The following is a 113,414-nucleotide window of genomic DNA, read 5'->3' on the forward strand; positions in this document are numbered from 1 at the left end:
GGGTCGGCCTGGGCATGTCGCGCTCCTTCCAGGTCACCAGCCTGTTCCAGGAGCTCAGCGTCCACGAAAACCTGCGCCTGGCCGCCCAGGGCATCGACGGCTGGCGTGCGCTCAACTTCTGGCAACGCCTGAACAAGCGCCGCGAGCACCTGGCTCGGGCCGACGAGATCCTTGAGCGCATCGGTCTTGCCGAGCGCGCCGGGGTGGCGGCAGGGGAGCTGTCCCACGGCCAGCAGCGCATCCTCGAGGTGGGCATGGCGATCTGCCCGCGGCCCAAGCTGCTGCTGCTGGACGAGCCCACCTCGGGCATGGGCATCGACGATATCCCCAGCATGACCTCGCTGATTGGCGAGCTGGGCAAGGACCACAGCATCCTGCTGATCGAGCACAACATGAGCATCGTGATGTCGATCAGCGACACCATCACCGTGATGAACCGCGGGCAGGTGCTGGTCGAGGGCGACCCCGAGACCGTGCGCAGTGATGCCCGCGTGCGTGACGCCTATCTGGGGGAGGCCGCCTGATGCTCGAGATCAAGGATATCCACAGCTACTACGGCAAGAGCCATGTGCTCGAAGGCGTCTCTTTGACGGTGGGCGAGGGCGAGCTGGTGACCCTGCTGGGGCGTAACGGTGCCGGCAAGACCACCACCCTGAAGAGCATCATGGGGCTGGTCGACACTCCCGCCGGCAGCATCGAGCTCAACGGTCAGTCGCTGCTTGGCCAGCCGCCGTTTCGCATCGCCCGCCAGGGCGTGGCGCTGGTGCCGGAGCACCGCGGCATCTTCAGCATCCTCAGCGTGGAGGAAAACCTGCAGATCGCGGTACGCGCCGGCAGTCGCTGGCAGATGGCCGACATCTATCGCTGGTTTCCGCGCCTCGAGGAGCGCCGCCGCAACCGCGGCAACGCCCTGTCCGGGGGCGAGCAGCAGATGCTGGCGATCGCCCGGGCGCTGCTCAACGACCCGCGGATCCTGCTGCTCGACGAGCCCACCGAGGGCCTGGCCCCGGTCATCGTCGACGAGATCGTCAAGATATTGAAGGCGATCCGCGAGGAGGGCCTGTCGGTGCTGCTGGTCGAGCAGAACCTGCGGGTCTGCGAGGCGGTGGCCGACCGCCACTACATCCTCGAGCAGGGCCAGATCGTCTACACCGGCAGCGCCGACGACTTCCGTGACGATCCCGGCGTGCGTGATCGCTACCTGGCCCTGAGCGCCTGAGACCACTCTTTTGCAAGGACGATACCCATGACCGTTTCCGTGACCCCATCCGAGGCTGCCGGCGCCGTGCTCAAGAGCGACGGCGAGCGCCTGTGGCAATCCTTGATGACCCTGGCCGAGCTGGGCGCGACCCCCAAGGGGGGCGTCAATCGCCAGGCGCTGACCGAACTCGACTGTCAGGCCCGTGACCTGTTCATCGACTGGTGCCGGGCCGAGGGCTGCCAGATCCGCATCGACGCCATCGGCAACATCTTCGCCCGACGGGCGGGCAGCGAGCCCGGCATGCCGGCGGTGATGACCGGCAGTCATATCGACACTCAGCCCACCGGCGGCAAGTACGACGGTTGCTTCGGCGTGCTGGCCGGGCTCGAGGTCATCCGCACCCTCAACCAGCACGCCATCACCACCCGGGCCCCGGTCGAGGTGGTGGCCTGGACCAACGAGGAAGGCTGCCGTTTTCCGCCCTGCATGATGGGCTCCGGGGTGTTCACCGGCGAGCTTGGCCTCGATGAGATGCTGGCCCGCTGCGACGACCAAGGGGTCAGTGTCGGCGAGGCGCTGGACGCCATCGGCTATCGCGGCAGCGACCGTGTGGACCTCGACGAGGTGAAGGCCTACTTCGAGGCCCATATCGAGCAGGGGCCGCTGCTCGAGGATACCGCCACCACCCTGGGCGTGGTGATCGGCGCGCTGGGGCAGAAGTGGTTCGATGTCACCCTGACCGGCGTCGAGGCCCACGCAGGCCCCACTCCCATGCACCTGCGCAAGGACGCCCTGGTCGGCGCCGCCGAGATCACCCTGGCGGTCAACCGCATGGCCAACGAGGCGGCGCCCCACGGGCGCGGCACCGTCGGCGTACTGACGCCCCACCCGGGCTCGCGCAATGTGATTCCCGGCCAGGTGCGGATGACCGTCGACCTGCGGCATCTGGAATCGGACGCCCTCGAGGACATGGCCGCCCGGCTCGCCGAGGTGGTGGCCGAGGTCAGCCAGCGCCACGGTCTGCGGGCGGAGCTCACGCCCACCGCGGACTTCCCGCCGGAGGCCTTCGACGAGACCTGCGTCAAGGCGGTGCGTGCCGGCGCCGAGGCCCATGGCCTGTCGCACATGGACATCGTCAGTGGTGCCGGTCACGACGCCATCTTCCTTGGCCGGGTGGCGCCCACTGCGATGATCTTCGTGCCCTGTGAAGGTGGCATCAGTCACAACGAGATCGAGTACGCCACGCCGGAGGACCTGCACGCCGGCTGCAACGTGCTGCTCCACGCGGTGCTGGACAGCGCCGGCGTTGCCGCTCGGGCCGAGGGAGGGCAGCGATGAGTCAGGCAACGCTCCCCCCTGGGCGTCAGGCCAGCGACGAGCCGGCCCTGGCCGAGCTGGGCGCCTGCCAGGCGCTCGAGGCCTTTCGTCAGCGGCGATTGACCCCGAGCCAGGTGATCGAGGACTGCCTTGCGCGGATCGCCCGGGACAACCCAAGGGTCAACGCCTTCGCCCATGTCGCCGGCGACGAGGCGCTGCGTGCCGCCGAGGCCTCCACCCGGCGCTGGCGCGAGGGCACGCCATGCGGCCCGCTGGATGGCATCCCGGTCACCATCAAGGATTTGACGCTGACCCGTGGCATGCCGACCCGCATGGGCTCGCGCACCAGCGACCCGGACGCCGCGATGGAGGTGGACGCCCCGGTCAGCGGCTTTCTGCGCCAGGCCGGAGCGATCATCGTCGGCAAGACCCTGTCGCCGGAGTTTGGCTGGAAGGGGGTGACCGACAATCCGCTCCACGGCATCGCCCGCAATCCCTGGAATCCTGCGCTGACCCCGGGGGGCTCCTCCGGGGGCGCCGGGGCGGCGGCGGCGCTCAACCTCGGCATGCTGCACCAGGGCAGCGACGCCGGCGGTTCCATCCGCATCCCCTGCAGCTTCACCGGCACCTTCGGTATCAAGCCGACCTTCGGCTGGGTGCCCCAGTGGCCGGCCAGCGCCATGAGCACCCTGTCGCATCTGGGACCGATGACCCGCAGTGTCGAGGACAGCGCCCTGATGATGAGCCTGCTGGCGCAGCCGGACGCTCGCGACGGCTACCTTGGCGGCCCCTGTCCCATCGACTGGCGCGCGCCGCCGCCGCAGGACCTGCGTGGCTGGCGCGTCGCGCTGAGCCTGGATCTGGGCTACGTTCAGGTGGCGCCGGATATCCGCGCCCGGGTGGAGCAGGCCGCCAGTGAACTCGAGGCGCTGGGGGCTCGGGTCGAGCGCCTCGACCCGGGCTTCGAGGATCCCATCGACACCTTCAATACGCTGTGGTTCTCCGGCGCCTCCCAGGCGCTTTCGAGGCTGTCGCCACAGCAGCAGGCGCTGCTGGACCCCGGCTTTCTCGAGATCGCCCGTCGCGGCGCCGATATTCCCCTGGCCGAGTATCTCGACGCCCGCCGCCGGCGCGCCGAGCTGACCGCTTGCATGGCCGACTTTCATCGGCGCTTCGATCTGCTGGTGACCCCGACGATGCCGATCTCGCCCTTCGAGGCCGGGCATAATGTGCCGCCGCGGGGCCCCTACCGGGAATGGATGGACTGGACCCCCTTCACCTATCCATTCAACCTGACCCAGCAGCCGGCGGCGTCGCTGCCCTGTGGGCTGGACGACCAGGGCCTGCCGGTGGGGCTGCATCTGGTGGGGCCGAAGTTCCGCGATGACAGGGTCATGCAGGCGGCCGCGCTGCTGCAGGCGCGCCTGCCTCGGCTGAACCCGCCGGGGCTCGGTTAAAGCGCTCCGTCCTTCAAGGCGGATACAGCGGACGATGCGGCGAGGGTGATAGAGAGTCGACCGCAAACGACAGCGGGGCCGATCGGCTCCCCTGTCGTTTTTCATGGCGCCCGATTCATGCCGCGCCGTCTTGTGGCGCCCAGTTGATGAAGCGCCTTCTTGTGGCGCCCGGGGCCGCGCCGACAGACGGATATCCCTCACTAAAGTCGCATTTCGCCGTCGTCATGCTCTGGCTATCTTGGGTACACGAATGCTTTGTATTATGTAATACCTTAAGTGCAAAAGCCGAAGTAGTCGTCACAAGAGCAGCAACCACAAGAGCAGCAGTCCCCACAGGAACGGCCACACCGCCTTGCGTCGGCCGTCCCCGCAAGCCAACAACAAGCACTGCCCTGACGGTGGCAAGGAGTGGAAGAGATGCGCAAGTCGATGAGCATGACCCTGGGTGGCCTGGCGCTGGTCGTCAGTGCCTCGGTCGCGGCGGACTATCCGGAGCGCGACGTTCGCATGATCGTGCCCTGGGGCGCCGGCGGCGGTACCGACGGTATCGTGCGCAAGATCTCCAACCTGGCCGAGGAGCCGCTGGGGGGCACCGTCTACGTCGAGAACATCGAAGGCGGCATGAGTGCCAACGGCCTGGTGCAGGCGCTGGGCGCGCGCCCCGATGGCTACACCCTGATCGCGTTGACCTACGACAGCGTCGTCACCATCCCGTGGCAGGGAATGCTGGCCGGCTACGATATCGACAAGCTGGATCTGATCGCGCGGATCACCAGCGAGCCGGACGCCGTCGTGGTGCCGGAGGATTCGCGCTTCGATAGCCTCGAGGCATTGATCGAGGCGGCCAAGGCCGCGCCGGGGGAGATCCGCGCCGGTATCCAGAACATGGGCTCGCGGACCCACCTGACGCTGCTGCAGTTGCAGGATCAGGCCGAGGTGGAGTTCAAGATCGTCTCCTATCCCGGTGGCGCGGCGCCCCAGAAGGAGGCTCTGCTCAACGGCGAGGTGGACCTGGCGCTGACCAGCCTCGGTGACTTCGAATCGCTGATCTCGGCGGGTGACGCCCGTGGCCTGGTGGAGTTCACCGACGTCCAGAGCGAGAGCTTCCCCGACGTGCCCCCGGCAACCGAGCTGGGCTACGACATCCAGATGGGCAGTTTCGTGATCCTGGCGGCGCCTGCCAATACGCCGGACGACGCCGTGACGGCCCTCGAGGCGGCCTATCAGCAGGCCTACGACAGCGAGGAATTCCAGAACTGGCTGGTCGACGTCGGTGTCACCCCCAACTGGCTGGGCACCGATGAGGTCGAGGACTGGGCCGAACAGACCCAGGGTGAGCTGTTCGCGCGCATGGACGAGCTGAAGGAAGCCGGCCTGATCGGCCAGTAAGCCCGCGCCGCCACCGCGGTGGCGGCTCTTTTCCGGAGGACTCCCGATGAAATCGCTCTCCCGCCTGGGGACCTGGCTGACGGGGCCGACAGGTGTCGTCGTCTGCCTGTTGGCCCTGACCCTGATCTATCTGCTCGAGGCGTTCAAGATCGCGCCGCCCATCAACAACGGGGCCCTGACCGCCTCCTTCTTCCCGGTGGCGCTCGCCGTGGTCATGCTGCTGGCGCTGGGTGGCGTGATCCTCGCCGATCGACGCGAGGCGGCCAGTGGCGAGGCAGGTGATGAGGCCGGCGCCGGGGAAAGCGACGAGGGCGGCGACAACCGTGGCGATGCAAAGGTGGCGGCGTGGCGGGGGCCGGTGGCGGTCACCCTGCTCACCGCCGTCTATATCGCCCTGTTTGCCCACCTTGGCTACTTCATCGCCACCTTCCTCTACGCCTTCAGCATGACGCTGGCCTTCGCCACCGGGCGGCCCTCGCCGCAGGCGCTGGCGTTCAAGGCGCTGGTGGCCGGCGTGATCACCCTGCTGGGATACGGGCTCTTCGAGCTGGTGTTCCAGGTTCGCCTGCCGACGCCCTGGATCTGACCCATGGACTATCTGATCGAACTCTCCAAGGGCCTTGCCGTGCTGATGCAGCCCGACATCCTGCCCTACCTGATCGGCGGCTACCTGATCGGCACCTTCTTTGGCGCCGTGCCGGGGCTTACCTCGATGCTGGCCATCGCCCTGCTGTTGCCGTTGACCTACAGCCTCGACATCACCGCGGCGCTGGTCGCCTGCGCCGCCATCTTCATGGCCGGCATGTGCAGTGGCAGCATCACCGCCACCACCATCAATATTCCCGGTGCCCCGGCCTCGATGATGACCGCCATCGAGGGCTACCCCATGCAGCAGCGGGGCGAGGGCGCCAAGGCGCTTGGCCACGCCGCCCTGGCGTCGATGATCGGCGGTGCCCTGGGCGCCATCATGCTGATGGTGATGGCGCCGCTGGCCACCGAGGCGGCGCTGCTGATTCGCACGCCGGGCAAGTTCTCGCTGATCGCCTTCGCCCTGATCGTGATCGTCATCTCCCAGCGTGGGGCCATCTCCAAGGGCCTGGTCGCCACCACCCTGGGGGTGATGGTGGCCACCGTCGGTATCGATGTGATGCAGCCGGTCACCCGCTTCACCTTCGGCACCGGCGTGCTGATGCAGGGCATCGACATCATGCCACTGGTCATCGGCGCCTTCGCCGTCAGTGAGCTGCTGGTGCAGTCGCAGAACCGCGCCTCGCGCACCGTCGAGGTCGACGCCATCAAGGCCAGCGTCATTCGCCGTCGGGACTTTATTCCGCCCTGGAGCGAGGTGCGTGAAATCGGCGTCTATCGCTACGTCAAGACCGCCATCATCGGCTACAGCGTCGGCGTGCTGCCGGGCGCCGGAGGCTCCATGGCGGCCTTTGTCGCCTACGCCGAGTCCATGCGCAGCTCACGCCACCCGGAGAAGTACGGCAAGGGGGCGGTGGAGGGCATCGCGGCGGCGGAGGGCGCCAACAACGCCATGTGCAGCGGCGCCTTCGTGCCGATGCTGTCGTTCGGCATTCCCGGCGATCCCACCACCGCCATCGTGCTGGGCGTGCTGGTGATCAACGGTCTGCAGCCCGGGCCACAGTTCCTCGACAGCCAGCTTGCGCTGGTGGCACCGATGTTCATGGCGCTGCTGGTGGCGGCCCTGGTGATGGTGCCGCTGACGCTCTACGTGCTGGGGCCCTGGTTCGTGCGCATCGTCTCGATCCGCCGCGATGTGCTCTACGCCAGCATCGCGGTGATCGCGCTGGTCGGCTGCTACGTGGCTACCTACTCGATCTTCCAGATGGGACTGGCGCTGGTGTTCGGGGTGCTCGCCTTCCTGCTGCGGCGTCAGGGCTATCCGGTGGCCTGCCTGCTGCTCGGCTTCGTGCTCGGCCCGAGCCTGGAGGAATACTGCCGACGCTCGCTGTCGCTGTCCGACGGCAACCCGCTGATCTTCCTCACCAGTCCTGACAGCCTGTTCTTTCTGGCGCTGACCGGGGTGTTCTACTACTTCATGGTGGTGAGAAAGCCCGAGGCGCGACAGCACGCCTGAAACTCAGGTTGGTGAGTGATGGCTGGGAGACACGACAAGGCCGCGCCCTCGGGCGCGGCCTTGTCGTGGTGGGCTGAGTGGAACGCGACGGTCAGACGTGCTTGTCAGGCGGCGCTCTTGGTAGGTTCAAGCGGACGCGAGGGACCGAAGTGCTCGTAGTGACGGCGCTGCTCGGGGATACCCAGTTCTGCCAGATGACTGTCGATGGCGCTCATGAAGGGCGGCGGGCCGACGAAGTAGCACTGGGCGTCGCCGCCGGGCAGCAGGCGGGCCAGCAGCTCACGCTCGAGGCGGCCCTTGATGTCGCCGCCGTCGCCTTCCTCGTAGGCGCAGACCCGGGTCAGCAGCTGCGGATACTCCTGGGCAAGGGCGTCGACCTCACCACGGAAGGCGTGGTGGTCGATGTTCCGGGCCGCGTGGATGTAGCAGACCCGGCGTCCCTGGGCCAGGGCCTGGCGTGCCAGCGGCAGCATCGGGGTCTGGCCGACGCCGCCGCTGATCAGCATCACCGGCGCGTCGCCATCGTCCAGGGTCAGCTCACCGGCGGGGGGCAGCAGTTCCAGGGTGTCGCCGACGCGCATCTGCTGATGCAGGAAGTTGCTGACCAGACCGCCCGGCTCCTGTTTCACCGAGATACGATAGCTACGGCCGTTGGGGCTGCCGGACAGGCTGTAGTGGCGATGCACGATTGCCTCGTCCACCGCCAGACGCAGGCCGATGTACTGGCCGGGCTCGGCGTCGGCCACCGGCTGGCCGTCGACCGGCTCCAGGGTGAAGGAGCGAATCACCTCGCACTCGCGCTGGATCTGGGCGACACGGAACTCGCGCAGACCACGCCAGCCGCCGGGGCGCTCGGCGAAGGCCTGGTAGCGCTCGGCTTCGGCAGCGATCAACAGCGCGGCCAGGTCGTTGTACAGGGCCGCCCAGGCGTCGGCGATCTCCGGCGTCACCACCTCGCCCAGCACCTCGCCGATGGCGGCCATCAGGCATTCGCCGACGATGGGGTACTGCTCGGGCTGGATACCCAGCGAGACGTGCTTGCTGATCACCGTCTGCATCGAGTCGATGACCTCCTGGGGCTGGCGGCGCAGGCCGACATAGGCCAGCACCCCTCGCGCCAGCGCCTTCGGCTGGCCACCGTCGGCCTGATGGGCCTGGTTGAACACCGCCTTGACCTCCGGGTAGCGCTCGAACATCAGCGGATAGAAACGGGCGGTGATGGCGTCGAGGTGTTCGGCGACCAGAGGGGCGGTGGCATCGATGATGGCGTCTTGGGCAGCGGTGGTCATGGCGTCTCCTGTCAGGGATATGGCGCAGCGCGCTCCCACTGTGGCAAAAAACCTTCACCGCGTCGGAGGCCTGGCTCGTTTGGGCTTACTTTGCTCTATGGCTTGTGAACAGAGCATCGGTTGATATGCCTCGACACCTTCGGTGCTTCCACGGGGTCCGGGCGTATCGCTCGTTGCCTTTCTGTACCCTGTATGGAGCAAGCGATATGCCGCTTCGCTTGAGGTGCGCCAACTTGCCACAGTGCGGGTGACCCAGAGCGGGTAATGAGCGGGCAGTGTGGATCCACAGGGCGCTTGCCAAGAGCGCTGGTCACGCTACCCGGCTCCTTTTTTCTGGCGCGGTTCCCGGCCACGTTTGCGACCCGATTCTGTCCCGGTATTCGCCCAGGACAGTGGTAACTCTTGCGAATGAGATCGAGGTTGCATGTCGATCTGACACTACAAGTGCTATCGTTTTGACACTATTGATAGTCAAAAGGACATTCTAGGTGGTCAGCTTTCTACGACGCCTGCGTGCCCTGCTGCAGCGCCTGGGCGATGAGCAGGGCCCCGAGCTCGCCGAGGCCTGGCAGGGCGTGCTCGAATCACTGGTGGCCCCCACCGCGGCGGATGCCAGCGCGCTGCTGGTGGCGCAGGGCTCCGGCCTCAGGCCGGTGGCTACCATCGGCCTGCCCGAGGGCGTGGCCGGCAGGACCTTCGCCTTGGGCGAGCATCCTCGCCTCGCCGCCATCGCCGAGGCGCCGGGGGTCTGCCGCTTTGCCGCGGACTCGCCCCTTCCTGATCCCTACGACGGGCTGCTGGATGACGGTCTTAGTCCTGTCCATGACTGCCTGGGGGTGGCGTTGCGCGACGGCGATGAGCTGATCGGCATAGTCACCCTGGACGCCCTGACCCCGGGGGCGCTGGCCGAGCTGGATGACCAGGGCCTGCTGGCGGCGGCCGAGTTGCTGGGCACCTGCCTGCGGCTGTCCCGGCGTCTGGACGGCGCCCGCCTGCAGCTCGCCCTGCAGCGCGATGACCACGGCCAGTTACCGCGTCGGCTGACCGGCTGGCGCAGTGGCGCCATGCGCAAGCTGATGGCCTCGGTGGAACTGGTCGCCGCCACCGACATGAGCGTGCTGGTGCTGGGCGAGACCGGCGTCGGCAAGGAGCGCATCGCCCATGCCCTCCATCACGGCTCGCGACGTGCCGATGGGCCACTGGTGGTGGTGAACTGCGCCGCGCTGCCGGCCTCGCTGATCGAGAGCGCCCTGTTCGGCCATCGGCGCGGCGCGTTCTCCGGGGCAACCAGCGACCATCGCGGGCACTTCCAGATGGCCGACGGCGGCACCCTGGTGCTGGACGAGGTAGGCGAGCTGCCGCTGGAGCTGCAGCCGAAGCTGTTGCGGGTGCTGCAGGAAGGCGAGGTCCAGCCGCTGGGCAGCGATCGGCTCCAGCATGTCGACGTTCGGGTGGTCGCGGTGACCAACCGGGATCTTGCCCTGGAGGTCGCCCAGGGGCGCTTTCGCGAGGATCTCTATCACCGGCTCAGCGCCTTTCCGCTGGAGGTACCCCCGCTGCGCCAGCGTCCCGAGGACCTGGCGCTGCTGGTCGGACACTTCCTGGAGCAGAACCGGGTGCGTCTCGGCGTCGGCAACCTGCGCCTGAGCGAGGCCGCGCGGGTGTCGCTGGCGGCCTGGCACTGGCCCGGCAACGTACGTGAGCTGGAGTCACTACTGGCACGTGCCTCGCTGCTGGCATTGGCCTCGGTGGACGTGCTCGGGACGCCCGATGCTCGCCGCCGTAGCGTACGCATCGAGGTCGAGCACCTGGGGCTGGCGCCAGCGACAGCCCGGGTCACTGGCGCGCCCGCTGCGCAAGGCGACACGTCCCGAAGCGCCGTGTCGCCGGCCGATCGGCCAGCGGGCGAGGCGCTGGATCGAGAGCCCTCGCTGCGGGAGGCCACCGAGGCCTTTCAGCGCGAGCGCATCCGGCAGGCTCTGGACACTGAAGGCAACTGGGCTGGGGCGGCTCGCCGGCTGGGGCTGGACCCCGGCAATCTGCATCGCCTGGCGCGGCGGCTGGGGCTAAAGGCCTGATTCTGTCCTGGTCATCGCCAAGGGCGTGCGAGGCTGTCGCGGGGTTGGGGCTGGGTTGGGGGATGCAGGGCTTGCCAGGGTGAGTCAGGTTTGCGGCATCGGCAGTGCCTTTGATGTGCATCATGGTGATGTTGTCCAAAGCGGGCCAGACTTCACAAGACCAAGTGAATTACTCAGGTACTCGCCATGTCATCCGTCGCCGCTCGTCTGCCTCTTGCGCGCCTCGCCTTTCGTCCCTTCTTCCTGCTGGCGGCGGCCTTCAGCGTGGTGGCCCTGCTGGTGTGGCTCGCTTTCTGGCACGGCATCTTCGTGCTGTCGCCCCGGGCGGGCATGCTGTGGTGGCACCAGCACGAGATGCTGTTCGGGGTGGTGGGGGCGGTGGTGTCGGGGTTCTTGCTGACCGCGGTGCAGACCTGGACCGGCCTCAGGGGGCTGCATGGCGCCCCGCTGCTGGGGCTCGTCGCACTGTGGCTGGCGGCCAGGCTGGGGCTGGCCTTTCCCGTCTTGCCACAGGCGCTGGTGATGGCCCTGGACGTCGGCTTTCTGCTGATCGTCTGCGCCGTGATGGCGGTGATGGTGATCCGGGCAAAGCGCTGGCGCAACCTGATCTTCGTGCCGGTGCTGGCGATCCTCGCCGGTGCCAACCTGGGCAGCCATCTGGGCGTGCTCCAGGGTGACCCTGAGCTGGTGCGCCAGTCGTCCTACCTGGCGGTGCTGCTGGTAACGCTGATCATGGGGGTGCTGGGCGGTCGGGTGATCCCGATGTTCACCGCCAACCGGCTGGGCCTGAAGCGCCGCCCGGCGCTGCCCTGGCTCGAGGGGCTGGCGCTCGGCAGCCTGGCGCTGGCGGTGGTGCTGCAGCTCACACGCACCCTGGGTGGCGGTCTGCCCGACAGCGTACTGGCGCTGGCGCTGCTGGTGGCGACGCTGGCCCACCCGCTGCGCCTGATACGCTGGCAAGGCCGCGCCACCGGACGTGAACCCCTGCTGTGGAGCCTTCACCTGAGCTACGCCTTCGTGCCGCTGGGGCTTTTGCTGTGGGCCCTGGGACTGTGGGGCGTCGGCCGGGCTGAGCTGGGTGTCCACGCCATCACCGTGGGTGCCATGGGCACCATGATGCTGTCGATGATGTCGCGGGTGTCGCTGGGCCATACCGGCCGCCCCATGCGCTGCCTGCCGGGCATCGGCGTGGCTCTGGGCCTGCTGGTGGCGGCGGGACTGTCGCGCTCGCTGGTGCTGGCGCTGTGGCCCTCGGTCACCCACTGGGTCTACAGCCTGAGCATCCTCCTGTGGTGTCTCGGCTACGCCATCTTTCTGGCCCACTATGTGCCGATTCTCGGCAGTCCGCGTGTCGACGGTCAGGACGGCTAGGCTCAGATGTTACCGCTCTACCTCACCCTCAAGTCCCTGCATGTGTCGCTGGCGCTGGTCAGCGGTGCCCTCTTTGCCCTGCGCGCGCTGTGGTCAGTGACCAGCTCTTCCTGGCTAAAGCGCCCCTGGGTGCGTGTGCTGCCCCATCTGCTCGATACCCTGCTGCTGGCGGCGGGGCTGTCGCTGATGGTGCTCACCACCCAGTGGCCTCACCAGACGCCATGGCTGGCGGCCAAGCTGACCGCCCTGCTGGCCTACATCGGCTTCGGCACACTGGCGATACGGCGAGCAGCCAGCGTTCGAACGCGGGCGCTGTCGGCCTGCCTGGCGCTGCTGATCTTCGTCTATATGCTTGGCGCCGCACACCGACACAGCGTCCTGTCCTGGCTGGGATAGCCTCTTTATTGCAATGCATTGATTTACCTCAATGGCGTTGATTTTTTCTCCTGACAGCGGCGACATTGTCGTCATCTTGTCTCGTCAATTTCATCGTTTGTCGCCGATAGTTCAGGCGACTGTTTAAGTGGTTGATGGGGCGAATCAATCAAGAATTTTGGTGATGCATGTCATATTCCGAGTGTTTAACTCAGGTATAGAAGAGCGCTCCTCAATACAATGGTCAACGGGGCCAGGGAGGTCTGACTCTCCGGCACCATGGGCCAAACAATGAGGAGACGTGGTCATGGCCGAGGGTCTGACAAAATCCGCAGCACGCAACATCTTCTACGGGGGCTCACTGTTCTTTTTCCTGATCTTTGTAGCGCTGACTGCTCACAGTCACTGGTACATCGTGACGGAGTCCACCAGCGCACTTCCGCTGACCGATTCGGTACGCGAAGGCAAGCATGTGTGGGAAAAGAACATGTGTATCAACTGTCACAGCATCATGGGTGAGGGGGCCTATTTTGCGCCTGAACTGTCCAATGTCTGGACCCGCTATCACGGGCGCGAAAACCCCGAGGCGGCAAGGGCGGGACTGGCGGCCTGGATGCGCGCTCAGCCGCTGGCCGTACCCGGTCGGCGCAAGATGCCGCAGTTCGATCTGAGCGACGAGGAAATGACCTCGCTGATCGATTTCCTCGAGTGGACCGACGCTATCGATGATCAGAACTGGCCGCCCCACGTATCGGGATAGGTCGGTAGGTTCGCGTGACATATCGACAAGATCGCAATGGCGTACCCGTCGCGTGAGGGGAAACCGTGGAGGAACATGAAAAATGAAATATGAAACACAGAAGGTGGCCTACGCCTTCTTCCTGGTGGCGATGGGGCTTTTTGCCCTTCAGCTGGTGTTTGGCATCATGGCGGCGCTGGTCTACGTCTTTCCAGACTTCCTGGCCCAGTTGATGCCGTTCAACATTATCCGCGTCAGCCATACCAATCTGCTGATCGTGTGGCTATTGATCGGCTTCATGGGCTGCACCTACTACCTGATGCCGGAAGAGGCCGAACGGGAGATTCATAGCCCGATGCTGGCCTATCTGCAGCTGGGCATCTTTGTGGTGGCCGGGGTCGCCGCCCTGGTGTGCTATCAGCTTGGCATCCACGAGGGACGTGAATTCCTCGAGCAGCCCTTCTTCGTCAAGGTGCTGATCACGGTGTCCTTCCTGATCTTCCTCTACAACACCAGCATGACCCTGCTCAAGGGCCGCAAGACCACCATCAACCTGGTGCTGATGCTGGGCCTGTGGCTGGCGGCGGTGTTCTGGCTGTTTGCCTTCTACAATCCCGGCAACCTGGCGGTAGACAAGGTCTACTGGTGGTGGGTCGTGCACCTCTGGGTGGAAGGCGTGTGGGAGCTGATCATGGCGTCGCTGCTCGGCTATCTGCTGATCAAGATGTCCGGTGTCGACCGCGAAGTGATCGAGAAGTGGCTCTACGTCATCGTCGGCCTGTCGCTGTTCTCCGGACTGCTGGGCACCGGCCACCACTACTACTGGATCGGTACGCCGGGCTACTGGCAGGCCATCGGCAGCATCTTCTCTACCCTTGAGGTGATTCCGTTCTTCGCCATGGTGGTGTTCGCCTTCGTGATGTTCTGGAAGGGGTCGCGCAACCACCCCAACAAGGCCGCGATGCTGTGGACCATGGGCTGCCCGACGGTCGCCTTCTTTGGCGCCGGCGTGTGGGGCTTCATGCACACCCTGTCGTTCATCAACTACTACTCCCACGGCACCCAGGTCACCGCCGCCCATGGCCACCTGGCGTTCTACGGTGCCTACGTGATGCTGATCCTCGGCGTGATCACCTACGCCATGCCGCAGCTGCGTCGGAGCCAGCCGTTCAACCAGGTGCTCAACATGTGGGGCTTCTGGATCCTGACCTCGGCCATGTGCTTCATGACCTTCACCCTGACCTTCGCCGGTGCGGTGCAGACCCATCTGCAGCGGGTGCTGGGGATGAACTACATGGAGGTGCAGGACCAGCTCGGCCTGTTCTACACCATGCGTCTGGGCACCGGCATCGCGGTGACGGTGGGCGCGGTGCTGCTGCTCTACGCGCTGTTCGGTCCGGCCCGTCGGTCGGCCTCTGGCCAGCCGGCGATGTCCGCCAGCTGAACCCGATCGAGGCCGCCGTCAGGCGGCCTCGATGGTCTCGAGGACCCTGTTCATGACCCAAGCAACCCTGTCTCGGTGCGCCTTGCACCAGGACCCTGTGCGTGACGACATTCCCTTCTACCAGCCGACCGGCCAGGAGGTCGCGCTGTTCGAGCACGCCTTCCGCCAGCGTCTGCCGCTGCTGCTGAAGGGGCCGACGGGCTGCGGCAAGACCCGTTTCGTGCGCCATATGGCGGCACGTCTCGGACTGCCGTTGCACACCGTGGCCTGCCACGACGACCTGACCGCCTCCGATCTGACCGGACGCTATCTGTTGAAGGGCGGTGACACCGCCTGGTCCGACGGCCCCCTGACCCGGGCCGTGCGCGAAGGCGGCATCTGCTACCTCGACGAGGTGGTGGAGGCGCGCAAGGACGTGACCGTGGTACTGCACCCGCTGACCGACGATCGTCGTCTGCTGCCGCTGGAACGTACCGGCGAGCGACTCGAAGCGCCGGACGACTTCATGCTGGTGGTGTCCTACAACCCTGGCTATCAGCACATTCTCAAGACCTTGAAGCCGAGCACCCGCCAGCGCTTCGTGGCGATCTCGCTGGACTTCCCCGATGCCGACACAGAGGTCGACATCGTCGCCCATGAAAGCGGCCTTTCGCGTGGGCGCTGCGAGGCCCTGGTCAACCTGGCCGCACGCCTGCGGGCGATGAAGGGCCAGGACCTGGAAGAGGGGGTGTCCACTCGCCTGTTGATCTACTGCGCCAGCCTGATCCAGGCCGGCATGCCGGTGCTCGACGCCGCCCGGGCGGCCCTGCTCGAGCCTCTCAGTGACGATCCCGACGTGCTCAAGGGCATCGAGGACGTCGTTACCGCCACCTTCGGATAGCCACCACCATGCTGGAGTTTCTCGAGGTCGAGGAGTTCGTCGGGCGTCACTGGCACCGCTGGGCGTCACGTGCCGCCAGTTATCCTGAATATCCCGAGGCGGCGGTGACCCTCGAGGAGGTGTCGCGCTCGCTGGGGGTGCTGTTTCGCGCCAGCGGCGGAGACCCCGGCGTCACCCTGGATGCGATCGGCAAGCGCGCCTCGCGCCATCGCCTGTCACTGCGTCAGCGCCTGGGCTTCGACGAGGAGGCGCTGGAGGTCTCGCGGCGTGACGACGAGCACCTGCTGCTGCCGCAGCGACTGGCGCTGCTGCCTGAGGTTGAGCTCAATCGCGATCTATATCGCTGGCTGGCCATGTCGCTGGCCGAGCGCCGTCCGGTGGCGCGCTGCGACGATCCACTCGAACAGGATCGGGTGCGCCTGGCCGAGGCCCGGCGCTCAACCGAGGTGACGCTTGCGCGCTACCCGGGCTTCGTCCGGCGCCATGCCCGGCTGTGCCAGGCGCTGCTCGCCGTGCGTCCTCGGCGCCGCGGCCTGCCTCCGCAAGAAGCTGCGGTAGAGACACTGGTCCGGCGTCTGTTGGGCGATGACCGATCCTTCGATAGCGAGGCCCAGGCGCAAGACAGTCCCGAAGGCGACGCGTGCCAGTGGTGGGCCTGGCTGCAGGCGGCGGATGACCAAGGGCACCCGACGGTGCGCGCGCCACGGGGGTATCGGCCCTTTCTGCCGGTGCCGCTGTGGGGCGATGCGTCGACGCTCGAGTGCGTCTCGAGGTCGACCGATGAGGATGACGAGGACGAAGAGACGGCTCCGCCCCAGGCCGCCGAGGTGGAAGGTGCCCGGCGCAAGGCCGAGCGCCGCTACCAGGATCAGGCCGAGCGGGACGACCCGCTGATGCTCAATGCCTCGGAAAAGATGCTGTCCTGGGCGGAGATGGTTAACGTCAACCGCCACCTGGATGACGAGGAGGAAGACGCCGCGCGCGAGGCGGCCGACCAGATCGACGAGATCACCTTGAGCCGCAACCGGCGACGCGCCGCCTCACGGCTGAAGATGTCGCTGGACCTGGCGCCCGACGCCGCCTGTGGCGAGTCGCTGGCCGCTGGTTCCAGCGTCGAGCACCTCTATCCTGAGTGGAACTACCGCAAGAGCCGGCTGTTGCCGGCCCACTGCCGGGTGATCGCCGAACCTGCCATCGAGGAGGGCGAGCCCTGGCAGGGCGACGAGGCGGCGACGCGGCGGGTACGCCGGGTGCGCCGCCAGTTCGAGGCCCTGCGGCCTCGGCGAGAGTGGCTGCGGGGCCAGGCGGACGGTGACGAGCTGGACCTGGACGCCCTGGTCCGCAGTCGCTGCGACCTGGCCGCCGGCGGTCAGGCCAGCGACCGCCTGTTCGTCGACGCCAGGCCCCAGGGGCGTGATCTGGCGGTGTCCATCCTGATCGACGTGTCGCTGTCCACCGATGCCTGGCTGGAAAGTCGCCGCGTGCTCGACGTGGCCCAGGAAGCGCTGATGGTACTGGGCCACGGCATCGCCGGCTGCGGTGACGACGTCAGCATCCACAGCTTTACCTCCCAGCGTCGGCATCGGGTCTGGGTCAGGCAGTTGAAGGCCTTCGACGAGGCCATGGGCGAGCGGGTGGAACGACGCATTTCGGCGCTGACGCCGGGGCATTACACCCGCATGGGACCGGCCATTCGCCACCTGGCCAGGGAGCTGGGCCAACACCCCAGAAGACATCGGCTGCTGCTGGTGCTGACCGACGGCAAGCCCAACGACACCGACTACTACGAGGGGCGCTACGCCATCGAGGACACCCGCCACGCGGTGCGCGAGGCGGCGCGAGAAGACGTGCGGGTATTCGGGGTGACCATCGATCGCGAGGCCAGTCGCTATCTCGGTCGCATCTTCGGTCGAGGAGGCTACGCCATCGTGCCACGCCCGGAGCATCTCGCCCTGGCGCTGCCGGGCATCTACCGACAGCTGGTGGCCCAATGAACGTCATGTCTTCGTCACAGACTCGCTGGCGCCAGCGGCTGGCGCTCGCCACCGCCGGCCTTGCGGCGCTGATACTGTTCACGCCGCTGGCCTGGCTGATCCATCACCGTGACTGGGGCATCGTGTTGATGGCGCTGGTGCCCCTTGCGGTCTGGCTCACCCTGCGGCTCTGGCGCCGGCTCGAACGCTGGGCGCTGCGGGGCTGAGTGGTCGCTCGCCGTTGGTGGCCGTCAGTCGCTAGCAGCTCAGCGCACCAGGTCGTTGATGCCGGTGATCTCGTAGCAGAAACGGGCGCTGCCGGTGCGGTAGGTGTCGACGCGATAGACGCGCTGGCCAAGGGCCACGGCGGGGGATGAGAAGTTCAGCGCACTCTCGGTGCAGTCACCGTAGCCCCAGCGGATCTGGTAGTGATCATCGCCCGCTCGATCCAGCACGAAGGGGTAGGTCACCAGTTCCTCTTCCGCGCGGTCGCGGGCGAAGCCGTAGACCTGAGTCGAGGTCAGGTCGCCTCGGTCGTTGACCACCGCCACCAGGCGAATGGTCTCGCCGGGGTCTTCCTCGAAGGTCATGTCGATTTCCACGGCCTTGTTCATCTGGGCTCCTGTGCCTGTCGTTCGTTGTGTCGTTCAGTGTGTCTATCGCTGCGTCGATCAGTGGTGTTATTCGTTGTGGTGCTGTGGATCGAGACCGGGATGGCGGTCGCACCGGAGGTCGCACCAGGAGCCTCGATCCAGCGAGGCAGCAGTCCAGCAGCCGCCAGCCCAAGCCCCATCACCCCGACCAGTACCAAGAGTCCCCCTCGCCAGGAGGCGGGGGCAATACGCAGGTTGAGGTAGATGGAGAGAATCTGTTGCGCCTTGACCAGGCTGGCAACGAGCACCAGCGCCAGGGCCCAGAGCGCCAGCGGGCCGCGATGCAGCGCGCCGCTGGCCATGGCGATGAGGGTCATGCCCATCAACAGGGCCCAGGTGCGCCACAGGCGTCTGCGCTGAGTATCCGTGTCATGCATTGTCGTCACCGCACCAGATAGAGCAGGGGATACAGCAGTACCCAGATCAGATCGACCATGTGCCAGAAAGCGCAGACGGTCTCCACGGTGTCCGCTCGCGGGCGCCATATCGCGACGCCCAGCAGGCACAGGCCAAAGATGACGTGGGCGGCGTGGAAGCCGGTCAGGCCGATGTAGAAGGTGAAGAAGTTGCCGCTGTCCGGCAGTGGGCCGGTGAAGAACTCGAGGTGATACTCGACGGCCTTGATCAGACAGAAGGCCACGCCCAGCACCGCGGCCAGCGCCAGCCACTGGCGTATCCGGCGCTCGCGCAGGGCGTGGGGTGGACACTGGGACTGCGTGACCGCCATCGCCGCGGCAAGGCCACTGGTGAGCAGCACCAGGGTATTGAGGCCGCCAAGCAGCGGCTCGAGATGGCGTTGCCCGGCGAGAAAGCCCTCGGGGTCGAGTACCCGCTGCCAGGCAAAGACGCCAAAGAAGGCGGCAAACACCAGCAGCTCACTGATGATCAGCACCCAGATCAGCGGGTTGCCCGGCAGCCCCGACAGCGGCCCCCAGCCAGGATTGGGCAAGCCAGAGCCCGGCAGCTCGCAAGCGCCGCGATCGAGGTTCACCGGTCGGCGTCCGTAAAGCGCACGCGGCAGCCACCCAGCAGCGGGGACAGGGGGCGCGGGACGGGCAGGTGGTGCAACAGCCGGCGGATACCCAGGGCGCAGCGTCCCACCATCCAGATGAGCGCCAGGGTGAAGCCCAGATAGCCGTAGGCCCAGCCGGTGAGGCCCGGCAGGTCGATGTGGCCGATCAGCCCCCACAGGCCAAGGCCGATCGCCCCGGCCAGCACGCCGTACCAGAAGGTCGCAAGCTGAAAGCGCAGGTGGCTCACCAGCACCGCATCGGTGGGTCTTCTGATGGCCAGCCAAAGATGAGCGACAAGCGCACTGAGCGGGGCGGTCACCACCGCCATGACGCTGCCCAGCATCAGGGCGTAGAGCAGCAGCACCTTGCGCTGCCCGGTAGGCGTCGTGACGACGGCATTCTGTTGTGATTGCGACTGGCGAGTTTCCAGCGAAGCAGGGTGCATGGCGTTCTCCCGCGGCCTACAGGCCGATGCGATGGGCTCGATCGGTGAAGAAGATGCCACTGGGCGACTCGGCCTCCAGGGTCGCCAGGCGCTCGAAGGTGGCGGTGTCGTAGACCACCACCTGGTCGGAGTCCCGCGCCGAGATCCAGACCTCCTCGCCGCGCGGGCTGAACTCCATGTGCAGTACCGCCTGGCCGGGGGTCAGGGTGCGGATGATCTCGCCGCTTTCACTGTCGATGACCTGGACCACATCGTTGTCGGGGTGGGCGAAGTTGACCCACAGCTGGCGCTGGTCCGGCCGGCTCATCACGAACACCGGCTGCCCGTGCACCGCAATCCGTCGCTCCAGGCGCCAGTCGTCGAGGTTCGCCATCAGCACCTCGTGGCGACCCACCGCCGGCCACCAGGCGTGGTCGTTGGCGATGGTCCAGCCCTCCAGGTGGGGCATCTTGTACACCGGCAGCTTGTCGTCGCCCTGGCGATAGCCGGACAGGACCGGCTCGACCCCGTTCTCGGGATGCCACAGATCCAGGCGCGCCAGGTGGTCCTCGCCGAACAGGCCGGCCACGTAGAAGCGCCCGATGGGATCGATCAGGGCGTCGTAGGGTTTCTCGCCGATATCGGAAAAGCGGGTGATGGCGGGGAGCTCGCTGGCACCTTGTTCGTCCGCGATGAGCGTCGAGGCGTCGAGCACCTGGATCTCATCGGCGTCCCACAGGCTGTAGACGAAGCGGTTGCCTGGGGCGTCGACCAGGCCGACCACCTTGGACAGCGCCTGACTGCCGTCATCTTGGGTGTAGCGCGCCGGTACCTCGGCCAACAGCTCAAGGCTGTCGGCGTCGAACAGCTTCACGCCGCCCGGCTCGTAGTTGGCCACCGCGATGATGCGGCCGTCCTGGGAGATGGCCCCGCCGATGCTGTTGCCGGACTGCAGCACTCTCTTGTCGATGGTGGCGCACACCAGATCCACCTTGGTCAGACCGCCGTCGCGGCCGAACACATAGGCGAAGCGCTCGTCGCTGGAGAACTTCACCGAAGCGTGGGACAGATCGCCCAGTCCCTCGACACGAGTGATCACGCGATGCTGGCGGCGGTCGACCAGAGCCAGGCGGCCATCGGCGCGTTCGACCACGACCCCGAGTCCGCCGGTGGCGAGGTTGGCGCAGCTAGCCTCCGGCGTGCCGGCGTCGGTGCTGTGGGCAACGGCGGCTGAGCCGTGCGGGCTCTGGCCCCAGGCGATCAGGCCGCAGGCCAGTGCCAGGCCAAGCACGAAGCCCGGGGCGTGAAAGCGCCGAAGACCCTTGGCGGCGGGGGGATGGGGCAATGCAGAACGGTGCCTCATGGGAGCTCCTGAGCGTCGGTGTGCTTGAGCGTCTCGGCGATCCAGCGGGCCTCTTCGGCGCTCAGCAGATCGCGCCAGGGCGGCATGGCGGTGCCGGGCAGGCCTTCGAGGATGATGGTGGTCAGGGTGTCGACGTCGTAGACCGCCAGACGCTCCTGGGTGAGAGCAGGGCCGAGCCCCCCCTTGAGGGTCATGCCGTGACAGGAACCGCAGTCCTGGAGGAGCAGGTTGCCGAGCGCCTCCGGGTCCACTGCTGCGCCGTTCGAACCTGTCGCTGAAGCGCTGGTCGTTTGCGTCGCCGAGGCGCTGGTCTTGTGTGTCGCCGAGGCGCTGGGCGCTGGCGCCGCCGATGTATCGGCAGCCCATGCTCCCATCAGCAGAAGGCAGGCGAGGGCGGCACGCCATCGTGGCAAAAGCACTGAGCACGCATGGCACCTGAAAGGGTGCTGGGAAATAGGTGTTGCCATCGACAAGTGTCCCCCGGCGAAGGTCCCTGTAGGACCCGACAGTGTCCTTGATTCATCGAAAATGTTTATTGATATGGGTCGTCGTTTTATCCCGAAGGTATTGGTGTTTCTTGAAGTGGCAAGCAGTAGTCGAGTTTCGTCCTGCTGTCGATAGCGGCTGGAGCCATTGGATGATGCGCGTCAACGTCTTGATCAAAAAGTACTGAAATGCTCCTTTCGAGGTAGCTCCGAAAGTCTTATTTGGTCATTAAGCTTAAGAAATTAAAGGGGAAAAATTTCTATTGGTGCGCGGGGGAGTGATTGTTGATAGGGGTCAAGAGTCGGCAAGAGACCCAGTGAAATCGTCGGGAATGCGCGCTTCCATGGTAGGCAGGGCAAACGCGAAGAGAGCGGGCGTCTTCGCGGCCTTCATCTGGAAGGAAGATGTGTCGCTTATCCAGGGAAGGGATTGCCGTACCAAGGGAAATAACTCGCTCAAGAGAAAGCGGAAAACCTGGCGACATTTTCATCTTGTGGCACGACATTGGCGACAGGATGAAAGACACGTGGATCATGACTCGAGGTGAAAAGATGACCAGAAACGTCACGACTCTCAAGCCCCTTGCCGCAGCGATAGCCATCGTGATTGCAGGCCTGGGAAGCGCCCATGGCGCCGAGAAGAACCTGTCTCCGGAAGAGGCGGCCTACCAGAGCAATCCGTCCGGCGTCGACCCGGCGGCGGTGATGATGCCCGATGAAGAGGGCGCCCCTGCGATGACGCGGGAAGAGTTCGATCACGCCAAGGAGATCTACTTCGAACGCTGTGCCGGCTGTCATGGCGTGCTGCGCAAGGGGGCCACCGGCAAGCCGCTGACCACCGACATCACCCGTGAACGCGGCATGGACTATCTCAAGACCTTCATCACCTACGGCTCACCGGCGGGTATGCCCAACTGGGGTACCTCCGGCCAGCTGACCGATGACGAGATCGAGATGATGGCGAACTACGTCATGCATGAGCCACCGGTACCCCCGGAGTTCGGCCTGGCCGACATGAAGGACAGCTGGACCGTGTTCGTGGCGCCGGAAGATCGCCCCACCGAGCAGATGAACGACCTGAACCTGGAGAACCTGTTCTCGGTGACCCTGCGTGACGCCGGCCAGATCGCCCTGATCGACGGCGACAGCAAGGAGATCGTCAAGGTCATCGATACCGGTTACGCGGTGCACATCTCGCGGATGTCCGCTTCCGGGCGCTACCTGTTCGTCATCGGTCGCGACGCCAAGGTCGACATGATCGACCTGTGGATGGAAGAGCCGACCACCGTGGCCGAGATCAAGGTGGGTCTCGAGGCGCGTTCGGTGGAGACCTCCAAGTTCGAGGGCTACGAGGACACCTACGCGGTCGCCGGCACCTACTGGCCGCCGCAGTTCGTGATCATGGACGGCGAGACCCTGGAGCCGAAGAAGATCGTCAGCACCCGCGGCATGACGGTGGGCACCCAGGAGTACCATCCGGAGCCCCGTGTGGCGGCCATCGTGGCGTCCCATCAGCACCCGGAGTTCATCGTCAACGTCAAGGAAACCGGCAAGGTCCGTCTGGTCAACTACGAGAACCTGGACGCCCTGTCCAGCGTCGAGATCGACACCTCCCGCTTCCTGCACGACGGTGGCTGGGACAGCAGCGGTCGCTACTTCATGACCGCCGCCAACCAGTCCAACCAGATCGTCGTCATCGATGCCAAGGAGCGTGAGCTCGAGGCGATCATCGACGTGGGCAAGACCCCGCACCCGGGACGTGGCGCCAACTTCGTCGACCCCGAGTTCGGGCCGGTGTGGGCCACCAGCCATCTGGGCGACAACACCATCTCGCTGATCGGTACCGACCCGGAAGGTCATCCGGACCAGGCCTGGACGGTGGTGCGCACCCTGGAAGGTCAGGGCGGCGGCTCGCTGTTCATCAAGACCCACCCCGAGTCCGAGCACCTCTACGTGGACACCGCGCTGAACCCCGACGAGGCCATCAGCCAGAGCGTTGCCGTGTATGACGTCAACGACCTGGAAGAGGGCTTCCAGGTGCTGCCGATCGCCGACTGGGCGGATCTTGGCGAAGGGCCCAAGCGGGTGGTGCAGCCGGAGTACAACCGTGCCGGCGACGAGGTCTGGTTCTCGGTGTGGAACACCGCCGATCAGTCTTCCGCGCTGGTGGTGGTCGACGACGAGACGCTGCAGCTGGAAGCGGTGATCAAGGACGAGCGACTGGTCACGCCGACCGGCAAGTTCAACGTCTACAACACCCAGCACGACGTCTACTGACGTCCTCGCGGGCCGCTCGCACGGGCGGCCCGCCCCAATTTTTCGCTTTTCGGGAGATGGCCATGGCAACCGACAAGGTGGTCGACGACCTGGACCGCATCGACCGGCGTCTGATCGATCGCTATCAGCGATCGCTGCCGTTGGTGGAGCGTCCCTTTGCGGCCATGGCCGAAGAGCTCGGACTGGATGAACAGGCGTTGATCGAACGCCTGCAGCGTCTGTGTGACCTGGGCGTGGTGGGCCGTGTCGGCGCGGTGTTCGATCACCGCCAGGCCGGCGCCAGCGAGCTGGTGGCGGTGGCCGTGCCGGACCATCGCCGGGAGGCGGTGGCACAGATCATCAACGCCTGCCCCGGGGTCAACCACAACTACTGGCGCGAGCACCGCTACAACCTGTGGTTCGTGGTGACGGCGCCGGACAGCACCAGCCTGGAACTGCGCCTGACGCGGCTGGAGGCCGAACTGGCCACCCCGTTGCTGCGCCTGCCCATGGTCCAGAGCTATCACATCGACCTGGCCTTCGCCCTGCCCTGGGCGGAGCTGGAGGAAGCATGATCGAGGCCGTCACGTCCACCGCTGGGCGCCGTCCGGCAGGCCCGCTGCAGGCCCAGGATCGCCGTCTGATCAGACTCAGGGCCTGTCTGGAAGAAGGGCTGCCGCTGGTGCCTGAGCCGTTCAAGGTGCTGGCCGAGCAGACCGGCCTGAGCGTCGAGGAGGTCCGCACCTGGATCGGGCACTGGCAGCACAGCGGTTTCATCAAACGCTTCGGCTTGGTGGTCCGCCATCGCCGCCTGGGCCTCGCCGCCAACGCCATGGTGGTGTGGAACCTGCCCGAAGATCGCGTCGACGAGGTAGGCCGGCGTCTGGCCGCTGAGCCCGAGGTCACCCTGTGCTACCAGCGGGTGCGTCGCCTCGGCTGGCCCTACAACCTGTTCTGCATGATCCACGGCGTCCGGCGAGTGCGTGTCGAGGCCCAGATCCTTGCGCTGATCAAGCGCCATGGCCTCGAAGACGTCGACCACCAGGTGCTGTTCAGCCGCCAGGCCTATCGCCAGCGCGGCGGACGCTACACGCCCGAGGAACCATGACACCCCCGGAGGAGCCATGAGCTCAGAAATACCGTCCCGGGGTTTTCCCGGCGACCCCGACCGCCATCCACACGACGCTGCCACCGCTCGCCATGACGCGGTGGCTGCGCTGTCTGAGGTAGAGCGTCGGATCATCAACCGCCTGCAATTGGGTGTGCCCTTGACCCCGGACCCCTACGGCGACCTGGCCTTGGAGCTGGGGCTCGGGGTGCGCGAGTTGCTCGACGTCCTGTCGTCGCTGCTCGATCGAGGGATCCTCAGTCGCTTTGGCCCGATGTTCCAGGCCGAGCGTCTCGGCGGTGCCCTGACGCTGGCCGCCCTGGCGGTGCCGGAAGCCGACTTCGAGCGCGTCGCCGAGGTCGTCAACGCCTTCCCTGAGGTGGCCCACAACTATCGCCGCGAGCACCACTACAACATGTGGTTCGTCATCGCCTGTGATCGCCCCGGCCGTGTCGCCTCGGTGATCGAGGCCATCACCGAGGCCACCGGGCTCGAGGTGATCAACCTGCCCAAGGAGGAGGAGTTCCATGTCCATCTCCACCTGCCCGTCTAGGGACCGCAACGACATCTCTGTGCTGGACGACGGCGACCGCGCCCTGATCGAGGCCACCCAGGCGGGGCTGCCGCTGGTGGCCGACCCCTGGGCGGCGGTGGGCGCGGCCATCGGCATGAGCGGCGAGGAGGTGCTGGCACGCTTTCAGCGCCTGCGCCTGACCGGCGTCGTGCGCCGCATCGCCGCGGTGCCCAACCACTACCGCCTGGGCTACCTGGCCAATGGCATGACCGTGTGGGACGTCGATGATCAGCGTATCGACGAACTCGGCCGGCAGCTGGCCGACTGGCCGGGCGTCAGTCACTGCTACCGGCGGCCTCGCCGCTTGCCGGACTGGCCCTACAACCTGTTCGTGATGCTGCACGGCCACCACCGCGACGAGGTCGAGGCCCAGGCCGAGCGGCTGCGTGAATGGCTGGGCGACGCCTGCCGCGACCACCGTATTCTCTACAGCAGCCGCATCCTCAAGAAGACCGGGCTACGGCTCGCCACCGCCAAGGGAGCCTCGCCATGTTCCGAGTGACCCGCTACATCGACAGCCTGCTCGAGCCGACGCCACTGGCGCCTGCCCGCACCCCGCCAGGCCCGGTGGTGATCTGGAATCTGATTCGCCGCTGCAACCTGACCTGTCGGCACTGCTACACGGTGTCGGCCGACGTCGACTTCGCCGGTGAGCTGTCCACCGAGGAGGCGATGAAGGTGCTCGAGGACCTCAAGGCCTTCCGGGTGCCGGCGCTGATCCTGTCCGGTGGCGAGCCGCTGATGCGCCCCGACATTTTTGAACTGTCGCACCGGGCCAAGGAACTCGGGCTGTACACCGGGCTTTCCACCAACGGCACCCTGATCACCGAGGACAAGATCGACGCCATCGCCGATGCCGGTTACGACTACGTCGGCATCAGCATCGACGGCCTCGAGGAGACCCATGACCAGATCCGCCAGCGTCGTGGCGCCTTTCGCGAGTCCATGGCCGCAGTCCGGCTGTGCAAGGAGCGGGGCATCAAGGTAGGGCTGCGGTTCACCCTGACCCGGGACAACTACGCCCAGTTCGACGACATCCTGGCGCTGACCGCCGAGCACGACGTCGACAAGTTCTACCTGTCACACCTCAACTATGGCGGACGCGGTCATCGTCACCGTAAGCACGACGCCTGGCACGAAATGACCCGCGACGCCATGACCCGACTGTTCGACCGCTGTCGCGCCGAACTCGAGGCGGGTATCCGGCGCGAGTACGTCACCGGCAACAACGACGCCGACGGCCCCTTCCTGCTGCACTGGGCCAGGCGCCACTTCCCCGAGCGGGTCGCCGATCTCGAGGCGCGTCTGCTCGCCTGGGGCGGCAACGCCAGCGGCGAGTACATCGCCAATATCGACAACCTGGGCAATGTCCATCCGGACTCCTTCTGGTGGGACCACCACCTCGGCAATGTGCGTGAGCGGTCCTTCTCGGAGATCTGGTGCGAGGCCGACGACGACCTGATGCAGGGCTTTCGCAGTCGTCCGCGGCCGCTCAAGGGACGCTGCGGCGCCTGTCGCTACCTGCCGATCTGCAACGGCAATACCCGGGTGCGTGCCTTCAAGACCCTGGGCGATCCCTGGGCCGAGGACCCGGGCTGCTACCTCGACGATGACGAGATCGGCCTGACCGAAGCCGTCTCGCCCAAGATGATTCTGACGACCGGTTGAACGGGAGATCACCATGTCCTTGCAAGCCCTCTACGACCAGCTCGGCGAAGCGCCGCTCGCCTCCGGCGAGGTGGCCATCGTCGGCGCCGGCCCCGGTGACCCCGGCCTTCTGACCCTGCGCGCGCTGTACCTGCTCAGCCAGGCGGACTGCCTGGTCTATGATCGCCTGGTGTCAGCGGAGGTGCTCGCGCTGGCGCCCAAGGCGGCCCAGCGTTTCTACGTGGGCAAGGCGGCGCGCTGCCACGCCCTGACCCAGGAGGAAACCAACCAGTTGCTGGTGCGCCTGGCGGTGACCGGCAAGCGGGTGGTGCGCCTCAAGGGCGGCGACCCATTCATCTTCGGGCGCGGCGGCGAAGAGGCCGAGATGCTGGTGGACAACCAGATCCCCTTTCGCGTGGTGCCGGGAATCACCTCGGCCCAGGGCTGCAGCGCCTACGCCGGCTTTCCGCTGACCCATCGCGACCACGCCCAGGGGGTGACCTTCGTCACCGGGCACGCCCGCGCCGACGGCAGCCTCGATCTCGACTGGCGCTCGCTGGCCAGTCGCCGCCACACCCTGGTGTTCTACATGGGGCTGACCAACGCCGAGCTGATTCGCCGCGAACTGCTCGCCAACGGGCTGCCCGCCGACCAGCCGGTGGCGCTGATCGAACGCGGCACCACCCGGGAACAGCGCCGGGTGATCACCCGTCTGGGCCAGTTGCCCGAGACCATCCAGGCCGAGGGGCTCAAGCCGCCGACGCTGATCGTGGTGGGCGAAGTGGTGTCCCTGGCCGGGCGACTCGATATGGACGCGGTGGCGGAGGCGGTGGCATGAGCACGGCAAGACTGCTGGGCGCGGCCCTGATCGGGCTGATGCCAGCCCTGATGCCAGCGCTGGCTGGGGCTCAGGAGGAGGCGATAGCGGCAAATTCGGCAGCGCCACAGCTCTACCAGGATCACTGCGCCAGCTGCCACGGCGCCGATCGTCTGGGCGCCATGGGGCCGGCGCTGCTGCCCCAGAACCTGGGGCGCATCAAGCCCGAAGAGGTTCGTCGGGTGATCGCCGATGGCCGCCCCGCGACCCAGATGCCCGGCTTTACCGACACGCTGACCGGGCCCGAGGTCGATGCGCTGAGTGACTGGGTGCTGAGTGACCCGCCGGTGACCCCCGACTGGACGCTCGACGATATCCGCGCAAGCCAGGTGGTGTCGCATCCCCCCGGCAGCCTTGGCGACACGCCCGAGTTCGACGCCGATCCGCAGAATCTGTTCGTGGTGGTAGAGACCGGCGATCACCACGCCAGCGTGCTCGACGGCGATACCTTCGAGCGCCTGGCGCGCTTCCCCACCCGCTTTGCCCTGCATGGCGGGCCCAAGTACAGCCCGGATGGCCGCTACGTCTATTTCGGCTCCCGCGACGGTTGGATCACCAAGTTCGATCTCTATCACTTCGCCGTGGTGGCCGAGGTCCGCGCCGGCATCAATATGCGCAATATCGCGGTGTCCGCCGATGGCCGCTACGTGATGGCCGCCAACACCCTGCCGGGCAACCTGGTGCTGTTCGACGCCCACCGGCTCGATCCGATGCGGGTCTATCCCGCCGCCGACGCCGAAGGCAACGGCTCCCGGGTCAGCGCCGTCTACGCCGCGCCGCCGCGCTCGAGCTTTATCGCCGCGCTCAAGGACGTCAAGGAGCTGTGGGAGATCCCCTGGCCGGTGACGCCTGAAGCGGTGGTGGCCACGGGGCATATGGACGAGCCGCTGGATCCCGCGCGCAAGGCTCGAGAGGCCAGGGGCGAGAGCTTCGAGGTCCGGCGTCTGCCGGTGCCGGACTACCTCGACGACTTCTTCTTTGACCCCGAGTACCGCCGTGTCATCGGCGCCTCCCGCGGTGGCGATGGGGCCATGGTCATCGACCTGGACAGCGGCGACAAGCTGGCCGACCTGCCGTTGTCGGGCATGCCCCATCTGGGTTCCGGCATCACCTGGGAGACCGGCGGACGTCGGGTGATGGCGATTCCCCACCTGGCCAAGCCGGAAGTCTCGATCATCGACATGGACGACTATTCGCTGATCAAGACGCTGCATACCGACGGCCCGGGCTTCTTCATGCGCAGCCACGAAAACTCCCGCTACGCCTGGACCGACGTGTTCTTCGGGCCCAACCGTGATCGTGTCCACGTGATCGACAAGGACAGCCTCGAGATCGTGCGCACCCTGATCCCGGAGCAGGGCAAGACGTCTGCCCACGTGGAGTTCGACCGTGACGGCGAGACCCTGCTGCTGAGCCTGTGGGAGCGCGACGGCGCGGTGATCGCCTACGACGCCGATACCCTCGAGGAGATCACCCGGGTGCCGATGGACAAGCCGTCAGGCAAGTACAACGTGTGGAACAAGACCCACTACGAAGAGGGCACCTCGCACTAGGGCTTGTCTGAAAAGTGCCTGCGCTCGGTAATACGGCGTTAAAAATCGGATCAACATGCTCATTTACACCCCGTAAACTGCGCTGTCTCACCGATTTTTGCCTTGTCTAACCTTCGCTCGTCGACTTTTCGGACAGCGCCTAGAGGCCTATGTGAAAAGTGCCTGCGCTCGGCGTCTTTACGGACAACGCCCAAGGACGTGGCGCTGTCCTGATACAAGGCGGGCCTGGTGCAGGAGAAGAGTGCGTCTTGCCCGGAGGGGGCGTGCCAGCGGGCACGCTCCTCCCGGGCCTCTTTTCGATGGGGGCTGCCATCGATCTTCAATCCATCGTTTAAAACAAACGTCGACACCAGCATTGACCACGCCGGCCGAGGCTCGGATAGTGAATGGGCGTACAACGCTCATCCATTACTGGAGTTGAATCCATGCGACACAATAACAAGACGTTGCTGACCCTCTCCCTCGCCGCGCTATCCACAGCGGCGCTGGGCGTGACGAGCAGTGCTTCGGCCGCCACCCTGGACGAAGTCACCTCCCGCGGCGAACTCCAATGCGGTGTCAACGTCGGCCTGTCCGGTTTTTCCTCGCCGGACGAGAACGGCAACTGGCAGGGACTCGATGTGGAAACCTGTCGCGCCATCTCGGCGGCGATCTTCGGCGACGCCGACAAGGTGGTGTTCACCCCGCTGACCGCCAAGGAGCGCTTCACCGCGCTGCAGTCCGGCGAGATCGACGTGCTCTCGCGCAACACTACCTGGACCGCCACCCGGGACAACTCCCTGGGCCTCAATTTCACGACGACCACCTTCTACGATGGTCAGGGCTTCATGGTGGCCAAGGATCTCGGCATCGAAAGCCTCGAGGATCTGAACGGCGCCTCCATCTGTATCCAGTCCGGCACCACCCACGAGCTCAACCTGGCGGACTACTTCCCGGCCAAGGGCATCGACATCAACACCGTGACCTTCGATACCCCGGACCAGACCGCCTCGGGCTTCGCCAGTGGGCGCTGTGACGTGCTCACCTCGGACACCTCCCAGCTCAGCGCCCTGCGCCTGCAGCTGCCGGAACCGGACAGCGTCGAGATCCTCACCGAGCTGATCTCCAAGGAGCCGCTGGGCCCGGTGGTCGCTCAGGGTGACGACCAGTGGTTCGACATCGTCAAGTGGACGGTCTTCGCCATGGTCAATGCCGAGGAACTGGGCATCACCAGCGACAACGCCGAGCAGATGAAGAATGATCCGCCCAATCCCCAGGTGGCGCGCCTTTTGGGTGTCGACGGCACCTACGGCGAGCAGCTCGGTCTGACCAACGACTGGGCCTACAACATCGTCTCCCAGGTGGGCAACTACGGTGAGGTATTCGCCGATACCGTGGGCGAGAACTCACCGCTGGGCATCAGCCGTGGCATGAACGCCCTGTGGAACGAAGGCGGCATCCTCTACGCCCCGCCGATCCGCTGATACTGTCCGCTGCGACCCCGGCCATGGCCGGGGTCGTCCGACCCATGACGGATAGAGCGACGACGTCGCGCGCCGGCCCACTTGCCGTTCGCGGGTGAATACCCACGGCCGCGAGACGGGCCGGAGGCAAGCGTCGTCCAGCAAGAGGCTCGCCCATGTCCACGCCCCCTATCGAACGGACGCCGCTATGGCGGCGTCCTGCCTTTCGTGCGCTGATCATCCAGGCGCTGCTGCTGGCAGGCCTCGCCGCGCTGATCGCGATGATGATCGGCAATGCCCTGACCAATCTCGAGGCCAGGGGCATCACCACCGGTTTCGACTTCCTCGGTGAGCGCGCCGGGTTCTCGATCCCCCAGACCCTGATCGACTACTCCGGCGACAGCAGCTACGCCCGCACCTTCGTGGTGGGGCTGCTCAATACCCTGCTGGTGTCCGGGCTCGGCATTCTGGCCGCCACCCTGATCGGCTTCGCCGTGGGTATCGCCCGGCTGTCGCCCAACTGGCTGCTGGCTCGCCTGGCGGCGGCCTTCGTCGAGACCTTCCGCAATATTCCGCTGCTGGTGCAGATCCTGTTCTGGTACTTCGCCGTGCTCCAGGCCCTGCCCAGTCCGCGCCAGAGCATGTCGCTGCTCGAGGCGTTCTTTCTCAACGTGCGCGGGCTGATCGTGCCGGCGCCGGTGCCCGAGCCAGGCTTCGGCCTGACCCAGCTGGCGCTGGTAGTAGCGATCCTGGCGGTGGTGGCCCTTGGTATCTACGCCAGACGGCTGCAGCAGCGTACCGGCAAGGCGCTGCCGGTGTACTGGCTCGGCAGCGCCCTGATCATCGGCCTGCCGCTGCTGGTGTTCGTGGCCAGCGGCAGCCCGCTTGCCTGGGACGTGCCGTCACTCAAGGGCTTCAACTTCTCCGGCGGTATCACCGTGATCCCGGAGCTGATGGCACTGTGGCTGGCGCTGTCGATCTACACCGCCTCCTTTATCGCCGAGATCGTGCGTTCAGGGATCCAGTCGGTGCCCAAGGGGCAGATCGAGGCGTCCCGGGCGATCGGCCTGCCGGGCAACATCACCTTGCGCAAGGTGGTCATCCCCCAGGCGATGCGAGTGATCGTGCCGCAGCTCACCAGTCAGTACCTGAACCTGATCAAGAACTCGTCGCTGGCGACCGCCATCGGCTATCCCGACCTGGTGGCGGTGTTTGCCGGTACCAGCCTCAACCAGACCGGCCAGGCGATCGAGATCATCGCCATGACCATGGCGGTCTACCTGACCATCAGTCTGGTGGTGTCGGCGTTGATGAACGTCTACAACGCCCGGACCCTGCTCAAGGAGCGCTGAGATGAATACGCCAACCATGCGCTCTGCCATGAGCCGCCTGCCTGTCTTCGTTGGAGGACTGCTGCCATGACCGAGCGTCCCACACCTCCTTCACAGTCTCCGGTGCACCCCCCGAGTGAGCCCGAGGTGGCGCCGGCTGCCGCGTCCACCGAGCATTCGATGATCGCCGCCCGCCCGGCGCCGGTGGCGCGCCATGGCGTCACCGGCTGGCTGCGCAGCCGGCTGTTCTCGACCCCGCTCAATTCGGTGGTCTCGCTGATCACCCTGGCGGTGCTGGTATGGGCGCTGTCCCCGCTGGTGCAGTGGGCGCTGATCGACGCCGACTGGATCGGCACCACCCGCGAAGCCTGCACCGGCGAGGGCGCCTGCTGGGTGTTCATCAGCGCCCGCTTCGAGACCATCGTCTACGGCTTCTACCCTGAGGCCGAACGCTACCGCGTCGATATCACCCTGACGCTGCTGGTGGCCACCATCGCCTGGCTGATGATTCCCCGACTGCCGGCCAAGCGCTGGGTGGTGATCTTCGCCCTGGTCGGCTTTCCGGTGATCGCCTGGCTGTTGCTGCTGGGAGGCCACTTCGGCCTGCCGGCGGTGCCCACCCGTGAGTGGGGCGGGCTGATGCTGACCCTGACCGTGGCCATCGTCGGTATCGTCGGCTCGCTGCCGCTGGGGGTGATCCTGGCGCTGGGCCGGCGCTCGCAGATGCCACTGGTGCGCAGCCTGTCGGTGGTGTTCATCGAGTTCTGGCGCGGCGTGCCCTTGATCACGGTGCTGTTCATGGCCTCGGTGATGCTGCCGCTGTTCGTGCCCAGCGAGGTCGAGTTCGACAAGCTGCTGCGCGCACTGATCGGCATCATGTTCTTCTGGAGCGCCTATATGGCCGAGGTGGTGCGTGGCGGCCTGCAGGCGATCCCCAGAGGCCAGGAAGAGGCCGCCAAGGCGCTGGGCCTGGGCTACTGGCGGCGGATGGGCCTGATCATCCTGCCCCAGGCGCTCAAGCTGGTGATCCCGGGCATCGTCAACACCTTCATCGCGCTGTTCAAGGACACCTCACTGGTGCTGATCATCGGCCTGTTCGACCTGCTGGCGATCATCCGTGCCGGGCTCACCGACACCAACTGGCTGGGCTTCGCCACCGAGGGCTACGTGTTCGCCGCGCTGATGTTCTGGATCTTCTGCTTCGGCATGTCACGTTACAGCCAATATATCGAACGGCGTCTACATACCGGCCATTGACGGCCCACAACAACAAATTTGATCGGGAGGCAGCCATGTCTGCTCAAGCGGCGACCACGGCGGATTCGAACACGCCGATGATCGAGATCGACGGCCTCAACAAGTGGTACGGGGACTTCCACGTGCTGCGCGACATCGACCTGACCGTGCAGCCAGGGGAGCGCATCGTGGTGTGCGGGCCCTCGGGGTCCGGCAAATCCACCCTGATCCGCTGCATCAATCACCTGGAGGAACACCAGCAGGGCCGCATCACCGTGGGCGGGGTGCACATGACCCAGGACGTCAAGCGCATCGAACAGATCCGCCGGCACGTCGGCATGGTGTTCCAGCACTTCAATCTGTTCCCTCACCTGTCGGTGCTCGACAACTGCTGCATCGCCCAGACCTGGGTACAGAAGAAACCCCGGCGCGAGGCCGAGGCCACCGCCATGGAGTTTCTCGAGCGGGTGCAGATCGCCGACCAGGCCCACAAGTACCCGGGCCAGCTGTCCGGCGGCCAGCAGCAGCGCGTGGCCATCGCGCGCGCGCTGTGTCTGCGCCCGGAGGTGATGCTGTTCGACGAGCCCACCTCGGCGCTGGACCCGGAGATGATCAAGGAGGTGCTGGACGTGATGATCGAGCTGGCCCGGGAAGGCATGACCATGCTCTGCGTGACCCACGAGATGGGCTTCGCCAAGACCGTGGCCGACCGGGTGATCTTCATGGATCAGGGCCAGATCATCGAGCAGGCGCCGCCCCAGGAGTTCTTCAACAACCCGCGCTCGGAGCGTACCCAGCTGTTCCTGAGTCAGATCCTGGGGCACTGAGGCGCCCTGGCCGCGCGCTTGCTCGCGCAGAGCGCGGCAAGGCGGACGGGGGCGACAGCAGCGGGGCACATAAGCTGGAGGACTGGTAGCGCGGGGTGGCTCCCATGGCGTCGCTGCGAGAAAGACTGCGCCGATAAAGGCGCAGAGTGTCGAGAGCGATGGCGGCGACCACCGCCGTGGCATTCCTTGAAGGAATACAACCAGCGATAATTTTCGTTTGTCGCCGCCTCCCCGCTCTGGTCTTATCGGTGGCATCACCGCCTGCCAACCGATAGGAGCCCGGATGTCTTCCGACTTTGTGACCGCCGACGAGATTCGTGACCGCTTTGCCTCTGCCATGTCGGCCATGTACCAGGCCGAGGTGCCCCAGTACGGCACCCTGCTGTCACTGGTCGAGCAGGTGAATCGGCAGACCCTCGAGGCTGATCCGGCGCTGGCCGAGCGGCTCGAGGCCAGCGGCGAGCACGCTCGCCTGGGCGTCGAGCGTCACGGTGCGATCCGGGTGGGCACGGCCGAGGAACTCGCCACCCTGAGGCGCCTGTTCGCGGTGATGGGGATGTTCCCTGTGGGCTACTACGACCTGTCCGAGGCCGGGGTGCCGGTGCACTCCACCGCCTTTCGCCCGGTCACCGACGAGGCCCTGGCGCGCAATCCCTTCCGCCTGTTTACCTCGCTGCTGCGCCTCGAGCTGATCGAGGACGTCGAGCTGCGCACCCTGGCCAGCGAGATCCTGGCCAAGCGCGACATCTTCACCCCGGGGGTGCGTGAACAGATCGCTACCTTCGAGCAGCAGGGTGGCCTCACCGAGGAACAGGCCAAGCGCTTCGTCGCCGAAGCCCTGGAGACCTTCCGCTGGCACCAGGACGCCACCGTGGACCGCGCCACCTACGAGCGGCTGCACTCGGCCCACCGTCTGATCGCCGACGTGGTGTGCTTCCGTGGCCCGCACATCAATCACCTGACGCCGCGGACCCTGGATATCGACGAAGCCCAGCGCCGGATGCCCGAGCATGGCATGACGCCCAAGGCGGTGATCGAGGGCCCGCCCCGGCGCGCCTGTCCGATCCTTCTGCGTCAGACCAGCTTCAAGGCGCTGGAAGAGACCACCCGTTTCGTCGGTGACGCCGAGGGTAGCCATACCGCCCGCTTCGGCGAGATCGAGCAGCGTGGTGTAGCCCTGACCCCCAAGGGCCGGGCGCTCTATGACCGCTTGCTGGGCGAGGCCCGCAAGGCGACCCAGGGGCTGGACAACGCCGCCCATCAGGCTCGCCTGGCCGAGGTCTTCGCCGACTTCCCCGATGACGAGACCACCCTGCGCCGCGAGGGTCTGGCCTACTTCGTCTACCGTGCGGTAGACGAGTTCGACGGTGACGCCTCTGTGGAGGCACAGATCGCCGCCGGCAAGGTGGTGGCCGAGCCGCTGACCTACGAGGACTTCCTGCCGGTGTCGGCGGCGGGCATCTTCCAGTCCAACCTGGGCGGTGAGGAGAGTGCGGTGGGGCAGGGCAACGCCAACCGTGACGCCTTCGAGGCGGCGCTGGGGGCCTCGGTGCGCGATGAACTCGAGCTCTACGCCCGCCGCGAGCGCGAATCCCTGGCGGCGCTTGGCCTGAAACGCTGATCCTGATGATTGGCCTGAGCCTCTTCTCTGTATCAGCCGCTGAATGTGCCCATCGCTGATCCTGTCGTCACGGCTCTTGCCTTCATGGAAAGTACCCGCGCCGATCGATCTTCCACCCGGAAGATCGATCGGCGTTGGCGTTGCGGGCAGCGAGGCGATGTTGGCGGGCGGGTCGTCAGCGAGTGCGAGCCGTGGCACACAAAGGTAAGCTTCTGGCTTTTCTTGTCTCAGGAGTTTGTCGCCATGGAGTGGCTCGCCGCTATCTCGCCGCTGTCCCCCGTCGTCAGTCTCGGCCTGATCCTGCTGTCCGGTGTCACATCGATGATCAGCGCGTCGCTGGGCGTGGGCGGCGGCACCCTGTTGATCATGACCATGGCCCAGGTGATGCCGGCGGCGGCACTGATCCCGGTGCATGGCATGGTCCAGCTTGGCTCCAATGGCGGACGCCTGGCCATGAGCTGGCGATACGTTCACTGGCCGCTGCTGGCGACCTTTGTCCCCGGAGCCCTGGTCGGCGCCCTGGTGGCCGGCTGGCTGCTGATTCGCCTGCCCAGCGGGGTGCTGGAGCTGTCGATCGCCGCCTTTGTGCTCTATACCCTGTGGGGGCCGGGGCTGCCCAAGCGCGCCCTGGGCCGCCTGGGCACCCTGATCGCCGGTGCCGTCACTACCCTGTTGTCCAGCTTTGTCGGCGCCAGTGGGCCCATGGTGGCGGCCTTCGTCAAGCAGACCGGAAACTCCCGCCAGGGTACGGTGGCCACCTTCGCCGCCTGCATGACCTTCCAGCACCTGACCAAGGCCTTCGTCTTCGGCGTCGCCGGTTTTCTGTTCGCCGACTGGCTGTGGTTGATCCTGCTGATGATCGGCGTCGGGGTGCTGGGCACCTGGCTTGGCCTGCGCCTGTTGCAGCACGTGTCGGAGCGGCGTTTCGACACCGGATTCCGGGTGGTGTTGACCGCGCTGTCGCTGCGTCTGGTGTGGCTGGGCATGACGCGGCTGCTGACCTGAACGTCTTGGCAGGCACGGCCGCCATGGGCGAGGGCCAAGACGAAAGATGTGGGCGAAGTAGTGCATAGGGGGTAGTTGCCCCCCGCTCCAGAGCGGCTGAATTGGCATAGAGTGATAGGTAGTCGTCACTGCTGGTCGACTGCCACCCTCGAGCCCTTCAATGCCTCTATTTGCCCGCCGTGAACTCCCGATCCAATGGCTTATCGCTGCCTCCATCGTCGGCATGACGCTGATGATGGCCGGTCTGCTGCTGTGGCAGTCATGGGATCAGGCTCGGGACTCGCTGGTTGAGGCGCTGCAGCGATCCAGCCAGCAGCTGTCGGCGACGGTGGAGGTCAAGACCCGCTCGTTGATCGAACCTTCCAGGGCGATGCTCGGTGTGCTGAGCAGAGAAACGAGCATCGAGAACTTCGACAGTGCCCGAAGCGATCATCTACTGCCCATGCTGGCGGCGGTGGTCGACGCCCAGGAGGTGCTGGGAGGCGCCTACATCGGCTCCGACAACGGCGACTTTCTGATGGTTCGCGCCATCGAGCGACTGTCGCCCGGGGCGGTATCCGACTCATTGAATCTGGCCGGCGGTACCTACCTGGCGCTGATCCTGCACGGCGACAGGCGGCAAGGCCTGGCTGGCTACTGGCAGGTACTCGACGATGAGGCAAGGGAGCTACGTCGCATCGCCATCGAGAGCCACGGCCTGGACCCGCGCGATCGCCCCTGGTTTCGTCAGGCGCTGGACGAGCACGGCCCGCAGCTATCGGCCCCCTATACCTTCTTCACCAACGGCGAGCAGGGCGTCACCCTGTCCCAGCGATCCCGTGACGGACGCGCCGTGCTTGGCATCGACATGACCTCCGCGGATCTCGGCAAGGAAATCCATGCGTTTGCCACCACCCAGGGGTCACTGCTGGCCATCACTACCCCCGAGGGCGATGTGCTCGCCCACAACGCGGACAAGGATGCGGCGCTGTTGCCGGGGACCTCGCTGGAGGATCTGGGCGAGGCGCCGTTGATCGAGCTCAAGGATCAGGGGGTGCTGGCGACGCCGGTCCGCTACTTCTGTGGTGAGCAGTACTGGTGGGGGCTGGCGCTGCCCTTCGACATGCTCGGCAGTCGACTGGCCTGGCTGCTGGTGGCCATGCCGGAGCGGGAGCTGATGGCGAGCCTGCGTGAATCCCTGTGGCACCGTCTGTTGCTGTCGCTGGGGCTGGTGACGCTGATGGTGCCACTCGGCATCCTGCTGGGTCGCCGACTCGGGCGCCCACTGCGCGAACTGGGCGAGCAGGTACGGACCATCTCCGAGTTCGACCTCGATGCCTATCGAGGGGTCGACTCCCGGGTGCGCGAGGTGGCTCACCTGTCCGGTGCGCTGGACACTCTGGTGCATCGCGTCGGCGAGTTTCGGCGCATCAATCGCATGCTGGGACGCGAGCGCCGGCTCGACGTGATGCTCGACGGCATCCTCGATGAGCTGTTGAACGTCACCGGCAGCCACCACGGGGTCATCTATCTGGCCAACGAGGACAGTTCAGGCCGCCTGTCGCCGGTCGCCGAGGCGGGTCAGGGGTGGGGCGATGCCCCTTTGCCGGCGACGCTCGAGGTCGACCAGGACTCGGGCCCTCTGCTGGAGGTGCGGCGAGCACTGGAGGCGCAAGGGTATCTGGTGCAGTCGCTGCGCGACCGCGCCGGCAAGCGTCTCGGGATACTGCTGCTGGCGCACCGGGACGGTGGTCAGGATGATGACCAGTGGCGCACCTTCGTCGCCGAGGTGTCATCGGTGGCGGCGGTGGCCATCGACATGCGCCGCCTGCTCGAGGGCGAGGCGCGTCTGCTGGACGCCATGATTCAGCTGGTCGCCAGGGCCACCGATGCCAAGTCACCCCACACCGGGGGACACTGTACCCGGGTGCCGCAACTGGCGGAGATGCTGATCGATGAAGTGGATCGGGCGCGCCAGGGCCCTTTTGCTGCGGTTCACCTCAGCGAGGAAGAGCGCGCCACCTTCCACCTGGCGGCCTGGCTGCACGACTGCGGCAAGCTGACCACCCCAGACCACATCATGGAGAAGGCCACCAAGCTCGAGACCCGTTACAACCGGATCCACGAGATCCGGACCCGTTTCGAGGTGCTGTGGCGAGACGCTGAACTCGATTACTGGCGTGCCATCGCCCAGGGGGGCGAGGCAACAAAGCTTGACCAGGTACTGCAGCGTCGGCGCCAGGAGCTGCAGGAAGCCTTCGCCTGCGTCGCCGAGGCCAACCATGGCCGCGAGGCGATGGGCGAGGCCGACTGCCAGCGCTTGAAGACCATCGGCGAGTGGCGCTGGCTGCGTTACTTCGATGACCGCCTCGGGCTGTCGCGGGCCGAACTGGACAACATGGCCGAAGAACCCCGTCGCGCCTTGCCTGCAGAAGAACGTCTGCTTGCCGATCTGCCCCGTCATCGCATTGCCTGGCAGCGTCCCTGTCCCCCGGTGCATCCCGAGGACCCCGACAATCACTGGGGCTTTTCGATGGAGCCGCCGTCCCTGGCGGAGCATCAGGGGGAGCTCTACAACCTGTGCATCGCCCGGGGCACGCTCAACGACGTCGAACGCTTCCGCATGCAGGAGCACGTGATCCAGACCATCATCATGCTCGAGTCTCTGCCCTGGCCCGCTCACCTGAAGCGAGTGCCGGAGATCGCCGGCAATCACCATGAGCGCATGGACGGACAGGGGTATCCGCGGCGGCTGCGACTCGGCGAGGCCAGCCTGGAAGAGCGGATCATGGCGCTGGCGGATGTGTTCGAGGCGCTGACCGCCTCCGATCGTCCCTACAAGAATGGCCTGCCACTGTCCCGCGCGCTGGAGATCCTGGCCGACATGGTCAAGGACGGCCACCTGGACCCGGCGGTCTTCGAGTTGCTGCTGGATAGCGGCGTGTGGCGGCGCTACGCCGATACCTTTGTGGCCGACCGACAGATCGACCAGGTCGATATCGATGCCATCCGGGCCCGAGCTCGGCGTTGACCTAACGTGGAGCCTGCCGCTGTGTTCGGGATACGCGTCTGCAGATCTGCACATATAGTGGAGAGAGCGCTACCCCTTTCGGCTTAGGGCGTTTCGTCACGCTTGAAAGTCCCGTTTGCCTCGCCACGAGAGGTCCGACCATGTACCGCCATCGTCTCGTCATTCCGGTGCAGTGGCTGATCGGTATCGTTATCGTCGGGGTGATGGTGGTGATGGCGGTGGCGCTGCTGGGGTTCTCCTGGCACCAGTCCCAGCGCACGCTGGGGGCGACCCTGGAAGAGACCTCGGCTCAGCTGGTCGACACCCTGGAGGCGCGCACCCAGGCGCTGGTGAGGCCGGCACGGGTGGCCATCGACATGCTGGCCAACGGGGCCCCGGGCGAGGCCGACGACTGGGACGGCCGGCTGTCAGCGTTGCCGCTGATGAGGGCGGCGCTGGAAGCCCATCGACTGGTCGACGCCGTCTACATCGGCTATGGCAGCGGCGACTTCCTGATGTTTCGCGCGGTGGATCGCATGCTGGAGAGCAAGCGTCCCGACCTGGTCGATAGCGGCGGCCAGGACGCGGCCTACCTGGCGCTGGTGGTGGATGCACGCCCTGGCCAGCCACCGCAGAGTGAATGGCATCTGTTCGATCCATCGCTTGCTCCGCTCGGGCGCGAGCGACTCGACCAGTACTTCTTCGATCCGCGCAGCCGTCCCTGGTTTCAGCAGGCACCCGAGGGTGACGCTCCTTTCCTGACCGCTCCCTATGTGTTTTTCAACACCGGCGAAATCGGCATCAGCATGGCGCGCCGCCGCGGTGACGCCGTGGTCGGCCTGGATGTCGCCTCGCGGGACCTTGGCATCGGCCTGGATGACCTGCGGTTGACGCCGCAGACGCGCATGGCGGTGGTCACCGCCTCCGGCCAGGCGCTGGCGACTACCCTGGACGCCACACTGGATCCTGGGCCCGGCAACGCCCGCCAATTGTCCTCTTTCGAGGATCTGGCCATGCCGGTGCTGGCGCAATTGTTGAGCACGAACGTCGACCAGCCGCCGCGGCGGTTGTCCCATGACGGTCGCCAGTGGTGGGGGCTGGTGCTGCCCTTTGTCACCCTGGGCGGCGAGGCCACGCGCCTGATTGCAGCGGTCCCGGAAGACGAGCTGACCACCGATGTGCGCCAGATGATGCTGGAGAGTTCGTTGTTGGCGGGGATCGTGACGCTGGCCTTGTTGCCGCTGGGGGTGCTGCTGGGACGACGACTGGGGCGTCCGCTGCGGGAGTTGTCCGGACAGGTCGAGGCGCTCGGGCGCTACGATTTTTCCGCCTGCGACGGTGTCGGTTCGCGGGTGACCGAGGTGCGCGGGCTCAGTGTGGCACTGCGCCGGCTGGCGCGTGGTATCGAGGGCTTTGGACGCATCACCCGGGTGCTCAACAGCGAGCCACGCCTGGATCGCATGCTGACCAGCATTCTCGAGGATCTGCTGCGCGGCACCGGCAGTCGCGCCGGCGCCATCTACCTGGCCGATGAACAGGACGAGGGACGCTTCGCTCGGATCGCCAGGGAGGGGGAGGCGAGGGACCCCGATGCGGACCCACGGAGTCGGGAGCTGCGACTGCATGAAGGCTCCGAGGCCGAGCTCGAGGCGCTGATCGAGCGCTTTGAGGCGGCCGGCTATCTGTTGCAGCCGCTGCGTAACCGGGAGGGAGCGACGCTGGGGCTGCTGGCGTTGGCGCGGCGCTCGCTGGACGATGACGACGCTCACTGGCGTGCCTTCGTCGCCGAAGTGTCGGCGGCGGCAGCGGTGGCCATCGACCTGAGGCGACTGCTGCGTGGTGAGGCGCGTCTACTGGAGGGCATCGTCCAGCTGGTGGCCCATGCCATCGACGCCAAGTCGCCGCATACCGGAAGCCACTGCTCGCGAGTGCCGGTACTGGCGGAGATGATCGTCGAGGGCATCGATCGCAGCGAGCACGGGGTATACGCCGAGACTCACTTCGACGCGACCCGCCGCAGCGCCTTCCATCTGGCGGCCTGGCTGCATGACTGCGGCAAGCTGGCGATTCCCGACGAGGTGATGGAAAAGGCCACCAAGCTCGAGGCCCGCTACGACCGTATCCATGAGATTCGCACCCGCTTCGAGGTGCTGTGGCGCGATGCCGACGTGGCCTACTGGCAGGGGCGCGCCCACGGTGGCGATCCGGTGACGCTGGAGCGACGGCGCCATGCGCGACAGCAGGAGTTGATCGCAGCCTTCGAATGCGTGGCCGAGGCCAATCGGGGGGGCGAGGCCATCAGCGATGAGCTGCTGGAGCGCCTGACCGTCATCGCCGAGTGGCGCTGGTGGCGGCGCTTCGATGATCGGCTCGGGGTGTCGCGAGATGAGCTCAAGCGCATGTCCCGCGAACCCCTGCGCAGGCTGCCCGCGGAGGAGCGCCTGCTGGCCGACCTGCCACGTCACGAGATTCCCTGGCACCGCTCTCGCCCGGCGGTGGCGCCGGACGACCCCGACAATGTCTGGCGTTTCGACATGCGGCCCAGTGAACTGGCCGGCCATCAGGGCGAGCTTTTCAATCTCAGGGTGTCCCGCGGCACCCTCAACGAGGTCGAGCGATTCCGCATCCAGGAGCACGTGGTCCAGACCATCATGATGCTCGAGGCGCTGCCCTGGCCCGCGCACCTGCGTCGGGTCCCGGCCATCGCCGGCAATCATCACGAGCGCATGGACGGTACCGGTTATCCACGCCGACTGGCGATGAAGGACGCCAGCCTCGAGGAGCGGGTCATGGTGATGGCGGACGTGTTCGAGGCCTTGACCGCCGCGGACCGCCCCTACAAGTCGGCTATGACCCTTTCCCGGGCACTGGCGACGCTGGCCGACATGGTGCGGGAGGGCCATCTGGACCCCGAGATCTTCCGGCTGATGCTGGAGCAGCGGATCTACAGCGACTACGCCGAACGCTTCTTGACGCCGGCCCAGCGTGATAGCGTTGATACCGAGGCGCTGCTGGCCCGTGCGGGAGTTTGACCTGACGCAAGCGCGCAGGAGTAGGCCCGCTCCGGCTTTTGCCCAAGTGGACGACGACAAAGGCGCCTGCATGAACGGCTGGTTCGCCCGAAATGGTCTATATAATGCCGAGAATGATGGTGAACGCTCGCCAATTTGGCCTGTACAGGCCGGTCAAGTGGGTCATAATGCCGTCAGTGCAGTCTGGAAATCGCAGGGGTTTGGATAAATGGTGACCACAAGGAATTCCGGGTGGCGTTCGCTGACGATGCTGGTCGCGCTGGTGGTGACCTGTCTGATGGTGGTGCAGTCCGCCCAGGCAGGCAATCCGCGCTACGCAGGCATCGTGGTGGACGCCGAGAGTCATGAGATCCTGTACGCGGAAAACGCCGATGAGCGCCGCTATCCGGCCTCACTGACCAAGATGATGACCCTTTATATGCTGTTCGAGGCTCTGGACGGTCGTACCATGAGTCTGGGCCAGCCGCTGCCGGTCTCTTCCCATGCGGCCTCGATGCCGGCGACCAAGCTGTGGCTCAAGCCCGGTGACAGCATCCCGGTGGAGAAGGCCATCCAGGCGTTGGTCGTGCGCTCCGCCAATGACGTGGCGGTGGTGGTGGCCGAGTCCCTGGGCGGTTCCGAGTCTCACTTCGCCGACATGATGACCCGCAAGGCGCGCAGCCTGGGCATGAATAACACCACCTTCCGCAACGCCTCGGGCCTGCCCAACTCCGGCCAGGTCACCACGGCGCGGGACATGGTCATCCTGGCGCGTCGTCTGATGCTGGACTTCCCCCAGTATTACCCCTACTTCTCTCTTACCGAGTTCACCTGGCGTGGCACTCGTCACACCGGTCACAACCGTCTGCTGACCAAGTACCCGGGCACCGATGGTCTCAAGACCGGCTTCATTCGTGCCTCCGGTTTCAATGTGGCGACCTCGGCCACGCGCAATGGACGGCGCATGGTGGCGGTGGTCATGGGCGGCTACACCGCCGCTTCCAGGGATGAGCAGATGATGAGCCTGCTCGACCGTGGCTTCCTGCGGGCTTCGCTGGTCGACGGTCGTGGTTTCCTTGCCAATACCGATGTCTCCGGTGGCGAACTGATGGCGCCTCGCCAGCGTGGGTTGATCTCTGCGCCGACGCCGAGCCGTGTCGCTCAGGTGCCATCCACCGCGGTGCGGCCGTCACGGGTCGAGACCGTGGTTCGTCCGGCCACGCCGACGCTGGCCAGCCGCCAATCGGCGACAGCGCCGGTGCGCTTCGAGTCCGCCGCCCCGATCATCTCCGATTCGCGTCGTTCTTCGTCCGGTCCCGACCCGCTGCGCAACCTGATCGACCAGCCGAGTGCCTCGGCACCCGCCCTGGCATCGATTCCGGTGGCGGCCTCGGTGCCCGACGCGGCAGCGGCGAGGCCTGAGCCCCGCCCTGTGTCGAGTGCCGTGTCGAGCGCGCCGTCCAGCGTGGCGAGCACGAACACCACCACCAGCGCGAACGCGAGCAGCACCATCGCGCAGACCGGCGACTGGGGGGTCCAGGTGGGGGCGTTCAGCGACATGGACAGCGCGCGCAGCCAGGCCAGCCAGGCGGCCGATCGTCTGGCGGGCGAGATGGCCCACGCCCGGGTAGCGGTGGCGCGAGCCGACAATGCCAACATCTACCGTGCCCGCGTGGTGGACCTGCAGGAAGGCCAGGCCCGTTCGGCCTGTCGGCGACTGCTGCAGCAGGGCATGGACTGCATGGTCGTTCAGGCCAGCCTCTAAGCGTCAGTTCGCGCCACCTTCACGTCGTTCTCCGACAAGGCCCGCCTCCGGCGGGCCTTTTGCTGCATGGCATACACCAGTGCACAGTTCTGGTGCGTCTGTTCTTGCCAGCGAAGCGTTCGCCCCCTAACGTTGTCCCTGTTACCCCCGTCGGCCCCGTGCCGGCGGGGTTCGTTTTTAGGTCAGGTAGATGGTGGTCGTGAGCCACTTGCCATCAGTGCTGCGGACAGGGAGGAGAGCATGGGATCATCGTTCAAGGGTATCGGGTTCATGTGTCTTGGCGTGCTGTGCCTGGCGCTCGGTGACGCCATTTCCAAGTGGCTCGGCGAGGTGCATTCGCCGTTGCAGATCATCTTCTTTCGCACCCTGGTGTCGTTGCCGTTGATCATGCTGCTGGCGCACCAGGGGGGCGGCCTACGCACCCTGTCGACCCGACGTCCTGGGGTGCATCTGATCCGTGGTCTGATCTATACCGGCACCATGGGTTGCTTCGTGCTGGGGTTGACGATGATGCCGCTCGCCGAGGGCACCGCCATCGCCTTCGCCGCGCCGCTGTTTGTCAGCCTGCTGTCGGTCCCGCTGCTGGGCGAGCGGGTGAGCGTGCCGGTGGTGCTGGCGTCGTTGGTGGGCTTTGCCGGTGTATTGGTGATCGTGCGTCCAGGCAGTGAAGGCATCTCGCTGGGTGCTCTGTCGATGCTCGGGGCGGCGGTGTTCTATGCCTTGATGATGATCACCGCTCGGCGCTACGGCGCCCGCGAGCACCTGTGGGCGATGGTGTTCTACATGACCCTGGTGCCCTTTGTGGTGACCGGCGTCGCCCTGCCGCTGGTATGGCAGGCGCCGGCGCTGGAGCATTGGCCGGCCTTTCTCATGTCCGGGGTGCTCGGGGTCGGCGCCACCGCCTTTATTACCCTGGCCTTTCGTCACGCTCCGGCCGCTATCGCCGCCCCCTTCGACTATACCGCCATGCTGTGGGCGGTCCTGCTCGGCTGGATGATCTGGGACGAGGTGCCGGATCTCGGGGTGCTGATCGGCGGCACCCTGATCATCGCCAGCGGCCTGGCGATCGCCTACCAGGAGGGGCGCACCAGCCTCAAGCGGCGCCCTTCGGCCTGAGCTGGGCGCTTGATCGGATGGAAGGACCAGGAGGTTGACCGACATCACGTCGCCTTGGGGGGAGGCGCTTGCCGTCCTAGGGCTTGTCTGAAAAGTGCCTGCGCTCGGTAATACGGCGTTAAAAATCGGCTGGTGCGCCAGCCCGGTCAAAATGCTCATTTACACCCCGTAAACTGCGCTTTCTCACCGATTTTTGCCTTGTCTAACCTTCGCTCGTCGACTTTTCGGACAGCGCCTAAGCTTGCCTTAAGTTGCTGCCGTCAGGCTGCCTGTTACGCGACAAGGCGTATCACCTTCAGGGAGCAGGACGATGGCATCGATTCCGTCACATTCAAAAGGCCGGCAGATCAAGGTGTGGGACCCGTTGGTCCGCGTCTTTCACTGGGCGCTGGTGCTGGGGTTTGCCCTCAATTACGCCGAAATTGGCCCTCATCGTTATATCGGCTACACCCTGATGGGGCTGATAGGGCTGCGTCTCGTCTGGGGACTGGTGGGGCCCTGGTCGGCGCGCTGGTCGAGCTTCTGGCCGACACCCTCGCGCCTTGGGGCGGTACTCAAGAAACAGGCCGCAGCACAGGAAGAGTGTTCGTCTCAGCGCATCACCCATACCCCGCTGGGGGCGGTGATGATGTTGCTGATGCTGGCCTTGCTGGTGGGGCTCGGTACCACCGGCATCTTGATGGTGCACACCGAGCGTTTCCACGATGTGCACTGGATGGAGGAGCTGCACGAGGGCCTCGCCACGGCGGTACTGTGTCTGGTGCCGTTGCACGTGGGCGGTGCCATCCTGGAGGGGCGACGACTGGGCGACAACCTGATCGCCGCAATGGTCCATGGGCGTCGAAGGGTCAGGCCTCGCGTCTGAGGGTCGCGTTCGGCGGTGGGCTGCCTGGCCGGGCTCCCAGGCCGGTTCAGCCTTCCCAGGCCGTCAGCAGGTCCCTCGCGGCGCACGCCGGGTCCGCCTGGCCGCAGATGGCGGAGACCACGGCCATGCCATCGGCGCCGCTTTGACGCACCGCCGAGGCGTGCTCGCGCTTGAGCCCGCCGATGGCCACGCTGGGCAGCGGGCTCGCCGCCACCAGCGAGGCAAGACCATCGAAGCCCAGCGGCGTGGCGTGGTCGCTCTTGGTCGGCGTGGCGAATACCGGTCCGAGTCCCAGGTAGTCCAGTGCCTGGACATCCAGGCGCGACAGCTGGTCGGGGTGCTGCACCGATAGGCCGATGATCGCCGTCTCGCCAAGCAGGCGGCGGGCTTCGCCCACGTCGCCGTCGTCCTGCCCCAGATGCACGCCGTCGACCTGTGCCTTTAGCGCGACCTGGACGCGGTCATTGATGACCAGAGGAACCCCGTGTTCGGCCAGCGCCGGTTTCAGTCGGCGCGCCAGTTGCACCAGTTCGTCATCGCTGGCGGTCTTGTCACGTAGCTGCACCAGGCTGACTCCGCCGCGTACCGCCGCCTCCACCGTCGCTTCAATCCCCATGGATGCGCACAGCCCGGGGTCGGTGACCAGATAGAGGCGAAGGCTGCGGGGGTCGAACAGGCGCGCATCAAGGCGTCGAGGAGAGTGGGTCACGAGGGGCTCCTGGTACATGAATCGGGTAGGGCGGTCGGGTCAGTCGAGAGACTCGATGGCGAGAGGTTCCCGCCGTAACAGCGTCTCGGGATTGAGCTGATGCAAGGCGTCGATAAAGGCGACGGCGAAGCTGCCAGGACCCTGGGCGGTGCGGCCGGCGCGACTGCCGGCTTCGCCATAACAGGCCAGGGCCGCGCAGGTGGCGACCAGCGGATCCTGATCGGCGGCGAGAAAGGCCGCGACCACACCGGACAGGGCGCAGCCCAGCGCCGTCACGCGGGGCATCAGCGGGTGTCCACCGGGCACGCGCACCAGCCGCCGGCCGTCGGTGACCAGATCGACCTCACCGGTTACCGCTACCACCGCCTCCTGGCGCCGGGCCAGGGCGACGGCCGCCTGCACGGCGTCGTCGCTGGCGGCAGTGGAGTCGACGCCGCGCCCGCCAAGACCGTCCTCGGCCAGGGCGATGATCTCCGAGGCGTTGCCGCGAATGACGCTGGGCCTCAAGTCCAGCAGCCTGGCGGCCGACTCTCGCCGATAGGCGGTGGCGCCAACGGCAACGGGGTCGAGCACCCAGGGGGTCTGGTGCTCGCCGGCACTGGTGGCAGCCTCGGTCATGGCCTCGACCCAGTGAGGCGAGAGCGTACCGATATTGATCAGCACAGCGTCGGCCAATGCCGCGAACTCGGCCGCTTCCTCACGCGCATGGACCATGGCCGGTGAAGCGCCCACGGCCAGCAGCACATTGGCGGCGCTGTTCATGGCCACGTAGTTGGTCAGGCTATGGACCAGCGGCGCCGCCTGGCGCAGCCGGGTCAGCCGTGCGCCGATGTCGGCGCCGGTGAGTGTCGTCGTCATGACAGGCCTCCCTGGCGTTGGACGAAGGCGGTGAGGGTCGCCTTGCAGGGAGTCATGATCCGGTCACTGCGCGCCGCTGTAAAGCGGCGATGGCCTGAGATATCCCCCTTGAGCCGGGAGACGGTGAACCGCGACAGCTCGCCGGGCGTCAGCCCAGCAGTTGCAGTGCGATCAATACCCCCAGGGCGGCGAGGGCGAGCTCGCGAACCGGTACGCCGTTGCCGCTGTCTGTGGCGTCGTCTCGACGCTCCGAGCTTGCGGTTCGGGGCCACAGGGCGAGGCCACCGAGAATCAGGCTGAGGCTGCCGAGGGGCAGGCTGATGGACGACCAGAAGGCCATCAGGGCGAGGCCGCCGACCAGGGCCAGAGAGATACGAAGAAGCCCCTTGGTGGCGAAGCGGGGGCGAGTACGGGAGACCTGCTGTAGGAAGGGCATGTTCGGAATTCCTTGTCGGTGCAGGGGGCGGGCCAGAAGACAACTACTGACACCATCGCTAGGGCTGCAGCGTAGCGGCTTTGCCTTAACGCGCGCTTAAGCTTTATTGAAAGATTTGTGACAAGGTCTGATGCGCGAATCTGCAAAATGTTCAGTCGGCGAGCTGCGACATTGGTCGAACGCCATTGGCAGAGCGTGGGAATCTTGGGGGGCAGAGGGCGCGTCGCGCCTGGCTCCGTCCTCGCCTTCAAGGGCGACCTGCAAGGGTGATCTGCAAGGGCGACCGCAATGGCCTCCTGCCAAGGCGGTCTGTCTGGACGTGGATCAAACGCGTGCGTCAGGCGCGGATATAGGCCCAGCCCTGGCGCTGGCCCTCGGCCAGGGTGAGTACCGCTGCCTCGACGATGGCCAGTCCCCGGGTGTCGACGATGCCCTGGGCGTCGAGACTGTTGCGACACAGTCTTAACCACACGTCGGTGTCGTCCGGGGTGGCGACGGCGGCGGCCACACCGCCGGCGTTGGTGATGATCAGCACCTCGGCGTCGGGGCTGGCGGCCTTGAGGTTGCGGGCATTGCGCCTGGCGCGGGCAAGGCTCTCGGCGCAGGGAGCGTGAAGCATCACCTTCAAGCGTGAATCACCCGCTTCGCGGGGGGGCAGGCCGGTATCGCTCATGACGCCTCCGGGGCGGCGCCGATCAATGTTTCCAGATGATGGACCTGGGCGCCGAAGTCGGAATGCTCACGGCGATTGTCGGTGGGCAGCGTGATCTCGAGGGTGTCGATGACCCGCGCCGGGGCCCCGCCCTGATGTCCACCGAGCACCATCACCCGGTCTGCCAGCAGCACCGCCTCTTCGATGTCGTGGGTAACGAAGACGATGGCGGCCTCGGTGCGCTGGCGCAGGTCGATCAACTCGTTCTGCAGGCGACGGCGAGTGATCGCATCCAGCGCCGAGAAGGGCTCGTCCATGAACAGCACCCGGGGCTTTACCGCCAGCGCCCGGGCGATGCCGACACGCTGTTGCTGGCCGCCGGACAGGGTGGAGGGGAAACGCTCGGCCATGTCGCCCAGGCCGACCAGCTCCAGCGGCGCAAGGGCGCGGCGCTGGCGCTCGTCCCGGGACAGCCCCAGTCCCTCTAGCCCGAGCGCCACATTGGCGCGGATGCGTCGCCAGGGAAACAGCCGTGGCGCCTGGAAGACCATCGACCAGGGCCGCGCTCCATCACGTGGGCTCTCGTCCAGCCAGCGCTCGCCTGCCACCGCCGGCAGCAGGCCGCAGAGTGCCCGCAGCAGGGTCGACTTGCCGACCCCGGAGGCACCGACGATGGCGATGAACTCCCGTGGAGCCAGGCGCAGGTCGACATGTTCGAGCACGCGCTGGCCGCCGAAGCCCAGCGCCAGGTCATGGGCCTTGAGCACGCAGGCGTCGGCGTTGCGTTCGGCTGTCAGGGTGTCCATATCAGCAGCCTTTTTTGCAGATGCAGAAAGCCCAGGTCGAACAGGGCGTAGAGCGCGGCAATGGTCAGCATGTAGACCACCACGATATCGGTGGCCAGCAGGCCCGAGGCCTCCATCATGCGCTGGCCGATGCCGGGAATGCCGAACAGTTCGGCCGCGACCACGGTCATCCAGCCCTGGCCGAGGCCGGCGCGCAGGCCACCGAGGATGCCGGGGGCTGCCGCGGGCAGGCTGACCTTGGTCAGGCGGGCCAGCAGCGAACCCTGGCCGAAGGCCCTGGCTACCTCGTCATAGCCGGGGTCCACCGCACGCACCGCGCTGTAGCTGGCGAAGTAGTTGATCCAGAACACCCCGATACTGATGATGAAGGCCGCCGCCGATGGCGTGATCCCGAACCAGATGATGGCAAAGGGGATCCAGGCCAGTGGCGGGATCGGGCGCAGCAGGCGCGCCAGCCAGGCGTGCAGGGCGTCGAATACCGGCAGCAGGGCCGCCGCCACGCCCATGGCGATACCTGCCAGCGAGCCGATGGCCACCCCTACGCTGTAGTGAGACAGGCTCGAGCTGACGACTTCCCACCAGATGCCGTCGACCACCTCGCCCCAGAAGACCGTCGGGATCGCAGAGGGCAGCGGAACCAGATTGCCGGGCAGCAGCCCCAGGCGCAGTGAGATCTCCCAGAGTGCCACAAAGGCGACGAGCCCCAGCGCACCGAGGCCGGTGCGCCGGCTACGAGATACCGACTTCATGGGCTCGTGTCGCCTTCTTCGGCGTCTGCGTCAGCGCTTGCGGTCAGGTCGTCGTACCAGCGGGTGTCGAACAGAGTGTCGATGTCGAGGCCCTGCTTGAGGGTGCCGTTGGCCAGCTGGAAGTCATGCATGGTGCGGGTGCCCTCGACGATCGCGTGGGGATCGGCGCCGTAGTTGGCGAAGGGCGAGGACAGTGCAGCCTCTACGGTTTCCAGCGGCACCAGACGCTTGCCGACGAACTCGCGCACCGAGGGGGCGACCTGCTGTGGCGTATCGACCAGGGCGTGGGTCGCTCGCAGGTGAAGTTCGAGCAAGGTGCTGACGGCATCGGGGCGCTGTTCGAGCAGGCTTTCGCGTGCTGCCAGCACCGCGCCGGGTTGACCCGGCAACATGTCCGAGGCGTGGGCCACGATCTGGGCGTCGTCGAGGCGTTCGGTCACGGTGGAGAGTATCGGCTCCAGGGTCGAGGCGGCGTCCACTGCACCGGCCAGCAGCGCCTGCTGGACACGATCGGCGCCCATGGCGACGATCTCGACGGCGTCACTGCCGATGCCCAGGCGTTCGTCCAGCCAGTAGCGCAATACCGTGTCGGGTACCGAGCCCTTGGGGAAGGTGGCGATCTTGGGCCGACGGCCTTCGCGCTCGGTAAAGTCGGCGATGGCCTGGGCCGGGTCGGCGTCGGCCATCAGGCTGGCCAGTTCGCCGCGGGCGACCAGGCCGATCTGCTCCTGGATGGCGGCCGCCAGTACCTTGATCGGTACCCCGTTGGCGCGAGCCACCATGGCCGGGCCGATACCGAAGTACATGACGTCGAGATCACCCGAGGCCAGCGCCTGGACCATCGCCGGCCCGCTGGAAAAGCGTGTCAGCTCAAGTTCCAGACCGGCCTCTTCGGTCCAGCCTTCGCCCTCCATCACGAATAGCTGAGCCACCGGCAGGATCGGCATATAACCAACCTCCAGCGGACCTTCGTCGGCGGCGATGGCGGTACCAGGCAGAAGCAGGGCGGCGGCGGTCAGCCAGCGGTAAAGGAGCTGGGGCATGGAGCCCTCCCGGAGCAATGAAGTTAATGATCAGCATGATAACGATCGGGGGACGAGGGCGACACGCAGGCGTGCGATCAATCCGTTATATGCTTATTAGGCGTCGGAAGACGCCGACACGACGATGGCCGCCCGGGGGCGGCCATCGCTGAGGGGACAGGCTGTCTGACGTAGCGGTAGATAGAGAGGGGGCGCTGCTCGTCCCTCCCTCGGACACTTCTGTCCTTACGTCTTGCCTGCTCCGTCCTTACTTCTTGCCGGGCTGTTTGACAAAACGCAGGTACGGACGCTGTTCGTCCCAGCCTTCCGGGAACAGGGTCTTGGCCTCGTCGTTGGAGACGGCAGGCACGATGATGCAACGGTCGCCATGGTTCCAGTTCACCGGGGTCGCCACCTTGTAGCCGTCGGTCAGCTGCAGGCTGTCCAGCACCCTCAGGATCTCGTCGAAGTTGCGTCCGGTGCTGGCCGGGTAGGTCAGCGTCAGGCGCACCTTCTTGGCCGGATCGATGATGAATACGCTTCGCACCGTCAGGGTGTCGTTGGCGTTGGGGTGGATCATGTCGTAGAGGTCACTGACCTTGCGATCGGCGTCGGCGAGCAGCGGGAAGTTGAGCCCGTGGCCCTGGGTGTCCTCGATATCGCCGGCCCAGGCGTGGTGATCCTCGATGGGATCCACCGACAGGCCGATGGCCTTGGCGTTGCGTTTGTCGAATTCGCCCTTGAGGCGCGACACTTCCCCGAGTTCGGTGGTGCACACCGGGGTGAAGTCCTTGGGGTGAGAGAACAGGATGACCCAGCTGTCACCGGCCCACTCATGAAAGTGAATGGTGCCGGCGGTGCTTTCCTGTGTGAAGTCCGGTGCGGTATCACCCAGTCGTAGCGTCATGGTCGTCTCCTTGGCGGTTGATGGCGACGGGCCCGGACGGACCCGACGGGTCGATCGGTGAGACCGGGGCGCGGCCTCGTGGCAGCGAGCGTCAGGGCGCCGGCGCGGCTGCCCCGACGAAGCGATCCTGCCAATAGTCTATGGACAGCGAGGTGGTGGTGACCGTTCGCCCGCGTCCGGGCGCGTGGATCATCACATCGTCGCCGGCGTAGATGCCGACATGGCTGACCCCGGGACCCTTGCCGGTAGCGAAGAACAGAAGATCACCCGGCCGTGCCTCGTCGATGGGCGGCAGGCGCCGGTATTGCTCCCGGGATGAGCGCGGCAAGGGGATACCCGCCCGGGAATACGTCATCTGGGCCAGGCCGGAACAGTCCAGCCCGCGCGGATCGTTGCCGCCGAACCGGTAGGGGGTGCCGACGGCGCTGCGCGCCTCGGACAGGATCAGGGCACGTTCCATGGACAGTCCCTGGCCGCCGTCATCGGTGCTCAGCGGGGCCGAGGCACAGCCCCCCAGAAGTACCAGCAGCAGTGCCATCAGGGCTGTCCAAGAGGACCTGGTGTACCACGGCATCGAAGTGGTCATTGCGGCTTTCCCTGCACAGACGAGGCGCCCTCTACGGTACTCTGCCCTACCAGGCAGGCCAAGGGGGCCGAGGCCTAATGTGTCGCTGGCGCCGCAGGCGTAGCGACAACGACAACGACAAGGCGACCAGGCGACCAGGCGCGGACGCGACCGACAGGCCGATGCCCCCTGACGACAGGAGATACGTGCCCCCTAACGAAAGGAGATGCGTGTGCCGTTGGCCAGCATCTCGTCGGGGGTCATGGCCTTGCCCTCCACGCCGATCATCTCGTCACCGCACTGATCGGTCCAGGTCAGGACGCCATGGGTCAGGCCGACGCCGCCGAGCAACTCGCGGATCTCGCCGGTGCCGAGAAAGGTGCGGGTTCGCCCCTTGTCGTCGGCAAGCTCTGTGGTGCCGTTGGCGTGATGAAAGCGCACCGTGTAGATGCCATCCATCGACTCCACCTCGACGATGGGCGAAAACCCGCGGGACAAGGCCTTGGCGAGTGCCTTGAGGGTAATCTGGCGCTCCAGGGTGTAGTCGATGTCAGCCATCTTGGTGTTTCCTCCGGCGAAACGGGCCTCTTAAGACTGGTCCAGCAAAGGACTTCTGGCAAACAGGTAAGTGCGGTGCCGTGACCCAGTCGTTGAAGGCGCGTTCTTGAGGCGGTGTGCCGAGCCGGTATGGTTGATGGCTTCTACAGCTATCGACAGGTGAACCATGCGACACCATTCCATGCCCTTGGCCCTGGCGGCCTCGATTGCGCTCGCGGCTTCCTTCGGCGCCCATGCTCAGGACCAGGAAGATGCCCAGGTTCGTTTTTCCGTGCCCGCCTGGCCCGGTGTAACGGTCAAGACGGCCCTGGCATCCACCCTGCTCGAGACCCTGGGTTATGAGCCGGTCCAGGAAGAGCTGGGCTCCACCATCACCTATCAGGCCCTGCGCCAGGGAGAGCTCGACGCCTTTCTGGCGGCCTGGTTGCCGGCCCAGCAGGGCATGTACGACGCCAGCTTCGAGGATGGCGAGTCCAAGCTCGAGGACCTTGGCAACAACGTCGACGGTGCGCGCCTCGGCTTTGCCGTACCCACCTACGTCTACGAAGCCGGCGTGAAAACGGCGGAGGATCTGGACAAGGAAGAGTTTGCCGACAAGCTGGACCGCACCATCTATTCCATCGAGGTGGGCTCCGGCATGAGCGACTCGCTCAACAGCGCCGTGGATGAGGACACCTACGGTCTGGGTGACTGGAACCTGTCCGAGACCTCGACGCCAGGCATGCTGAGCGCCGTGGACGCGGCGATCGATCGTGAAGAGTGGATCGTGTTCGCCGCCTGGACCCCGCACTGGATGAACATCGAGTTCGACGTGCGTTATCTGGATGACCCCGAGGACATGTGGGGCCCGGAAGGCGGCCGCAGCGACGTGCGCACCCTGGTGCGCAGCGAGTTCGCCGAGAGCCACCCCAATGCCACCCGTCTGCTCGATCAGCTGGTGTTTACCGCCGATGACCAGAGCGCCATGATCCGTGGCTTCAGCTACGAAGAGCGCGAGCCGGAGGCGGTTGCCGTCGATTGGCTGCGTGAACACCCCGAGGAGACCAAGGGCTTCCTCGAGGGGGTCACCACGCGCGACGGCGAGGAGGCCTGGCCCGTGGTGCGCGATGCACTGGAGATCCCCGAAGCCTGATGTCGGTTGCCTCAAGCGTCGACTGAAGACCGCCGTTTGGAGCGAAAGACGAAAGGACCGCCCCAGGGCGGTCCTTTGTTTTCTGCAGGTCGACAGGACGACGTGTGGCGTCCACTCGAGCTGTCGAGCGAGCGGGTCGTGATGACAGGATCAGTGGTCGTGGTCGTGGCCATCGTGGCTATCGTCATGACCCTCGGCATCGACCAACCCCTGATGCAGCACCTCGGCATTGTGCAGGATCATTCCCAGGTAGTGAGACGTCATCCCTTCTTCGGACAGGGCGCCGTTGTAGAGTGAGCCGGCGATGGGCACGCCGGTTTCCTCGGACAGTTGTTCCATCAGCGCCGGGCTGGACATGTTCTCGACAAACAGCGCCGGAATCTGGCGTTCACGGATGACGTCCACCATGCGCGCGATATCTGCCGCTGACGGTTCCGCTTCGGTGGACAGACCGACCGGCGACAGGAAGTCGATGCCGTAGGCCCGAGAGAAGTGGCCGAAAGCGTCGTGGCCGACGATGACCTGGGCGTGTTCCGGCAGGTCGTCGAGCAGCGCGAGCACCTGGTCGTGGGCCGCCTGGATATCCTCCATGTAGCTGTCGGCCCTGGACGCGTAGTGCTCGCTGTTGTCAGGGTCGACGGCGATCAGTCCGTCGCGGATATTGGCGACATAGATCAGTCCTGCCGACAGGTCGAGCCAGGCATGGGGGTCGTACTCGCCATGGTCGTGGCTGTCGTGATCATCGTGGCCGTCGTGATCTTCATGGTCTTCATGGCTGTCGTGATCACCGTGTCCGCGGTGCTCTTCATGGCCGTCGTGCTCTTCATGGCTGTCATGGTCGTGGCCGTCGTGCTCGTCCCCTTCCTCGTCCTGGCGATGCAGTGATTGGCCGCCATAGGCCAGCAGCGGCACTCCGTCCGTGGCGACAACGGTCTTGCCCTGATAGCCGCTGGCGTCGAGCAGGCGCGTCATCCAGCCCTCGAACTGCAGGCCGTTGAGCACCACCAGGTCTGCCTCGGCCAGGGCCCTGGCGTCGGTCGGGCGAGGGGAGTAGACGTGGGGGTCGCTGTCGGGGCCGACCAGCGAGGTGACCTCGACCCTGTCGCCGCCGACGTTGCGTACCATGTCGGCCAATACACTGAAGCTGGCGACCACCTGGGTGGGCTCGTCTGCCACGGCCTGGGGGCCAAGGGCGAGTCCCGTCAGGGCAATCCAGGCGTGGCGTTTGACGAAGGCATGAGGCAGTGACAGTGGCATGGACGTTGATCTCCGGTTGGTCAGGGGAAGGCGGGGCGCGTCAGGCGTGGTCGTCGGCGCGCAGCGGTGTGGCGCGACGACGAAGGCGAGCAGAAAGACTGTGCTGGCGGCCAAACAGCGCCGACAGCAGATAGGCCACACCGGCCAGCAGGATGATGGCCGGTCCAGAGGGCAGGCTCAGGTGGTAGGAAATCAGCAGGCCACCGAGGCTGGCGCCCAGCGCGATCACCACCGACAGCACTATCAGGCCCTCGAGGCGCGTGCTCCAGAAGCGAGCGGTGGTGGCCGGCAGCATCATCAGACCGACCGCCATCAGCGTGCCCAGGGTCTGAAACCCGGCGGTAAGGTTGAGCACGACGAGTCCCAGGAAGACACCGTGGACCAGACCGCTTCTGGTGCCTTGGCTGCGCAGAAACAGCGGGTCGAGGCATTCCACCACCAGGGCGCGGAAGATCACCGCCAGGGTGATCACGATCAGGCTACTGATGCCGGTGATCAGCACCAGGGCGGTGGTGTCCACCGCCAGAATGGAGCCGAACAGCACATGGGTCAGATCGACACTGCTGCCGCCCAGGGCGACCAGCATTACCCCGGCCGCCAGCGAGATCAGGAAGAAGCTCGCCATGGCCGAGTCTTCCCGGTGGCCGGTGAGCTGGGACACGCTGCCGGCCAACAGCGCGATCAATAGCCCTGACAGCATGCCGCCAAGGCTCATGATGGGCAGCGAGAAACCGGCCATCAGAAAACCCAGCGCAACGCCGGGCAGGATGGCGTGGGACATGGCGTCGCCGATCAGGCTCATGCCGCGCAGCATCAGGAAGACCCCCAGCGGCGGCGCCGCCAGCGACAGCGCCAGGCTGGCCAGCAGGGCACGGCTCATGAAGGCATAGTCGAAAGGGGCGATCAGCCACAGGTACAGGGTGGAAAGCAGCGAGTCGAGCATTCAGACAGATCCAGGAAAGGTCAGCGGCAGTCGAGGTGGGCGGGTCAATTGACCGGTGTGACGCTCCACCAGGGCATCCGGCGTGGCCCAGCGGCCGTGGCCCTGGGACAGGATCAGGACGTCATCGGCCAGGCGTGCCAGTTGCTCCATGTCGTGCAGCACGATGATCAGGGTCGCCCCCTGTTCGGCCATCTCGCGCAGCACGTCCATCAGCATCTCGACGGTATCGACGTCGACGTTGGCAAAGGGTTCATCGAGCAGCAGCAGTTCGGCTTCCTGCATCAGCGTCCGACCGATCAGGGCTCGCTGGCGCTGGCCTCCGGACAGCTCGCCCAGCGGGCGGTGGGCCAGCCGTGAGATGCCCAGGCGTTCCATGATCTCGCGCCCACGGCGATAGTGAGCGGCGCAGTAGCCCTTGAAGGCACCGTGGCTCGGCCAGGTGCCGGTCATGATCAGTTCCTCGACGCTCATCGGGAAACTCAGGTCCAGCGCCAACTGCTGCGGCAGCCAGGCGCGGCGCGGCGCCGGAACGGCGCATTCGACGCGGCCCGCGACCGGCGTCAAGTCGCCCATGATGGCCTGGATCAGGGTGCTCTTGCCGGCGCCGTTGGCGCCGATGAGCGCGGTGATGGCGCCATCCTGAAAGCGCCCCTCGAGATGTTCGAGCACGGTGCGCCCGCCGCGTGCCAACTGCAGATCATGCAAGACGAGGCGTGACATCAGTGCCACCATCCGGCGGACCAGGACACCGCCAGCCACAGTGGCAGCAGGGGAATCAGCACCAGCATCAGTCGGCGCCGCATGGACAGGGACATCAGCGAGAAGTGGCAAGGCCCTTCGGGGCGGTGACGATGGGTCATGCAGGATAGCTCCGGGGCGAATCGGTCGAGCAAAATGGTTGAAAGTTATAACATAACAATAACTGGGATTCCACGACTTCCCTCCCTCGGGCCATCCACTTGAGGTAGCCGCCAGAGCGTTCGAGGCAGGCGTGGAACTTTCCTACAATCGGTACTGCAAAGAATGTCTTCCCACGATAGACTGAAATAAAGTGTCAGGTGTGCTTGGTCTCGCACAACAGGACAACGTTTCTACGGAGTTTTCAGGATGTCACGGATATTGCGGCGGATGGCGCTGGTCGGGGCGGCCCTTGGGCTGGCCCTGCTGACGTCGACCCACTGCGTGGCGGGCGGCAGTACCGGCTTGTACGTCGGTGTCGGCGCCGGCCAGATGCAGGGCGATGACGACTTTGACGACGAGGCGTCGGCGGCCAAGGTCTTTGCCGGCTACAACTTCGGCTGGCTGCCCTTCCTCGATCTGGGGGCGGAGCTGTCCTACCTCAACGGCGGTGAGCTCGACGGTGAGGTCGACGGCACCTCGGCACGGCTCGAGGTGGAGAGCCTGCAGGCCATGGGTATCGCGGGCTTCAGCTTTGGTCCCTTCGGCGTCTACGGCAAGGCCGGCATGGCGGACTGGGACGCCGACCGCAGCGGCAATGGCCTGAACAAGGACTATTCCGGCACCGACCCGGTATTCGGGCTGGGCGCCCGGGTGCAGCTGTTCGATGTGACCGGGCGTCTGGAGGTCGAGCGCATCGATGCCGACGAGATCGGGCACGTCGATAGCCTGACCGGCAGCGTGGTCTATACCTTCTAGCCTGGCTGATGCGACTCAGGTACCGGTTTCCATCAGGTGCGTTCTACTCCGCAGGGCCGACGCAAAAGCGTCGGCCCTGCGCTGTTTTGGCGTCACGTATCGGCCGTTGGTACTAGTCGATTGACGATTTTTCGTCGGTTCAGAGGACGGATTGCGCAAAACGTGATGTAGATCATGCTGATTGTGTTGTAAGTGATTACGCACACAAAGGTCAGTCAAAGGGGGTAGGGGAGGAGCAGTATAGAGTATGAATATCTTCCTGCTCGGTGCTCCCCATGCTCACGCTGCCCCACCGGTTCCCACAGCTGCCCGCCCTGTCGACGGAACCTCGCCGCATTTGTCGATGGATGGCGCTTCTCGTGCTGGCCCTGCTGGCGCTGGTCAGCTTGGTGCCCCATGGCGTGCCCGTCGACCTGGCGATCTGGGCCGGGGTGCTCAATGCCATGCTGTTGCCGAGCATGGATCTGGTGCTGGGCGTATTGCTCGAGGGGCTTCGCCCGCTGCTGACCTCCCTTGAGCGTCCATGGACGCGCCTCCTGCTTGTCGTCTTGGTTGCCGCCGCGATGTGGTGCTTCGCCATCTTTCTGCTGCCGCTGGCGCTGGCCTGCCGTCATCTGCGCGGCCATGGAACGGCGCAAGACTACTGAGATGGCCGTCAGACCGTTACCATGATGGCAACGCATCGACGCCATCGAGGAATCCCATGACGACAACGCCCTTCGACCAGGCCCAGGCAAGGCTCGACGCCCTGCATGCCGAGGACCCTCGCCGCGTGGAGGTGGGCGGGGCGTCACAGCCCCAGGAGCTGTGGCACGCCGGGCGCATGAGCGCCTGGCTCGAGCGTCTCGATCCCGACGCAGCGGAGCTGGTGCAGCTTGCCGTGCACAACCAGCACCTGAAGCGCTGGGAGGTGCCGCGCAGTGACTATGAAGAGGGCCGCATCGGCTACCTGACCTGGCGACGTGACCAGGGCAAGCGCGCCGGCCAACTGGCGGCGGAGGTGATGCGCGCCTGCGGCTACAGCGACGCCGACGCCGACGAGGTGGCGCGGATGATCCGCAAGCAGGGACTGGGGCGCGACCCCGGCACCCAGGCGGTGGAAGACTGCGCTTGCCTGGTGTTCCTCGAGAACTACTTCGCCGACTTCTCGCGTCAGGTCGATCACGACCACCTGATCCGCATCGTCCAGATGACCTGGAAGAAGATGTCCCCCGCCGCCCACCAGCTCGCATTGGGCCTGCCCATGAGCGACGAGGCCCGCGCCATCGTCGAGGAAGCGCTGGGGTAGGCAGGGTTGCAAGTGGGCTGCTCAAGCAGCCGGGGGGCGCGAAAGCCTGGGAAGGGCGCCAGTACCAGGGGCTTACCGATTGAATGGGCGCCTGGCTGTCTGGAGGCCGCGACTCTGTTGATATGGCTGATGTGTTGTCGCCAGAATCCACGAGGCGAGAGGTGGCCGAGGGCTCGGGCTCTGTGAGCGTGAAGGAAGATCGAAGGCTAGGCTCTGTCCGAAAAGTCGGCGAGCGAAGGTTAGACAAGGCAAAAATCGGTGAGACAGCGCAGTTTACGGGGTGTAAATGAGCATGTTGATTCGACTTTTAACGCCGTATTACCGAGCGCAGGCACTTTTCAGACAAGCCCTAGCGGTATCGCCAGCGAATCAGTAGCAGGCTCACGCCGAAAACGACGGCGGGCATGAGCCCCAGGACAATGATGGCGGCATTGTGACTCATGAGCTGCCTCCTTTGGCGGCGTCTTCGGCCGCGCGCAGATGGCCGAGGTAAGTGGCAATCCCCGCCAGGGTCACTGTGGCCAGGCCTATAGCCAATAGTAACAGCCCCACCGGGGCGTGCCTGTTGATCGTGGCGCCTATGGTCAGGCCGACGATGATCCCGACGATGATCTTTTCCATGGCTTCACACAAGGCTTTCTCGGCGTGGTGCCTTCTATCCATTGTAGCCCTCCGCGCGACAGTACAACTATCGCCTCGGGGGAAGCGACACCTCTCATACTATCCCGGTTGAGTGACATACAAGCGATGCACCTGTGCAGCCCAGCGCCCGGGCGGGGGTACTGGGCCCTCGCCCCGGGACTCGTGTGGAAAAGACAAGGGGGCGAGCAACTTGGCCAACTTGGCGTTGTTCGCCGTGCTCCTTTCGCTGCCCTCTGTTCGCCGCGGGCGAGGGGACTCCTTCCTTTTGACTGGACACATTGTTCCACCGTACAACACGTCCATTACCTAGCCCTAGAACCCCTTGGCCTGCCCTCTGGGCCTTGCCGGGGTGGGCTTGTCGCAGCGCAGGAACTGGCCGTCACCGGCTTGGCCGCAGGGCTTGCCGTCGCGGGCGACGACCTGGCCCCGGCACAGCGCCATGACCACCCGCCCGGTCAGCTCCAGGCCCTCGTAGGGGGTGTAGTCCACCGCGTGGTGCAGGTCGTCGTTGCACACCGTGACCCGGGCCTCGGGGTCCCATAGGGTCAGGTCGGCGTCGCTGCCCACGGCGATGGTGCCCTTGCGCGGATAAAGGCCGTAGATCTTGGCCGGGTTGGTGGCGGTCAGCGCGACGAAGCGGGTGGCGTCGATGCGCTGCTTGACCACGCCCTCCGAGAACAGGATCGCCAGGCGCGTCTCGAGCCCCGGAATACCGTTGGGGATGCAGGAAAAACTCGCCTCCTCGCCATGCAGCTTCTTGCCCTTGTCGTCCTCGTAGCGGAAGGGCGCATGGTCCGACGAGAACACCTGGAAAACACCGCTTTCCAGCGCCTCCCACACCGCCTGCTGGGCCGCCGGGTCCCGGGGCGGTGGGCTGCACACGCACTTGGCGCCTTCGAAGCCGTCCTGGTCCAGGTCATCGGCGGTCAGCATCAGGTACTGGGGGCAGGTCTCGCCGTAGACCCGCAGGCCACGGCTCTGGGCCCAGCGGATCTGCTCGATCGCCTGGGGGCCGGAAACGTGGACGATCAGCAGCGGTACGTCGATCAGCTCGGCCAGCGAGATCGCGCGGTGGGTGGCCTCGCGTTCGGCGATGGAGGAGTGGGCCTCGGCGTGGTAGCGCGGGGCGGTGTGGCCCTGGGCTTCCAGCAGTTCGGTCAGGTAGGCGATGCAGTCGGCGTTTTCGGCGTGGACCATGACCATGGCGCCCTCGCGGCGGGCCAGCGCCAGCACCTCGAGCACCTCGCGGTCGTTGAGCTTCAGGTCATCGTAGGTCAGGTAGATCTTGAACGAGCTGTAACCCTCCTCGATCAGCGCCGGCAGCTCCTCGCGCAGCACCGTCTGGTTGGGGTCGGTGACGATCATGTGAAAGGCGTAGTCAATCATCGCCTTGCCGTCGCTCTCGCGGTGGTAGTCCTCCACCGCCGCGCGCAGCGACTGTCCCTTGAACTGGGCCGCGAAGGGAATCACCGTGGTGGTGCCACCGGCCGCCGCCGAGCGGGTACCGCTAGCGAAGTCATCGGCCATCACCGCGCCGTCACCCAGCGGCTGGGCCAGGTGGCAATGGGCGTCGATGCCGCCGGGCATCACCCACAGGCCGCTGGCGTCGATGGTCTCGCCGACTGGGCCTGCACCCTCGGCGAGTCCTTCGCCGAGGGCGACGATACGCCCGTCGCGAATGCCGATATCGGCGACAAAGCGGTCGGCGGCGGTGATCACGGTGGCGTTGGTGATCAGAGTATCGAGGCGTTGCATCTTGCTCTCCAGAGACCGGCTCGCGCCGGAGTTATTCATTGTTGTTCAGGTGCTTGGTGCCAAGGCGTGGCGGATATCGCCGATCATCCCATCACCCCCGGCAGCCACAGCACGATGGCCGGCCATGCGGTGATCAGGGCGACGAAGGCGAGCATCACCGCGAGGAAGGGCAGGCTGCCGATCATCACGTCGACGATCGAGCCGCGTCCGCGCACCCCCTGCACCACGTAGAGGTTCATGCCGATGGGCGGGGTGATCAACGAGATTTCCATCATGATCACCAGAAATACGCCGAACCACACCGGATCGAAGCCGAACTGCACCACCATGGGCACCACGATGGGTACGGTGGCGATCATCATCGACAGGGTCTCGAGAAAGCAGCCCAGCACCAGGTAGAACACCACCAGTGCGAGGATCAGCCCCAGCGGCGACAGTCCCAGTTCCGAGACCCACTGGGTCAGGGCGAAGGGGATGCCGAGAATGCCGACGATATAGTTGAGAAAGAACGCCGCAGAGATGATCAGCATGATCATGGCGGTGGTACGTGCCATGGACAGAAAGCACTCGTGAAGCATGGCGATGGTCAGCTTGCGGTTGAGCGCCGCGAGCAGCAGTGCTGCCACCACCCCCAGGGCGGCGGCCTCGGTGGGGGTCGCCCAGCCGCTGTAGATGCTGCCGATGACGATGGCGAAGACGAACGCCGGCGGCAGCAGATCGACCAGCGAGCGCAGACGTTGGGCCAGCGGCACGCGCGGCTCGCGCTCGCCGGCGACCCCGGGGCGCAGCAGGCTCATGCCCATGATCACCAGCATGAAGGTGGCCGCCAGGGCAAGCCCGGGCACGATACCGGCGATAAACAGGGCGCCGATGGAGGTGTTGGTGATCGCCCCGTAGATGATCATGTTGATGCTGGGTGGAATCAGGATGCCGAGCGTCGCCCCGGCGGCCAGGGTGCCCAGCGCCAGGCGCTCGCTGTAGCCGCGTTCAGCGAAGGCCGGCAGGGCCACGGTGCCGATGGTGGCGGCGGTGGCCACCGACGAGCCGGACATGGCGGCGAACACCGATGAGGCGCCGATGTTGGTGTGCAGCAGACCGCCAGGCAGGCGGTTGAGCCACACCGACAGCGCCGAGTACATGCGCTCGGTGATGCCGGCCCGCAGCAGCAGCTCGCCGAGCAGGATAAACAGCGGAATGGCGGTCAGGATGAAGTCGTTGAGGGTGCCCCACAACAGGTCGCCGAAGGAGAACAGCAGCGGGGTGCCCAGGTAGAGCATGGCGCCGAGGGCGGCGGTGGTGAAGATGGCCACCGCCACATGGATGCCCAGCGCCATCATGGAAATCATCAGGGCAAAGCCCAGCAGTACCTCGGTGACGGAAATCATGGTGTCTTCTCCCGGCCGGCTATCTGGCCATCCGCCGAATGGCCAGGCGAGCCACTCTTCGCGCCAACATAGTGGCGACGCGCTTCGTCGAGCTCGTCATCGGCGCTGAGCGGGTCGCAGCCGGCGTTGAGCGCGCCGATCTGGCCGCGCGTTAGCTGGACTCCGGCCCGGACGGCGGCTCGCAGGGTGACGATGGCGAACACCGAAAGCCCGATCAGCCACAGCGACTGGGGGATCCACAGCGGGGTCTGCAGTGGGGTGCTGGCCAGGCTGGAGAATTCCAGGGTCTCGCCCAGGGTCGCGCCCGCCCGCCACAGCATAAACAGCGAAAACACGCACAACAGCACCAGCGCCACCAGGTTGAGCAGGGCGCGCAGCCGGGGCGGCAGTCGCGTCAGCAGGACGTCGACCCGGGTATGGGCGCGCTGGGTCAGGGCGAAGGCGAAGCTGAAGGCGACACCGATAGCCAGCACATAGCCACCGATCTCGTCGACCCCCTGCAGCGAGAAGGCGAAGAACTTGCGCGCCAGCACCTCGAAGGTGATCAGCGCAGACAGCAACAGCGCGCCGTAGCCGGCGGCCAGAGCGGCACCGCGGGACAGACGGGCAAGTCCCCGGTCGAGCCGGGAGTCCGGTGATACAGCCATCGATGCGGCAGCGGATGCAGCGCCGGGCGATCTGGCGTCGGGTGGCGAATGCGCACCGGAGGGACGGGAATCGGACATCGGGATGCTCCTGGGGACGGGGCCGCCGCATGGGCGGCCCCTGGTCGTGGGCGACAGGGTCGATCAGCCGCCGCTCAGGGCGCGCTGGCGCTCAGGCCGGTGACCTCGCCGACGCTTGCGTTCCACAGCGCGGTGCACTCGGGGTAGCGGGCGTCGCAGGTCTCCGCCCACACCGGCAGCACCGCCTCGGAGGTGATCTGTTCGATGCGCGCGCGGGAGTCCTCGTCGATGTCCACCAGGGTCATGTCGTAGGCGGTGTGGTTCTCGCAGCTCGGCTGACCGGTATTGCAGGCGATGGCATCGTCGTTGACGGTGTAGGCCAGGTCCCACATCTGGTCCTCGAGGCGGGCGAAGGCCTCGCTCAGCGACGCCTGCTGCTCGGCGTCGAAGCCGTTCCAGGTGTCCAGGTTCATGAAGTGGCCCTGCACCGAGTAGGACAACGGCAGCGGTACGAAGTGATCGGTCACTTCCGGCCACTTTCCGTTACTGCCGGCCGACGGTGCGGTCACTCCGCAGTCGGCGACGCCGCGCTGCAGCGCCAGGTAGACCTCGCTGAACTGCAGCGTCACCGGCACCGCGCCGAGTCCTTCCACCAGCCGTGACATGGACGGCGTGAACACCCTCACCTTCTTGCCCGCCAGGTCGTCGGCACCGTTAATGTCACCGTTACAGAACATCATCTGCGGGCCGAATGGCCACAGCGTCATCAGCTTGGCGTTGAAGCGTTCCTGCAGGCGGGCGTCGAAGTCGGCGCGGAAGGCGTCCACCGCCTCGCGCTGCTGGTCCAGGTCGGCGGTGACCCCGGCCAGATCGATGCCCTCGAAGAACGGCTCGTCGCGGGAGGCCATACCGATCTGCACCGACATCACGTCGAAGGCACCGGAGCGTATGTTGCGCAGGGCGTCCGCGGCTTCCACGCCGATGGCGTCCATCGGGTTGTAGCTCACCGCCAGGTCGTCACGGGCATCGAGCTCGGCGAAGAAGGGCCGCTCCACGTTGTCCACGTGCAGCTTGTTGCCGGAGAAATTGCCGGCTACTCGCAGCAGGGTTTCGGCCTGGGCCTGGCTGGTGGCCACCAGCAGGGGGGCGGCGATCAGGGCGCCGAGGGTAAGCCGGCGGGTCGCCGTCACGAGGGAGGGAGTCGTCATGGGAGAACCTCATCTTGTTGTTGGTGGTTGTTGCAGGTGCTGATGTTGCTATTGCTGTTTCTGTGGAGAGGGGCGGGGGAGTGTCAGCCGAGCCGAGGGTCGTGAAACAGCTGGCCCCAGCCGTTGATGGCGCTCGGGTCCTTGCCTGCCAGCAGTAGGCTCTTCCACACGGTGACGCTGACCGAGTCGTAGATGGGAATACCGAGCTCCCGCTCCAGCTCCTCGACGATGCCGGCCCCGCGCAGGTTGGTGCACAGGATGGTGATCGCCTCCGGCTCTGCTCGGGCGACCTCGCGGACCATCTCGGCCAGGGTCTGCTCATCGTATTCGGAGAACGAGAAGTTGCCGCGGTCGTTGAGGTGACGCTCGGCCACCACCTCGACTCCTTCACGCCGGTAGTTGTCGACGATGGCGGCCTGGATGTCGTCAAGGTATGGGGTGACCAGCCCTAGACGCTTGACCCCGGTGCGCTCGAGCACCTCGTTGAGCGCCAGCACGCTGCTGGTCGCCGGTATGCCGGTGGCTTCGGTGATGGCGGCGCACAGGCGGCGGTCGGCGTCGAACCCGAGCCAGCTCGAGGAGGTGCCATTCCAGGCGATCACGTCCATGCGGGCATCGCTGAGCAGGCGGGCGGCGTCAAGCTGTGGTGCGGGGTCGAACTGGGCCAGGGCCGCCTCGCTCAGCGAGATTTCCTTGACCGTGAAGCGCTGAAAGTGGGCACTGACCGCTGGCATGAGGTCCCGCAGTATGGCGCTGGTGTAAGGCTCCAGCACGGTGTTCGACGAGGGGGTCAGCATTCCGAGAAGGGTGCGTTGCATGGGCGTGGCGATCCTGTGCAAGGTCGTGTTGTTGTTGTGTGGGGCGTGCCCCGGAGGCGTATCGGCGGTGGCCGGTCTTGCCTGTGGCGCGCTACACTGAATCTTGAAAGAAATTCGGAATTCCAAATTTCTACGACCTTTTCAGCATTGCATAACGTCGAGTTTTTGCAAGTACACTGCATCAATCGCCATGACATCTTGCTGTGAAAGTGGCAGTGGACGCCTGGCCACCATCGTGGAATCCGCGCCTTGGGATCTTCGATGGGGTGTGGAAATAACTTTGATTTCAGCGCTTTGTTGAGTGCTGGTGGTCGATGGTCGGCGTGCTGAGCAGTGGGTGCCCGCTCCAGGGCGCTGTGGGCTGAAGCGACGCCCCAGTCCTCCGCAAGCAGCCAGCATGAGCACCCAGGAGCACCGAGGAGCAAAAGGAGCCGCCATGAACGAGTCCCTGGATCAGGACGTGCTGTCACCGCCTCGCCCGGCGCCGCTCAAGCGCTCGAGCCTTTATGAGGCGGTGGCCGAGCGCCTGCGCGAAATGGTACTGGAAGGAGAGCTGGCCCCCGGCAGCCGGATCGCGGAAAAACCCCTGTGCGAGGCCTTTGGGGTGTCGCCGACGCCACTGCGCCAGGCGCTCAAGGTGCTGGCCAGCGAAGGCCTGGTCGAGATGCTGCCCCATCGTGGGGCCCGGGTGACCAGGGTGGATCGTGACGAGGTACGTGATCTGTTCGAGGTCATGGCGGCACTGGAGTCGCTGGCGGGCAACCTGCTGGCGGTGCGCGCCTCTGATGCCGACATCGCCGAGATCCGCCGACTCCATGACGAGATGATGGGCTATTTCGCGGACAATCAGCGCAAGCGCTACTTTGCCCTCAATCAACGCATTCACCAGCGTCTGGCGGACCTGTCCGGCAATCGGGTGCTGAAAGACCTGGAGCAATCGCTGACGTTGCGTATTACCCGGGCGCGCTACATGGCCAACCTGGACGCCAGCCGCTGGGAGGAGTCCGCTCGCGAGCACAGCTACTTCGTCGAGGCGCTTGAGGCGCGGGACGCCCAGGCGCTGTCCGAGGCCCTGAGCCTGCACATGCGCAAGACCGGCCAGGCCGTGCTGCAGGGGCTGCCCGACAACGCTGGCGACGACTGACCGCGAGCGTTGCCTGGCGCGGGGCTGCAGGTGCTGGCCGCGCCGTCCCCCGAACCCTTTCTGCCGAACATTTTCTCCCGAACGCTTTCTCCCAAACCTTTGCCCTCGAGCCCCTTTTCCCAGGGCTCTTTTCCCTTCGAGCCTCCCCTCAAGCCCTGCACCAAGGGGCTTGGGCCCACTGCTCCTTGCTACCGGACACTCCCCGCCGTGCACGGCTTGCCACCCATAGTTCGCCACCCATGGTTCGCCACCCACGGCTCGGCGCCCGGAAGATCTCCTGTCGCATGGCCTCCGCATGTCATAAGTCGCTTCTTGCTGAATGTGAAAACAACAACTATCTGATAAATAAAGTTTTTAAAAAAAATAGTATTCAAGATTTGGAATTCTTTAGTGTGTTCGACTAAGGTCAAAGCAGGTGGGCTCGCTTGAGCGTTCCATCACCGATTCCTTACCCAATACCAACAACAAGGATTGCGACATGACGACTCCCTCCCGTCTTTCCCTGCTGGGTGCCGGCGCGCTGGCCCTGGGTCTTTGCACACCGCTGCTGGCCCAGGCAGAAGACCTGCGCTTTGGCGGCAACTTCACCGATGATCACTCCAGCAGTCGCGCCATGGCGCGCTTCGCCGAGACCCTGGCGGAGCAGAGCGATGGCGATCTGACCGCCCAGCTGTTCCCCAACATGCAGCTTGGCGGTGCCGGCGAGAATCTCGATCAGGTCAGTTCCGGCGCCATCATGGGCAGCTGGATCGGCATCTCCTACCTGTCGCGTACCGTGCCGGAACTCGAGGCGCTGAGCCTGCCGTTCGCCTTCGACAGCCGCGAGGACGCCTTTGCGCTGATCGACGGCGAGGTCGGCGAGCTGCTCGACGAGAAACTGGCCGAGGCCGGGTTCGTGGCGCTGGGCTACATGGAACTCGGCTTCCGCCACGTCACCAACGCCGAGCGGCCGCTTGAGTCGATCGAGGACTTTCAGGACCTGAAGATCCGCCTGCAGCCCAACCAGACCCACCTGGACACCTTCCGCGCCATCGGTGCCAATCCGGTGTCGATGGACATCAAGGAGGTCTACGGTGCGCTGCAGCAGGGGGTGCTCGATGGCCAGGAGAACCCCTACAGCATCATCGAGACCAAGCGTCTGGACGAGGTGCAGCCGTACCTGTCCGATACCGGACACTTCTACGACTACATCGTGGTGGTCGCCAATCGCGACAAGTTCGAGGACCTGAGCGACGACCAGCGTGCCACCCTGATGGCGGCCATGGACGAGGCGGTGGCCTGGCAGCGCGAGACCGCGGCGGCCGAGGATACCCAGGCCCGCGAGACCCTGATCGAGCGCGGCATGCAGTTCACTCCGATCAGCGACGAGACCCGCGCGGCCCTGCGCGAGGCCAGCCAGAGCGTAGTGGATGATCTGCGCGAAAAGCTCGGCGCTGAGCTGGTCGACAAGGTGCTCGAGGAGCTGGGGGCATGACACGGGCCTGGCAACGCCTGGAGGCCCACGCGGGCCATCCGGTTCGGCGCCATTTCCTGCATCTGCTGGCGTGGCTGGACCGTGGCTCCTACTACGCCATCCTGCTGGCCATGGGCCTGATGACGGTGCTGGTGTGCGCCCAGGTGGTGGCACGCTACCTGCTCGGCACCAGTATCGACTCCGCCGATGAGCTGTCCCGGTTGTGCTTTGTATGGGCGATCTTTCTGGCCATTCCCCACGGTATCAAGAGTGGCATCCACGTCGGTATCGATGCCCTTGTCAGCCACCTGCCCGCCGGCGCCCAGCGCCGGCTGGCCCAGCTGATGGCGGCGTTGGGGGTGGTACTGATGGTGATCCTGGGGGTGGTGGGAACCGGTGCGGTGATCGACAAGTGGCCGCAGCTGATGCCAACCATGCCGATCACCGCGGCGGTGTTCTATATCGCGGTGCTGATCTCGGCGATCCACTGTGCGCTGCATCTGATCGCCCAGTGCCTGGAGCTTGAGCCGCTGCCTTCCGCCCCGGCTGGACCCGACTCAGGCCATGACCGAGGTGAGGAGGTGCGCCCATGACCCTGGCGATTATTCTGAGCTTTGCGGTACTGGCGCTTCTGCGTATGCCGCTGGCCTTTGCCCTGGGCCTTGCCTCGCTGGTGGGGCTGGTCGTCGGCGGCATGGACCTGGCGGTGCTGCCACAGCGCATGATGCACTCGGTGGACAGCTTTCCGCTGATGGCGATTCCGTTGTTCATGCTGGCCGGCGAGTTGATGGTGGCGGCAGGGATCCTTCAGCGCCTGGTCGACTTCGCCAACTCGTTGATCGGCCGCGTCCACGGCGGGCTCGCCCACGTGGCGATCGTCGCCGGCATGGTGCTGGCGGCGGTCAGCGGGGCGGCGGTGGCCAGTGCCAGCGCCCTGGGCAGTTCGCTGGTGCCGTCCATGCGTCAGCAGTACGACACCGGCTACAGCAGCGCGGTGGTCGCCTCGGCGGCCAACCTGGGGGCGATCATCCCGCCCAGCAATGCGATGATCGTCTACGCCTTGATGGCCGGCTCTAGCGTCTCGGTAGGCGGGCTGTTCATGGCGGGTATCGTGCCGGGGCTGGTGCTGGCGCTGGGCTTCATGGGCCTGGCCAGCTTCCTGTCGATGCGCCGTGGCTATCCGCTGGCCGGCGGAGTCATCGGGCTGCGCCACGTGCTGGTGCAGACCTGGCGGGCGCTGCCCATTCTGCTGATGCCGATCGTCGTGGTCGGTGGCATCGTCGCCGGTGCCTTCACCCCGACGGAGGGGGCCGGCATCGCCGTGCTCTACGCGCTGGTGATCGGCTTCTTCGTCACCCGCCAGCTACGCCTGTCGCACCTGCCGCGGGCGATGTTCAACGCCGCGGTCACCGCAGCCATGGTGGGGGCGCTGATCGCCTTCGCCTCGACCATGACCTTTGCCTTCACCATCGATCTGGTGCCGATGCGACTGACCAGCGCCCTGCAGGGACTGACCAGCGACCCGCTGATGTTCCTGCTGCTGGTGATGGGGCTGTTGATCCTGGTCGGCATGTTCGTCGAGTCCAACGCCGCCTACATCATGCTGGTGCCCCTGCTGGCACCGATCGCGCTGTCCTACGGCATCGATCCGCTGCTGTTCGGCTTTCTGTTCGTGATGAACCTGGTGGTGGGCATGATGACGCCGCCGGTGGGGGTGCTGCTGTTCGTGATGTGCGGCATCTCCAATATCAGCCTGAACGAGCTGATGAAGAGCGCCTGGCCCTTCATCGTCTTTCAGTATGTGGTGCTGGTGGCGTGTATCGCCTTCCCCTCGCTGGTCACCTGGCTGCCGCGGGCACTGGGGTACTGAATGATCGAGGTACTGAATGATCGAGGTACTGGCGACTGAAGTACGGCATCGACCGAACGACAAGCTACGAAAGGGCCGAGGTTTCGCATTCGGCGCCTCGGACCGGCCCACCACAAAGAGACTGCCATGAAGCTTCTGGTCATCAATCCCAATATTTCAGACGACGTCAGCGCGCTGATCGAGCGTGAAGCACAGGCAAGCCTGCGCCCGGGCAGCGAACTGAGCGTCGCCACCGCGCCCTTCGGTGTGGCCTATATCGAGACCCGCGCCGAGGCGCTGATCGGCGGCTATGCGACCCTGGGTCTCGCCGCCGAGCGCTACCCCGGCCACGACGCCGTGGTGGTGGCCGCCTTCGGCGATCCCGGTCTGCCCGCGTTGCGCGAGGCCCTGCCGATCCCGGTGGTGGGGCTGACCGAAGCGGCGCTGATGAGCGCCTGTCAGTACGGCGGGCGTTTCTCGATCATCGCCATCTCCCAGCGCATCCAGGCCTGGTACCGCGAAACCGTGGACAGCTACGGCCTGGGCTCGCGGCTGGCCAGTATCCGCGCCCTGGACGAACCCCTTGCGGCCATCGGTAGCGTGCAGCAGGACCAGGGAGGGCGGCTGATCGAGCTGGCCGAACAGGCGGTCAGAGAGGATGGCGCCGACGTGCTGATCCTGGCCGGGGCCCCGCTGGCGGGGTTGGCCCGCCAGGTCGCCGCCGAGCTGCCGGTGCCGGCGCTGGACGGCGTGACCTGCGCCATCACCCAGGCCCAGGCGCTGGTCGATCTCGGCCGCGCCAAGGCCACCGTCGGCAGCTACGCCGCACCCCCCGACAAGCCGCACAAGGGCTTGAGCAGGGATGTGGCAACGCTGATCGGCCGGCGCTGACCCTCCGCCACTGTCACCCTGGCAGGCATCACCACAACAAGTACAACAGCGAGGTATCACCATGCACCTTCAGTTTCCTGCATCTGTTTCCAGATTTGCCCACGGTCGTCGTTCCCTCACAGGACTCGTCGCCGCCACCCTGCTGTGCGGTTCACTCGGTGCCACCGCGAACGCCAGTGACCTGCCAAGTGCCGCACCCAGCGAAGTGGGAGTGGATGCGGCCCCGCTGAGCGAGCTGTCGTCGTGGCTCGACGCCCAGGGCTACGACGTGCGCAGCCTGATGGTGGTCAAGGACGGCCAGGTCATCATGGAACGCTATACCCAGGATCTCGGCAGGCAGCACAACTATGAGCTCTACTCGGTGACCAAGACGGTGACCGCGCTGCTGGCGGGTCTGCTGATCGAGGAGGGCAAGATCACCCTGGACGCCAGTGTGGCCGATGTCATCGCTACCCTGCGCCCCGATCTGGCCGAGTATGTCGCCGACAAGGAGGAGGTCACTCTGGCGCACCTGCTGTCGATGTCCTCTGGGCTTGCTTATGACTTCGATCCGGAAGGTGACCCCATCTACTACGGGGCCGAGGATCGCCTGGCGTTGATCGCCGACACCCCGGTTGCGTGGGAACCCGGCAGCGCTTTCGACTACACCGACGTCAATCCGGTATTCGCCGCCGCCATGCTCGAGGCCGCTGCCGGTGAGCCTCTTGCCGAATACGCCGAGCGGCGGCTGTTCGAGCCCCTTGGTATGGAGAACGCAAGCTGGCAGCGAGCCGATGACAAGGGATTGGTGTCGGCAGGCTGGGGGTTGAGGCTCAGATCCATGGATCTGGCCAAGCTGGGCCAATTGCTGATCGACCAGGGGCGCTTTGATGGCGAGCAGATCGTGCCTGAGGGCTGGATCGCACAGATGACGACTCCTCGCGCCGCGCGAGACTTTGGCTACTACCTGTGGCTTGGCCATATCGTCGATACCACGCCGAGCTTCGACATGATGGGATTCAAGGGCCAGTTCGTGACGGCGCTGCCCGAGCGTGACGCTGTGGTCGTGATGACCGCGATGCTGCCGATCGACGGTGGGCTGCGCCATTCGAAGAACGTGCGCATCTTCCGTAACGTGGTCAATGACTATGTGTTGCCGGCGCTGGACGGTGAAGGCTCCGCCGAAGCCGACGCAGCACTCGAGGACGAGGTGGCGGCGCGTGCCTCGAGTACCCCGACGCCGGGGGTGTTCGTCGACCCGACCGACGAACCGCAGTCCTGAAGGGGATGTCGGGCCCGGGGCAGGCGATATACTCTGGGCCCTTCTCTCCTTCAATTTTCCAGGGTCCATGCCCATGACGTCGACAACCGACGACGCCACCGTCGCTTCACCCTCCGATAGAGGCACGCGTCAGCGAGCGCCTCACCGCCGCCGTATCCAGGCGCCGTCCCTGGCCGATGAAGCCTACGACCTGCTCAAGGGGCTGATCGTCCACGGTGAGCTGGCCCCTGGGGAGCGTCTGCTGGAGCCGGCTCTGTGTCGGCGTCTGGGCATCTCGCGCACGCCCCTGCGCGATGCCTTGAACCAGCTGGCGGGCGAAGGCCTGGTGACCCTGCGGCGCAATCGCAACGCCCTGGTCACCCTGCTTGATGGTGACGAGCTGCGTCATCTGTTCGAGGTCGAGGCCGGGCTCGAGGCCATGGCGGTGGAACTGGCGGCCGGGCGCATGACAGAGACCGAGCTCAAGCGGCTGGCCTCACTGCAGACTCGCCTGGAAAAGCAGCACGCCAAGGGCGATCGCGACGGCTACTTCGCCACCAATACCCGTATCCACGCGCTGCTGGTCGAGGCGGCGCGCAATCCGGTGCTGGTGGAAACCCACCAGCGCCTGCTGGGTCGGTTGGAGCGGGCGCGCTATCTGGCGCTGAATCGCCTCGGCCGCTGGCAGGAGTCCACCGATGAGCATCGCGCCATCCTCGATGCCTTGATCGCCAGGGACGCCGACCTTGCCCGCCGCCACATGCACGAACACGTCATGCACACCGGTGTCGCCATCAGCGCATTGCTGACACGCTGAGTCCTGCGATAGACACGGCGACGGTTGCCTGCTTCTTCTGGTCGCTGAACAGAGATGATCAGGACGAGCCTTGACAGGCCATCCAAACACGACCATATTGCAAACGTTAATGATTCTCATTGTTTTGGGCTATCAGCGTCTGCAGGAGGTCGTCATGTCCTATCGCATCAAGACCGCGCTTCACGGAGCCAACCCGACCCTCGAGATCTTCGACGTCAGCTCGGGCTCCATGCGCATGGCCTGGGAGTACCCGAAGGAGGTGGGCAGTGAAGAGAAGGATCCGGAGCTTGCCTCGCTGCGCCGAGAGGAGGCGATCCACGAGCTGTTTCGGCGGCTGTTTCTGCTGACCACCGAACAGTACCTGAAAGGCGAACTCGGCAGGGACGGAAGCGAGGCGTCAGGGTCACACGGCGGTGGGCACAAGGCGCATTGAATGGGTGGTCTGGCAGGGCTTGCCGTGGCGTAGCCACAGCACCTTGTCGGTCAGGTCCATGACCACGCTGAACAGCGTTTCCATCCGCTCGGCTTCAGCGACGCTCGGGTCGAAGTGGCGACACAGGCTGTCCTCGCCGGGGGTATGATCACCGAGCAGGTCGAATAGCCGCTCGGCGTCGAGGGTGGCGCTCTCGTTGGGGGCTGTGCTCGCTGTACCCCGTTCGTCCGCAGCCAATTCATCCGCACCCGAGTCATCCATACCCAGACCGTCGAGCAGTTGCTCGACCAGCGCGTCGAGGCGACTCAGGCGGGACCAGGAGTCCGGCTTGGGGAAGTCCTCGACCCAGTGGGTGGCGGTGTCACTGACCAGGTGATTGGTATGGGTGACGACCCCGCGAGCCGGGGTGATGGTTCCCGGTTGCCCGGGGTGAACCTCGAGCCCTTCTGCCTGGCCGCTGCCGTCGGCCAGCAGGAAGTGGGCGGGCGCACAGACACCGTCGTGGGCGATTTGCCGGGCGGCGTCGAGGGTCTCGCACTCGAGCATGGCGCGCAGGGCGATATGGATCGGCAGTCCCTCGCCACAGGTCGCCGAGCGGATGGCATTGAGTCCGACTCCCACACCATTGGCGTTGAGCCCTATCTTGCCGACCATGCCGGCCTCGCCCACGCTGATCAACGGCGGTGCGCCGGGAGCCTGGATCTCGAGGATCACCAGATGGTCGAGTTGGTCGGCGCGCCAGTCCCAGTTCTGGGCGAGCCACTGGCGGCCGGCGTGATAGAGCGAAAAGGCCGAGCAGCCACCGCCGGCGCGGGTCAGCGACACCTCGCTGCGACAGTTGAGGGTCAGCACGTCGGCCAGATCACCGCCGATGCCCTGGGCGATGCCGTCGAGCTCCTCGAGGATGGCCGGGTAGCGCCGCTCGATCATCGGCAGGAAGCGTTCGGCGTCGCGTCGCGCCTCGTGCCAGCGCAGGCCCGCCAGGTCATGAAACAGTCGGTCGTAGACGTCGATGCTGGCAAGGATCGCCTCACGGTGCTGGCTGCCGTGGGCACGGCCGATGTCGAGGCGGCTGCCGGAGAGCCTGGTGGGTGTCAACGACGAGCAGGAGGGGGTGGGAGAGGACGTGGAGGGGGTCATGAAGTGCTCCCTGCGATCGAAGCGGCTGGCGCCGGGTCGCTGACATGGGTGGATATCCCCTCAGCGTAGCAGTTCTGCGCTTGGCATGGCGTCGTAGAGGTGGCCATCGAGGTGTCTTGGATGAATTTTAATATATTGATATCGTTCAGTTTTTACACGATTCGCTACCCTTCTCGACAATTCCTGGCGAGACTCCCACAGAGGGTTTCACTTTATTAGTCTGCGAAGTTGTATGCTGCCAGAGAGCCTTACCGGCCATCTCAGGAGACACAACATGAAGACCAGAAACGCGCTGCTCGTATTGGCCCTCTTGGCCCTGCCGCTGTCCGCTCAGGCAGGTGTTGTCGACGGCAAGATTGCCAAGCTGGCTGAGCCGCTTGCCCCTGCAGAAGGGCCCTGCGCCAATCATCACACCACTTACTGCGCGGCTGAACACGCTGGTGCCACGCAGGATGCCGACTTCGACGCCCGCGAGACGGCAAGCCAGGAGCAACAGGGCCACAGCTGAAAGCGATGATGCTGGCGGAACCCTGAACGACGATGCCCCGGCCAACTGGCCGGGGCATCGTCGTCTGGCAGGGGCTCGGGGGGCTGGTCAGGTCTTGTTGGCGGCGTTGTAGACGTTCTCGTCGAGTTCGCCTTCGCTCTTGCCGACCAGGGTGGTGACCATCAGGTCTCCGGCCACGTTGACGCTGGTACGGGCCATGTCGAGGATGCGATCGACGCCGGCGACCACCGCCAGGGCTTCCAGCGGCAGGCCGATCTGGGCCATGACGATGGACAGCATCACCAGGCCGGCGCCCGGGACACCGGCGGTGCCGATGGACGCCAGGGTACCGGTGACGATGATCATGCCGTAGTCGGCCAGGCTCAGGTCGACGCCGATCAACTGGGCGATGAATACCGCCACCACCCCCTGATAGATGGCGGTGCCGTCCATGTTGATGGTGGCGCCCACCGGCAGCACGAAGCCGGCGACACCCTCGGACACGCCGAGGTTCTTCGTCGCGCAGCGCAGCGAGACCGGCAGGGTGCCGGACGAGGACGCCGACGAATAGGCCACCACCAGGGCATCGAGAATGCCCTGCAGGTAGCGCACCGGATTGAGACGACCGAGCAGCGACAGCAGACCGGAGTAGACCACCAGCACGTGGACGACGCTGGCCAGGTAGGCCACGCCGATCACCTTGACCAGGGGCAGCAGCACCTCGGCGCCGTAGCTGCCGGCGACGTGGGCGATCAGACCGAACACGCCGAAGGGCGCCAGCGCCATCACCAGGCTGGTCAGCTTGACCATGGCCTCGGCGAAGCTCTCGAACACCTTGACCACCGGCTCGCCCTTCTCGCCGATCAGGGTCAGCGAGACACCGAGGCCAATGGCGAACACGATGATCTGCAGGATATTGCCGCTGGCCAGGGCGTCCACCGGGTTCTGGGGCACCAGGCCGACCACGATCTGCACTAGGCTTGGGGCTTTCTTGGCCGCGTCTGGGTTGGCCTCGAAGGTCATGTCGAGGCCAACGCCAGGCTGAAACAGCCAGGAGGCGGCCAGGCCGATGGCGATGGCGAAGGCGGTGGTCACCAGATACAGCGCGATGGTCCGCGCGCCGATGCGGCCCATCTTCTGGGGGTCACGCATGGCGGTGATACCGACCACCAGGGTAGAGAACACCAGCGGCACGATCAGCATCTTGATGGCGCTGATGAAGATGTCACCGATGGGCTTGAACACGCTGGCGCTTTCGCCCATCAGGGTGCCGACGAGGACACCCAGGGCGAGGCCGACCAGGATCTTCTGCCATAGCGGGATACGGCGCCACAGGCCGGGGGAACGATCGGGGGTGGACATGGGGAGGCTCCAGAAGGACAGGGTGGATGGCCTGCCGTGCAAGGTGGGAAGACGCGACACCCATCGATAGTCAGCAAAATGTTCTCGTTGGCTGCTATCGAATGGGCGATCGGCACGATGGAGGCGGATTCTACCGAATAATCTGCCTCGGTGTTTTCATCCGTTGCACACCTTCTGGTGCTCAGAGGCCACCTGGGAGCGGCTTCCAGGTGGCCGGGCTGTTGACGACGCTAGCGGTTCAGCCCTGATCCTGCTGTTCCAGGGCGCGCCGCAGCAGCTGGTGGAAGGCCGCCCAGGAGGCCTGGTCGGCCCGAGCCTGGTAGCGATCGCTGCCGAATACCGTGAAGGCGTGGGGAGCACCGGAGTAGACCTGGATCTCGTAGGGGGCGCCAGCCGCCTCCAGCTCCTCGGACAGCGCCGCCACCTGGTCCATGCCGATGGAGGCGTCGGCACCACCGTGGGCGACCAGGATCGGTGGCGTATCGGCGGAGTAGCCCTGGCCTTCCGGTGTGCCGAGGCCGCCGTGGAAGGTAGCGAAACCACGCACACCTTCGTCGGCGTTGGCGCGGGCCATCTCCAGCACCACGGCGCCACCGAAGCAGTAGCCCATCACCACGGTGTCTTCGCCGGCGCCCTGTTCACGGGCCTGGGTCAGCCCCGCTAGGGTCAGCCGGCGCATGCGTTCACGGTCATCGTAGAGCACCGCCATCTCGGCCTTGCGCGCGTCGATCTCCTCGGGGCGGTTGCCGGCGCCGTAGAGGTCCACGGCGAAGGCGTCGTAGCCCGCCTCGGCGAGCATGTCGGCACGCTTTCTTTCATAGTCGGTGAGGCCATCCCAGTCGTGGATGATCAGCACGCTGCCCTTGGAAGAGGACGTGGCGGGGGCGAAATAGCCCTGGAAGGCTTCACCGTCCACCTGGTAGTCAACGTTTTGTCCGGCCATGGCGCCGGCGCTGGCGAGAACAGAGCCGAGACCGATCAGGGCAGGGGCGAGCAGGGCGCAACGAGACATGGTGTGCTCCTTGGCGAGTGAGGGGCGTTGGCCCCGCCAGATGGCAGGGCCTGTGCTGAGTATAGAAGCCTGGCCACAGACGCCAGTCCTGAACCCCGTCTTGTTGCATCCAGCCGGCCTAGCGTTGGCGGCGGGGACTTGAGTTTTCCCCGGCGGCCTTCCAGATTGGGGGTATGAAGATCGAGTGGGCGAGCCGCGGCTGACCGCGCTCGTCTCGGCTTCATCTCAGGACAACCAGAGCGAGACCAACAATCATGAAAAAGCGCGTACTGGCGACCGCCGTGGCTGCAACCACCCTGGCGGTCGGCTCCATGGCCCACGCAGAGGTCAAGATCGGATTTCTCGGCGGCTTCACCGGGGGGATCGAGAGCCTGACGCCGCCGATCTACGACGGCGCCCAGCTGGCGGTTGACCATATCAACAACCAGGGTGGCATCCTCGATGGCCAGGACGTGGTGATGCCGACCGGCGACACCACCTGCGGCGACGCTTCGGCGGCGTCCAACGCGGCTGACCGCATGGTCAACACCGAGCAGGTCACCGCCATCGTTGGCGCGCTGTGTACCGGTGCCACCATCGCCGCGGCCAACAACGCGGCGATTCCGGGTGGCGTGACCATGGTGTCTCCGGCCTCCACGGCGCCGGCGGTCACCGACCTCGACGACAATGACCTGGTGTTCCGCACCGTGCCCTCCGATGCCTTCCAGGGCGAGATGCTGGCCAAGTTGCTGATCGACAAGGGCATCGAGGAAGTCGCCGTCACCTACGTCAACAACGACTACGGACGCGGCCTGTCCGACGCCTTCAGCTCGGCCTTCGAGGACGGCGGCGGCAGCGTGCTGGAAAACCTCGCCCACGAGGACAACCGCGCCGACTACCGCAGCGAACTCGGCACCCTGTCGGCCACCGGCGCCCAGACCCTGGTGGTACTCGCCTACGCCGATACCTCCGGCCAGACGGTGGTGCGCCAGGCCTACGAGAGCGGCATGTTCACCCAGTACGTGGGGGCCGATGGCATGGTCGGCGACAGCCTGGTCGAGGCCATCGGCGCCGACGTGCTCGACGGCATGATCGCCACCCGTCCGGGCAGCCCGGACCTTCCCGGCACCGAGATCTTCACTGAACTTGCCAACAACGCCGACATCGACCCCACCGCCGTATTCGCCGCCCAGGCCTACGATGCGGCCTTCCTGCTGGGGCTGGCCATCCAGCAGAACGGCAGTGCCGAGCGCGAGGGTGTGTCTGAGGCGCTGCGCAGCGTGTCCTCTCCCCCCGGTGAGGTCATCCTGCCCGGTGAGTGGGAGAAGGCGGTGGAGCTGATCGCAGCGGGGACCGAGATCAACTATGAAGGCGCCTCCGGTACCCAGGACTTCGACGACAACGGCGATGTGCCTGGTGTGGTACAGGAAATGGCCGTGGAAAACGGCACTTTTACCGGCAAGGGCTTTGTTGAATAGCCGCCATGACGTAAAGTAAGGCGAGTCGTCGACGGACGACAACGCATCCGGGCGGTCGCCTCCGCCCAATGACCGCGCCAATGCTCGCAACAGAGGCGCTCAAGGAAAGCCCCCGGCCATCTGGCTGGGGGCTTTATCGTTGGTAGGGGCCTGTCATTGGCGTCGAGCTGGCGATGTCGTGCGAGATGGCCAGTGATGGGGCAAGAGGCGTGAGAGGCGGGCCCTGGCGACCCTGGGCCGCCAGGATGAGACCATCAGTGACGACGACCGGCGTCAGGCACTGTCCGCAGTAGCGGTGTCGACGGACACGCCTCAGTCATGGTGCTTGACCTTCTCCGGCAGCAGCCCTTTGGGGGCGACGCGCAGCACCACCGTGATCAACAGCCCGATGACGAATACCCTGGCCTGCAGGGCTCGGCTTTCCAGGTTGCTGGGTAGCTCCCAGCCGAAGCTGGCCTGGCCGAAGTGGGCGATCAACTCCATCACGTAGAGCGCCAGCGGCTCTGACATGATCCAGATGATGTACACCGCCACCGCGCCGAACAGGGTACCGAGATTGTTGCCCGGCCCACCCAGGATGACCATCACCAGCACCAGGAAGGTGTGGTTGAGCGGCAGGTAGCCGTTGGGGTCGAAGATGCTGTTGAAGCTGCCGAGTGCCGCGCCGCCGAGGCCCATCAGCACGCAGCCCAGCACGAAGATCTCGAGCCGGCGGCGATTGATGTCCTTGCCCATGGCGGCAGATGACACCTCGTTGTCGCGAATCGCCCGGATCATGCGGCCCCAGGGGGCGTTGTAGGCTCGGTTGAGCAAAAAGAAGATGCCCAGGATCATCACCGCCGTCACCGACAGATAGAGCGCCCGCGCCAGGGTGAAGCCGACCTCGCCGGGATCGGGTACCGGCCACGGCAGCGGCGACACGGTAGCGGTGCCACGGGTCAGCCAGTCAGAGTTCTTGAGAAAGGCCTTGATGATCTCGGCGATGCCCAGGGTGGCGATGGCCAGATAGTCGCTGCGAAGCCCCAGGCAGACGTGGCCGATAAAGTAGCCGATACCGCCGGCCAGCGCTCCGCCGACCACCCAGCCGACCCACACCGGCAGGCCGAACCCGCCGATGAAGCCCATCTGGCTTTCGATGGCGTCGGTGACCTCACGCAGCTCGCTGATCACCACCATGTAGACGACGAGGCCGATCACCACGGTGATCAGGGTGCGCAGCCAGGACGGCACGCCCAGACGAGTCATGCGCGACAGCGCGAATACCAGCGCGATGCCGACGGCCAGATACCCCAGCACCTTGGCCAGCTCACCGGGCAGCGGGCTATCCCAGAAGGCCGGATTGACCGGCACGCTGAAGGTCATGGCGCAGAAGCCGCCGAGGGCGACGAAGCCCATGACGCCTGCGTTGAACTGGCCGGCGTAGCCCCACTGGATGGTCAGGCCCAGGGCCAGGATGGCGTAGCAGCTGGCTTCCACCAGCATGCGTGTCGAATAGGCCGAACCCATGGCCATGTAGACCGCGCCGACGGCGACGGCGAGGACCACCAAGAGGCTGAGTTCGCGCACCGGAAAGCGGCTCTGGGGCGCGGTGTTGGCGTCGTCGCGGCGATGAAAGTTGTTGGTCGTCATCAGATCACCTTGCCCTTGAAGATGCCGGTGGGGCGCCACACCAGGATGGCGACGAGGATGAAGAAGGGCACCACGATCTTGTACTCGGTGCCGACGAAGGCCAGGTTACTGGGCAGCTCGAGCCACTCGGGCAGGCTGTCGCTGAAGGGCCGCAGCAGCACCCGCCAGTTGAACACCGCCAGGGTCTCGGCGAAGCCCACCACGAAGCCGCCGGCGATGGCGCCGAAGGGGTGGCCGACACCGCCGACGATGGCGGCGGCGAAGATCGGCAGCAGCAGGTGGAAGCTCAAGTCCGGCTTGAACGTCACGTCCATCGACAGCAGGGTGCCGGCGATGGCGGCCAGGCCACCGACGATCACCCAGGTCACGGCGACGATGGTGTTGGTGTTGATGCCCGACGCCCGGGCCAGGTCCGGGTTGTCGGACATGGCGCGCATGGCCTTGCCGAGCCGGGTACGCGACAGAAACAGCTGCAGCCCGATCACCGCCACCAGGGTCAGCACGAACAGATAGATCTGCGGCTCGGTGATCACCACCGGCACCCGGGCGCCCTCGAAGGGCAGCGCCAGGCGAAAGATCTCCTTGCGGTCATCGACGTACAGGCTCTGGCCGCCTGTGCCCGAGAACAGCCGGATCAGGCCCTGCAGCATCAGGGTCACGCCGAGGGAGCCGATGACCATCACGATCGGTTTGACGCCGTGGGCGCGCAGCGGCTTGTAGAAGGCCTTGTCGATGCCCACCGCCAGCGCCGCCGTCAGCACCATGGCCAGCGGCAGCATGACGATGGCGGTGGGCACACCGATGACGTCGCCGGCATGGGGGAACAGCGTCGCCAGCAGCAGCACCATGAAGGCGCCGAAGGTCATCATGTCGGCGTGGGCGAAGTGGGCAAAGCGCATGATGCTGAAGACCAGCGTCACGCCCACCGCGCCGATGGCGTAGATCGACCCGGTGACGCTGCCGGCGATCAGCACGTTGTTGATGAAGAACACGAATTCGTTCAAGGCGATATCTCCGCGCTAGGACTCGGCGTCAGCCGCCGAGGAAGCTCTTGGCCACGTCAGGATCGGCAAGCAGCGCCTGCCCCGTGTCGGTGAAGCGGTTCTGGCCGGCGGCCAGCACGAAGCCCTTGTCGGCGATGGCCAGGGCCTGCTTGGCGTTCTGCTCCACCATCAGGATGCCGACGCCGGCGGCGTTGACCTCCTTGACCCGGTCGAAGATCTCGTACATGTACTTGGGCGACAGCCCTGCAGTCGGCTCGTCGAGCAGCAGTAGTTCGGGTTCGGCCATCAGCGCCCGGCCCATGGCCACCATCTGGCGCTGGCCACCGGACAGCTCGCCGGCAGGCTGATGACGCTTTTCGTGAAGGGGCGGGAAGAATTCGTAGACCTTGGACAGCATGCGTTTCATGTTTCCCGGCTTGAGGAAGGCCCCCATCTCGAGGTTTTCCTTGACCGTCAGGCTGGGAAAGACGTTGTGCTCCTGGGGCACGAAGCCCATGCCCAGTTCTACCAGGCGGTTGGTGGGCAGGTTCTGGATCGGTTCACCGCGCAGCAGGATATCGCCCTGGGTCACGTTCAACTGGCCGAAGATGGCCTTGAGCATGGTCGACTTGCCGGCGCCGTTGGGGCCGACGATGACGCCGATCTGGTCGGCCTCGATGGCCATGTCCACCCCGTTGAGGATGTTCATGCCGCCATAGCCGCCGTGCACCTCGCGTGCATCGAGTAGAGGCATAGTCCTGTTCTCTGCATAAGAGCGCCTGTCGCGCCCTGGTTGTTGTTATCGCCGCGCCTGCAACGGGAGGGTGCCCCGGGTGGCGCGGAGTCTGTTGCCGGGCCGCTGTCAGGCCGCGCCGGCGCCGAAATAGGCTTCGATGACCTCGGGGTTGTTCTGGATCTCCTCGATGGAGCCCTCGACCATCACCGAGCCCTGGGCCAGCACGATCACCGGATCGCACAGTCTGGCGATCATGTCCATGTCGTGCTCGATGACCAGGAAGGTGTAGCCGAACTCGCGGTTCATCCGTTCGATATTGCCGATCAGGTCCCCCAGCAGGGTGCGGTTGACCCCGGCGGCGATCTCGTCGAGCAGCACCACCCGAGCGTCGGTCATCATGGTGCGGCCGAGCTCCAGAAGCTTCTTCTGGCCACCGGAGAGGTTGCCTGCCAGCTCGTTGCGCACATGATTGAGGCCGATGAACTCGATCACCTCCTGGGCCCGGCGCTTGACCTCGGCCTCCTGTGCCCGCACCGCCTTCGGCGCGAACCAGGCCTTGGCCAGGGACTCGCCGGGCTGGTTCGGGGGCACCATCATCAGGTTTTCCAGGGCGGTGAGCTGGGAGAACTCGTGGGCGATCTGGAAGGTGCGCAACAGGCCCTTGTGAAACAGCTCGTTGGCCGGACGATTGGTGGTGTCCTCGCCGTCCAGCAGGATCTGCCCGGAATCCAGCGGCAGGGCGCCTGCGATGATGTTGAACAGGGTCGACTTGCCCGCACCGTTGGGGCCGATCAGACCGGTGACGGAGCCTTCCTCGACCTGAATCGAACAGTCGTTGATGACGTGAAGGCCGCCGAAGGCCTTGTTGACGTGTCGTACATCGATGATGGCTGACATCTTGGGTCCCGCCGTGTTGTCTATTGTCGTTGTTGCGTTGTTGCGTTGTTGCGTTGTTGCGTTGTTGCGTTGGTGTCGTTGCGGTCTTGATTGTCGGGCTTCCCGACGTCCCTCAGCCGCTGGCGGCGTGCTGCTCGGCCATCAGCCGGTAGGCGGCGAAGGCGCCTACCAGTACGCAGGCACCGATGGTCGGCAGCCAGTAGCCCTGGACATAGGGCAGGGCACGCAGAAAGACGAAGGCGACCCCGGTCGGCGCGATGAAGCGCACCAGAAACCGCCACAGCCTGAGCCAGCTGGAGCGGGTGTGCATTTCCTTCATCGATTCGGACTGGGTCAGCGACCAGCCGGCGAACAGCGCCACCAGCAGGCCGCACAGGGGCAGCGTGATGTGGGTCACCAGTTCCAGCACGGCGAAGGCGCTGCGACCGAACACGTCATGCACGGGGCTGGCCTCGGCCCAGACGTTGAAACTCGCCACCGTGGCGAGCCCCAGCCCCCAGGCCAGCACCGACACCAGGGCTACCGCCAGTACGCGACTGAGGTCGAAGCGCTCGACCAGATAGGCCGCGACCGGCTCGATCAGCGAGATCGCCGAGCTGATCGCGGCCCCCAGTACCAGTACGAAGAAGATGGCGCCGACCAGCGAGCCGGAAGGCATCACCGAGAATGCCAGCGGCAGTGACACGAACATCAGTCCCGGCCCTTCGTCGGCGGCAAGTCCCGCACCGAACACCAGGGCGAAGATCGCCAGCCCCGCGATTACCGCCACCAGTGTGTCGATCAGGGCGATGGCGAAGGCGGTCAGGGTCAGCGAGGTCTCGCTGGGCATGTAGGCGCCATAGGCCATGATCGCGCCCATCCCCAGACTCAGCGTGAAGAACGACTGCCCCATCGCCTCGAGCCAGCCTTCCAGGCTCAACTCGGACAGCGAGAAGGACAGCATGAAGCGACTGGCTGCCGCCATGTCGCCGCTGGTCGCGGCGTAGAACAGCACCACCAGCAGAATGACCAGCAGGGTCGGCATCAGGATGCGCAGGGCGCTCTCCAGCCCACGATGGACACCCCGGGCGACGATGTAGGCGCAGATGGCGAGAAACAGCGTGTGGTAGAGCGTCAGCTTCAGCGGCGAGGCGATCAGGTTGGCAAAGTTGTCGGCCAGCATGGCGGCGTCGGCGTCGCGCAGTGACCCGGTCAGCATCTCGCCAAGATAGTGCAGCGCCCAGCCGCTGATCACCGAGTAGAAGCTCAGGATCAGCAGCGCGGACAGGCCACCGAGCCAGCCGATGGTCTCCCAGGCGCGGGAGGTGCGATGACAACGGGTGAGAAAGCGCATGCCCATGATCGGGCAGCGCCGGCTGTTGCGCCCAAGCATGATCTCGGCGATCAAAATCGGGATGCCGACGGCAAAGACGCACAGCACGTAGACCAGCAGAAAGGCGCCACCACCGTGCTCGCCGGCCAGGTAGGGAAAGCGCCAGAGGTTACCCAGGCCCACCGCCGAGCCGACGGCGGCCAGCAGGAAGGTGCCTTTGTGGGTCCAGATGTTATCGCTGCTCATGGGGCTTCCGTCGACATGTCGGCGTCGCGACGCGGTAATGGCTGACCGGGCCGAGGCCCGGTCTGACATGTCAACTTTGCGATACAACCATGGCGCCTGACTAGGGGCGATGCGTTTAGCAGGCGTTGGCGGGACGGGTTTCCGTCACTGGCGGGTTCTGGAACTCGTCGTCAGCTGCTGGTATGGGGAGCCAGGGCGCGGTGATCGTCGCCAAGACGCACGGTATCGCCGATCGACAGGTCGCCGATATTCTTGGTGCGCTCGCCTGTGCGCACGGAGATCAGGGCGACCACGTCGCCGATGCTGGCGGTGTCGTCGTCGACCCTGGCTTCCACCCTGACCCTGACCGAATAGCCATGGTAGCGGCCGGCGATGATACTGCCGACGTGGGCGGTGGGGTATTCGTCGGGCTTGTCGGCGAAGTAGCGCTGAACGCTGTCAGCGCCGGGATCATCCCATTCGACGTGCTTGTGCATTCGCGTATCTCCTTGTTCGCGAAGGATGACGGTGCCCCATTAGCATAGACCGCAACTAGGGCGGTCGCCGTCTTCACCCCTAACGGTTATCAGTCTGCATCAATTGTGGCAGCGCTCGGCCCGGAAAGTTCCTGGATCAGACGGGTGGTGAGATACAGTCGCGGCACAATGCTGTCGAGCTCGATGAATTCCTCGTCGCTGTGGTAGCGCCCCCCGACCAGACCGAGGGACTCCAGCACCGCGGGTTGGCCGGTTTCGGGGTCGTAGGCGTAGCCCGCATCGGTGCCCCCACCGATCTCGGCCAGGGCGAGCGTCTGGTCGAGTTCCTGGCGGTAGATAGACTGGGCGAGGGCCGCCAGTTGCTCGGTGGCCGGATTCGGCGGCAGCGGCGGGCGCCCGCGCTCGAGCCGAAACGCTACCTCGGTGTCCGTGACTCGCTGCTCGGCAATAATCGACTGGGCTTCGGCCATGACGCGCTCGTACTCGGTATGATCGAAGTAGCGCATGTCCCCTTCGGCCCTGGCCGAGTCCGGGATGATATTGCGCTTGGTGCCACCCTCGACAATGGTCCAGTTGAGGGTGGTGCCCTTGTCGCTGTCGCCAAGGTCATCGAGCTGGAGCAACTGGTGGGCCAGCTCCATCACCGCATTGCGGCCTTCCTCGGGGGCGCCGCCGGCGTGGGACGCACGTCCCTCGACCTCGAGAAAGGCGTAGTTGATGCCCTTGGTCACGGTGGTGACCGCTGACTCGCCGGGCTTGCCCAGGGTGGGCTCGAAGGACAGGACCGCGTCCTGTTCGCTGGCCAGTTCGGCGATCAGCTCACGGGATCCAAAGGAGCCTTTTTCCTCGTCGGGGTTGAACACCACGGTCAAAGTTCCCCAGGGCGAGAGCCCGAGGTCAGCGAGCAGGCCCAGGCTATGCAGGATGACCGCGATGCCGCCCTTGGCATCGCCGACGCCGGGGCCATAGGCCCTGGAGGCGTCGCTGGAAAAGGGGCGCTTTGCCACAGTGCCTGAGGAAAAGACGGTGTCGTAGTGGATCATCAGCATGAGATCGGCGTCGCCGCTGCCCTGGTGTCGAGCCACCAGCGTGTTGCCGCCGAAGGCCTCGGCCGGGTGCTGTTCGACCTCGAAGCCGAGTTCGACGAGACGTTCCTGCAATAGCGCCTCGACGCGAGCGAGGTCGTCGACATCGCCGGTACCGGAGTCGAGATTGACCAGCGACTCCAGGGTCTCGAGAAAGGCCGAGCGCTCCTGCTCGGCATTGGCGAGCAGGGTGTCATCGGTGGATGGCGAGGCCAGGGCAAATGCTGGCAGCAGGGACAGTAAGGCGATGAAGCGTCGGGCGGCCATGGTGAGCCTCCTTGCTGGGTGGTCACCAAAGGATAGTTCAGTCCGGCCAGGGTGCCGTCCTCACCCCAAATACTGATTTCTCCACTTGCAGACGACACTGGCCGCCATCGGGCGCCGGGCATCGATATTGTCTATATGAGCATTGCCGCAAAACGATGATGCCCGCCATGAACAGCCGGGCATCGATATTGTCTATTCCGCAAAACGACGATGCCCGTCATGAAGAGCCGGGCATCGCTAGAGAGGCCGAAAACAACGATGCCCGCCAGGAGGCGGGCATCGATGAAGCGAGAAAACGCAGCGCTTACTTCTTGGTGGCGCGCTTGCGCTCGTTCTCGGTCAGGAACTTCTTGCGCAGACGGATATGGTTCGGGGTGATCTCGACCAGCTCGTCGTCATCGAGGAACTCGATGGCCTGTTCCAGAGTGAAGCGCACCGGCGGGGTCAGCACGATGTTCTCGTCGTTGCCGGAGGCGCGCATGTTGTCGAGCTTCTTGCCCTTGGTGGGGTTGACCACCATGTCGTTGGCGCGGTTGTTGATGCCGACCAGCATGCCTTCGTAGACCTCGGTGCCGTGGTCGATGATCAGCTTGCCGCGCTCCTGCAGGGCGTACAGGGCGTAGGCCAGGGCCTTGCCCGGAACCATCGACACCAGCACGCCGTTGCGACGCTCGATGGAAGCGTCGGGCTTGAGCGGGCCGTAGTGGTCGAAGCGGCTGGTCAGGATGCCGGTACCGGAGGTCAGGGTCAGGAACTGACCACGGAAGCCGATCAGGCCGCGCGCCGGGATGATGAAGTCCAGGCGGACCCGGCCCTTGCCGTCCGGGTTCATGTTCTTGAGCTCGCCCTTGCGGTAGCCGAGCTCTTCCATGATGGCGCCCTGGTGCTGCTCTTCGCAGTCGATGATGACTTCTTCGTAGGGCTCCTGCTTCTCACCGTCGATCTCGCGGATGATGACCTCGGGACGACCCACGGCCAGCTCGAAGCCTTCACGACGCATGCTCTCGATCAGCACCGACAGGTGCAGCTCGCCGCGGCCGGAGACGATGAACTTCTCCGGGGACTCGCCCTGCTCGACACGCAGCGCCACGTTGTGGATCAGCTCCTGGTCGAGACGATCGCGAATGTTGCGGCTGGTGACGAACTTGCCGTCCTTGCCGGCAAACGGAGAGTCGTTGACCTGGAAGGTCATGGACACGGTGGGCTCGTCGACGGTCAGTGCCGGCAGTGCCTCGACGGCGGCCGGATCACAGATGGTGTCGGAGATCGCCAGGTCGTCGATGCCGGTGATGCAGACGATGTCCCCGGCGGTGGCCTGCTCGGTCTGTACCCGCTCGAGACCCAGGTGGGTCATGACCTGGCCGACCTTGCCCTTGCGGGTCTGGCCTTCCTTGTTGATGACCACCACCTGCTGGTTGGGCGAGATGGCGCCGCGGGTGATGCGGCCAAGGCCAATGACGCCGACGTAGCTGGAGTAGTCGAGTGCCGAGATCTGCATCTGCAGCGGGCCGTCGAGTTCCACCTTGGGCGGCTCGACGATGTCGACGATGGACTGGAACATCGGCGTCATGTCGTCGGACAGCTGGTCAGGCTCGGGACCGGCGATGCCGTTGAGGGCGGAGCAGTAGATGATCGGAAAGTCGAGCTGCTCGTCGCTGGCGCCGAGGTTGTCGAACAGATCGAAGATCTGGTCGATGACCCAGTCCGGGCGTGCGCCGGGGCGATCGATCTTGTTGACCACCACGATCGGCTTGAGGCCCTGATCGAAGGCCTTCTGGGTGACGAAGCGGGTCTGCGGCATGGGGCCGTCGACGGCGTCGACCAGCAGCAGTACCGAGTCCACCATCGACATCACGCGCTCGACCTCGCCGCCGAAGTCGGCGTGTCCAGGGGTGTCGACGATGTTGATGTGGTAGTCCTGTCCCTCGGGGGAATTCCAGCGGATCGCCGTGTTCTTCGCCAGGATGGTGATACCGCGTTCCTTCTCCTGGTCATTGGAGTCCATGATGCGCTCCTGACCCTCGGCCTTGCGGTCCAGAGTGCCAGACTGACTCAACAGCTTGTCGACCAGGGTGGTTTTGCCGTGGTCGACGTGAGCGATGATGGCGATGTTGCGAAGATTCTCGATCACGACGGGATCCTGCTGGAAAAAGTGGGGCAGCATTATAGGGCCTGGGCGATGACAACGACCAGCCTTGTTGGCGCCAATCTCGGCATCGATCCTCAAGATGCTGAACTATCAAGCACCTGCGAGGCGAAAAAAGTAGGCGAAATCGACAGAAAGGACGATCTGACGCTCAGGCGCGCTGCACGACCATCTTGGCGCGACAGGCCTTGAGGCGAGTGGCGAGGTCCTCCACCGCGCTCAAGTCCAGCGACGGGTCGAAGCCTCCCAGTCGATCGAACCAGGTACGTTCGACGCCCAGGGCCCGGGTCGGTGTACGTCGCAGCAGGCTGAGCAGCGATAGTGGACAGGGGCGAGCAGGACGCACCACCGGGCGCGAATCATCGCAGGCGGCTGCCATCATTCGCTCGACCCAGTGGGTGTCCAGAGGGCCGAGGCAGAAGCCGAGCATGCGTCCATTGCTGTGGGAGGCGGCCAGGTTGAGGCGCCGCCCCATGGGCGCGGGCCGGCTGCGCACCTGGCGATAGCCGACGACGGCGTGTTCGCCCGGTTCGCCCAGTAGTGGTGGCGCCATATCGCCATCGTCGATGACGAGGATCTCGCCTCTTCCCTGGAAGAGGGCGACCTGCTGGCGTGCTTCCGCGAGCCGGCGAGGCAGTTCCTTGCCGGTAAGTCGGACATCTATGATCAAGCTGATTTTCACGACGACACTCCGAGGAGGGTGACGCCGGCCGGCAGGAGAGGCGGTCGGAGTCGAACGTAATAAAGTGTATCTTTGCGTTGCGAAAGGTTCCAGCGCCCACTGACACCTCACGATCGGCCCGGCAGAGTTTATAGATCCTGTCACAAAGGTCCAAAGTGGTGCATCGCAGCCTTTGTTGCACTATTGCGGTGCATTAGGCGGCGACTCCTGTAGACGGTGGGCCTTTGTGCCCTAAGCTGGCGCAAAGGGTCTGTTTGGATAAAAAAGATTTGAAACAATGGGTTGAGATTTTTTTGGTCGATGCTGGTGCAATGCTGGCACGCAATCTGCATTGTGGTTGGCAGTGTCATCGTGTCGCGCACGTTGCCATGGGCAGTGTCCCGGGAGCGTGCTACAAAGGATCCCGGTACCCCTTTTGTTCCCTGGATCATCCCCCGTTTCAAACCGGTGACATGGGATTGGCGCCGTTGCGCAACGCTCGAGTCACGAGACAAGTTCCACTCTGGAGGACCACATGTCAGACAAGACCCTCGCCCTGATCAACGAACATGATGTGAAGTGGGTTGACCTGCGCTTCACCGATACCCGCGGTAAAGAGCAGCACGTCACCATTCCGGCCGCCGAGGTCGACGAAGAGTTCTTCGAGAATGGCCAGATGTTCGATGGTTCCTCCATCAACGGCTGGAAGGGCATCAACGAGTCCGACATGATCCTGCGTCCGGAGGACGGCACCGGCTTCCTCGACCCCTTCACCGAAGACGCGACCCTGATCCTGCGTTGCGACATCATCGAGCCGGCCACCATGCAGGGCTACGAGCGTGACCCGCGCTCCATCGCCAAGCGCGCCGAGGCCTACCTGCAGTCCTCTGGCCTGGGCGACACCGCCTTCTTCGGCCCCGAGCCCGAGTTCTTCATCTTCGACGAGGTGCACTGGAAGGCCGATATCGAAGGCGCCATGTACAAGATCAGCTCCGAAGAGGGTGCCTGGTCCACCGACCGCGCCGTCGAAGGTGGCAACCTCGGTCACCGTCCGCGGGTCAAGGGCGGCTACTTCCCGGTTCCGCCGGTGGACAGCTTCCATGACATGCGCGGTGCCATGTGCAACACCCTCGAGGCCATCGGCCAGAAGGTCGAGGTGCACCACCACGAGGTGTCCAACGCCGGCCAGAACGAGATCGGTGTTGCCTTCAACACCCTGGTCAAGAAGGCCGACGAAGTTCAGGAAATGAAGTACGTGATCCACAATGTGGCTCACGCCTACGGCAAGACCGCCACCTTCATGCCCAAGCCGCTGGTCGGCGACAACGGCAGCGGCATGCACGTCCACCAGTCATTCTGGAAGGACGGCCAGAACCAGTTTGCCGGTGACGAGTACGCCGGTCTGTCTGAAATGGCACTGTTCTACATCGGCGGTATCATCAAGCACGCCCGCGCCCTGAACGCCTTCACCAACGCTTCTACCAACTCCTACAAGCGTCTGGTGCCGGGCTTCGAAGCGCCGGTAATGCTGGCCTACAGCGCCCGTAACCGTTCTGCTTCCATCCGTATCCCGTACACCGCAAGCCCGAAGGGCAAGCGTGTCGAGGCGCGTTTCCCCGACCCGACCGCCAACCCCTACCTGTGCTTCGCGGCGATGCTGATGGCCGGTATCGACGGCATCAAGAACAAGATCCACCCCGGCGACGCCATGGACAAGAACCTCTATGACCTGCCGCCGGAAGAAGGCAAGGCCATCCCGACCGTGGCCGAGAGCCTCGACCAGGCGCTGGCAGCCCTCGACGAGGACCGCAGCTTCCTGACCGAAGGTGGCGTCTTCACCGACGACATGATCGACGCTTACATCGAGCTCAAGAACGAGGATGTCGAGCGTCTGCGCATGGCGACCCACCCGATCGAGTTCGACATGTACTACAGCTGCTGATCGGCATAGCGCCTCGTGCGTTCCGTCGGCCCCGCGATGATCGCGGGGCCGATTTTTTTTGCGCGGGCCTTGCGCCTGGGCAAGGGATCCCCTTGGCGCGGGTCGTGGCTGCCGTCATCCTCGTCAGGGGAAGGTCGGCGAGGGCAATCACGATGATGCAGCGGTGGACGCGCAGGGCAGGCCGGGAGAGGGGCGAGAGCGCTCCCTCGTCGCCGAGTCGACCATCACTGATGGCCATTGCCTTGCTGGCAGCATCCGGGCTGGCGTTGCCGGTGGCAGAAACCGTGCCGGCGAGCACCATCTATCGCAGTGTCGGTCCCGACGGCGTCGTGCGCTACAGCGATACCCCCTCGGCCGGCGCCCGCGAGCTGGCACCGCCGTCGTTGTCCAGCGCCCCTGCGCTGGATGTGGCGGCGCCCTCCAGGCCGACGGCGCCTTCAGTACCAGGCCCGGATAGCGACGCCGATATCTTCCAGCCCCACGATGTCCTGGCCATCGACTCTCCGGCGGATGGCAGCGTGTTGCCCACGGGGGCCGGGGGAAGATTGAAGGTGCTGGCCGCGATCAGCCCGCCTCCGGCGACGGGGGATCGCCTCGGCCTGGAGGTCGACGGTGTGCTCGCCACCAGCGTCACCGGCATCGGCCCACTGTGGCTCACCAATCTGGAGCGTGGCGAGCATCGCCTGGGCCTGGTGGTGCTGGCCCCGTCGGGAGAGGTGCGTCAACGCAGTGCCGATATCGTCATTCACGTACAGCGCGCCAGCCGCCTGCTTCCCGCCAACCCCCTTCGTCCTGCGCCGCCTTGACCCGCGATCTGCGGGCCTTGTGCGGACAGTGATCCAGGCGAGACTGCCCTGCACCAGGTTGGTGCACTAAAATGGTGCGTAGGTGCGCCGACGGTGACCCGCCTCCTCGACAAAAGCACCGTCCTGGCGCCTGCGCGGCGGGAGTGTGCCACTGGCACCAAGGCTGGCCCGCTTCTTGCTTTGAATGTTGTTGTCTGACGCCTGCTCGAGGCCGAGACCTGGACCGCCACCATGGAATGCCGGCTTGGCGCCGTGGCGGCCTCTATCGAGTGGGCGCTTTGCCCCATCAGGATGGACCCATGACGCCTGGCATCATCGAACACCTCACAACTGCGGTCATGCTGCTCGACGGCGAGCTGCGACCGACCTGGATGAACCCGGCGGCGGAGACCTTGCTGGCGGTCAGCGCCAGTCGGGTTGCCGGCGTGGCGCTGAGCGACTGGCTCAGCGGCGAGGATGATATCGCCGAGGTGCTGATACGGGCCCGGGATGGACAGCATCCCTATACCCAACGGGAGGCGCGGCTGGTCCTCGCCGGTGGAGACCCCTTGACGGTGGACTACACCGTGACGCCGCTGTCGCCTGACGAGCTGCTGCTGGAGATGGAACCACGGGATCGGCTGTTGCGAATTTCCCGCGAGGAAGCGCTGCAGTCGCGCCAGGAAACCATGAAGGTGCTGGCGCGGGGGCTGGCCCACGAGGTCAAGAATCCCCTGGGGGGGATTCGTGGCGCGGCGCAATTGCTCGAGCGTGACCTGGAGCAGACGCCGGCGCTCAAGGAGTACACCCGGATCATCATCGAAGAGGTGGATCGGCTCCGCGATCTGGTCGATTCCATGCTCGGGCCCAACCGGGTGAGTCGGCGAGAGCCGCTGAACATCCACCGGGTGCTGGAGCGGGTACGCGCGCTGCTATTGGTCGAGCAGCCGCGGGTGAGCATCGAGCGCGACTATGATCCCAGCCTGCCGGAGTTGACCGGCGATGAAGCCCAGTTGATCCAGGCGGTGCTCAATGTGGCCCGCAACGCCGTCCAGGCGCTGGTCGAGTCCGAGACACCGAACCCGGTGATGACCCTGAGGACCCGCGCGCGCCGCCAGTTCACCCTGGGCGCCCAGCGCCATCGTCTGGTCTGCGACGTCAGCGTGATCGACAACGGCCCGGGCGTCCCCGAGACGCTGCGCGAGACCCTGTTCTATCCGATGGTGTCCGGTCGTGCCGAGGGCAGCGGCCTGGGGCTGTCGATCGCCCAGTCGGTGCTGCACCAGCACGAAGGGCTGATCGAATGCGAGTCCGAGCCTGGACGTACCGAATTCCGTCTGTTGATTCCCCTGGAGATGAGTCATGACTGATACCGCTCGTGTAATGATCGTCGACGACGACCGGGCCATACGCTGGGTGCTCGAGCGCGCCCTGGCGCAGCCGGACCTTGAGGTCGAGGCGGTCGAGCGGGCCGACGGTATCCTCGATCGACTGCTGGCCGAGCCGCCCGACGTACTGGTCACCGATATCCGCATGCCAGGTATCGACGGGCTCGATCTGATGGCCAAGGTGCGCCAGGTGCACCCGGACCTGCCGGTCATCGTGATGACCGCCCATTCCGACCTGGACAGTGCGGTGGCTTCCTATCAGGGCGGGGCCTTCGAGTACCTGCCCAAGCCGTTCGACGTGGACGAGGCGCTGGCCCTGGTGCGACGCGCGGTGGCCCACGTGCGCGAGCGCCAGCGGCCGGTCAGCGTGCCTGAAGGACTCGACGCCGAGATCATCGGTGAGGCGCCGGCGATGCAGGAGGTGTTCCGGGCCATCGGGCGCCTGGCGCACTCGCATATCACGGTGTTGATCAACGGCGAGTCCGGGACCGGCAAGGAGCGCGTGGCGCGTGCGCTTCATCAGCACAGTCCCCGCGCCGCCAATCCCTTTATTGCCCTCAACATGGCGGCGATCCCCCGGGATCTGATCGAGTCGGAGCTGTTCGGCCACGAGAAGGGCGCCTTCACCGGCGCCAGCGCCAGTCGTCAGGGGCGCTTCGAGCAGGCCAACGGCGGCACCCTGTTCCTCGACGAGATCGGTGACATGCCGTCGGAGACCCAGACCCGGCTGTTGCGGGTGCTGGCCGACGGCGAGTTCTATCGGGTCGGTGGTCATACGCCGGTCAAGGTGGACGTGCGCATCATCGCCGCGACCCACCAGGACCTCGAGACGCTGGTCGCCGATGGCCGCTTTCGTGAGGACCTGTTCCACCGCCTCAACGTCATCCGCGTGCACCTGCCAAGGCTGTCCCAGCGGCGCGAGGATATTCCCCGGCTGGCGCGGCACTTCCTGGTCGAGGCGGCCAAGGAGCTGTCCACCGACGTCAAGGTGCTGACCCGCGAAGCCGAGGAGTTCCTGACCCGGGTGGACTGGCCCGGCAACGTGCGTCAGCTCGAGAACACCTGTCGCTGGCTGACGGTGATGGCCTCCGGGCGCGAGATCCTGGTCGAGGACCTGCCGCCGGAGCTGCGCGGCGGCGATGACAGCGCCGCAGGCGGAGACTGGCGTGAAGCCTTCCGCGCCTGGGCCGACAGCGCCCTGGCCTCGGGCCACACCCACCTGCTCGAAGAGGCGGTGCCGGACTTCGAGCGCATCCTTATCGAGACCGCGCTCAAGCACACCGCCGGGCGCAAGGGTGAGGCTGCCGAGCTGCTGGGCTGGGGGCGCAATACCTTGACCCGCAAGCTGAAGGTGCTGCTGCCGTCGCTGGCGGAAGACCAGGAGGTCTGAGCGGGCCGGGGCGGCGAGTCCGGGGGGCACCGGTTTAACCAGCCTGCCCGGACCGGCCTACCCCAAGGGGCATATCATCAGCCTGTTATCGGTGGCCTAGAGTGGTGGCGACGTTGCACCGCTACTCTCGGCGTCGGGGGTAGCGTCACGATTCTGAGGCCTACCCCCATGAACCTTTCACGCTCTCGTCGGCTTGGCCTGGTGGCCATGTCGCTGGTTTTCATCTCGAGCCTCTCGCTTGCCCAGGAGCGGTCCTCGCCACGCACCGTACCGGCCAACAGCGAGCCTGCTGCCAGCAGCGAGGATCTTGCTGCCATCGCCAAGGAAACCACCAATCCGGTGGGTTCGGCCTGGATGCTGTGGATGCAGAACGACTATACCCACCTGGACGGCGACGACTTCGACGGTCGCTGGTCCAATTCCTTCAAGTTCCAGCCGGTCATGTCCTTCCCCTTCGAGATGGCAGACGACAACTGGAACCTGGTGGTGCGCCCGGTGTTCCAGTACAACTCGAGCCCGATGGACGAGAGCTTCGGTACCCTGGCCCGGGGCGGCAGCCCGCTGGAGATCGATCCCGACGAGTGGAGCCGCAATGCTCCCCATCGCGGGCGTACCGAGGGTCTGGGCGACACCGCCCTGGTGACCTTGATGGGGCCTGCGCGCAAGGATGGCGTTATCTGGGGGCTGGGTCTGACCCAGATCTTCCCCACCGCCGAGCATGATGTGCTGGGCCAGGGCAAGTTCCAGGCGGGGCCGGCGGCCCTGATCGCGCGCCTGGCGCCCAATCCCGGTGGCTGGAACATGGGCCTGCTGGCTCAGCACTGGTGGTCCTACGCCGGAGAAGATGACCGCGAGCACACCAGCCAGACCGATCTGCAGTACTTCCTCAACTACCGGCTCAGCGGCACCGAACTGGTGGGCATGACACCCAACGTGCGCATCAACTGGGAGGCCGACAGCGGCGAGAAGGTCAACTTCCCGATCGGCCTGGGCTATTCCAACGTGGTCCGCATGGGCAGCACCCCGGTGCGCCTGGCCGCCGAGATCCAGCACAGCGTGATCCGCGGTGATGAGTGGGATGCGGACTGGAACTTCCGCTTGATGTTCATCCCGGTGGTCAAGAACCCGTTCATGTAACGGCGCTGGCAGCCTACGCAAAGGGGCCCCGCCATGGCGGGGCCCCTTTGCATCTGCGGCCGACCAGCAGGCCCGCTATCAGGCAAGCGTCAGCGGCTCGGTGCGGGCTTCGAGCCAGGCCAGCGCCTGGCCGTCGAGCCTCGGCGCCAGCCGGCGGCGGACCTCGTCGTGGTAGGCGTTGAGCCAGTCGATCTCGGCCTGATCCAGGGTGAACAGGTTCAGGCAGCGGGTGTCGATGGGACACAGGGTCAGGGTCTCGAACTCGAGGAAGTCGCCGAAGTCGCTGGGGGCCGCGGCGCGGTTGGCCACCAGGTTCTCGATGCGCACCCCCCACTGGCCGGGACGGTACACCCCAGGCTCGTTGGAGGTGATCATGCCTTCGCGCATGGCGGTATGTTCGGCGACGGAAGCGCCCGAGCTGATCACCTGGGGGCCTTCGTGGACGTTGAGGAAGTAGCCCACGCCGTGGCCGGTACCGTGACCGTAGTCGCGGCCGGTGGCCCACAGCGGCGCCCGCGCCAGAGCGTCCAGCCGCGAGGCGGCGATGCCCTCGGGGAAGCGCGCCCGCGACAGTGCGATCATGCCCTTGAGCACCAGGGTGCAGTCTTCGCGCTGAGCCTCACTGACGGTGCCGACCGGGACCATGCGGGTGATATCGGTGGTGCCACCGCGGTACTGGCCGCCGGAGTCGATCAGCAACAGGCCGTCGCCCTCGATCACCGAATGGGCCTCCTGGGTCGCGCGGTAGTGGGGCAGGGCACCGTTGGCGTTGAAGGCGGCGATGGTATTGAAGCTCTCGCAGACGAAGTCCTCGTCCTTGGCGCGTTCCTCGTACAGGCGGGCTTCGACGTCCAGCTCGGTGATCCGTTCGCCGGCGGCGAAGGCGGCCTCCAGCCAGGCGAAGAAGCGACACAGGGCCGCGCCGTCGGCTTCCATGGCCTGACGCACGAAGCCGAGCTCGTGGGCTGTCTTGATGCCCTTGGCCAGGGTGCTGGGCTGGAAGGCTTCGACCACGGTCATCTCGTCCGGCAGGGCCTGGCGGGTCCCCAGCGTCAGCCGGGCCGGATCGATCAGTACCCGTTCGTCCCGCGGCAGGGCGGACAGCCGCGCCGCCCAGTCGGCGTAGTCGGCCACCTCGACGCCATCGGCCTTGAGCGCATCGACCAGTTCGGGAGCGAGCTTGCCCGGTGCCACGAACAGGGTGGCGGTGGCGCGACCGATCAGCAGGTGGGACAGGAACACCGGATTGAAGCCCACGTCGGCACCGCGCAGGGTGGTCAGCCAGGCGATGTCGTCCAGCGTCGACACCAGATGCCAGTCGGCGTGGTGCTCGGCCATGGCCGTGCGTACCCGGTCCAGACGCTGGCGCCGGGTCTCGTCCAGATAGCGGCCGGCGTGGGGTTCGATGGCCCCGCTCGGCAGGCTCGGGCGATCGCGCCAGATCTCGTCGAGCAGGTCGCTGTCGCCGCGCAGGACGACGCCCCGTTCACCCAGGATGTCCTCGAACTGGCGGCCGTGGGCCAGGGACACCACCTGGGCGTCGTAGCCCAGGGTGTCGCCGGCCTCGAGACGCTCGGCCAGCCACTGCATCGGTGCGCTGGCCTGGCCCTGGGTCAGCTTCATCATGCTGATGCCGGTGCCGGCGAGTTGTGCCTCGGCCTGCACGAAGTAGCGGCTGTCGACCCACAGGCCGGCCTCGTCCTGGGTCACCACCAGGGTACCCACCGAGCCGTCGAAGCCGGACAGCCACTCGCGACCGGCCCAGTGCTCGGGCAGGTATTCGCTGTTGTGCGGATCGCTGGACGGTAACCACCAGGCATCGATGGCGTGGCGGCGCATCGCCTCGCGCAGATCGCTCAAGCGTTGGCGAGCGGTATCGGCACTGGCTGAGGTCATGCTCAGACTCCTGTTCTGACAATGGCTTCGGCGTCCGCGCGGTGGGCGGCCGCCGGATCGATAAGACGGTGATGCTTCAGCATGCGCTTGAACACCGGCACGAGCAACAGCAGCACCCCGGCGAAGATCACCAGAGCGATGGCCGACCGCCCGAACAGTTCCGGCAACTGCTGAAGCTCCTCGGCGTTGACGTGACCGCCGATCAAGCCAGCCACCAGGTTGCCGAGGGCGGCGCCGGTGAACCACAGGCCCATCAACTGGCCCTGGGTGCGACGCGGCGACAGCCCCGACATGGTGGACAGCCCCACCGGCGACAGGCACAGCTCGCCCAGGGTCAACAGCAGCATGCTGCCGACGATCCACCAGGGTGACACCAGCCCTGTGCCTGTCAGTACCTGTTGCGCCGCCAGCACCATCAGGCCAAAGCCGCAGGCTGCGAGCAGCAGGCCGAGGACGAACTTCATCGGGCTGCCCGGTTCCAGTCGGCGACGACCGAGCGCCGGCCACAGCCAGCCGAACAGCGGACCCAGCAGCACGATGAATACCGGGTTCAACGACTGGAACCACAGGGTGGGGACCTCCCAGCCCATCACGTTGCGGTCGGTGTAGTTGGCCGCGAACAGGTTATAGGAGGTGGGCTGCTGCTCGAAGGCGGCCCAGAAGAAGGCGGCGGCGACGATCAGCACAAAGCAGATGGTGACGCGAATACGCTCGTCACCGCTGAGTCCAGAGAACAGCATCAGGTAGGCAAAGAAGCCCAGCGAGGCGACGATCAGCACGCTGGTCATGGCCTCGGCCACCGCGCGCGCGTCGATGGTCACCACGCCGGTGGCGACCAGCGCCACCAGGGCGGCGATCAGCGCCAGGCACAGCGATACGACGGGGCCGACATGACGACGGCGCTGGGCCGGGGCATCCCAGGTGGAGGCGCGGCCGCGCTCGGCGTCGGCGCGCTGCATGGCGGGCACCGCCCACAGGCGAAACAGCAGCAGTGCGATCAGCATGCCAAGGCCGCCCATGGCGAAGCCCCAGTGCCAGCCCAGCGAGTCCATCAGCAGCCCGGTGAACAACGGCGCGAACAGGCTGCCGATGTTGATGCCCATGTAGAAGATGGCGAAGCCGCCGTCGCGGCGCACGTCGCTTTCGTCATACAGGCTGCCGACCATCACCGAGATGCAGGTCTTGAATAGCCCGGTGCCGAGCACGATGAAGATCAGCCCGACAAAGAAGGCGACGGCACCGAGCAGGGCCGACAGCGCGATGGACAGATGACCGAAGGCGATCAGGATGGAGCCGTACCACACCGCCCGGCGCTGGCCGAGCCAGTTGTCGGCGAGCCAGCCGCCGGGCAGCGCGGCCAGGTAGATGGCACCACCGTAGATGCCGACGATGGCAGCGGCGGTCTTGGGGTCGAAGCCGAGCCCGCCGTCGAACAGTGAGGCGGCGATGAACAGCACCAGCATGGGGCGAATGCCGTAGAACGAAAAGCGCTCCCACATCTCGGTGAAGAACAGTGGCCCCAGGGCGCGGGGGTGACCAAAGAAGCCCTTGTCGGCGGCCGAGCCGTCGGAGGAAGTGGATTGCATGAAACCAGGCCTTTTCAGGGTGGGAAGGCGAACGTCGACGCCTCTACATCAAGCGCCCCGGGACGGAGGCGGCATGCGAACAGAAAAACGTGTGAAGAACACGATAATGTGCGAGTCCGCAACAAAAATTGCTGTGGATCACGATTTGGGCGGTGAATTTTATGGAAATCACCGGTCAAGGGGAATACCTCTGCGGTCTGGCACCGTCAGCGTACGGACGTCTCAGCGAAAAGGCGTATGTCCAACATGAGCCAATAGCCTCTATATTGGTGAAATATCGACTTTTAGGGACTTCTTCGCCATGACGTCATCGCCGCCCCAGCGAGCACCTGCCAGAATCGAACTGACCGAAGTGGGGCTTCGTGATGGCCTGCAGAACGAGGCGCGGGTGCTGTCCACCGAGCACAAGCTCGAATTGCTGCACGGGCTTCACCGGGCCGGACTCAGGCGCTTCGAGCTGACGTCTTTCGTCAGTCCCCGGGCGGTACCGGCGCTGGCCGACGCCGCGGAACTGGTGGCCGCCGCCAAGGGGCTGGCGGATGCCCGCTTCAGCGCCCTGGTGCCCAATCTGCGCGGTGCCGAGCGCGCGCTGGAGGTGGGCATCGATCGGGTGGTGCTGTTCGTGTCCGCCTCCGAGACCCACAACGCGCGCAACGTCAATCGCTCGATCGACGCCTCCCTGGCCGGTTTCGCCGATATCGTCGAGCGCCTGTCCGGCAGCGGTATCGAGGTACAGGGCGCCATCGCCACGGCCTTCGGCTGTCCCTTCGAGGGTGACCTGCCGGCCGGGCGCATCGGTGAGCTGGCGCGTCGCCTCGGCGAACTGGGTATCGATGACCTCACCCTTGGCGATACCACCGGCATGGCCACGCCCGCCGTGGTCTCGCGGGTGGTGGGTGAGATCGCCGAACAGGCCCCAGCGGCGCGGCCGATCCTGCACTTTCACAATACCCGGGGCCTGGCGTTGGCCAACGTCATGCAGGGGCTGTCGCTTGGCGTCACGCGCTACGAAAGTGCGGTCGGTGGTCTTGGCGGCTGTCCCTTCGCCCCAGGCGCCAGCGGCAATCTGGCCACCGAGGAGCTGATCTACCTGCTCGAGGAGCTGGGATATGACACCGGCATATCGCTGGAGTCCTTGATCGAGGTGGCGGGGCTTGCCGCGCGGCGACTGGAACGTGCGCCGGGCTCTCAGCTGGCCCGAGCCGGCACTCGGCTCAGGCTGCATCGACCCGATGCGGTGCCCACCGCGAAGGGCTGAGTCAGATCCCTGAACCTGGCAAGGCAAAACGACACCACCACCACAGACATACCGACGGATACGCAAACCTATGGATGCTAGCCCCGGCAGGGATGACAGCGACGACCCGCGGCCATCGACCCAGGACGCCACCGGCCTTGCCCCGGGCAGCCTGGCCGGCATACGAGTGATCGATCTGACCCGGGTGATCTCCGGCCCCTTCGCCAGCCAGATGCTGGGGGATCACGGCGCCGAGGTGATCAAGATCGAGACCCCGGGGGAGGGCGACGTAGTCCGCCGCCAGGGCAATATGGTCAACGGCTTCAGCGCCTACTTTGCCCAGTTCAACCGCAACAAGCGCTCGATCACCCTCAATCTGCGCGAGCCCGAAGGGCGTCAGATCCTGAACCGTCTGCTCGAGGACGCCGACGTGCTGGTGGAGAACTTCCGCCCCGGGGTGCTGGCCAAGATGGGACTCGACGACGACACCCTGAGGCAGCGCTTCCCGCGCCTGGTGGTGGGGCGGATCAACGGCTTCGGATCCACCGGGCCCTACCGCGACCGACCCGCCTACGATTTTGTCGCCCAGGCCATGAGCGGCTTCATGGGCGTCAACGGGGTCGAGGGGGGCGAGCCGATGCGCGCCGCGCCACCGATCAGCGACATGGTGGCGAGCCTCAACCTGGCCTTCGGGGTCAGCGCGGCACTGGTGCGTCGCGAGCGTACCGGCCAGGGCGAGATTCTCGAGACCGCCCTGACCAACGGCCTGGTGGCGATGCTGGGCTATCTGGCGGCGGAGTACTTCGCCACCGGCGAGGTCCCCCGGCGTACCGGCAATGACCATCCCATGCTCTACCCCTACGGCCTGTTCGAGGCCAGCGATGGCGAGGTCGCCATCGCCCCCAGCAGCGAGACCATGGTGCGTCGTCTGCTGGAGGCGCTGGGTCGTGTCGATCTGCTTGAGCAGCCGCGCTTCGCCGACAACGCCCAGCGCATGGCGCACCGCGAGGCGCTGCGCGAGATCCTCAACGAGGTGACGCGCCGGCGCAGTGTGGACGACTGGATCGAACACCTGAACACCGCCGGCGTGCCCTGTGGCCGAGTGCAGGATCTGCGCGAGACCTTCGATGACCCCCAGATCATCGACCAGCGCATGCGCCTGACCCTGGATCAGGGCGAGGCCGGACAGATCGCTACCACCGGCTTTCCGGTGAAGATGCGCGAGGCCCCGGCGATGATCCAGCGACCGGCGCCACAGCTTGGCGAGCATACCGACGAGGTACTGGCCGAACTCGGCTTCGGTGCCGACGAGTGTCGGGCGCTGCGCCAGCGCGGGATCGTCTAGGCTGGGTGGCGGTCCCCGCCGGACAACGCCAGGCGGGTGGCCGCGCAAGATGGCGACTCGACAACCGCCAGGCAATCCGCCAGATGGCCGGTGCCGGCTGGTGACAACGATGCAGGACCGCAGGACCGCAACACCCACAACGAAAACGCCAACAACGAAAAACAAGGAGCCTTCCATGCCCTCGACTCTGACCACTCGCCTCGGCCTGCCGCTGCTCGCGCTCGGCCTCGGTGTCTCGACCTCGGCCAGCGCCCTGCCCATCGACGAGTGCATCGCCCCGGCCGACCCCGGTGGCGGCTGGGACTTCACCTGCCGCAGCGTCGGCAAGCTGCTCACCGACCTGGAACTGACCGACGGCTCGGTGCAGGTCACCAACATGCCCGGCGGTGTCGGCGCGGTGGCCTTCTCCAACGTGGCCTCCAAGCGTGCCGATGACAGCAACCTGATCGTCGCCACCAGCACCGTGGGCATGACCCAGATTGCCCAGGGTCGCTATCCCGGGGGTGCCGAGACCATGCGCTGGCTGGGCATGCTCGGTACCGACGTCGGCGTCATCCTGGTCGACGACGAGAGCGAGTACGAGTCCCTCGAGCAACTGCTGGAGGCCATCGTCGCCGATCCGACCTCGGTGGCCATGGCCGGCTCCAGCGGTGCCGGTGGCTGGGATCACATTCGGGCATTGATGCTGGCCAAGGCCGCGGGCCTGCCCGGCGACCAGGTCGGCGCCCTGCGCTGGGTGCAGTTCGACGGCGGCGGCCCCGCGGTAACCCAGATGATGGGCAACCACGTGGACGTGGTCTCTACCGACCTGGGCGAGGTCGCCGGCTTCATCGAGTCTGGTGACGTGCGGGTACTGGCGGTGATGTCGGACGACCCCCTGCCCGAGCCCTTCGACGAGCTGCCCACCGCGGTCAGCCAGGGCTATGACGTCACCGGCTACAACTGGCGCGGCTTCTACACCGGCGGCGAGGTCTCCGACGAGGACTACGCCAGCATGGTCGAAGACCTCGAGACCCTTTACGCCAGCGACGAGTGGAAGGACGTGGCTGCCCAGAATGGCCTGGTGCCGCTGTGGCGTGGTGGTGACGACTTCTCGAGCTTTGTCGAGGAATCCATCCAGCGCGTCGAGGCTATCTCGCGCGAGATCGGGGTTATTCAATGAGTCAGATGAGCGACCTCGACGCTCACCAGCATCGCCGGCCGGCCCAGGTCGGCGATCGCCTGGCCGGCGCGGTGCTGCTGGTGCTGGCGCTGGGGGCCTGGTGGCATTCTCATAGCTTCGTCACCGGCTTCATGCAGCCGGTGGGGCCGGGGGCTTTCCCCCGGCTGGTCAGCCTGCCGCTGGCGGCGCTGTCGGCCTACCTGATCCTGCGCCCGGGCTTCAACGAGCGCTGGCCGGATCGTGCCGGCCTGGCCCGACAGCTGGCGGTGCTGCTGCTGCTGGCGGCCTACGCTGGCCTGCTCGAGCCGCTGGGGTTTGTTCCCGCCACCCTGGCCTGCGCCATCGTACTGACGCGGCTGTTCGGCGCGGCCTGGGGCCAGGCGCTGATCGCCGGCACAGGACTGGCGCTCGGGCTTTACGCTCTGTTCGAGTTTGCCCTCGGCATGCCCTTGCCGGATGTGCCCTGGTGGGGAGGGGGACACTGATCATGGAAACGCTAGCCTTTCTTGCTCAGGGCTTCGCCGTGGCGACCCAGCCGGAATTTCTGCTGCTGGCGCTGATCGGCTGCGCCGTGGGAACCCTGATCGGGGCGCTGCCAGGGCTCGGCCCGGTCAACGGGGTGGCGCTGATGATCCCGCTGGCCTTCAACTTCGGCCTGGATCCTACCGCCGCGCTGATCCTGCTGGTCAGCGTCTACTATGGCTGCATGTACGGTGGGCGGATCAGTTCCATCGTGCTCAATATCCCCGGCGACGAGCCGGCGATGATGACCACTCTGGACGGCTACCCGATGGCGCTCAAGGGGCGCGGCGGCGAGGCCCTGGGGCTGTCGGCGGTGGCTTCCTTCGTCGGCGCCACCATCGCCACCATCGGACTTACGCTGTTCGCGCCGCTGTTGGTGGACCTGGCGATCAAGTTCGGTCCGGCCGAGTACTTCGCGCTGTTCCTGCTGGCCTTTGCCACCATCGGCGGGGTGACCAGCGGCAGCTTTACCAAGAGTTTCATCGCCGCCTGTCTGGGCCTGCTGCTGGGGACCGTGGGCATCGACCCGGTGTCCAGCGTCGCGCGCTACACCTTCGGTACCTTCGAACTCTACGACGGCATCGACTTTATCGTGGCCCTGGTGGGACTGTTCGCCATCTCCGAATGCCTGGTGTTTCTCGAACAGCGCCATGACGCCGACAAGCCGCATATCAAGCTGGGCTCGGCCTGGCCGGGGATGAAGGCGTCGCTTTCCTGCAAGGGCACCATCGGTCGTGGCTCGCTGATCGGCTTCGTCTCCGGGGTGCTGCCCGGCGCCGGCGCCTCGCTCGGCAGCTTCCTGTCCTACATGCTCGAGAAGCGCTGGCTGGGAAGCAAGGGTGACTTCGGCAACGGCGACCCGCGGGGCGTGGCCGCGCCCGAGGCAGGCAACAACGCCGCCGCCGGTGGTGCGCTGATTCCGATGCTGTCGCTGGGCATTCCCGGCAGCGGCACCACCGCGATTCTGCTGGCCCTGCTGCTGTCGATGAACATCACCCCGGGGCCGCTTTTGTTCGCCCAGCAGCCCGAGATGGTGTGGGGCCTGGTGGCGGCGCTGTTTATCGGCAACATCATGCTGCTGGTGCTCAACGTACCGCTGGTGGGACTGTTCGCCCGGGTGCTGCAGGCCCCCAGCTGGCTGCTGATGCCGATGGTGGTACTGATCGCCTTTGTCGGGGTCTATTCGCTCAACAACAGTCCCTTCGATCTGTACATGATGCTGGCCTTCGGGGTGCTCGGCTATGTGCTCAGAAAGCTCGAGATTCCCACCGTGCCGGTGGTGCTCGGCCTGCTGCTGGGTGGGCAGATGGAGTTCAATCTGCGCCGGGCGATGTCGATCAGCGGTGGTGACTGGAGCATCCTGGTCAACAGCGGCATCTCCATAGGCATCTACGCCTTCGCCGCCACCCTGATCGTGGCCGGGGCGGTCTACGCCATGATGCTCAAGCGTCGGCTGGCGTAGAGAAGCGTCGCTAAAGCGTCGCTAAAGAAAGAGGGCCCGGTGGAGGTGTATCCACCGGGCCTTTCCATCGATTTTCCATCGACTTTCCATCGATGCGCCTAGGGCCTGTCATGAGGGTCTTGCAGACCTCGCGGTCGTGGCCTTGCAGGTGTCGTCCCGGGTGTCAGAATGGAGGGCCACAAGGAGGGGCCATCGATGAAGACCATGAACTGGGAACGACTGCTCGATCCGGGCCGACTGCACGATCCGCGTGGCGGGACTCGTGACGAGGTGGGACGCAGTCCCTTCCACAAGGATCACGATCGCATCGTCTTCGCCGGCTCCTTTCGCCGCCTGGGACGCAAGACCCAGGTGCATCCCCTCACCGACAACGACCATATCCACACCCGCCTGACCCACTCGCTTGAAGTGGGCTGCGTCGGCCGTTCGCTGGGCATGAGCGTGGGCGAGCTGCTGCGTGACCGCCTGCCCGACTGGATCACCCCGGCGGATCTGGGGGTAATCATCCAGGCGGCCTGTCTGGGGCACGACATCGGCAACCCACCTTTTGGCCATGCCGGTGAGTACGCCATCCGCGACTGGTTCAAGTGCGCCGAGGTCAACGGCAGCGGGCTGCTCGATGGACTGTCGCCGCTGGAGCGCGAGGACCTGCTGACCTACGAAGGCAACGCCCAGGGCTTTCGTATCGTCACCCAGATCGAGTACAACCAGTTTCGCGGCGGCATGCGCCTGACCGCAGCGACCCTCGGTACCCTGCTCAAGTATCCGTGGACGGTGACCCACGGTGGCAAGGCCGGCAAGTTCGGCTGCTATCAGAGCGAACTCGGTGCACTTGAACAGGTGGCCGACCATCTGGGACTGATTCCCCAGGGCGAGCACCGCTGGTGTCGCCATCCGCTGGCCTGGCTGGTGGAGGCCGCCGATGACATCTGCTACGCCCTGCTCGACCTCGAGGACGGGGTGGAGATGGATATCCTGGCCTTCGACGAGGTGGCCGAGATCCTGACCCAGATCGCCGGTGGCGAGCCGTCGGACTACGCCGAGATGAACCGTACCGGTGTGTCTCAACGCCGGCGTATCGCGGCGCTGCGAGGGGCGGCCATGGAGCGAGCGGTCACCGACGTGGGCCAGGTGTTCGTCGAGCACGAGCAGGAGCTGCTTTCCGGGACGCTTCAGGATGACCTGCTGGAGCTGTGCCACCCGGATCTGGACTGGGGGGTCAAGCTGGCCAAGCAGCTGGCGCGCAAGCGCATCTTCCGCAATACCCGCAAGGCCAAGCTGGAGATCGGTGCCTACACCACCCTCGGCATTCTGCTCGAGGCCTTTATCGGCGCGGCCCACGAGTTGCACCACACCGGCCATTCGAGCTTCAAGCACCAGCGGGTGCTGGCGCTGATCGGCGAGAACACCCCGCTGCCGTCCTGGTCCCTGTACGACAGCTATCGACGCATGCTCGACTTTATCGGTGGGATGACCGATCACTACGCGGTCGACCTGGCCCAGGAGATGGGCGGCAAGCTACGCGGTGATTGAACGGTTGTAGGCAAGCCGCTCGAGCACGATTCTCAAGCCGTTGATCTGGCCCAGGAGATGGGTGGCAAGCTGCCGGGCGATTGAACCAGGGCGTTCCGGCCAAGGGAGCCCAGCGGCGGATGATAGGGCGTTTGTCGCTGCGCGGCCTAAGTCAATGGATGACGTTTGATGCAGCAAGGCTGCGTATACTGGGGAAAACGATAACAAGGGTATGGCCCGTGAAAAGGAAATCCTCCCCCGCCTCTTCCGATCAAGGCTTTGATGCGATCGACAAGCCCACCTTCTTCGGTTCGCTGTTTCTTCTCCTTGCTGTCACTCTGCCTCTGGTGGTGTTCCCCGAACAGGGGGCAACCTGGGTCATCGCGGCCAAGAACTTCATTACCAATGAACTTGGTGTGCTGTATCTGGCCCTGGGGCTCGGGGCCAGCGGCTTCATGCTTTTCATCGTGTTCAGCGATATCGGCCAGATCAAGCTGGGTGACCCTGAGGAGCAGCCGGAGTTCTCGACCCTGTCCTGGGCGGCGATGCTGTTCTGCGCCGGTATCGGCGCCTCGATCCTCTACTGGTCGATGATCGAGTGGATCTACTACTACCAGGCGCCACCCTTCCATGTGGAACCTCAGTCGCCGGATGCGGCGCGCTGGGCGGCGGCCTACGGTATCTTCCACTGGGGACCGGTGGCCTGGTCGATCTATCTGATCCCGGCGATTCCCATTGCCTACTTCTACTATGTGCGCAATCACAGCGTGCTCAAGATCAGCGAGGCGCTGATGCCGGTGCTGGGCGAGAGCCGTGCCCACCGCTGGCCGGGCAAGCTGATCGACGTGCTGTTCGTGTTCGGCATGCTGGGCGGCGGTGCCACCACCCTGGGACTGGCGGCGCCCTTGATCAACGAGGGGCTGCATGAGCTGTTCGGTTTTCCGAAGACCCTGGCGACGCGCATCTTCGTGCTGATGCTGTGTACCGTTGTCTTCGGCTACAGCGCCTTCGTCGGCCTCAAGAAGGGCATCAAGGTGCTGTCGGACATCAACTTCTGGCTGGCGGTGTCGCTGCTGACCTTCGTCTTCATCGTCGGGCCGACCCAGTTCATGGCCAGTACCGGCCTGGATGCCCTTGGCAGGGTGCTCAGCAATCTGGTGCACATGGGCACCTGGACCGAGCCCTTCGCCCGCTTCGAGAATTTCCAGGACACCCACTTCCCTCAGGACTGGACCATCTTCTACTGGGCCTGGTGGCTGGTGTTCGCCCCCAGCGTCGGCCTGTTCATCGCGCGCATCTCCCGCGGCCGCACTATCCGCTCCATGGTCGCGGGCTCGATCTTCTTCGGCACCCTGGGATGCGCCCTGTTCTTCATCATCCTCGGCAACTACGGTCTCTACCTGCAGCTGTCCGGCACCCTGGATCTGGTCACCATCCTCAACGAGCAGAGCCCCACGGCGGCGATCTTCGCTACCCTGTCGACCCTGCCGCTGAGCTACCTGGTGATCTTCGCCTTCACCCTGCTGGCGCTGATCTTCACCGCCACCACCTTCGACTCCATCTCCTACATCCTGGCGGCGGTGGTGCAGAAGGAGGTCGACGAGGAACCGATGCGCTGGAATCGACTGTTCTGGGCCTTTGCGCTGTCGTTCATGCCGGCGGTGCTGATGTTCATCGGTGGGCTCGAGACCCTGCAGACGGCCTCGGTGGTAGGGGGTGTGCCCTTGCTGCTGGTGGCGCTGTTGTTGTGCATCTCGACCGTCCGGGCGGCCCACTACGATCTGCGCTATCAGCCGGACTACACCGACAAGGAAATCTATATCGAGGAATTCCCCGAGGATGATCCCTGGACCGAGGATGGCACCTGGGAGTTGCCGGAAGGGGAGCACCACGGTGTCGATCATGACGACAAGCCCCACCAGGAGGGCGACCCGGCGAGCCATCCTTCACGGCTGTAATCAGCGCTCAGCGCCGACTGCTCGGGCCACCGTCATTGCGACGGTGGCCCGTTTTCTTGTGGTCGATCTTGTGAAGGGGGATAGCTCCGAAAGCGGCGACCAGCAAGGCTCAAGGATCAGGCCGCCTGGCGCCAGCTATCCTGCTCGAGGTGTTCGAGGATCGCCTCTCCCACGCTGGTCTCGGGGGAGTCGATGCCCTGGTTGCCGAACAGCCGGTTGAACTCCAGCACCATCGGGGCGTCGTCGACCATGGCGATGTCGAAGCCGGCATGATCGATGCCCAGGCGCTGGGCCAGGGTGGTGGCAAGCTCGATGGCGGAGGCCGGCACCGGGTCGTGGCGGATCTCGCCGCCGCGTGCCACATTGGTGCGAAAGTCGCCCAGCGGGCTCTCGCGCCAGTAGGCGGCCAGCACCCTGCGCCCGACCACCACGATGCGCAGGTCGCGTTCGATGGGCAGGTAGCGCTGGGCGTAGAGCAGATTCTCGCTGGACAGGTGATCGATCAGCGCCTCGCGGGAGCGAATCAGGCGCACGCCCTCGCCCATGGAGCTGCGCACCCGCTTGACCACGAACGGGTAGCCGAAGCGCGCCTCCACCTGGTGGATGGCGTCTGAATTGACCCCGAGGATGGCGGTATCGGGCGTTGCCTCGGGGCAGCAGGCCTGGAAGGCGCGGGTCTGTTCGATCTTGTCGTGACCCAGGTGATAGCTGGGTAGACTGGGAAAGACGCGCGGATTGAGGCCGTAGGCCAGGGCATTGATCTGCCAGTATTCGGGGAACAGCAGGGCGTCGGCATCGGCCAGGGCCTGGCGATGGTCATTCATGTGCTCAGGCTTGATGTATCGCGCCCCCGGGACCCCCAGACTCCGTAACGGATCGAAGGTGATCAGGTTCATGAGACAGTCATCCGAGAAAGACGAAAGAGGATTGAAGCGAGGCGGCGCACCTTGCCAACTGTGGTCGCCGATTGCAAGGCGGCAGGGCGGCCGGGGAGCCCGTCGACGGCAACCATGGCGCGCGCTGGCTGCGGTGCTGCTGGCCCTCACCATGGTCGCTGGCGCCCAGGCCCACGAGCCGCAGGAGCAGCGTGAGGCACTGGAGGATCTCGAGCGAGAGCACTTCGATCATTATGTGCTGGCGCTGACCTGGCATCCCGGGTTCTGCGCCAGCCGTCGTCAGCCGCCACGAGAGTGCCGGGATCCGTCGCTGATGGTCGGGGCCGACGATGGCTTCGTGATCCACGGGCTGTGGCCGTCACGCCCCGTCAGGCTGATCTCACAGGGCGTCAGTGTCAGCGAGTGGCGCCGCCAGGGCTGCTTTCTTGAACGCCCGAGGCCAGCGGGCGATTTCTGCCAGGCAGGGCCTGCCATCGATATCGGCTCATCGCTTGAACAGGAGCTCGACGACGCCATGCCCGGCAGGGCCAGCTGCCTCGACCGTTACGAGTACGCCAAGCACGGTGCCTGCCTGTCGATCAGCGATGATGACTTCTTCGACGGTGCCCTGGCGCTGACCGAGATCGTCAACGCCGGGGCCCTGGGGGACTTCATGCGCGACAACCGAGGTTCGACGGTCAGGCGCAATGCGCTGATCGCGGCCTTCGAGGAGGCTTTCGGCCGGGGTACCGGCAGCTCCCTGTCGCTGCAGTGTGGGGGCTCGGGCAACCGACTGCTCACCGAGGTGCGCATCGGCCTGGAGGCGGAGCATATCGATGACTTCCCGGCCAGAAAGAGTTTCGCTCCGGTGGATCATGGGCGCTGCCCCAGCCGGATCGAGCTGCGCCGCTTCTAGGGCTCGTCCGAAAAGTGCCTGCGCTCGGTAATACTGCGTTAAAAATCGTCTGGTGCGCCAGCCCGGTCAAAATGCTCATTTACACCCCGTAAACTGCGCTTTCTCACCGATTTTTGCCTTGTCTAACCTTCGCTCGTCGACTTCTCGGACAGAGCCTAGATGGACGGGCCTTCCAGGTGGCCAAGTTCCCGCGTCAGTGTTCGCCGGTTCAAGGCCTCGATGACCCGGTCGTGCAGCGTCGGATCCATCGGCGCGATACCAGGGCAGGCGTCGGTCAGATGGGCGGCCAGGCCTTCGCCGCTGACCACGGCAAGATCGTCGTCGGGGACCTCACGTTCGATCTTCCAGCCGGGCAGGGCAAGGATGCCCTTGACCGGCACCGGCTGTCCCAGTTCGCGACATAGCCATGAAGCGACCCAGCGGGTGGCCTGGCGGGCCTTGCGCTGGGGGCGTCGCTCCATCCAGCCGGGAAAGCGCAGGCGCTCGTGTTCGACCACCACGGTGTCCTCGGTCTCGCCGGCGGGACTGATGGCCGGGGTGCGGGCACGGGTCTCGATGACGAAGACGGCGTGGGGGGTGATCGCCACGTGGTCGATCACGAAGGTGTCGGCGGGCACGTCGTGAAACACGAAGTAGGGGTGGGCCTCGGGGCGAATCAGGCGTTCGAGCTCCTGACCCACGGCCAGTTCGCAGGCGAGCCCCAGCTTCAGGCGACGGATACGCTGGTAGTCACGCATCAGTCGGAAGCTGACCACGATCGCCAGCAGTGTGCACAGCACACCGTAGAGCGCCCATTCGATCCAGTTCTGGTGGCGCGAGAACAGCATCCGGCCCATGCCGTAGACCAGTGGGGTCAGCACCAGCACGGGGCCGAGGGCGGCGTTGAGGAACAGGGTGGCGAAGGCGCGATCCAGCCGATCGCGCAGGGCCTGCCCAGGCTCACGCAGCGGGTGGGCGTCGAACGGCGAGCGTACTCGCGCGTCGTGCAAGCTTCGGAGTGCCACCACCACCGTGGCGGCCGCCGCGAGGGGGAACAGAAAGAACAGCGGCAGCAGGTAGTCCAGCCAGGCCATCGGCACTCCTTGCCCGTGAAGAATCCCGTCCATTGTAGACAACGACGTGCCTGTTGGGCCATGGCGCCCTTGGTCTTATCGATCGCCCGGGGGTAGTCTTGGCCATGGGGGCAGGGCCGGCGGGCCTGTCCCGGGTGCTGGTGCGCGGTCACAAGGGGAGGAGCAATGACGAATGTCGGCGGCGGTAGCGAGGCACGAACTTGCGTCAACCGAGAAGCGTCAGCGTCGGCGATGGATGCGCTGTACGCCCTCGTCTGTCGTCACCGGCGCATCGCCGTGCTCAGTGGCGCCGGCATCAGCACCGCCAGCGGTATCCCCGACTATCGCGACGCCCAGGGCGAGTGGAAGCGCTCGCCGCCGATCGACCATCGCGACTTCATGTCTCGCCACGCCTCGCGTCAGCGCTACTGGGCGCGGGCGATGATCGGCTTTCGCGTGCTCAACGAGGCCAGCCCCAACGCGGCGCACCGGGCCATCGCCGAGCTCGAGCTGCGCGGCAAGGTCTCCGGGGTGATCACCCAGAACGTCGATGGACTGCACCAGCGCGCGGGCTCCCGGCGGGTCATCGATCTGCACGGCAGGGCGGATCTGGTGGTGTGCATGAGCTGCGGTGCGCGCCAGATGCGCCATGCTCTGCACGATGAGCTGGCACGCTGCAATCCGCAGTGGGTGGCGCAAACGTCGCCGGTGCGGCCTGCGCCGGACGGCGATGCAGA

The 113,414-nt window shown here is 65.7% G+C and carries 105 protein-coding genes (2 of these 105 cut by a window edge); 62 read left to right on the forward strand and 43 right to left on the reverse strand.

What is annotated here, in order from left to right; translation table 11 throughout:
• The 7 genes from KUV74_RS11450 to KUV74_RS11480 form a co-directional block, all read left to right on the forward strand.
• Positions 1-524: the 3' portion of an ABC transporter ATP-binding protein gene (locus KUV74_RS11450; protein WP_108132113.1), read on the forward strand. It extends 229 nt beyond the left edge of the window; the window shows 524 of its 753 coding nt (coding positions 230-753); its start codon lies off the left edge, out of view; the stop codon is at positions 522-524.
• The gene (locus KUV74_RS11455) at positions 524-1,219 is read left to right on the forward strand and encodes an ABC transporter ATP-binding protein (RefSeq protein WP_108132114.1); all 696 of its coding nucleotides are present in this window, start codon (positions 524-526) and stop codon (positions 1,217-1,219) included. Before KUV74_RS11450 ends, KUV74_RS11455 begins: the two co-directional genes overlap by 1 nt.
• 27 nt (positions 1,220-1,246) lie before the next feature.
• Positions 1,247-2,539: a Zn-dependent hydrolase gene (locus KUV74_RS11460; RefSeq protein ID WP_222516353.1), complete on the forward strand. Its 1,293-nt coding sequence runs from the start codon at positions 1,247-1,249 to the stop codon at positions 2,537-2,539.
• Positions 2,536-3,975, forward strand: coding sequence for an amidase (locus KUV74_RS11465; RefSeq protein ID WP_222516354.1), 1,440 nt, complete (start codon positions 2,536-2,538; stop codon positions 3,973-3,975). The genes KUV74_RS11460 and KUV74_RS11465 overlap by 4 nt, the downstream gene beginning before the upstream one ends.
• A gap of 417 nt (positions 3,976-4,392) precedes the next feature.
• Positions 4,393-5,364 carry a Bug family tripartite tricarboxylate transporter substrate binding protein gene (locus KUV74_RS11470; protein WP_197037090.1) on the forward strand — a complete coding sequence of 324 codons (972 nt, stop codon included), beginning with the start codon at positions 4,393-4,395 and terminating at the stop codon, positions 5,362-5,364.
• 46 nt (positions 5,365-5,410) lie between these two features.
• On the forward strand, positions 5,411-5,950 hold the full coding sequence (locus KUV74_RS11475) for a tripartite tricarboxylate transporter TctB family protein (protein ID WP_222516355.1): 540 nt from the start codon (positions 5,411-5,413) through the stop codon (positions 5,948-5,950).
• Positions 5,951-5,953: 3 nt separating this feature from the next.
• Positions 5,954-7,468: a tripartite tricarboxylate transporter permease gene (locus KUV74_RS11480; protein ID WP_222516356.1), complete on the forward strand. Its 1,515-nt coding sequence runs from the start codon at positions 5,954-5,956 to the stop codon at positions 7,466-7,468.
• A gap of 104 nt (positions 7,469-7,572) precedes the next feature.
• Here the strand turns inward: KUV74_RS11480 and hmpA are convergent, their stop codons facing one another.
• The gene (gene hmpA, locus KUV74_RS11485; RefSeq protein WP_222516357.1) at positions 7,573-8,757 is read right to left on the reverse strand and encodes an NO-inducible flavohemoprotein; all 1,185 of its coding nucleotides are present in this window, start codon (positions 8,755-8,757) and stop codon (positions 7,573-7,575) included.
• Between the two features lie 488 nt (positions 8,758-9,245).
• Between hmpA and norR the strand changes: the two genes are divergently transcribed.
• The 8 genes from norR (at position 9,246) to KUV74_RS11525 (ending at position 17,844) form a co-directional block, all read left to right on the forward strand.
• A complete protein-coding gene (norR, locus tag KUV74_RS11490) occupies positions 9,246-10,835 on the forward strand; it encodes a nitric oxide reductase transcriptional regulator NorR (RefSeq protein ID WP_222516358.1) in 1,590 nt (529 codons plus the stop codon).
• 186 nt (positions 10,836-11,021) lie between these two features.
• A complete protein-coding gene (locus KUV74_RS11495; protein WP_222516359.1) occupies positions 11,022-12,206 on the forward strand; it encodes an NnrS family protein in 1,185 nt (394 codons plus the stop codon).
• Between the two features lie 6 nt (positions 12,207-12,212).
• On the forward strand, positions 12,213-12,602 hold the full coding sequence (locus KUV74_RS11500) for a SirB2 family protein (RefSeq protein WP_222516360.1): 390 nt from the start codon (positions 12,213-12,215) through the stop codon (positions 12,600-12,602).
• Between the two features lie 286 nt (positions 12,603-12,888).
• Positions 12,889-13,341 (forward strand): c-type cytochrome, encoded by a 453-nt coding sequence (locus tag KUV74_RS11505; RefSeq protein WP_045993522.1) that lies wholly within the window; start codon positions 12,889-12,891, stop codon positions 13,339-13,341.
• Positions 13,342-13,423: 82 nt separating this feature from the next.
• A complete protein-coding gene (locus KUV74_RS11510; RefSeq protein WP_108132122.1) occupies positions 13,424-14,764 on the forward strand; it encodes a cbb3-type cytochrome c oxidase subunit I in 1,341 nt (446 codons plus the stop codon).
• Between the two features lie 52 nt (positions 14,765-14,816).
• Positions 14,817-15,644, forward strand: coding sequence for a CbbQ/NirQ/NorQ/GpvN family protein (locus KUV74_RS11515; protein WP_261395332.1), 828 nt, complete (start codon positions 14,817-14,819; stop codon positions 15,642-15,644).
• Between the two features lie 8 nt (positions 15,645-15,652).
• Positions 15,653-17,638, forward strand: a complete 1,986-nt coding sequence (locus tag KUV74_RS11520; RefSeq protein WP_222516361.1) for a nitric oxide reductase activation protein NorD — start codon at positions 15,653-15,655, stop codon at positions 17,636-17,638.
• A 5-nt stretch (positions 17,639-17,643) separates the two neighbouring features.
• Positions 17,644-17,844 (forward strand): hypothetical protein, encoded by a 201-nt coding sequence (locus KUV74_RS11525; RefSeq protein WP_108132212.1) that lies wholly within the window; start codon positions 17,644-17,646, stop codon positions 17,842-17,844.
• A 39-nt stretch (positions 17,845-17,883) separates the two neighbouring features.
• Here KUV74_RS11525 and KUV74_RS11530 read toward each other — a convergent pair whose 3' ends face one another.
• The 6 genes from KUV74_RS11530 to KUV74_RS11555 are packed head-to-tail and all read right to left on the reverse strand — an operon-like array spanning position 17,884 to position 21,321.
• Positions 17,884-18,231: a hypothetical protein gene (locus KUV74_RS11530; RefSeq protein WP_108132124.1), complete on the reverse strand. Its 348-nt coding sequence runs from the start codon at positions 18,229-18,231 to the stop codon at positions 17,884-17,886.
• Positions 18,228-18,647, reverse strand: coding sequence for a hypothetical protein (locus KUV74_RS11535; RefSeq protein WP_108132125.1), 420 nt, complete (start codon positions 18,645-18,647; stop codon positions 18,228-18,230). The genes KUV74_RS11530 and KUV74_RS11535 overlap by 4 nt, the downstream gene beginning before the upstream one ends.
• 5 nt (positions 18,648-18,652) lie before the next feature.
• Positions 18,653-19,261: a cytochrome c oxidase subunit 3 gene (locus KUV74_RS11540; protein WP_231498584.1), complete on the reverse strand. Its 609-nt coding sequence runs from the start codon at positions 19,259-19,261 to the stop codon at positions 18,653-18,655.
• A complete protein-coding gene (locus KUV74_RS11545; protein WP_222516362.1) occupies positions 19,258-19,728 on the reverse strand; it encodes a hypothetical protein in 471 nt (156 codons plus the stop codon). Before KUV74_RS11545 ends, KUV74_RS11540 begins: the two co-directional genes overlap by 4 nt.
• Before the next feature lie 16 nt (positions 19,729-19,744).
• Entirely contained in the window at positions 19,745-21,070 is a 1,326-nt protein-coding gene (locus KUV74_RS11550; protein ID WP_222516363.1) for a cytochrome D1 domain-containing protein, read from the reverse strand.
• Positions 21,067-21,321, reverse strand: a complete 255-nt coding sequence (locus KUV74_RS11555) for a c-type cytochrome (RefSeq protein WP_231498585.1) — start codon at positions 21,319-21,321, stop codon at positions 21,067-21,069. Before KUV74_RS11555 ends, KUV74_RS11550 begins: the two co-directional genes overlap by 4 nt.
• A 786-nt stretch (positions 21,322-22,107) precedes the next feature.
• Between KUV74_RS11555 and KUV74_RS11560 the strand changes: the two genes are divergently transcribed.
• From KUV74_RS11560 to KUV74_RS11650, 19 genes are all read left to right on the forward strand, one after another.
• Positions 22,108-23,832 (forward strand): nitrite reductase, encoded by a 1,725-nt coding sequence (locus KUV74_RS11560; protein ID WP_222516364.1) that lies wholly within the window; start codon positions 22,108-22,110, stop codon positions 23,830-23,832.
• Between the two features lie 62 nt (positions 23,833-23,894).
• A complete protein-coding gene (locus KUV74_RS11565; RefSeq protein ID WP_045993516.1) occupies positions 23,895-24,386 on the forward strand; it encodes an Lrp/AsnC family transcriptional regulator in 492 nt (163 codons plus the stop codon).
• Positions 24,383-24,919 (forward strand): AsnC family protein, encoded by a 537-nt coding sequence (locus tag KUV74_RS11570; RefSeq protein WP_222516365.1) that lies wholly within the window; start codon positions 24,383-24,385, stop codon positions 24,917-24,919. The genes KUV74_RS11565 and KUV74_RS11570 overlap by 4 nt, the downstream gene beginning before the upstream one ends.
• Before the next feature lie 16 nt (positions 24,920-24,935).
• Positions 24,936-25,472, forward strand: coding sequence for an Lrp/AsnC family transcriptional regulator (locus KUV74_RS11575; RefSeq protein WP_222516366.1), 537 nt, complete (start codon positions 24,936-24,938; stop codon positions 25,470-25,472).
• Complete coding sequence (locus tag KUV74_RS11580; protein WP_222516367.1) at positions 25,447-25,995, forward strand: AsnC family transcriptional regulator; 549 nt, start codon at positions 25,447-25,449, stop codon at positions 25,993-25,995. The genes KUV74_RS11575 and KUV74_RS11580 overlap by 26 nt, the downstream gene beginning before the upstream one ends.
• On the forward strand, positions 25,983-27,161 hold the full coding sequence (gene nirJ / locus KUV74_RS11585; protein ID WP_222516368.1) for a heme d1 biosynthesis radical SAM protein NirJ: 1,179 nt from the start codon (positions 25,983-25,985) through the stop codon (positions 27,159-27,161). Before KUV74_RS11580 ends, nirJ begins: the two co-directional genes overlap by 13 nt.
• A gap of 13 nt (positions 27,162-27,174) precedes the next feature.
• On the forward strand, positions 27,175-27,978 hold the full coding sequence (gene cobA, locus KUV74_RS11590) for a uroporphyrinogen-III C-methyltransferase (RefSeq protein ID WP_222516369.1): 804 nt from the start codon (positions 27,175-27,177) through the stop codon (positions 27,976-27,978).
• Positions 27,975-29,570: a cytochrome D1 domain-containing protein gene (locus KUV74_RS11595; RefSeq protein WP_222516370.1), complete on the forward strand. Its 1,596-nt coding sequence runs from the start codon at positions 27,975-27,977 to the stop codon at positions 29,568-29,570. The genes cobA and KUV74_RS11595 overlap by 4 nt, the downstream gene beginning before the upstream one ends.
• A gap of 425 nt (positions 29,571-29,995) precedes the next feature.
• Entirely contained in the window at positions 29,996-31,033 is a 1,038-nt protein-coding gene (locus KUV74_RS11600) for an amino acid ABC transporter substrate-binding protein (protein ID WP_045993511.1), read from the forward strand.
• A 155-nt stretch (positions 31,034-31,188) separates the two neighbouring features.
• Positions 31,189-32,364, forward strand: a complete 1,176-nt coding sequence (locus KUV74_RS11605) for an amino acid ABC transporter permease (protein WP_222516371.1) — start codon at positions 31,189-31,191, stop codon at positions 32,362-32,364.
• Positions 32,365-32,523: 159 nt separating this feature from the next.
• The gene (locus KUV74_RS11610; RefSeq protein WP_222516428.1) at positions 32,524-33,600 is read left to right on the forward strand and encodes an amino acid ABC transporter permease; all 1,077 of its coding nucleotides are present in this window, start codon (positions 32,524-32,526) and stop codon (positions 33,598-33,600) included.
• 77 nt (positions 33,601-33,677) lie between these two features.
• Complete coding sequence (locus KUV74_RS11615; RefSeq protein WP_045993549.1) at positions 33,678-34,406, forward strand: amino acid ABC transporter ATP-binding protein; 729 nt, start codon at positions 33,678-33,680, stop codon at positions 34,404-34,406.
• 283 nt (positions 34,407-34,689) lie between these two features.
• Entirely contained in the window at positions 34,690-36,027 is a 1,338-nt protein-coding gene (locus KUV74_RS11620; RefSeq protein WP_222516372.1) for a VOC family protein, read from the forward strand.
• A gap of 243 nt (positions 36,028-36,270) precedes the next feature.
• Positions 36,271-37,032 carry a sulfite exporter TauE/SafE family protein gene (locus KUV74_RS11625; protein WP_222516373.1) on the forward strand — a complete coding sequence of 254 codons (762 nt, stop codon included), beginning with the start codon at positions 36,271-36,273 and terminating at the stop codon, positions 37,030-37,032.
• 160 nt (positions 37,033-37,192) lie between these two features.
• Entirely contained in the window at positions 37,193-40,042 is a 2,850-nt protein-coding gene (locus KUV74_RS11630; protein ID WP_222516374.1) for an HD domain-containing phosphohydrolase, read from the forward strand.
• 140 nt (positions 40,043-40,182) lie between these two features.
• Entirely contained in the window at positions 40,183-43,053 is a 2,871-nt protein-coding gene (locus KUV74_RS20865) for an HD domain-containing phosphohydrolase (protein WP_261395333.1), read from the forward strand.
• A gap of 208 nt (positions 43,054-43,261) precedes the next feature.
• Complete coding sequence (locus KUV74_RS11640; RefSeq protein ID WP_222516375.1) at positions 43,262-44,797, forward strand: D-alanyl-D-alanine carboxypeptidase; 1,536 nt, start codon at positions 43,262-43,264, stop codon at positions 44,795-44,797.
• Between the two features lie 240 nt (positions 44,798-45,037).
• On the forward strand, positions 45,038-45,913 hold the full coding sequence (locus KUV74_RS11645) for a DMT family transporter (protein WP_045993504.1): 876 nt from the start codon (positions 45,038-45,040) through the stop codon (positions 45,911-45,913).
• Positions 45,914-46,223: 310 nt separating this feature from the next.
• A complete protein-coding gene (locus KUV74_RS11650) occupies positions 46,224-46,778 on the forward strand; it encodes a cytochrome b/b6 domain-containing protein (protein WP_222516376.1) in 555 nt (184 codons plus the stop codon).
• Positions 46,779-46,824: 46 nt separating this feature from the next.
• Here the strand turns inward: KUV74_RS11650 and thiE are convergent, their stop codons facing one another.
• The 10 genes from thiE to KUV74_RS11700 all read right to left on the reverse strand — a co-directional run bounded on the left by thiE (position 46,825) and on the right by KUV74_RS11700 (position 54,040).
• Positions 46,825-47,487 carry a thiamine phosphate synthase gene (gene thiE, locus KUV74_RS11655; protein WP_301271164.1) on the reverse strand — a complete coding sequence of 221 codons (663 nt, stop codon included), beginning with the start codon at positions 47,485-47,487 and terminating at the stop codon, positions 46,825-46,827.
• Positions 47,488-47,526: 39 nt separating this feature from the next.
• A complete protein-coding gene (gene thiM / locus KUV74_RS11660) occupies positions 47,527-48,345 on the reverse strand; it encodes a hydroxyethylthiazole kinase (RefSeq protein ID WP_222516378.1) in 819 nt (272 codons plus the stop codon).
• Between the two features lie 148 nt (positions 48,346-48,493).
• The gene (locus KUV74_RS11665) at positions 48,494-48,781 is read right to left on the reverse strand and encodes a hypothetical protein (protein ID WP_045993501.1); all 288 of its coding nucleotides are present in this window, start codon (positions 48,779-48,781) and stop codon (positions 48,494-48,496) included.
• A gap of 337 nt (positions 48,782-49,118) precedes the next feature.
• Entirely contained in the window at positions 49,119-49,454 is a 336-nt protein-coding gene (locus tag KUV74_RS11670) for a hypothetical protein (RefSeq protein ID WP_222516379.1), read from the reverse strand.
• Complete coding sequence (locus tag KUV74_RS11675) at positions 49,451-50,239, reverse strand: ABC transporter ATP-binding protein (RefSeq protein ID WP_083970481.1); 789 nt, start codon at positions 50,237-50,239, stop codon at positions 49,451-49,453. The genes KUV74_RS11670 and KUV74_RS11675 overlap by 4 nt, the downstream gene beginning before the upstream one ends.
• Entirely contained in the window at positions 50,227-50,988 is a 762-nt protein-coding gene (locus KUV74_RS11680) for an ABC transporter permease (protein ID WP_108132144.1), read from the reverse strand. The genes KUV74_RS11675 and KUV74_RS11680 overlap by 13 nt, the downstream gene beginning before the upstream one ends.
• On the reverse strand, positions 50,985-52,031 hold the full coding sequence (locus tag KUV74_RS11685; protein ID WP_045993498.1) for an ABC transporter substrate-binding protein: 1,047 nt from the start codon (positions 52,029-52,031) through the stop codon (positions 50,985-50,987). Before KUV74_RS11685 ends, KUV74_RS11680 begins: the two co-directional genes overlap by 4 nt.
• 247 nt (positions 52,032-52,278) lie before the next feature.
• Positions 52,279-52,917 (reverse strand): peroxiredoxin, encoded by a 639-nt coding sequence (locus tag KUV74_RS11690; RefSeq protein ID WP_108132145.1) that lies wholly within the window; start codon positions 52,915-52,917, stop codon positions 52,279-52,281.
• 91 nt (positions 52,918-53,008) lie between these two features.
• Positions 53,009-53,455: a C40 family peptidase gene (locus tag KUV74_RS11695; RefSeq protein WP_240184218.1), complete on the reverse strand. Its 447-nt coding sequence runs from the start codon at positions 53,453-53,455 to the stop codon at positions 53,009-53,011.
• 240 nt (positions 53,456-53,695) lie between these two features.
• Positions 53,696-54,040 (reverse strand): hypothetical protein, encoded by a 345-nt coding sequence (locus KUV74_RS11700; protein WP_045993496.1) that lies wholly within the window; start codon positions 54,038-54,040, stop codon positions 53,696-53,698.
• 166 nt (positions 54,041-54,206) lie between these two features.
• Between KUV74_RS11700 and KUV74_RS11705 the strand changes: the two genes are divergently transcribed.
• Complete coding sequence (locus tag KUV74_RS11705) at positions 54,207-55,172, forward strand: ABC transporter substrate-binding protein (RefSeq protein ID WP_108132146.1); 966 nt, start codon at positions 54,207-54,209, stop codon at positions 55,170-55,172.
• Positions 55,173-55,322: 150 nt separating this feature from the next.
• On the opposite strand, the gene KUV74_RS11710 is transcribed toward KUV74_RS11705, so the two are convergent.
• From KUV74_RS11710 to KUV74_RS11725, 4 genes are read right to left on the reverse strand one after another with little or no spacing between them, the layout of a single operon-like run.
• Positions 55,323-56,429: a metal ABC transporter solute-binding protein, Zn/Mn family gene (locus KUV74_RS11710; RefSeq protein WP_222516380.1), complete on the reverse strand. Its 1,107-nt coding sequence runs from the start codon at positions 56,427-56,429 to the stop codon at positions 55,323-55,325.
• Positions 56,430-56,469: 40 nt separating this feature from the next.
• Positions 56,470-57,372: a metal ABC transporter permease gene (locus KUV74_RS11715; protein WP_108132148.1), complete on the reverse strand. Its 903-nt coding sequence runs from the start codon at positions 57,370-57,372 to the stop codon at positions 56,470-56,472.
• Positions 57,373-58,092, reverse strand: a complete 720-nt coding sequence (locus KUV74_RS11720) for a metal ABC transporter ATP-binding protein (protein WP_213229372.1) — start codon at positions 58,090-58,092, stop codon at positions 57,373-57,375.
• Positions 58,092-58,232: a hypothetical protein gene (locus tag KUV74_RS11725; protein WP_181248609.1), complete on the reverse strand. Its 141-nt coding sequence runs from the start codon at positions 58,230-58,232 to the stop codon at positions 58,092-58,094. Before KUV74_RS11725 ends, KUV74_RS11720 begins: the two co-directional genes overlap by 1 nt.
• Before the next feature lie 247 nt (positions 58,233-58,479).
• On the opposite strand from KUV74_RS11725, the gene KUV74_RS11730 reads away from it, so the two are divergent.
• The 3 genes from KUV74_RS11730 to KUV74_RS11740 all read left to right on the forward strand — a co-directional run bounded on the left by KUV74_RS11730 (position 58,480) and on the right by KUV74_RS11740 (position 60,316).
• Positions 58,480-59,028, forward strand: coding sequence for an outer membrane beta-barrel protein (locus KUV74_RS11730; protein WP_052704403.1), 549 nt, complete (start codon positions 58,480-58,482; stop codon positions 59,026-59,028).
• 275 nt (positions 59,029-59,303) lie between these two features.
• Positions 59,304-59,675 carry a hypothetical protein gene (locus tag KUV74_RS11735; protein WP_222516381.1) on the forward strand — a complete coding sequence of 124 codons (372 nt, stop codon included), beginning with the start codon at positions 59,304-59,306 and terminating at the stop codon, positions 59,673-59,675.
• A gap of 56 nt (positions 59,676-59,731) precedes the next feature.
• The gene (locus KUV74_RS11740; RefSeq protein ID WP_108448671.1) at positions 59,732-60,316 is read left to right on the forward strand and encodes a DUF4202 domain-containing protein; all 585 of its coding nucleotides are present in this window, start codon (positions 59,732-59,734) and stop codon (positions 60,314-60,316) included.
• A gap of 438 nt (positions 60,317-60,754) precedes the next feature.
• Here the strand turns inward: KUV74_RS11740 and KUV74_RS11745 are convergent, their stop codons facing one another.
• The 6 genes from KUV74_RS11745 to KUV74_RS11770 all read right to left on the reverse strand — a co-directional run bounded on the left by KUV74_RS11745 (position 60,755) and on the right by KUV74_RS11770 (position 66,789).
• Positions 60,755-60,979, reverse strand: coding sequence for a hypothetical protein (locus tag KUV74_RS11745; protein WP_222516382.1), 225 nt, complete (start codon positions 60,977-60,979; stop codon positions 60,755-60,757).
• A gap of 291 nt (positions 60,980-61,270) precedes the next feature.
• Positions 61,271-62,752 (reverse strand): dihydropyrimidinase, encoded by a 1,482-nt coding sequence (gene hydA / locus KUV74_RS11750; RefSeq protein ID WP_222516383.1) that lies wholly within the window; start codon positions 62,750-62,752, stop codon positions 61,271-61,273.
• A 44-nt stretch (positions 62,753-62,796) separates the two neighbouring features.
• Positions 62,797-64,098 (reverse strand): TRAP transporter large permease, encoded by a 1,302-nt coding sequence (locus KUV74_RS11755; RefSeq protein ID WP_083970360.1) that lies wholly within the window; start codon positions 64,096-64,098, stop codon positions 62,797-62,799.
• Positions 64,095-64,823: a TRAP transporter small permease subunit gene (locus KUV74_RS11760; protein WP_222516384.1), complete on the reverse strand. Its 729-nt coding sequence runs from the start codon at positions 64,821-64,823 to the stop codon at positions 64,095-64,097. The genes KUV74_RS11755 and KUV74_RS11760 overlap by 4 nt, the downstream gene beginning before the upstream one ends.
• Positions 64,824-64,897: 74 nt before the next feature.
• Entirely contained in the window at positions 64,898-65,971 is a 1,074-nt protein-coding gene (locus tag KUV74_RS11765) for a TRAP transporter substrate-binding protein (RefSeq protein WP_222516385.1), read from the reverse strand.
• Positions 65,972-66,054: 83 nt separating this feature from the next.
• On the reverse strand, positions 66,055-66,789 hold the full coding sequence (locus KUV74_RS11770; RefSeq protein WP_222516386.1) for an aspartate/glutamate racemase family protein: 735 nt from the start codon (positions 66,787-66,789) through the stop codon (positions 66,055-66,057).
• Between the two features lie 436 nt (positions 66,790-67,225).
• Between KUV74_RS11770 and KUV74_RS11775 the strand changes: the two genes are divergently transcribed.
• From KUV74_RS11775 to KUV74_RS11810, 8 genes are all read left to right on the forward strand, one after another.
• On the forward strand, positions 67,226-67,933 hold the full coding sequence (locus tag KUV74_RS11775) for a GntR family transcriptional regulator (protein ID WP_045992404.1): 708 nt from the start codon (positions 67,226-67,228) through the stop codon (positions 67,931-67,933).
• A 478-nt stretch (positions 67,934-68,411) separates the two neighbouring features.
• Positions 68,412-69,407, forward strand: a complete 996-nt coding sequence (locus KUV74_RS11780) for a TRAP transporter substrate-binding protein (protein ID WP_222516387.1) — start codon at positions 68,412-68,414, stop codon at positions 69,405-69,407.
• On the forward strand, positions 69,404-69,979 hold the full coding sequence (locus tag KUV74_RS11785) for a TRAP transporter small permease (RefSeq protein WP_052704322.1): 576 nt from the start codon (positions 69,404-69,406) through the stop codon (positions 69,977-69,979). Before KUV74_RS11780 ends, KUV74_RS11785 begins: the two co-directional genes overlap by 4 nt.
• Positions 69,976-71,256 (forward strand): TRAP transporter large permease, encoded by a 1,281-nt coding sequence (locus KUV74_RS11790; RefSeq protein WP_108132155.1) that lies wholly within the window; start codon positions 69,976-69,978, stop codon positions 71,254-71,256. Before KUV74_RS11785 ends, KUV74_RS11790 begins: the two co-directional genes overlap by 4 nt.
• Positions 71,257-71,382: 126 nt before the next feature.
• Entirely contained in the window at positions 71,383-72,126 is a 744-nt protein-coding gene (locus tag KUV74_RS11795) for an aspartate/glutamate racemase family protein (protein WP_222516388.1), read from the forward strand.
• 61 nt (positions 72,127-72,187) lie between these two features.
• Positions 72,188-73,387, forward strand: coding sequence for a serine hydrolase domain-containing protein (locus KUV74_RS11800; RefSeq protein WP_222516389.1), 1,200 nt, complete (start codon positions 72,188-72,190; stop codon positions 73,385-73,387).
• Positions 73,388-73,460: 73 nt separating this feature from the next.
• Positions 73,461-74,183 carry a GntR family transcriptional regulator gene (locus tag KUV74_RS11805; RefSeq protein WP_045992401.1) on the forward strand — a complete coding sequence of 241 codons (723 nt, stop codon included), beginning with the start codon at positions 73,461-73,463 and terminating at the stop codon, positions 74,181-74,183.
• 154 nt (positions 74,184-74,337) lie between these two features.
• Positions 74,338-74,616, forward strand: coding sequence for a hypothetical protein (locus KUV74_RS11810; RefSeq protein ID WP_045992400.1), 279 nt, complete (start codon positions 74,338-74,340; stop codon positions 74,614-74,616).
• On the opposite strand, the gene KUV74_RS11815 is transcribed toward KUV74_RS11810, so the two are convergent.
• On the reverse strand, positions 74,587-75,756 hold the full coding sequence (locus tag KUV74_RS11815) for a C45 family autoproteolytic acyltransferase/hydolase (RefSeq protein WP_222516390.1): 1,170 nt from the start codon (positions 75,754-75,756) through the stop codon (positions 74,587-74,589). The genes KUV74_RS11810 and KUV74_RS11815 overlap by 30 nt on opposite strands.
• A gap of 274 nt (positions 75,757-76,030) precedes the next feature.
• Here KUV74_RS11815 and KUV74_RS11820 point away from each other — a divergent pair, with 274 nt between their 5' ends.
• A complete protein-coding gene (locus KUV74_RS11820) occupies positions 76,031-76,264 on the forward strand; it encodes a hypothetical protein (RefSeq protein WP_045992398.1) in 234 nt (77 codons plus the stop codon).
• Positions 76,265-76,351: 87 nt separating this feature from the next.
• On the opposite strand, the gene KUV74_RS11825 is transcribed toward KUV74_RS11820, so the two are convergent.
• Together KUV74_RS11825 and KUV74_RS11830 are read right to left on the reverse strand one after the other, a co-directional pair.
• Positions 76,352-77,605 carry a dicarboxylate/amino acid:cation symporter gene (locus KUV74_RS11825; protein ID WP_222516391.1) on the reverse strand — a complete coding sequence of 418 codons (1,254 nt, stop codon included), beginning with the start codon at positions 77,603-77,605 and terminating at the stop codon, positions 76,352-76,354.
• 238 nt (positions 77,606-77,843) lie between these two features.
• A complete protein-coding gene (locus tag KUV74_RS11830) occupies positions 77,844-78,617 on the reverse strand; it encodes a dienelactone hydrolase family protein (RefSeq protein WP_108132158.1) in 774 nt (257 codons plus the stop codon).
• Positions 78,618-78,868: 251 nt separating this feature from the next.
• On the opposite strand from KUV74_RS11830, the gene KUV74_RS11835 reads away from it, so the two are divergent.
• Positions 78,869-80,074: an ABC transporter substrate-binding protein gene (locus tag KUV74_RS11835; RefSeq protein WP_045992395.1), complete on the forward strand. Its 1,206-nt coding sequence runs from the start codon at positions 78,869-78,871 to the stop codon at positions 80,072-80,074.
• Positions 80,075-80,386: 312 nt separating this feature from the next.
• On the opposite strand, the gene KUV74_RS11840 is transcribed toward KUV74_RS11835, so the two are convergent.
• From KUV74_RS11840 to KUV74_RS11880, 9 genes are all read right to left on the reverse strand, one after another.
• Positions 80,387-81,703 carry a branched-chain amino acid ABC transporter permease gene (locus KUV74_RS11840; RefSeq protein ID WP_045992394.1) on the reverse strand — a complete coding sequence of 439 codons (1,317 nt, stop codon included), beginning with the start codon at positions 81,701-81,703 and terminating at the stop codon, positions 80,387-80,389.
• Positions 81,703-82,707 carry a branched-chain amino acid ABC transporter permease gene (locus tag KUV74_RS11845; RefSeq protein WP_045992393.1) on the reverse strand — a complete coding sequence of 335 codons (1,005 nt, stop codon included), beginning with the start codon at positions 82,705-82,707 and terminating at the stop codon, positions 81,703-81,705. The genes KUV74_RS11840 and KUV74_RS11845 overlap by 1 nt, the downstream gene beginning before the upstream one ends.
• A 28-nt stretch (positions 82,708-82,735) precedes the next feature.
• Positions 82,736-83,440, reverse strand: coding sequence for an ABC transporter ATP-binding protein (locus KUV74_RS11850; RefSeq protein ID WP_124805245.1), 705 nt, complete (start codon positions 83,438-83,440; stop codon positions 82,736-82,738).
• A gap of 108 nt (positions 83,441-83,548) precedes the next feature.
• Positions 83,549-84,319, reverse strand: coding sequence for an ABC transporter ATP-binding protein (locus tag KUV74_RS11855; protein WP_222516392.1), 771 nt, complete (start codon positions 84,317-84,319; stop codon positions 83,549-83,551).
• A 112-nt stretch (positions 84,320-84,431) separates the two neighbouring features.
• Positions 84,432-85,877 carry a sodium-dependent transporter gene (locus KUV74_RS11860; protein ID WP_045992390.1) on the reverse strand — a complete coding sequence of 482 codons (1,446 nt, stop codon included), beginning with the start codon at positions 85,875-85,877 and terminating at the stop codon, positions 84,432-84,434.
• A gap of 170 nt (positions 85,878-86,047) precedes the next feature.
• On the reverse strand, positions 86,048-86,353 hold the full coding sequence (locus tag KUV74_RS11865) for a hypothetical protein (RefSeq protein ID WP_108132161.1): 306 nt from the start codon (positions 86,351-86,353) through the stop codon (positions 86,048-86,050).
• A gap of 89 nt (positions 86,354-86,442) precedes the next feature.
• Positions 86,443-87,705: a glutamate carboxypeptidase gene (locus tag KUV74_RS11870; RefSeq protein WP_222516393.1), complete on the reverse strand. Its 1,263-nt coding sequence runs from the start codon at positions 87,703-87,705 to the stop codon at positions 86,443-86,445.
• 304 nt (positions 87,706-88,009) lie between these two features.
• Positions 88,010-89,836, reverse strand: a complete 1,827-nt coding sequence (gene typA / locus KUV74_RS11875; RefSeq protein WP_197037093.1) for a translational GTPase TypA — start codon at positions 89,834-89,836, stop codon at positions 88,010-88,012.
• 166 nt (positions 89,837-90,002) lie between these two features.
• Positions 90,003-90,533 carry a glycosyltransferase family 2 protein gene (locus KUV74_RS11880; RefSeq protein ID WP_045992387.1) on the reverse strand — a complete coding sequence of 177 codons (531 nt, stop codon included), beginning with the start codon at positions 90,531-90,533 and terminating at the stop codon, positions 90,003-90,005.
• A gap of 514 nt (positions 90,534-91,047) precedes the next feature.
• On the opposite strand from KUV74_RS11880, the gene glnA reads away from it, so the two are divergent.
• The 5 genes from glnA to KUV74_RS11905 all read left to right on the forward strand — a co-directional run bounded on the left by glnA (position 91,048) and on the right by KUV74_RS11905 (position 97,154).
• Complete coding sequence (gene glnA / locus KUV74_RS11885; protein ID WP_045992386.1) at positions 91,048-92,454, forward strand: glutamate--ammonia ligase; 1,407 nt, start codon at positions 91,048-91,050, stop codon at positions 92,452-92,454.
• A 230-nt stretch (positions 92,455-92,684) separates the two neighbouring features.
• Entirely contained in the window at positions 92,685-93,260 is a 576-nt protein-coding gene (locus KUV74_RS11890) for a DUF4124 domain-containing protein (RefSeq protein ID WP_222516394.1), read from the forward strand.
• A gap of 299 nt (positions 93,261-93,559) precedes the next feature.
• Positions 93,560-94,609 carry a nitrogen regulation protein NR(II) gene (glnL, locus tag KUV74_RS11895; RefSeq protein WP_222516395.1) on the forward strand — a complete coding sequence of 350 codons (1,050 nt, stop codon included), beginning with the start codon at positions 93,560-93,562 and terminating at the stop codon, positions 94,607-94,609.
• Positions 94,602-96,017, forward strand: a complete 1,416-nt coding sequence (ntrC, locus tag KUV74_RS11900) for a nitrogen regulation protein NR(I) (protein ID WP_045992383.1) — start codon at positions 94,602-94,604, stop codon at positions 96,015-96,017. The genes glnL and ntrC overlap by 8 nt, the downstream gene beginning before the upstream one ends.
• Positions 96,018-96,185: 168 nt before the next feature.
• A complete protein-coding gene (locus KUV74_RS11905) occupies positions 96,186-97,154 on the forward strand; it encodes a hypothetical protein (protein WP_222516396.1) in 969 nt (322 codons plus the stop codon).
• Between the two features lie 78 nt (positions 97,155-97,232).
• Here the strand turns inward: KUV74_RS11905 and KUV74_RS11910 are convergent, their stop codons facing one another.
• Together KUV74_RS11910 and KUV74_RS11915 are read right to left on the reverse strand one after the other, a co-directional pair.
• Positions 97,233-99,050, reverse strand: coding sequence for an aminopeptidase P family protein (locus tag KUV74_RS11910; RefSeq protein WP_222516397.1), 1,818 nt, complete (start codon positions 99,048-99,050; stop codon positions 97,233-97,235).
• 2 nt (positions 99,051-99,052) lie between these two features.
• Entirely contained in the window at positions 99,053-100,636 is a 1,584-nt protein-coding gene (locus tag KUV74_RS11915) for a peptide MFS transporter (protein WP_045992381.1), read from the reverse strand.
• 301 nt (positions 100,637-100,937) lie between these two features.
• On the opposite strand from KUV74_RS11915, the gene KUV74_RS11920 reads away from it, so the two are divergent.
• The 7 genes from KUV74_RS11920 (at position 100,938) to KUV74_RS11950 (ending at position 109,834) form a co-directional block, all read left to right on the forward strand.
• Positions 100,938-101,894, forward strand: a complete 957-nt coding sequence (locus KUV74_RS11920) for a hydroxymethylglutaryl-CoA lyase (protein WP_108448686.1) — start codon at positions 100,938-100,940, stop codon at positions 101,892-101,894.
• Between the two features lie 70 nt (positions 101,895-101,964).
• Positions 101,965-103,218 carry a CaiB/BaiF CoA transferase family protein gene (locus tag KUV74_RS11925; RefSeq protein WP_108448687.1) on the forward strand — a complete coding sequence of 418 codons (1,254 nt, stop codon included), beginning with the start codon at positions 101,965-101,967 and terminating at the stop codon, positions 103,216-103,218.
• Positions 103,219-103,393: 175 nt separating this feature from the next.
• A complete protein-coding gene (locus KUV74_RS11930) occupies positions 103,394-104,380 on the forward strand; it encodes a Bug family tripartite tricarboxylate transporter substrate binding protein (RefSeq protein ID WP_222516398.1) in 987 nt (328 codons plus the stop codon).
• A gap of 5 nt (positions 104,381-104,385) precedes the next feature.
• A complete protein-coding gene (locus KUV74_RS11935) occupies positions 104,386-104,865 on the forward strand; it encodes a tripartite tricarboxylate transporter TctB family protein (RefSeq protein WP_045992378.1) in 480 nt (159 codons plus the stop codon).
• A 2-nt stretch (positions 104,866-104,867) separates the two neighbouring features.
• The gene (locus tag KUV74_RS11940; protein WP_222516399.1) at positions 104,868-106,364 is read left to right on the forward strand and encodes a tripartite tricarboxylate transporter permease; all 1,497 of its coding nucleotides are present in this window, start codon (positions 104,868-104,870) and stop codon (positions 106,362-106,364) included.
• Positions 106,365-106,559: 195 nt separating this feature from the next.
• Positions 106,560-107,897: a deoxyguanosinetriphosphate triphosphohydrolase gene (locus tag KUV74_RS11945; RefSeq protein WP_108132170.1), complete on the forward strand. Its 1,338-nt coding sequence runs from the start codon at positions 106,560-106,562 to the stop codon at positions 107,895-107,897.
• 218 nt (positions 107,898-108,115) lie between these two features.
• On the forward strand, positions 108,116-109,834 hold the full coding sequence (locus KUV74_RS11950) for a BCCT family transporter (protein WP_045992375.1): 1,719 nt from the start codon (positions 108,116-108,118) through the stop codon (positions 109,832-109,834).
• Between the two features lie 116 nt (positions 109,835-109,950).
• Here KUV74_RS11950 and KUV74_RS11955 read toward each other — a convergent pair whose 3' ends face one another.
• Positions 109,951-110,730: a RimK family alpha-L-glutamate ligase gene (locus KUV74_RS11955; protein ID WP_213229402.1), complete on the reverse strand. Its 780-nt coding sequence runs from the start codon at positions 110,728-110,730 to the stop codon at positions 109,951-109,953.
• A gap of 133 nt (positions 110,731-110,863) precedes the next feature.
• Here KUV74_RS11955 and KUV74_RS11960 point away from each other — a divergent pair, with 133 nt between their 5' ends.
• Positions 110,864-111,625 carry a ribonuclease T2 family protein gene (locus KUV74_RS11960; RefSeq protein WP_239452533.1) on the forward strand — a complete coding sequence of 254 codons (762 nt, stop codon included), beginning with the start codon at positions 110,864-110,866 and terminating at the stop codon, positions 111,623-111,625.
• 155 nt (positions 111,626-111,780) lie between these two features.
• Here the strand turns inward: KUV74_RS11960 and KUV74_RS11965 are convergent, their stop codons facing one another.
• A complete protein-coding gene (locus tag KUV74_RS11965; RefSeq protein WP_045993302.1) occupies positions 111,781-112,698 on the reverse strand; it encodes a nuclease-related domain-containing protein in 918 nt (305 codons plus the stop codon).
• Between the two features lie 165 nt (positions 112,699-112,863).
• Here KUV74_RS11965 and KUV74_RS11970 point away from each other — a divergent pair, with 165 nt between their 5' ends.
• A protein-coding gene (locus KUV74_RS11970; protein WP_108448693.1) for an NAD-dependent protein deacetylase crosses the window boundary here: on the forward strand, positions 112,864-113,414 show its 5' portion. The gene runs 334 nt beyond the window's last position; the window shows 551 of its 885 coding nt (coding positions 1-551); the start codon lies at positions 112,864-112,866; the stop codon falls past the right edge of the window.

Source organism: Halomonas sp. DP1Y21-3 (assembly GCF_019801245.1).
In the GTDB taxonomy this organism is placed as follows: Bacteria; Pseudomonadota; Gammaproteobacteria; order Pseudomonadales; family Halomonadaceae; genus Halomonas; species Halomonas litopenaei.

Excerpts from the sequence above, each read along its gene's own strand:
- KUV74_RS11455 (WP_108132114.1), top strand. The coding sequence starts at position 524 with ATGCTCGAGATCAAGGATATCCACAGCTACTACGGCAAGAGCCATGTG.
- KUV74_RS11460 (WP_222516353.1), top strand. The coding sequence starts at position 1,247 with ATGACCGTTTCCGTGACCCCATCCGAGGCTGCCGGCGCCGTGCTCAAG.
- KUV74_RS11465 (WP_222516354.1), top strand. The coding sequence starts at position 2,536 with ATGAGTCAGGCAACGCTCCCCCCTGGGCGTCAGGCCAGCGACGAGCCG.
- KUV74_RS11470 (WP_197037090.1), top strand. The coding sequence starts at position 4,393 with ATGCGCAAGTCGATGAGCATGACCCTGGGTGGCCTGGCGCTGGTCGTC.
- KUV74_RS11475 (WP_222516355.1), top strand. The coding sequence starts at position 5,411 with ATGAAATCGCTCTCCCGCCTGGGGACCTGGCTGACGGGGCCGACAGGT.
- KUV74_RS11480 (WP_222516356.1), top strand. The coding sequence starts at position 5,954 with ATGGACTATCTGATCGAACTCTCCAAGGGCCTTGCCGTGCTGATGCAG.
- hmpA (WP_222516357.1), bottom strand. The coding sequence starts at position 8,757 with ATGACCACCGCTGCCCAAGACGCCATCATCGATGCCACCGCCCCTCTG.
- KUV74_RS11495 (WP_222516359.1), top strand. The coding sequence starts at position 11,022 with ATGTCATCCGTCGCCGCTCGTCTGCCTCTTGCGCGCCTCGCCTTTCGT.
- KUV74_RS11500 (WP_222516360.1), top strand. The coding sequence starts at position 12,213 with ATGTTACCGCTCTACCTCACCCTCAAGTCCCTGCATGTGTCGCTGGCG.
- KUV74_RS11505 (WP_045993522.1), top strand. The coding sequence starts at position 12,889 with ATGGCCGAGGGTCTGACAAAATCCGCAGCACGCAACATCTTCTACGGG.
- KUV74_RS11510 (WP_108132122.1), top strand. The coding sequence starts at position 13,424 with ATGAAATATGAAACACAGAAGGTGGCCTACGCCTTCTTCCTGGTGGCG.
- KUV74_RS11515 (WP_261395332.1), top strand. The coding sequence starts at position 14,817 with ATGACCCAAGCAACCCTGTCTCGGTGCGCCTTGCACCAGGACCCTGTG.
- KUV74_RS11520 (WP_222516361.1), top strand. The coding sequence starts at position 15,653 with ATGCTGGAGTTTCTCGAGGTCGAGGAGTTCGTCGGGCGTCACTGGCAC.
- KUV74_RS11525 (WP_108132212.1), top strand. The coding sequence starts at position 17,644 with ATGTCTTCGTCACAGACTCGCTGGCGCCAGCGGCTGGCGCTCGCCACC.
- KUV74_RS11530 (WP_108132124.1), bottom strand. The coding sequence starts at position 18,231 with ATGAACAAGGCCGTGGAAATCGACATGACCTTCGAGGAAGACCCCGGC.
- KUV74_RS11535 (WP_108132125.1), bottom strand. The coding sequence starts at position 18,647 with ATGCATGACACGGATACTCAGCGCAGACGCCTGTGGCGCACCTGGGCC.
- KUV74_RS11545 (WP_222516362.1), bottom strand. The coding sequence starts at position 19,728 with ATGCACCCTGCTTCGCTGGAAACTCGCCAGTCGCAATCACAACAGAAT.
- KUV74_RS11550 (WP_222516363.1), bottom strand. The coding sequence starts at position 21,070 with ATGAGGCACCGTTCTGCATTGCCCCATCCCCCCGCCGCCAAGGGTCTT.
- KUV74_RS11560 (WP_222516364.1), top strand. The coding sequence starts at position 22,108 with ATGACCAGAAACGTCACGACTCTCAAGCCCCTTGCCGCAGCGATAGCC.
- KUV74_RS11565 (WP_045993516.1), top strand. The coding sequence starts at position 23,895 with ATGGCAACCGACAAGGTGGTCGACGACCTGGACCGCATCGACCGGCGT.
- KUV74_RS11570 (WP_222516365.1), top strand. The coding sequence starts at position 24,383 with ATGATCGAGGCCGTCACGTCCACCGCTGGGCGCCGTCCGGCAGGCCCG.
- KUV74_RS11575 (WP_222516366.1), top strand. The coding sequence starts at position 24,936 with ATGAGCTCAGAAATACCGTCCCGGGGTTTTCCCGGCGACCCCGACCGC.
- KUV74_RS11580 (WP_222516367.1), top strand. The coding sequence starts at position 25,447 with ATGTCCATCTCCACCTGCCCGTCTAGGGACCGCAACGACATCTCTGTG.
- nirJ (WP_222516368.1), top strand. The coding sequence starts at position 25,983 with ATGTTCCGAGTGACCCGCTACATCGACAGCCTGCTCGAGCCGACGCCA.
- cobA (WP_222516369.1), top strand. The coding sequence starts at position 27,175 with ATGTCCTTGCAAGCCCTCTACGACCAGCTCGGCGAAGCGCCGCTCGCC.
- KUV74_RS11595 (WP_222516370.1), top strand. The coding sequence starts at position 27,975 with ATGAGCACGGCAAGACTGCTGGGCGCGGCCCTGATCGGGCTGATGCCA.
- KUV74_RS11600 (WP_045993511.1), top strand. The coding sequence starts at position 29,996 with ATGCGACACAATAACAAGACGTTGCTGACCCTCTCCCTCGCCGCGCTA.
- KUV74_RS11605 (WP_222516371.1), top strand. The coding sequence starts at position 31,189 with ATGTCCACGCCCCCTATCGAACGGACGCCGCTATGGCGGCGTCCTGCC.
- KUV74_RS11610 (WP_222516428.1), top strand. The coding sequence starts at position 32,524 with ATGATCGCCGCCCGCCCGGCGCCGGTGGCGCGCCATGGCGTCACCGGC.
- KUV74_RS11615 (WP_045993549.1), top strand. The coding sequence starts at position 33,678 with ATGATCGAGATCGACGGCCTCAACAAGTGGTACGGGGACTTCCACGTG.
- KUV74_RS11620 (WP_222516372.1), top strand. The coding sequence starts at position 34,690 with ATGTCTTCCGACTTTGTGACCGCCGACGAGATTCGTGACCGCTTTGCC.
- KUV74_RS11625 (WP_222516373.1), top strand. The coding sequence starts at position 36,271 with ATGGAGTGGCTCGCCGCTATCTCGCCGCTGTCCCCCGTCGTCAGTCTC.
- KUV74_RS11630 (WP_222516374.1), top strand. The coding sequence starts at position 37,193 with ATGCCTCTATTTGCCCGCCGTGAACTCCCGATCCAATGGCTTATCGCT.
- KUV74_RS20865 (WP_261395333.1), top strand. The coding sequence starts at position 40,183 with ATGTACCGCCATCGTCTCGTCATTCCGGTGCAGTGGCTGATCGGTATC.
- KUV74_RS11640 (WP_222516375.1), top strand. The coding sequence starts at position 43,262 with ATGGTGACCACAAGGAATTCCGGGTGGCGTTCGCTGACGATGCTGGTC.
- KUV74_RS11645 (WP_045993504.1), top strand. The coding sequence starts at position 45,038 with ATGGGATCATCGTTCAAGGGTATCGGGTTCATGTGTCTTGGCGTGCTG.
- KUV74_RS11650 (WP_222516376.1), top strand. The coding sequence starts at position 46,224 with ATGGCATCGATTCCGTCACATTCAAAAGGCCGGCAGATCAAGGTGTGG.
- thiM (WP_222516378.1), bottom strand. The coding sequence starts at position 48,345 with ATGACGACGACACTCACCGGCGCCGACATCGGCGCACGGCTGACCCGG.
- KUV74_RS11665 (WP_045993501.1), bottom strand. The coding sequence starts at position 48,781 with ATGCCCTTCCTACAGCAGGTCTCCCGTACTCGCCCCCGCTTCGCCACC.
- KUV74_RS11670 (WP_222516379.1), bottom strand. The coding sequence starts at position 49,454 with ATGAGCGATACCGGCCTGCCCCCCCGCGAAGCGGGTGATTCACGCTTG.
- KUV74_RS11675 (WP_083970481.1), bottom strand. The coding sequence starts at position 50,239 with ATGGACACCCTGACAGCCGAACGCAACGCCGACGCCTGCGTGCTCAAG.
- KUV74_RS11680 (WP_108132144.1), bottom strand. The coding sequence starts at position 50,988 with ATGAAGTCGGTATCTCGTAGCCGGCGCACCGGCCTCGGTGCGCTGGGG.
- KUV74_RS11685 (WP_045993498.1), bottom strand. The coding sequence starts at position 52,031 with ATGCCCCAGCTCCTTTACCGCTGGCTGACCGCCGCCGCCCTGCTTCTG.
- KUV74_RS11690 (WP_108132145.1), bottom strand. The coding sequence starts at position 52,917 with ATGACGCTACGACTGGGTGATACCGCACCGGACTTCACACAGGAAAGC.
- KUV74_RS11695 (WP_240184218.1), bottom strand. The coding sequence starts at position 53,455 with ATGGCACTGCTGCTGGTACTTCTGGGGGGCTGTGCCTCGGCCCCGCTG.
- KUV74_RS11700 (WP_045993496.1), bottom strand. The coding sequence starts at position 54,040 with ATGGCTGACATCGACTACACCCTGGAGCGCCAGATTACCCTCAAGGCA.
- KUV74_RS11705 (WP_108132146.1), top strand. The coding sequence starts at position 54,207 with ATGCGACACCATTCCATGCCCTTGGCCCTGGCGGCCTCGATTGCGCTC.
- KUV74_RS11710 (WP_222516380.1), bottom strand. The coding sequence starts at position 56,429 with ATGCCACTGTCACTGCCTCATGCCTTCGTCAAACGCCACGCCTGGATT.
- KUV74_RS11715 (WP_108132148.1), bottom strand. The coding sequence starts at position 57,372 with ATGCTCGACTCGCTGCTTTCCACCCTGTACCTGTGGCTGATCGCCCCT.
- KUV74_RS11720 (WP_213229372.1), bottom strand. The coding sequence starts at position 58,092 with ATGTCACGCCTCGTCTTGCATGATCTGCAGTTGGCACGCGGCGGGCGC.
- KUV74_RS11725 (WP_181248609.1), bottom strand. The coding sequence starts at position 58,232 with ATGACCCATCGTCACCGCCCCGAAGGGCCTTGCCACTTCTCGCTGATG.
- KUV74_RS11730 (WP_052704403.1), top strand. The coding sequence starts at position 58,480 with ATGTCACGGATATTGCGGCGGATGGCGCTGGTCGGGGCGGCCCTTGGG.
- KUV74_RS11735 (WP_222516381.1), top strand. The coding sequence starts at position 59,304 with ATGCTCACGCTGCCCCACCGGTTCCCACAGCTGCCCGCCCTGTCGACG.
- KUV74_RS11740 (WP_108448671.1), top strand. The coding sequence starts at position 59,732 with ATGACGACAACGCCCTTCGACCAGGCCCAGGCAAGGCTCGACGCCCTG.
- KUV74_RS11745 (WP_222516382.1), bottom strand. The coding sequence starts at position 60,979 with ATGGATAGAAGGCACCACGCCGAGAAAGCCTTGTGTGAAGCCATGGAA.
- hydA (WP_222516383.1), bottom strand. The coding sequence starts at position 62,752 with ATGAATAACTCCGGCGCGAGCCGGTCTCTGGAGAGCAAGATGCAACGC.
- KUV74_RS11755 (WP_083970360.1), bottom strand. The coding sequence starts at position 64,098 with ATGATTTCCGTCACCGAGGTACTGCTGGGCTTTGCCCTGATGATTTCC.
- KUV74_RS11760 (WP_222516384.1), bottom strand. The coding sequence starts at position 64,823 with ATGTCCGATTCCCGTCCCTCCGGTGCGCATTCGCCACCCGACGCCAGA.
- KUV74_RS11765 (WP_222516385.1), bottom strand. The coding sequence starts at position 65,971 with ATGACGACTCCCTCCCTCGTGACGGCGACCCGCCGGCTTACCCTCGGC.
- KUV74_RS11770 (WP_222516386.1), bottom strand. The coding sequence starts at position 66,789 with ATGCAACGCACCCTTCTCGGAATGCTGACCCCCTCGTCGAACACCGTG.
- KUV74_RS11775 (WP_045992404.1), top strand. The coding sequence starts at position 67,226 with ATGAACGAGTCCCTGGATCAGGACGTGCTGTCACCGCCTCGCCCGGCG.
- KUV74_RS11780 (WP_222516387.1), top strand. The coding sequence starts at position 68,412 with ATGACGACTCCCTCCCGTCTTTCCCTGCTGGGTGCCGGCGCGCTGGCC.
- KUV74_RS11785 (WP_052704322.1), top strand. The coding sequence starts at position 69,404 with ATGACACGGGCCTGGCAACGCCTGGAGGCCCACGCGGGCCATCCGGTT.
- KUV74_RS11790 (WP_108132155.1), top strand. The coding sequence starts at position 69,976 with ATGACCCTGGCGATTATTCTGAGCTTTGCGGTACTGGCGCTTCTGCGT.
- KUV74_RS11795 (WP_222516388.1), top strand. The coding sequence starts at position 71,383 with ATGAAGCTTCTGGTCATCAATCCCAATATTTCAGACGACGTCAGCGCG.
- KUV74_RS11800 (WP_222516389.1), top strand. The coding sequence starts at position 72,188 with ATGCACCTTCAGTTTCCTGCATCTGTTTCCAGATTTGCCCACGGTCGT.
- KUV74_RS11805 (WP_045992401.1), top strand. The coding sequence starts at position 73,461 with ATGACGTCGACAACCGACGACGCCACCGTCGCTTCACCCTCCGATAGA.
- KUV74_RS11810 (WP_045992400.1), top strand. The coding sequence starts at position 74,338 with ATGTCCTATCGCATCAAGACCGCGCTTCACGGAGCCAACCCGACCCTC.
- KUV74_RS11815 (WP_222516390.1), bottom strand. The coding sequence starts at position 75,756 with ATGACCCCCTCCACGTCCTCTCCCACCCCCTCCTGCTCGTCGTTGACA.
- KUV74_RS11820 (WP_045992398.1), top strand. The coding sequence starts at position 76,031 with ATGAAGACCAGAAACGCGCTGCTCGTATTGGCCCTCTTGGCCCTGCCG.
- KUV74_RS11825 (WP_222516391.1), bottom strand. The coding sequence starts at position 77,605 with ATGTCCACCCCCGATCGTTCCCCCGGCCTGTGGCGCCGTATCCCGCTA.
- KUV74_RS11830 (WP_108132158.1), bottom strand. The coding sequence starts at position 78,617 with ATGTCTCGTTGCGCCCTGCTCGCCCCTGCCCTGATCGGTCTCGGCTCT.
- KUV74_RS11840 (WP_045992394.1), bottom strand. The coding sequence starts at position 81,703 with ATGACGACCAACAACTTTCATCGCCGCGACGACGCCAACACCGCGCCC.
- KUV74_RS11850 (WP_124805245.1), bottom strand. The coding sequence starts at position 83,440 with ATGCCTCTACTCGATGCACGCGAGGTGCACGGCGGCTATGGCGGCATG.
- KUV74_RS11855 (WP_222516392.1), bottom strand. The coding sequence starts at position 84,319 with ATGTCAGCCATCATCGATGTACGACACGTCAACAAGGCCTTCGGCGGC.
- KUV74_RS11860 (WP_045992390.1), bottom strand. The coding sequence starts at position 85,877 with ATGAGCAGCGATAACATCTGGACCCACAAAGGCACCTTCCTGCTGGCC.
- KUV74_RS11865 (WP_108132161.1), bottom strand. The coding sequence starts at position 86,353 with ATGCACAAGCACGTCGAATGGGATGATCCCGGCGCTGACAGCGTTCAG.
- KUV74_RS11870 (WP_222516393.1), bottom strand. The coding sequence starts at position 87,705 with ATGGCCGCCCGACGCTTCATCGCCTTACTGTCCCTGCTGCCAGCATTT.
- glnA (WP_045992386.1), top strand. The coding sequence starts at position 91,048 with ATGTCAGACAAGACCCTCGCCCTGATCAACGAACATGATGTGAAGTGG.
- KUV74_RS11890 (WP_222516394.1), top strand. The coding sequence starts at position 92,685 with ATGGCCATTGCCTTGCTGGCAGCATCCGGGCTGGCGTTGCCGGTGGCA.
- glnL (WP_222516395.1), top strand. The coding sequence starts at position 93,560 with ATGACGCCTGGCATCATCGAACACCTCACAACTGCGGTCATGCTGCTC.
- ntrC (WP_045992383.1), top strand. The coding sequence starts at position 94,602 with ATGACTGATACCGCTCGTGTAATGATCGTCGACGACGACCGGGCCATA.
- KUV74_RS11905 (WP_222516396.1), top strand. The coding sequence starts at position 96,186 with ATGAACCTTTCACGCTCTCGTCGGCTTGGCCTGGTGGCCATGTCGCTG.
- KUV74_RS11910 (WP_222516397.1), bottom strand. The coding sequence starts at position 99,050 with ATGACCTCAGCCAGTGCCGATACCGCTCGCCAACGCTTGAGCGATCTG.
- KUV74_RS11915 (WP_045992381.1), bottom strand. The coding sequence starts at position 100,636 with ATGCAATCCACTTCCTCCGACGGCTCGGCCGCCGACAAGGGCTTCTTT.
- KUV74_RS11920 (WP_108448686.1), top strand. The coding sequence starts at position 100,938 with ATGACGTCATCGCCGCCCCAGCGAGCACCTGCCAGAATCGAACTGACC.
- KUV74_RS11925 (WP_108448687.1), top strand. The coding sequence starts at position 101,965 with ATGGATGCTAGCCCCGGCAGGGATGACAGCGACGACCCGCGGCCATCG.
- KUV74_RS11930 (WP_222516398.1), top strand. The coding sequence starts at position 103,394 with ATGCCCTCGACTCTGACCACTCGCCTCGGCCTGCCGCTGCTCGCGCTC.
- KUV74_RS11935 (WP_045992378.1), top strand. The coding sequence starts at position 104,386 with ATGAGCGACCTCGACGCTCACCAGCATCGCCGGCCGGCCCAGGTCGGC.
- KUV74_RS11940 (WP_222516399.1), top strand. The coding sequence starts at position 104,868 with ATGGAAACGCTAGCCTTTCTTGCTCAGGGCTTCGCCGTGGCGACCCAG.
- KUV74_RS11945 (WP_108132170.1), top strand. The coding sequence starts at position 106,560 with ATGAAGACCATGAACTGGGAACGACTGCTCGATCCGGGCCGACTGCAC.
- KUV74_RS11955 (WP_213229402.1), bottom strand. The coding sequence starts at position 110,730 with ATGAACCTGATCACCTTCGATCCGTTACGGAGTCTGGGGGTCCCGGGG.
- KUV74_RS11965 (WP_045993302.1), bottom strand. The coding sequence starts at position 112,698 with ATGGCCTGGCTGGACTACCTGCTGCCGCTGTTCTTTCTGTTCCCCCTC.